General features: G+C 68.8%; 108 protein-coding genes, 1 tRNA gene and 1 pseudogene (2 of these 110 running past the window's edge). 69 read left to right on the top strand and 41 right to left on the bottom strand.

All coding sequences use genetic code 11. The annotated features are described in order from the left end of the window. The 4 genes from BDK89_RS08835 to BDK89_RS08820 form a co-directional block, all read right to left on the bottom strand. A protein-coding gene (locus BDK89_RS08835) for a C40 family peptidase (RefSeq protein WP_166657471.1) crosses the window boundary here: on the bottom strand, positions 1–825 show its 5' portion. 516 nt of this gene lie to the left of the window's left edge; the window shows 825 of its 1341 coding nt (coding positions 1–825); its start codon is at positions 823–825; its stop codon lies beyond the left edge, outside the window. Between the two features lie 125 nt (positions 826–950). Beyond that, positions 951–1193: a hypothetical protein gene (locus BDK89_RS08830; RefSeq protein ID WP_133868601.1), complete on the bottom strand. Its 243-nt coding sequence runs from the start codon at positions 1191–1193 to the stop codon at positions 951–953. After that, complete coding sequence (locus tag BDK89_RS08825) at positions 1190–2410, bottom strand: acyl-CoA dehydrogenase family protein (protein WP_133868600.1); 1221 nt, start codon at positions 2408–2410, stop codon at positions 1190–1192. Before BDK89_RS08825 ends, BDK89_RS08830 begins: the two co-directional genes overlap by 4 nt. Before the next feature lie 34 nt (positions 2411–2444). Continuing rightward, complete coding sequence (locus BDK89_RS08820; protein ID WP_166657470.1) at positions 2445–3356, bottom strand: ROK family protein; 912 nt, start codon at positions 3354–3356, stop codon at positions 2445–2447. A 67-nt stretch (positions 3357–3423) separates the two neighbouring features. Here BDK89_RS08820 and BDK89_RS08815 point away from each other — a divergent pair, with 67 nt between their 5' ends. The 3 genes from BDK89_RS08815 to BDK89_RS08805 are packed head-to-tail and all read left to right on the top strand — an operon-like array spanning position 3424 to position 7876. Further along, a complete protein-coding gene (locus BDK89_RS08815; RefSeq protein ID WP_133868598.1) occupies positions 3424–4383 on the top strand; it encodes an AAA family ATPase in 960 nt (319 codons plus the stop codon). 11 nt (positions 4384–4394) lie between these two features. Then, on the top strand, positions 4395–5570 hold the full coding sequence (locus tag BDK89_RS08810) for a DUF58 domain-containing protein (RefSeq protein ID WP_133868597.1): 1176 nt from the start codon (positions 4395–4397) through the stop codon (positions 5568–5570). Next, positions 5567–7876, top strand: a complete 2310-nt coding sequence (locus tag BDK89_RS08805) for a transglutaminase TgpA family protein (RefSeq protein WP_133868596.1) — start codon at positions 5567–5569, stop codon at positions 7874–7876. The genes BDK89_RS08810 and BDK89_RS08805 overlap by 4 nt, the downstream gene beginning before the upstream one ends. Before the next feature lie 98 nt (positions 7877–7974). Here BDK89_RS08805 and BDK89_RS08800 read toward each other — a convergent pair whose 3' ends face one another. The 5 genes from BDK89_RS08800 to BDK89_RS08780 are packed head-to-tail and all read right to left on the bottom strand — an operon-like array spanning position 7975 to position 12696. After that, on the bottom strand, positions 7975–8298 hold the full coding sequence (locus tag BDK89_RS08800; protein WP_166657469.1) for a DUF3040 domain-containing protein: 324 nt from the start codon (positions 8296–8298) through the stop codon (positions 7975–7977). Between the two features lie 46 nt (positions 8299–8344). Beyond that, positions 8345–9664, bottom strand: a complete 1320-nt coding sequence (dinB, locus tag BDK89_RS08795) for a DNA polymerase IV (RefSeq protein ID WP_133868594.1) — start codon at positions 9662–9664, stop codon at positions 8345–8347. A gap of 55 nt (positions 9665–9719) precedes the next feature. After that, on the bottom strand, positions 9720–10256 hold the full coding sequence (locus BDK89_RS08790; protein ID WP_133868593.1) for a hypothetical protein: 537 nt from the start codon (positions 10254–10256) through the stop codon (positions 9720–9722). Between the two features lie 32 nt (positions 10257–10288). Further along, entirely contained in the window at positions 10289–11455 is a 1167-nt protein-coding gene (locus BDK89_RS08785; protein ID WP_133868592.1) for an LLM class flavin-dependent oxidoreductase, read from the bottom strand. Between the two features lie 20 nt (positions 11456–11475). After that, positions 11476–12696, bottom strand: coding sequence for an acyl-CoA dehydrogenase family protein (locus tag BDK89_RS08780; protein ID WP_133868591.1), 1221 nt, complete (start codon positions 12694–12696; stop codon positions 11476–11478). A 73-nt stretch (positions 12697–12769) separates the two neighbouring features. Here BDK89_RS08780 and BDK89_RS08775 point away from each other — a divergent pair, with 73 nt between their 5' ends. The 3 genes from BDK89_RS08775 to BDK89_RS08765 all read left to right on the top strand — a co-directional run bounded on the left by BDK89_RS08775 (position 12770) and on the right by BDK89_RS08765 (position 15393). Then, complete coding sequence (locus BDK89_RS08775) at positions 12770–13477, top strand: ubiquinone/menaquinone biosynthesis methyltransferase (protein ID WP_243839129.1); 708 nt, start codon at positions 12770–12772, stop codon at positions 13475–13477. A gap of 1 nt (position 13478) precedes the next feature. Further along, positions 13479–14681: an isochorismate synthase gene (locus tag BDK89_RS08770; protein WP_133868590.1), complete on the top strand. Its 1203-nt coding sequence runs from the start codon at positions 13479–13481 to the stop codon at positions 14679–14681. A gap of 67 nt (positions 14682–14748) precedes the next feature. After that, positions 14749–15393, top strand: a complete 645-nt coding sequence (locus BDK89_RS08765) for a dihydrofolate reductase family protein (protein ID WP_133868589.1) — start codon at positions 14749–14751, stop codon at positions 15391–15393. A 1-nt stretch (position 15394) separates the two neighbouring features. Here BDK89_RS08765 and BDK89_RS08760 read toward each other — a convergent pair whose 3' ends face one another. Further along, entirely contained in the window at positions 15395–15967 is a 573-nt protein-coding gene (locus BDK89_RS08760; RefSeq protein ID WP_133868588.1) for a uridine kinase family protein, read from the bottom strand. A 17-nt stretch (positions 15968–15984) separates the two neighbouring features. After that, complete coding sequence (locus BDK89_RS08755; RefSeq protein ID WP_208294010.1) at positions 15985–16815, bottom strand: enoyl-CoA hydratase/isomerase family protein; 831 nt, start codon at positions 16813–16815, stop codon at positions 15985–15987. Positions 16816–17075: 260 nt separating this feature from the next. Between BDK89_RS08755 and BDK89_RS08750 the strand changes: the two genes are divergently transcribed. Beyond that, a complete protein-coding gene (locus BDK89_RS08750; RefSeq protein ID WP_133868587.1) occupies positions 17076–17582 on the top strand; it encodes a TetR/AcrR family transcriptional regulator in 507 nt (168 codons plus the stop codon). Continuing rightward, positions 17579–18472 (top strand): phytanoyl-CoA dioxygenase family protein, encoded by an 894-nt coding sequence (locus BDK89_RS08745; RefSeq protein WP_133868586.1) that lies wholly within the window; start codon positions 17579–17581, stop codon positions 18470–18472. The genes BDK89_RS08750 and BDK89_RS08745 overlap by 4 nt, the downstream gene beginning before the upstream one ends. Before the next feature lie 350 nt (positions 18473–18822). Here BDK89_RS08745 and BDK89_RS22390 read toward each other — a convergent pair whose 3' ends face one another. Together BDK89_RS22390 and BDK89_RS22660 are read right to left on the bottom strand one after the other, a co-directional pair. After that, positions 18823–19257 carry an HNH endonuclease signature motif containing protein gene (locus BDK89_RS22390; RefSeq protein ID WP_243839128.1) on the bottom strand — a complete coding sequence of 145 codons (435 nt, stop codon included), beginning with the start codon at positions 19255–19257 and terminating at the stop codon, positions 18823–18825. Between the two features lie 177 nt (positions 19258–19434). Further along, a pseudogene (locus BDK89_RS22660) lies at positions 19435–20223 on the bottom strand (DUF222 domain-containing protein); the annotation flags it as partial. Between the two features lie 149 nt (positions 20224–20372). Between BDK89_RS22660 and BDK89_RS08735 the strand changes: the two are divergent. Beyond that, entirely contained in the window at positions 20373–20873 is a 501-nt protein-coding gene (locus BDK89_RS08735; protein ID WP_133868584.1) for a hypothetical protein, read from the top strand. A gap of 6 nt (positions 20874–20879) precedes the next feature. Here BDK89_RS08735 and BDK89_RS08730 read toward each other — a convergent pair whose 3' ends face one another. From BDK89_RS08730 to BDK89_RS08715, 4 genes are all read right to left on the bottom strand, one after another. Further along, complete coding sequence (locus BDK89_RS08730) at positions 20880–21788, bottom strand: threonine/serine dehydratase (protein WP_133871027.1); 909 nt, start codon at positions 21786–21788, stop codon at positions 20880–20882. Positions 21789–21805: 17 nt separating this feature from the next. Beyond that, positions 21806–22294, bottom strand: coding sequence for a protein-tyrosine phosphatase family protein (locus BDK89_RS08725; RefSeq protein WP_133868583.1), 489 nt, complete (start codon positions 22292–22294; stop codon positions 21806–21808). 35 nt (positions 22295–22329) lie between these two features. Beyond that, positions 22330–23952, bottom strand: a complete 1623-nt coding sequence (gene menD, locus BDK89_RS08720; protein WP_166657468.1) for a 2-succinyl-5-enolpyruvyl-6-hydroxy-3-cyclohexene-1-carboxylic-acid synthase — start codon at positions 23950–23952, stop codon at positions 22330–22332. An 88-nt stretch (positions 23953–24040) separates the two neighbouring features. After that, positions 24041–25135, bottom strand: a complete 1095-nt coding sequence (locus BDK89_RS08715; protein ID WP_166657467.1) for a tRNA-queuosine alpha-mannosyltransferase domain-containing protein — start codon at positions 25133–25135, stop codon at positions 24041–24043. Positions 25136–25172: 37 nt separating this feature from the next. Between BDK89_RS08715 and BDK89_RS08710 the strand changes: the two genes are divergently transcribed. Both BDK89_RS08710 and BDK89_RS08705 read left to right on the top strand, forming a co-directional pair. After that, positions 25173–25934 (top strand): DsbA family oxidoreductase, encoded by a 762-nt coding sequence (locus BDK89_RS08710; protein ID WP_133868580.1) that lies wholly within the window; start codon positions 25173–25175, stop codon positions 25932–25934. Further along, positions 25904–26653: an alpha/beta fold hydrolase gene (locus BDK89_RS08705; protein WP_133868579.1), complete on the top strand. Its 750-nt coding sequence runs from the start codon at positions 25904–25906 to the stop codon at positions 26651–26653. Before BDK89_RS08710 ends, BDK89_RS08705 begins: the two co-directional genes overlap by 31 nt. 103 nt (positions 26654–26756) lie before the next feature. On the opposite strand, the gene BDK89_RS08700 is transcribed toward BDK89_RS08705, so the two are convergent. Together BDK89_RS08700 and BDK89_RS08695 are read right to left on the bottom strand one after the other, a co-directional pair. Next, positions 26757–27086 (bottom strand): hypothetical protein, encoded by a 330-nt coding sequence (locus BDK89_RS08700; protein ID WP_133868578.1) that lies wholly within the window; start codon positions 27084–27086, stop codon positions 26757–26759. A gap of 31 nt (positions 27087–27117) precedes the next feature. Beyond that, a complete protein-coding gene (locus tag BDK89_RS08695) occupies positions 27118–28026 on the bottom strand; it encodes a 1,4-dihydroxy-2-naphthoate polyprenyltransferase (protein WP_133868577.1) in 909 nt (302 codons plus the stop codon). 20 nt (positions 28027–28046) lie between these two features. Between BDK89_RS08695 and BDK89_RS08690 the strand changes: the two genes are divergently transcribed. From BDK89_RS08690 to BDK89_RS08680, 3 genes are read left to right on the top strand one after another with little or no spacing between them, the layout of a single operon-like run. Continuing rightward, positions 28047–29447 (top strand): amidase, encoded by a 1401-nt coding sequence (locus BDK89_RS08690; protein ID WP_133868576.1) that lies wholly within the window; start codon positions 28047–28049, stop codon positions 29445–29447. 2 nt (positions 29448–29449) lie between these two features. After that, the gene (locus tag BDK89_RS08685; RefSeq protein ID WP_133868575.1) at positions 29450–30559 is read left to right on the top strand and encodes a class I adenylate-forming enzyme family protein; all 1110 of its coding nucleotides are present in this window, start codon (positions 29450–29452) and stop codon (positions 30557–30559) included. Positions 30560–30613: 54 nt separating this feature from the next. Continuing rightward, positions 30614–31828, top strand: a complete 1215-nt coding sequence (locus BDK89_RS08680) for an MFS transporter (RefSeq protein WP_133868574.1) — start codon at positions 30614–30616, stop codon at positions 31826–31828. Positions 31829–31849: 21 nt separating this feature from the next. On the opposite strand, the gene BDK89_RS08675 is transcribed toward BDK89_RS08680, so the two are convergent. Continuing rightward, on the bottom strand, positions 31850–33466 hold the full coding sequence (locus BDK89_RS08675) for an MFS transporter (RefSeq protein WP_133868573.1): 1617 nt from the start codon (positions 33464–33466) through the stop codon (positions 31850–31852). Between the two features lie 166 nt (positions 33467–33632). On the opposite strand from BDK89_RS08675, the gene BDK89_RS08670 reads away from it, so the two are divergent. Continuing rightward, positions 33633–34226 carry a TetR/AcrR family transcriptional regulator gene (locus tag BDK89_RS08670; protein ID WP_133868572.1) on the top strand — a complete coding sequence of 198 codons (594 nt, stop codon included), beginning with the start codon at positions 33633–33635 and terminating at the stop codon, positions 34224–34226. A gap of 33 nt (positions 34227–34259) precedes the next feature. Here the strand turns inward: BDK89_RS08670 and BDK89_RS08665 are convergent, their stop codons facing one another. From BDK89_RS08665 to BDK89_RS08650, 4 genes are read right to left on the bottom strand one after another with little or no spacing between them, the layout of a single operon-like run. After that, positions 34260–35003, bottom strand: a complete 744-nt coding sequence (locus BDK89_RS08665) for an SDR family oxidoreductase (RefSeq protein ID WP_133868571.1) — start codon at positions 35001–35003, stop codon at positions 34260–34262. Positions 35004–35048: 45 nt separating this feature from the next. Beyond that, positions 35049–36347 (bottom strand): hemolysin family protein, encoded by a 1299-nt coding sequence (locus tag BDK89_RS08660; protein ID WP_133868570.1) that lies wholly within the window; start codon positions 36345–36347, stop codon positions 35049–35051. After that, positions 36344–36865 (bottom strand): rRNA maturation RNase YbeY, encoded by a 522-nt coding sequence (ybeY, locus tag BDK89_RS08655; RefSeq protein WP_133868569.1) that lies wholly within the window; start codon positions 36863–36865, stop codon positions 36344–36346. Before ybeY ends, BDK89_RS08660 begins: the two co-directional genes overlap by 4 nt. Next, positions 36858–37868, bottom strand: coding sequence for a PhoH family protein (locus tag BDK89_RS08650; RefSeq protein WP_133868568.1), 1011 nt, complete (start codon positions 37866–37868; stop codon positions 36858–36860). Before BDK89_RS08650 ends, ybeY begins: the two co-directional genes overlap by 8 nt. A gap of 198 nt (positions 37869–38066) precedes the next feature. Between BDK89_RS08650 and BDK89_RS08645 the strand changes: the two genes are divergently transcribed. The 4 genes from BDK89_RS08645 to BDK89_RS08630 all read left to right on the top strand — a co-directional run bounded on the left by BDK89_RS08645 (position 38067) and on the right by BDK89_RS08630 (position 43122). Continuing rightward, the gene (locus BDK89_RS08645; RefSeq protein WP_133868567.1) at positions 38067–40451 is read left to right on the top strand and encodes a putative bifunctional diguanylate cyclase/phosphodiesterase; all 2385 of its coding nucleotides are present in this window, start codon (positions 38067–38069) and stop codon (positions 40449–40451) included. Between the two features lie 287 nt (positions 40452–40738). Continuing rightward, positions 40739–41695, top strand: a complete 957-nt coding sequence (locus tag BDK89_RS08640; protein WP_133868566.1) for a hypothetical protein — start codon at positions 40739–40741, stop codon at positions 41693–41695. Positions 41696–41908: 213 nt separating this feature from the next. Beyond that, positions 41909–42418: a tyrosine-type recombinase/integrase gene (locus BDK89_RS08635; RefSeq protein ID WP_133868565.1), complete on the top strand. Its 510-nt coding sequence runs from the start codon at positions 41909–41911 to the stop codon at positions 42416–42418. A gap of 260 nt (positions 42419–42678) precedes the next feature. Then, entirely contained in the window at positions 42679–43122 is a 444-nt protein-coding gene (locus BDK89_RS08630) for a hypothetical protein (protein WP_133868564.1), read from the top strand. Between the two features lie 49 nt (positions 43123–43171). Here the strand turns inward: BDK89_RS08630 and BDK89_RS08625 are convergent. Together BDK89_RS08625 and BDK89_RS08620 are read right to left on the bottom strand one after the other, a co-directional pair. After that, positions 43172–43246: transfer RNA gene (locus tag BDK89_RS08625), tRNA-Cys, on the bottom strand. Between the two features lie 273 nt (positions 43247–43519). Then, the gene (locus BDK89_RS08620) at positions 43520–45757 is read right to left on the bottom strand and encodes an acyltransferase family protein (protein WP_133868563.1); all 2238 of its coding nucleotides are present in this window, start codon (positions 45755–45757) and stop codon (positions 43520–43522) included. A 165-nt stretch (positions 45758–45922) separates the two neighbouring features. Between BDK89_RS08620 and BDK89_RS08615 the strand changes: the two genes are divergently transcribed. Beyond that, positions 45923–46561, top strand: coding sequence for a hypothetical protein (locus BDK89_RS08615; RefSeq protein ID WP_133868562.1), 639 nt, complete (start codon positions 45923–45925; stop codon positions 46559–46561). A gap of 11 nt (positions 46562–46572) precedes the next feature. Here BDK89_RS08615 and BDK89_RS08610 read toward each other — a convergent pair whose 3' ends face one another. Beyond that, the gene (locus tag BDK89_RS08610; RefSeq protein ID WP_133868561.1) at positions 46573–46836 is read right to left on the bottom strand and encodes a hypothetical protein; all 264 of its coding nucleotides are present in this window, start codon (positions 46834–46836) and stop codon (positions 46573–46575) included. Between the two features lie 59 nt (positions 46837–46895). Between BDK89_RS08610 and BDK89_RS08605 the strand changes: the two genes are divergently transcribed. The 3 genes from BDK89_RS08605 to BDK89_RS08595 all read left to right on the top strand — a co-directional run bounded on the left by BDK89_RS08605 (position 46896) and on the right by BDK89_RS08595 (position 50813). Then, positions 46896–48413: a class I adenylate-forming enzyme family protein gene (locus tag BDK89_RS08605; protein WP_243839126.1), complete on the top strand. Its 1518-nt coding sequence runs from the start codon at positions 46896–46898 to the stop codon at positions 48411–48413. A gap of 91 nt (positions 48414–48504) precedes the next feature. Next, positions 48505–50205: a glycoside hydrolase family 13 protein gene (locus BDK89_RS08600; RefSeq protein ID WP_133868559.1), complete on the top strand. Its 1701-nt coding sequence runs from the start codon at positions 48505–48507 to the stop codon at positions 50203–50205. 113 nt (positions 50206–50318) lie between these two features. Next, positions 50319–50813, top strand: a complete 495-nt coding sequence (locus BDK89_RS08595) for a hypothetical protein (RefSeq protein ID WP_133868558.1) — start codon at positions 50319–50321, stop codon at positions 50811–50813. 25 nt (positions 50814–50838) lie between these two features. Here the strand turns inward: BDK89_RS08595 and BDK89_RS08590 are convergent, their stop codons facing one another. Beyond that, entirely contained in the window at positions 50839–51951 is a 1113-nt protein-coding gene (locus tag BDK89_RS08590) for an acyl-CoA dehydrogenase family protein (RefSeq protein WP_133868557.1), read from the bottom strand. Between the two features lie 86 nt (positions 51952–52037). On the opposite strand from BDK89_RS08590, the gene BDK89_RS08585 reads away from it, so the two are divergent. The 12 genes from BDK89_RS08585 to BDK89_RS08530 all read left to right on the top strand — a co-directional run bounded on the left by BDK89_RS08585 (position 52038) and on the right by BDK89_RS08530 (position 63755). Next, positions 52038–52826 (top strand): LLM class flavin-dependent oxidoreductase, encoded by a 789-nt coding sequence (locus BDK89_RS08585; RefSeq protein ID WP_133868556.1) that lies wholly within the window; start codon positions 52038–52040, stop codon positions 52824–52826. Between the two features lie 43 nt (positions 52827–52869). Continuing rightward, positions 52870–54483 carry an acyl-CoA synthetase gene (locus BDK89_RS08580; RefSeq protein WP_243839125.1) on the top strand — a complete coding sequence of 538 codons (1614 nt, stop codon included), beginning with the start codon at positions 52870–52872 and terminating at the stop codon, positions 54481–54483. 95 nt (positions 54484–54578) lie between these two features. Beyond that, on the top strand, positions 54579–55292 hold the full coding sequence (locus BDK89_RS08575) for an HAD family hydrolase (protein WP_133868554.1): 714 nt from the start codon (positions 54579–54581) through the stop codon (positions 55290–55292). A gap of 79 nt (positions 55293–55371) precedes the next feature. Further along, positions 55372–57762: a glycoside hydrolase family 65 protein gene (locus BDK89_RS08570; protein ID WP_133868553.1), complete on the top strand. Its 2391-nt coding sequence runs from the start codon at positions 55372–55374 to the stop codon at positions 57760–57762. A gap of 76 nt (positions 57763–57838) precedes the next feature. Further along, a complete protein-coding gene (locus BDK89_RS08565) occupies positions 57839–58735 on the top strand; it encodes an SDR family oxidoreductase (protein WP_133868552.1) in 897 nt (298 codons plus the stop codon). Positions 58736–58853: 118 nt separating this feature from the next. Then, positions 58854–59048: a (2Fe-2S)-binding protein gene (locus tag BDK89_RS08560; protein WP_133868551.1), complete on the top strand. Its 195-nt coding sequence runs from the start codon at positions 58854–58856 to the stop codon at positions 59046–59048. A 39-nt stretch (positions 59049–59087) separates the two neighbouring features. Further along, positions 59088–59558, top strand: a complete 471-nt coding sequence (bfr, locus tag BDK89_RS08555) for a bacterioferritin (RefSeq protein ID WP_133868550.1) — start codon at positions 59088–59090, stop codon at positions 59556–59558. A 45-nt stretch (positions 59559–59603) separates the two neighbouring features. Beyond that, positions 59604–59885, top strand: coding sequence for a lipopolysaccharide assembly protein LapA domain-containing protein (locus BDK89_RS08550; protein WP_133868549.1), 282 nt, complete (start codon positions 59604–59606; stop codon positions 59883–59885). A 1-nt stretch (position 59886) separates the two neighbouring features. Further along, entirely contained in the window at positions 59887–60726 is an 840-nt protein-coding gene (locus BDK89_RS08545; protein WP_133868548.1) for an alpha/beta fold hydrolase, read from the top strand. 70 nt (positions 60727–60796) lie between these two features. After that, entirely contained in the window at positions 60797–61648 is an 852-nt protein-coding gene (locus BDK89_RS08540; RefSeq protein WP_133868547.1) for a RecB family exonuclease, read from the top strand. Further along, a complete protein-coding gene (locus tag BDK89_RS08535; RefSeq protein WP_133868546.1) occupies positions 61645–62331 on the top strand; it encodes a phosphatase PAP2 family protein in 687 nt (228 codons plus the stop codon). Before BDK89_RS08540 ends, BDK89_RS08535 begins: the two co-directional genes overlap by 4 nt. Before the next feature lie 44 nt (positions 62332–62375). Beyond that, positions 62376–63755 (top strand): wax ester/triacylglycerol synthase domain-containing protein, encoded by a 1380-nt coding sequence (locus tag BDK89_RS08530; protein ID WP_133868545.1) that lies wholly within the window; start codon positions 62376–62378, stop codon positions 63753–63755. A 45-nt stretch (positions 63756–63800) separates the two neighbouring features. On the opposite strand, the gene BDK89_RS08525 is transcribed toward BDK89_RS08530, so the two are convergent. Further along, positions 63801–63986, bottom strand: coding sequence for a hypothetical protein (locus BDK89_RS08525; protein ID WP_133868544.1), 186 nt, complete (start codon positions 63984–63986; stop codon positions 63801–63803). A gap of 61 nt (positions 63987–64047) precedes the next feature. Between BDK89_RS08525 and BDK89_RS08520 the strand changes: the two genes are divergently transcribed. Further along, complete coding sequence (locus tag BDK89_RS08520; protein WP_133868543.1) at positions 64048–64311, top strand: hypothetical protein; 264 nt, start codon at positions 64048–64050, stop codon at positions 64309–64311. Between the two features lie 5 nt (positions 64312–64316). On the opposite strand, the gene BDK89_RS08515 is transcribed toward BDK89_RS08520, so the two are convergent. After that, positions 64317–65063: an SDR family oxidoreductase gene (locus BDK89_RS08515; RefSeq protein ID WP_133868542.1), complete on the bottom strand. Its 747-nt coding sequence runs from the start codon at positions 65061–65063 to the stop codon at positions 64317–64319. 86 nt (positions 65064–65149) lie between these two features. Here BDK89_RS08515 and BDK89_RS08510 point away from each other — a divergent pair, with 86 nt between their 5' ends. Then, entirely contained in the window at positions 65150–67132 is a 1983-nt protein-coding gene (locus tag BDK89_RS08510; RefSeq protein ID WP_166657466.1) for a S9 family peptidase, read from the top strand. 50 nt (positions 67133–67182) lie between these two features. Then, a complete protein-coding gene (locus tag BDK89_RS08505; RefSeq protein ID WP_166657465.1) occupies positions 67183–70008 on the top strand; it encodes a S8 family serine peptidase in 2826 nt (941 codons plus the stop codon). On the opposite strand, the gene nudC is transcribed toward BDK89_RS08505, so the two are convergent. Both nudC and BDK89_RS08495 read right to left on the bottom strand, forming a co-directional pair. Beyond that, positions 69996–70784: an NAD(+) diphosphatase gene (nudC, locus tag BDK89_RS08500; RefSeq protein WP_133868539.1), complete on the bottom strand. Its 789-nt coding sequence runs from the start codon at positions 70782–70784 to the stop codon at positions 69996–69998. The genes BDK89_RS08505 and nudC overlap by 13 nt on opposite strands. Before the next feature lie 19 nt (positions 70785–70803). Beyond that, complete coding sequence (locus BDK89_RS08495) at positions 70804–71283, bottom strand: rhodanese-like domain-containing protein (RefSeq protein ID WP_133868538.1); 480 nt, start codon at positions 71281–71283, stop codon at positions 70804–70806. A gap of 156 nt (positions 71284–71439) precedes the next feature. On the opposite strand from BDK89_RS08495, the gene BDK89_RS08490 reads away from it, so the two are divergent. Genes BDK89_RS08490 through cydD form a run of 3 tightly spaced genes read left to right on the top strand, consistent with a single transcriptional unit; the run spans position 71440 to position 77399 of the window. Continuing rightward, positions 71440–72978 (top strand): cytochrome ubiquinol oxidase subunit I, encoded by a 1539-nt coding sequence (locus BDK89_RS08490; RefSeq protein WP_133868537.1) that lies wholly within the window; start codon positions 71440–71442, stop codon positions 72976–72978. 11 nt (positions 72979–72989) lie between these two features. Then, a complete protein-coding gene (gene cydB, locus BDK89_RS08485; RefSeq protein ID WP_133868536.1) occupies positions 72990–73997 on the top strand; it encodes a cytochrome d ubiquinol oxidase subunit II in 1008 nt (335 codons plus the stop codon). Positions 73998–74003: 6 nt separating this feature from the next. Beyond that, complete coding sequence (gene cydD, locus BDK89_RS08480; protein WP_133868535.1) at positions 74004–77399, top strand: thiol reductant ABC exporter subunit CydD; 3396 nt, start codon at positions 74004–74006, stop codon at positions 77397–77399. 184 nt (positions 77400–77583) lie between these two features. Here the strand turns inward: cydD and BDK89_RS08475 are convergent, their stop codons facing one another. Then, positions 77584–78873 (bottom strand): aspartate aminotransferase family protein, encoded by a 1290-nt coding sequence (locus tag BDK89_RS08475; protein ID WP_133868534.1) that lies wholly within the window; start codon positions 78871–78873, stop codon positions 77584–77586. A gap of 197 nt (positions 78874–79070) precedes the next feature. Between BDK89_RS08475 and BDK89_RS08470 the strand changes: the two genes are divergently transcribed. The 11 genes from BDK89_RS08470 (at position 79071) to BDK89_RS08420 (ending at position 92918) form a co-directional block, all read left to right on the top strand. Continuing rightward, on the top strand, positions 79071–80837 hold the full coding sequence (locus BDK89_RS08470) for a SulP family inorganic anion transporter (RefSeq protein WP_133868533.1): 1767 nt from the start codon (positions 79071–79073) through the stop codon (positions 80835–80837). Continuing rightward, positions 80830–81420: a carbonic anhydrase gene (locus BDK89_RS08465; protein WP_133868532.1), complete on the top strand. Its 591-nt coding sequence runs from the start codon at positions 80830–80832 to the stop codon at positions 81418–81420. Before BDK89_RS08470 ends, BDK89_RS08465 begins: the two co-directional genes overlap by 8 nt. Before the next feature lie 50 nt (positions 81421–81470). After that, on the top strand, positions 81471–82049 hold the full coding sequence (locus BDK89_RS08460; protein ID WP_133868531.1) for a rhodanese-like domain-containing protein: 579 nt from the start codon (positions 81471–81473) through the stop codon (positions 82047–82049). 179 nt (positions 82050–82228) lie between these two features. Further along, a complete protein-coding gene (locus tag BDK89_RS08455) occupies positions 82229–83608 on the top strand; it encodes an MBL fold metallo-hydrolase (protein WP_133868530.1) in 1380 nt (459 codons plus the stop codon). Positions 83609–83699: 91 nt separating this feature from the next. Continuing rightward, on the top strand, positions 83700–84908 hold the full coding sequence (locus BDK89_RS08450) for an NAD(P)/FAD-dependent oxidoreductase (protein WP_133868529.1): 1209 nt from the start codon (positions 83700–83702) through the stop codon (positions 84906–84908). Between the two features lie 80 nt (positions 84909–84988). Next, on the top strand, positions 84989–86521 hold the full coding sequence (locus BDK89_RS08445; protein ID WP_133868528.1) for a 4Fe-4S dicluster domain-containing protein: 1533 nt from the start codon (positions 84989–84991) through the stop codon (positions 86519–86521). Positions 86522–86534: 13 nt separating this feature from the next. Continuing rightward, positions 86535–89366 carry a molybdopterin dinucleotide binding domain-containing protein gene (locus tag BDK89_RS08440; RefSeq protein ID WP_133868527.1) on the top strand — a complete coding sequence of 944 codons (2832 nt, stop codon included), beginning with the start codon at positions 86535–86537 and terminating at the stop codon, positions 89364–89366. 73 nt (positions 89367–89439) lie between these two features. Continuing rightward, positions 89440–90216 (top strand): GntR family transcriptional regulator, encoded by a 777-nt coding sequence (locus BDK89_RS08435; protein ID WP_243839124.1) that lies wholly within the window; start codon positions 89440–89442, stop codon positions 90214–90216. Between the two features lie 51 nt (positions 90217–90267). Continuing rightward, positions 90268–91455 (top strand): steroid 3-ketoacyl-CoA thiolase, encoded by a 1188-nt coding sequence (locus tag BDK89_RS08430; protein ID WP_133868526.1) that lies wholly within the window; start codon positions 90268–90270, stop codon positions 91453–91455. Between the two features lie 36 nt (positions 91456–91491). After that, complete coding sequence (locus BDK89_RS08425) at positions 91492–92040, top strand: thermonuclease family protein (protein ID WP_166657464.1); 549 nt, start codon at positions 91492–91494, stop codon at positions 92038–92040. Positions 92041–92084: 44 nt separating this feature from the next. Next, complete coding sequence (locus BDK89_RS08420; RefSeq protein ID WP_166657463.1) at positions 92085–92918, top strand: carbohydrate deacetylase; 834 nt, start codon at positions 92085–92087, stop codon at positions 92916–92918. Here BDK89_RS08420 and BDK89_RS08415 read toward each other — a convergent pair. Together BDK89_RS08415 and BDK89_RS08410 are read right to left on the bottom strand one after the other, a co-directional pair. Then, positions 92893–93129, bottom strand: coding sequence for a hypothetical protein (locus BDK89_RS08415; RefSeq protein WP_133868523.1), 237 nt, complete (start codon positions 93127–93129; stop codon positions 92893–92895). The two genes, BDK89_RS08420 and BDK89_RS08415, sit on opposite strands and share 26 nt — an antisense overlap. Further along, positions 93126–94049, bottom strand: coding sequence for a PIG-L family deacetylase (locus BDK89_RS08410; protein WP_133868522.1), 924 nt, complete (start codon positions 94047–94049; stop codon positions 93126–93128). Before BDK89_RS08410 ends, BDK89_RS08415 begins: the two co-directional genes overlap by 4 nt. A 67-nt stretch (positions 94050–94116) precedes the next feature. Here BDK89_RS08410 and BDK89_RS08405 point away from each other — a divergent pair, with 67 nt between their 5' ends. The 5 genes from BDK89_RS08405 to BDK89_RS08385 all read left to right on the top strand — a co-directional run bounded on the left by BDK89_RS08405 (position 94117) and on the right by BDK89_RS08385 (position 98161). After that, positions 94117–94689, top strand: a complete 573-nt coding sequence (locus BDK89_RS08405; protein ID WP_133868521.1) for a hypothetical protein — start codon at positions 94117–94119, stop codon at positions 94687–94689. Next, the gene (locus BDK89_RS08400; protein ID WP_133868520.1) at positions 94686–96410 is read left to right on the top strand and encodes a putative bifunctional diguanylate cyclase/phosphodiesterase; all 1725 of its coding nucleotides are present in this window, start codon (positions 94686–94688) and stop codon (positions 96408–96410) included. The genes BDK89_RS08405 and BDK89_RS08400 overlap by 4 nt, the downstream gene beginning before the upstream one ends. 100 nt (positions 96411–96510) lie before the next feature. After that, a complete protein-coding gene (locus BDK89_RS08395; RefSeq protein ID WP_133868519.1) occupies positions 96511–97368 on the top strand; it encodes a rhomboid family intramembrane serine protease in 858 nt (285 codons plus the stop codon). A gap of 122 nt (positions 97369–97490) precedes the next feature. Continuing rightward, the gene (locus BDK89_RS08390) at positions 97491–97901 is read left to right on the top strand and encodes a hypothetical protein (RefSeq protein ID WP_133868518.1); all 411 of its coding nucleotides are present in this window, start codon (positions 97491–97493) and stop codon (positions 97899–97901) included. Between the two features lie 47 nt (positions 97902–97948). Next, positions 97949–98161, top strand: a complete 213-nt coding sequence (locus BDK89_RS08385; protein ID WP_133868517.1) for a hypothetical protein — start codon at positions 97949–97951, stop codon at positions 98159–98161. Here BDK89_RS08385 and BDK89_RS08380 read toward each other — a convergent pair whose 3' ends face one another. Then, entirely contained in the window at positions 98162–99145 is a 984-nt protein-coding gene (locus tag BDK89_RS08380) for an LLM class F420-dependent oxidoreductase (RefSeq protein ID WP_133868516.1), read from the bottom strand. 38 nt (positions 99146–99183) lie between these two features. On the opposite strand from BDK89_RS08380, the gene BDK89_RS08375 reads away from it, so the two are divergent. From BDK89_RS08375 to BDK89_RS08325, 11 genes are all read left to right on the top strand, one after another. Continuing rightward, the gene (locus tag BDK89_RS08375; RefSeq protein ID WP_133868515.1) at positions 99184–100620 is read left to right on the top strand and encodes an amidase; all 1437 of its coding nucleotides are present in this window, start codon (positions 99184–99186) and stop codon (positions 100618–100620) included. Further along, positions 100617–101006: a VOC family protein gene (locus tag BDK89_RS08370; protein WP_133868514.1), complete on the top strand. Its 390-nt coding sequence runs from the start codon at positions 100617–100619 to the stop codon at positions 101004–101006. Before BDK89_RS08375 ends, BDK89_RS08370 begins: the two co-directional genes overlap by 4 nt. An 80-nt stretch (positions 101007–101086) precedes the next feature. Beyond that, complete coding sequence (locus BDK89_RS08365; protein WP_133868513.1) at positions 101087–102622, top strand: AMP-binding protein; 1536 nt, start codon at positions 101087–101089, stop codon at positions 102620–102622. Positions 102623–102627: 5 nt separating this feature from the next. Then, positions 102628–103026 (top strand): MmcQ/YjbR family DNA-binding protein, encoded by a 399-nt coding sequence (locus tag BDK89_RS08360; protein ID WP_133868512.1) that lies wholly within the window; start codon positions 102628–102630, stop codon positions 103024–103026. Beyond that, the gene (locus BDK89_RS08355; RefSeq protein WP_208294008.1) at positions 103007–104308 is read left to right on the top strand and encodes an NAD(P)/FAD-dependent oxidoreductase; all 1302 of its coding nucleotides are present in this window, start codon (positions 103007–103009) and stop codon (positions 104306–104308) included. Before BDK89_RS08360 ends, BDK89_RS08355 begins: the two co-directional genes overlap by 20 nt. Positions 104309–104385: 77 nt before the next feature. Further along, positions 104386–105009 carry an MSMEG_1061 family FMN-dependent PPOX-type flavoprotein gene (locus BDK89_RS08350; protein WP_133868510.1) on the top strand — a complete coding sequence of 208 codons (624 nt, stop codon included), beginning with the start codon at positions 104386–104388 and terminating at the stop codon, positions 105007–105009. A gap of 46 nt (positions 105010–105055) precedes the next feature. Next, on the top strand, positions 105056–106147 hold the full coding sequence (locus tag BDK89_RS08345; RefSeq protein WP_133868509.1) for a phosphotransferase family protein: 1092 nt from the start codon (positions 105056–105058) through the stop codon (positions 106145–106147). Positions 106148–106171: 24 nt separating this feature from the next. Further along, positions 106172–107272 (top strand): Rv3169 family protein, encoded by a 1101-nt coding sequence (locus BDK89_RS08340; RefSeq protein ID WP_133868508.1) that lies wholly within the window; start codon positions 106172–106174, stop codon positions 107270–107272. A 35-nt stretch (positions 107273–107307) separates the two neighbouring features. Next, positions 107308–108534, top strand: a complete 1227-nt coding sequence (locus BDK89_RS08335; RefSeq protein WP_133868507.1) for a metal-dependent hydrolase family protein — start codon at positions 107308–107310, stop codon at positions 108532–108534. A 44-nt stretch (positions 108535–108578) separates the two neighbouring features. Beyond that, positions 108579–109571, top strand: a complete 993-nt coding sequence (locus tag BDK89_RS08330) for a hypothetical protein (protein ID WP_133868506.1) — start codon at positions 108579–108581, stop codon at positions 109569–109571. A gap of 34 nt (positions 109572–109605) precedes the next feature. Next, positions 109606–110250 carry a pyridoxamine 5'-phosphate oxidase family protein gene (locus tag BDK89_RS08325; protein ID WP_133868505.1) on the top strand — a complete coding sequence of 215 codons (645 nt, stop codon included), beginning with the start codon at positions 109606–109608 and terminating at the stop codon, positions 110248–110250. Here BDK89_RS08325 and BDK89_RS08320 read toward each other — a convergent pair. Continuing rightward, positions 110232–111485, bottom strand: coding sequence for a pyridoxal phosphate-dependent decarboxylase family protein (locus tag BDK89_RS08320; RefSeq protein ID WP_133868504.1), 1254 nt, complete (start codon positions 111483–111485; stop codon positions 110232–110234). The two genes, BDK89_RS08325 and BDK89_RS08320, sit on opposite strands and share 19 nt — an antisense overlap. An 85-nt stretch (positions 111486–111570) precedes the next feature. Between BDK89_RS08320 and BDK89_RS08315 the strand changes: the two genes are divergently transcribed. Continuing rightward, the gene (locus BDK89_RS08315; protein WP_133868503.1) at positions 111571–111870 is read left to right on the top strand and encodes a hypothetical protein; all 300 of its coding nucleotides are present in this window, start codon (positions 111571–111573) and stop codon (positions 111868–111870) included. 19 nt (positions 111871–111889) lie between these two features. Here BDK89_RS08315 and BDK89_RS08310 read toward each other — a convergent pair whose 3' ends face one another. The 4 genes from BDK89_RS08310 to BDK89_RS08295 form a co-directional block, all read right to left on the bottom strand. Beyond that, the gene (locus BDK89_RS08310) at positions 111890–113182 is read right to left on the bottom strand and encodes a serine hydrolase domain-containing protein (protein ID WP_133868502.1); all 1293 of its coding nucleotides are present in this window, start codon (positions 113180–113182) and stop codon (positions 111890–111892) included. Between the two features lie 193 nt (positions 113183–113375). Beyond that, positions 113376–114275, bottom strand: coding sequence for a non-homologous end-joining DNA ligase (ligD, locus tag BDK89_RS08305; protein WP_133868501.1), 900 nt, complete (start codon positions 114273–114275; stop codon positions 113376–113378). A gap of 20 nt (positions 114276–114295) precedes the next feature. Continuing rightward, a complete protein-coding gene (ku, locus tag BDK89_RS08300; protein ID WP_133868500.1) occupies positions 114296–115117 on the bottom strand; it encodes a non-homologous end joining protein Ku in 822 nt (273 codons plus the stop codon). Positions 115118–115178: 61 nt separating this feature from the next. Then, on the bottom strand, positions 115179–115343 hold the 3' end of the coding sequence (locus tag BDK89_RS08295) for a hypothetical protein (protein WP_133868499.1). It continues 717 nt past the right edge of the window; 165 of the gene's 882 nt are visible here — the last part of the coding sequence; its start codon lies off the right edge, out of view; its stop codon occupies positions 115179–115181.

The raw sequence follows: 115343 nt of genomic DNA, 5'->3' as shown, positions 1-115343 counted from the left end.
ACTCGCCAGCGTCACGCCGTACGAGGCGGCGATGCCCGACAGCGAGTTGCCGGCGACGACCGTGTGAGTGGCCGACGACGTCGGGTTCGACCCTGACGTCGTCGTGGCGCTCGGGGCGACCGCAGCCGGCGTGGCGGCGGGTTCGGCGACCGTCGCTCCGGCCGGCAGCTTGAGGAGGCGGCCGGGGTGGATCACGCTCGTGATCTGGAGACCGTTGACCGTCAACAGGTCGGCGAGGCGCACGTCGTGACGCGACGCGATCTGCGAGAGCGAATCGCCCGACTGGACCTTGTACGTCGCCGTGCCCGCCGAGGCCGAACCCGACGAGCCGCTCGAGGCGTTGTTCGACGAGTTGCCGGTCGAGCCGCTCGACGAGCCACCGCCCGGGATCGTGAGGCGCTGGCCCGGCAGGATGAGGCTCGAGATCTGAAGGTCGTTCGCGGTGAGCAGGGCGGCCAGCGTGACGCCGTGCTTCGAGGCGATCCGCGACAGCGAGTCGCCGGCGACGATCGTGTACGTGCCGTTCGACGACGTGGTCGTGCCGCCGCCCGACGAGCCGCCCGAGTTCGTCGCTGACGGGGCCGGGGTCACGCCGCCCGGGATCGTGAGGCGCTGGCCGGGCAGGATCACGCTGGTGATCTCGAGCCCGTTGGCCGACATGAGCTGGTTGACCGAGACGCCCTGGTCGTAGGCGATGCCGTAGATCGAGTCGCCCGACCGGACGACGTAGGTGTCGCCGGCCGCAGCGGCCGAGTCGGTGAAGGCGAAGGTGGATGCGGTCAGAAAGGCGACGCTGGCGGCAAGAAACCGTCGTGATGCGAACATGCCGGATCTTTCGTCCCATTGCATGAGCGCCTTGAGCAAAAATTGTTCGAAAACCTCACGCCGTCGTGATCTGCGGCGACTTCGCGCGATGAGCGCGATTCAGCGGCTTCCGATGCGGTCGTTCGTCAAGCGGCCCGGTCCCACTCACGACACCACTCCAGATAGGCGATGGTGTCGGACGGATCGGGACGGGCGTCGGGATCGCCGTACTGCGTCGTCAGCCGGAAACGGAGGTAGTCGCCCGACGGGACGGGCAGGAACGGCCGGTGCTTCCACCAACCGGGCGGCGCGGTGCGACGTGCCTGACGGGCAGCGGTCGTCCAGAGATCGGGTCGCCGGACGACCGCCAGCACCGTCGAGAAGGTCACTTCGGACGAGGCTCCTTGGGCAGGCCGAGCACCATCTCGCCGATGATGTTGCGCTGGATCTCGGACGACCCGGCGTAGATCGTGCCGGCGCGGGCGTTGAGGAACGTGTTCACCCACGATCCGGTCGAGTTCGCTGCGCCCGCGTCGTCGGCACCGAACGCCGACGAGGGCTCCCGCCCGTCGACGACCATCGCCTCGGCGCCGTAGATGTCGACGGCGAGCTCGGTGACGATGCGGTGGTACTCGCTCCAGAACAGCTTGCCGATCGCGGCGTCGGGGCCGGGGTGATGGCCCTGGAGGAACTGGGTGAGGACGCGCATGCCGTTGTAGCGCATGATCTGGACCTGCGAGTAGGCCCACGCGAGCTTCTGGCGGATCACGGGGTCGTCGGCGACGCCGCGTTCCTTGGCGAGGATGAACAGTCGATCAACTTCGGCCTGGAACCGGATCGGCTGGGTGGCCGCGGCCTCGCCGCGCTCGTACCCGAGCAGCGCCATGGCGACGCGCCATCCGTCGTTGACCCCGCCGACGACGTGGTCCTTCGGCGTGACGGCGTCGGTGTAGAAGACCTCGTTGAACTCGGACTCGCCCGAGATCATCCTGATCGGGCGCACCTCGATGCCCGGCTGACGCATGTCGACCAGGAGGAACGAGATGCCCTTGTGCTTCGGCGCGTCGGGGTCGGTGCGGGCGACGGTGAAGATGTGATCGGCGAGGTGGCCGGCCGACGTCCAGATCTTCTGGCCGTTGAGCACCCACTGGTCGCCGTCGAGGACGGCACGCAGACCGACGTTGCCGAGGTCGGAACCGGCGTTGGGCTCGGAGTAGCCCTGGCACCAGGTGTCCTCACCGGAGAGGATGCGCGGCAAGTAGTACTGCTTCTGCTCCTCGCTGCCCATCATGAGCAGCGTGTTGCCGAGCATCTGGATGCCGAACCCATCGTTCGGTCCGCCGGTCGGCACGCCGGCTTTGGCGAACTCCTCGGCGAGGATCACCTGCTCGAGCGCCGTGAGCCCGGCGCCGCCGTACTCGGCCGGCCAGCCCGGGGCGAGGTAGTTGGCCTCGTAGAGGGTGCCGCGCCACTCGGTGACGAACTCGGTGAGCGCATCGCCCTCGAGGGTGCCCATGCCGCCCCAGTTGGACGGCAGCTTCTCGGCGAGGAAGGCCTGCACTTTCTGGCGGTAGGCCTCGGCGTCTGCGGAATAGGTCGGCTGCATGCCGATCACGCTACTCCTCGGTCGGCGCGCGGTTTCAGTCCGGAGCGACCGCGTCGACGCTGTGCTGCGCCAGTGCGACCGCGGCCGCGGCGATGAGCGGACCGACCTGCCGCGAGCTCACCCCGCGCACCCGCACCGATTCGAGGTGCGGCAAGCAGCTGCGCACCTCGAACTCCTTGGCGAGGGCGTCGAACATCGGCGGACCGAGCACCTCGGGGACGACGCCGCCGATGACGATCTCCGACACGTCGAGCATGGCGGCGAGCGACGCGCAGGCGCGGGCGAGCATCGTGCCGACGTTGTCGATCCGGGCCGGCGGCGTGCGCCGTAACTCGCGTCCGGTGGACGCCTCGATCGCACGGACGCTCGCGTAGGCGGCGAGGCAGCCGGCCGCACCGCAGACGCATTCGGCGCCGTCGGGTTCGACGACCAGATGGCCGAACTGTCCGAGGTTGTCGGTGAGGCCCTCGAGGACGCGACCGCCGCTCACGAGTGCGCCGTCGACCTCGTCGCCGACCGACAGGGTCGCGAAGTTCTGGTCGGCGAACGGGACCCCGGCGAACTCACCTCGCCAGAGCTCGGCCCGGGCGAGACCGCGTCCGGCGGTGTCGATGTACACGGGCAGGTCGGTGATGGCCGACAGTTCGCGGCGCAGCGGGAAGTCGTGCCACGTCGGCATGCCGACGGGCTTCATCGACCCGGTGCCGTGATCGATCGGCCCCGGGCACGTCAGTCCGACGGCGATCGGGGTGACGTCGGACGGCTTCGCCGCCAGGACACGCTTGACGAGTTGGGTGAGCGCCGGCCACACGTTGCGCGACGGTGTCGCGATGCGATCTCGGAGGACGACGTCGCCGCGCTCGTCGACGACGCCGCACGTGAGACGCGACGGACCGAGGTCGATCGCCAGGAATCCGGCGTCGGTCGCATCGGCGGGTTCGGTCACGGCGGGCAACGGTAGCGCCGACGGGCCGAACGACACGGACTCCGGCCAGGGTCTAGCCTGACGCCCCGTGAGCGACTCCACCGTCCCTGCGCCCACGTTCGCCGATCTGTTCGAGGCGATCGTCGACAACATCTCGACCGTGGTCCACGGCAAGCGGGAGGCGATCGAGTTCGCTCTGATCGCGTTGCTCGGCGAGGGCCACCTGTTGATCGAGGACGTGCCCGGCGTCGGCAAGACGAGTCTGGCCAAGGCGCTCGCCAGCTCGATCGACTGCACGTGGAAGCGAGTGCAGTTCACCCCCGACCTGTTGCCGGCCGACCTCGTCGGCGTCAGCGTGTACGAGCGCTCGACCGAGCAGTTCCGATTCACGCCCGGTCCGATCTTCGCCAACATCGTCCTCGCCGACGAGATCAACCGTGCCTCGCCCAAGACCCAGTCGGCGCTGCTCGAGGCGATGGAAGAACGTCAGGTGTCGGCCGACGGCACGACCCACCGGCTCGACCCACCGTTCATGGTGATCGCGACGCAGAACCCGGTCGAGCAGGAAGGCACCTACCGGCTGCCCGAGAGCCAGCTCGACCGCTTCCTCCTCCGCATCTCGCTCGGCTACCCCGGTCGCACGGCCGAGATGGCGATCCTCGACGGACAGGGCTCGATCGACGCGCTCCACAAGATGGAACCGGTCGTGTCGTCCGACGAGGTGATGCAGATGATCGACGCCGTCAAGCAGGTGTACCTCGCGCCGGCGCTCAAGTCGTATCTGATCGATCTCGCCGAGGCGAGCCGGCGCCACTCGTCGATCGAGTTGGGGTTGTCGCCCCGTGCGACGCTGCAGCTGGCGGCCGCCGTTCGCGGCCACGCTGCGGCGCGAGGGCGCGACTACGGCACCCCCGACGACGTCAAGGCTGTCGCCCGTTCCGTGCTCGCCCACCGCATCCTCCTGCGCTCGGGGAGCAATGCACGCACCTCGGCCGAAGAGGCGATCGACGAGCTCCTGGCCGACGTCGCCGTCCCGGCGGCGGGCTGACGGCGGGGCAGATGCCCACTCGTCAGGGCTGGACCATCGCCGTTTCGGCGGTCGTGGCCATCGTCGTCGGACGCGTCTTCGGCATCCTCGAGTTGTTCGTGATCGGCGCCGCGCTCGCGGTCGCCGTCGTCCTGGCGGTGCTCGTCGTGCAGCTGTTCCGCCCCCGAGTCCACGTCCACCGCTGGGTGCACCCCTCGATGCTGACCGTCGGTGACGCCGGGCGGGTCGACCTGACGATCGAGAACCGTGGCTCGGTCCGGTCGCCGCGCGTGTCGCTCGTCGAGCCGGTCGGCACCGCCAGTTCGGCACGGCTCACGATCGCCACCCTCGGCGCCGGGCAGCACGTCGACGCCGGCTATCGCGTGCCGGCGCAGCGACGCGGCGTGCTCACGATCGGCCCCACCACCCTCGAGCGGTACGACCTGCTCGGGCTGGCCGGCGGCACGACGATCGCAGCCCCGGCCACCGAGGTGACCGTGGCGCCGCAGACGATCGAGGTCGCCATGCCGTCGCTCGGCCACGGTGTGCTCGGGCGCCACCTCCTCGCGCTCGCACAGCGAACCGGCGTCGGTGAGTTCCACAGCTTGCGCGACTACGTGCCCGGCGACGAGCCGAGGTCGATCCACTGGCGGGCGTCGGCGCGGTCCGAGGATCTGAAGGTGCGACAGCACGAGGCGCAGGGTGTTCGGCGCTGCATCGTGATCCTCGACCGGGAGGCCGCCTCCTACCCGGCTCCTGTCGACGACGCCGCGGCCGACGTGTTCGAGCGGGCGGTCACGATCTCGGCGAGCATCGCACTCAGTGCCGAACGGGCCGGGCTGACCACCCGCTTCGTCACCGGCGGCGACATCGACCTCCGGGGTCCCGATGTAGCGACCCACGCGCTCGAACGGCTCGCACGCCTCGAGCCGGGTCCTGCGATCGACGACGTCGAGCGCGACCCCGGCGAGGGGCTCGGGCTCGTGGTGATCGTCACCTCCTCGCCCGATCGTCCCGCGTGGCGCCAGACCGACCGGAGCACCGACCCGACACTCACTCGGATCGGCATCTTCACCGGGTCGGGCGGCGACGGCGGCAGTCGGCTCACGGTCGACGCGTCGACGCTCGAGTCGTTCCGCGAACAGTGGAACCGCCTGGCCGGGACGCGCGGCCTCACCCACGAACTCCACACGGCGGCATCGGCATGAGTCGCCCCTCGACCTCGTTGACGAAGGACGCCCTCGCCACGGTCGCCCTGTGCGGGTACACGATCGCCGTCGCGGTCGGCTTCGCCCGGGTCTTTTCCGGGTGGGCGTTCCTGTCCGACTTCGTCCTGCTCGCCGTCGTCGGCCACGGCTTCTCGTTCGGGCTCCGGCGAGCCGGCGTGAGCGGCTGGCTGGCGATCCCGGCACAGGCACTCGTGCTGGTGTGGCTGCTCGGCGTCGTCTACTACCGCGACACGCTGAACCTGCTGATCCCGGGTGGCACGACCTGGGATGCCGTTCAGAACCAGCTGTCGCTCGTCCGAGACCAGTTCCCCACGGCGGTGGCGCCGGTGCTGTACGACGTCGTCGGCTGGGCGTCGCTGTCGGCGCTGTCGCTCGTGCTCGTCATCTCGATGTCGGATGCCTTCGCGTTCCGCGCCCAGGCGAGGGGCGAAGCACTCGTGCCCGGCGGCGTGCTGTTCGTCTTCATCGCCGCTCTCGGCGACGACCGGTTGCGTATCGCGTCGACGGCGCTCCTGGTGGGCACCGGCGTGCTCGCCGTGATCGCGCTCCGACAGCTCCACGACCGTGATCGGGCGACCGTGCTGTCGGCGCGCCGGAGTGCCACGTCGCTCGCCGCGCCGGTGGCACTCGCCTCGGCGCTCGTCATCGCACTGCTCGCCGGCGCGATCGGCCCACGACTCCCCGGTGCCGGTGAGGAGCCGCTCTACGAGACGAAGGGACGGTCGGGCACCAACCTGATCGACAACCCGCTCGTCGACATCCGGAGTCGGCTGACCAACCTCGGCAACGTCGAACTGTTCCGGGTGAACGCCGACGAGGAGGCGTACTGGCGCCTGATCACCCTGGCCGCGTTCGACGGTCAGCGGTTCACGCTGCCGCCGAGCGATCTCGACCCGGTCGACGCTCCGACGAGCGGGGACGGCACCCGCATCCGCCAGCAGATCCAGATCCTCGCCCTCGAGGGCGACGTGGTGCCCGCAGCCGCCGACCCGGTGCAGGCCTCCGGCGTGTCCGACGGCAAACAGCTGCGGCTGCGCCAGCAGGACGATTCGAGCACCTTGCTGTCGCCACAGGATTTCGAGCCCGGCGACCTGTTCGACATCGTCTCCGTCGCCCCCGACGCCGATCCCGAGACGTTGGCGAGTGCCGGTGTCGCAGCGGTGCCCGACGAGATCTATCTCGAACTGCCCGACAACCTCCCCGACGTGTTGTTCGAGGAGACCGAACGGCTGACCGCCGGGATCACGTCGCCGTACGAGCAGGCGCTCGCCCTGCAGTCGTGGTTCCGTGATCCGACCCAGTTCACGTACAGCCTCGAGGTGCAGTCGGGTCACGATGCCAATGCGATCGAGAGCTTCTTCGAGGTCCGCGCCGGCTACTGCGAGCAGTTCGCCGCCACCTTCGCGGCGATGGCACGCGTCGCCGGGATCCCGTCGCGGGTCGCCGTCGGATACACCCCCGGCACGCAGGAGGAGCCGGGATGGTTCACCGTGATCGGCAAGAACGCCCACGCCTGGCCCGAGCTGTGGTTCGACGGCATCGGCTGGGTCGCCTTCGAACCGACACCGGGTCGTGGCGCACCCGGCGCCGAGTCGTACACGGGCGTGCCGGCGCAGCAGGACGAGTCGGGAACCGGCGGCGGTGACGGCTCCGGTGCCGATCCGCTGCCGGGCCCCACGCCGACTGCTCCGCCGACCGTCGTGCAGAACGACTCCCCCGCCGTGACCACCACCACGATCCCCGGCGACGCCGTGCCCGACACGCCGGCCGACGCCGGCATCCCGTCCGACCCCGACCCCAACATCGAACCGGTCCCGGTCGGTAGCGGTGACGACGACGGGAGCGGCGGATTCCCGTGGACTCCGATCGTCGTGATCTCGCTGGTGGTTCTGGTGATCGCAGCACCGGCGATCATCCGACGGCTGCTGCGCTTGCGGTCACGGGTGCACGGACCCCGCGACCAGATCGCGGCGGCCTGGCAACGGGCGTGCGCTGCCGCCTCCGATGTCGGCGTCGTCGGGTCGCCGGCGATGACGGCGACCGAATGGGCGACGGCGACGGCTGCGGTGATGCCGGTTGCCGCCAGGCCGATGGCCTCGCTCGCCGAAGTGGTCGATCTCGTGTCGTTCGCCCGACCGGACGAACTCGACGTCGAGCGGCGCGGCACGTTCGGCGACTCGATCGCCGACGACTGCGAGCTCTGGGCCACCCAGATCGACAAGATCACGACCGACACGATGACGGCGACGCAGCGCGTCGAGCGCTACTTCACGGCGTACCGCTGACGCTCGGTCGCAGCGCGGCCGAGCGGTGTCGAGGGCGACCGCGGACCATCGAGATCGACGGCGGGGGACACGATGCCGCAGAGCGGCGACGGGGAGGTTCAGTCCTGGCGGCGTTGCTCTCGGGCCGAACCCGTGAGCCAGGCGTTGATCGGTAGCTGGCCGATCTTGTCGCGTCCGACGACTCGAACCTCTTGTTCGAGCATGATCGCGATCACCAGAACGGCGATGAAGCCACCGAAGGCGAGCCAGAAGTGGAGTGCCAGGCCGAGGATGGTGAGCACCAGTCCGACGACCAGTGCCACCGAGAGTCCGATCAGGCGACGACGCGAGACGCGGTGGACGCGCTGCTGGAACGTCGGGTCGGATTGCAGATCGAGCTCGATCTGACGGAGGATCCGTTGCTCGTCTTCGGACAGTGGCACGGCATCATCATCGCAGGTTTCTGCCGCAGTCTCAACGCGACCGGGCTCAATTCGGGTCGTTCGTCCCGTCGGTGTCGCCCGAACGGGTGGGTCCGGGCTCCGAACCGGGTTGTTGGTCGGGTCCCCACTGCTGCGCGCCACGCCGGACGACCCTGAGTTTGTCGCCGCTGATCGAGCTCGCCGGGCCGATCGCGGCCGCCCCGAACTTCTCCCGGATCTCGTCGATCGCCGCCGACGACCGCTGCACGTCGGGGGCCGGTTCGGGCGCCATCGCGCTGAACAGGTCGAGCTGTTCCGACCGACCACCGAAGTTGCTGCCCGACACCCCCAACAGGCGGACGCCCGCTGAGACGTCGAGTGCGTGGAGCAGGGGTTTCACGGCGGCGACGATCTCCGGAGCGGTGTCGATGCCGGCGGGCAGGGTGACCGAGCGGGTGACGGTGCGGAATCCGGCGAACCGGACCTTGAGGGTGAGGGTCTTGGCGCCGTTGCCGAACTTGCGGAGCCGACCGGCGACCGCGTCGGAGAGCCGGACCAGTTCACGGTCGAGGTCGTCGAGCTCGTACAGGTCGTGTGGGTAGGTCTCTTCGTGCCCGATCGACTTCGGGTCGCGTTCGACCTCGACGGGTCGGCTGTCGAGGCCTTGCGACAGGGCGAGGAGGTGGTGACCGCTCGCCGGGCCGAGGGCCGACACGAGGGTCGATTCCGGCAGGGCAGCCAGATCGCCGATCGTTCGGACGCCGATCCGGTCGAGTTTCTCGTACGTCTTCGGCCCGACGCCCCACAGTCGGCGGACCGACAGGGGGTGCAGGAACGAGGTCTCCTCCCCGGGCCGCACCTCGACGACGCCGGCGCCGGGTTCGATCCCTTCCGGCTTGGCGCGGGGTTTGGCCTCGACGGACGCCATCTTGGCGAGGAACTTGTTCGGGGCGACGCCGACGGAGCAGGTCAGGTCGAGTTCGCGGTGGACGTCGTCGCGGATCCGCTGCGCGATCGCCACGCCTTCGCCGAACAGCCGGATCGCGCCGCTCACGTCGAGGAACGCCTCGTCGAGCGACAGCGGTTCGATCAACGGCGTGTACCGGCCGAAGATCTCGTGCACCTGGCCCGACACCTCGGCGTACAACTCGTGGTCGCCCGGCAGGAACACGGCATGGGGGCAGCGTCGACGAGCGATCGCCGACGGCAGCGCCGAGTGGACCCCGTACCGACGGGCCTCATACGACGCCGCAGCAACGACCCCCCGGTTCCCCGTCCCGCCCACCACGACCGGCTGCCCCCGCAGTTCGGGCCGCCGCCGCAACTCCACCGACACGAAGAACGCGTCCATGTCGACGTGGAGGATGGTTCGGTGCGGCGGGGCCACATGGCCACGCTACGCCGTCGGACCGGCGGGCGCCCGCTGGTTCGGAACGGTCGGTTCAGGTCGAGGCAGCGGCGAACAGGTCGCTCAGGGGTGGGGTGTCGGGGAGCTGGAACAGGAACCAGCGCTTGCCGCCGATCTTGGCCTCGGCGTGGGGGCCTTCGAGTACTCGCAATGCGGGCGGCGCGCCGCCGGGCAACTTGTCGACGAAGGTCGCAGCGGCGAGTTCGGACGCCGGCACCGACATGTTCGACTTGTGCCGGACCGCATCACGGCCCTGTTCGTCGAAGAGCGCGACGTTGGTCTCGATCTCCTTGCGGTACTTGGCCAGGATCTTTTCGCCGGCAACCTCGCCGAGCTTCGAGCCCATCCCGATCTGCAGATCGAGTCGGGCGTACGAGCGCTCGAGTGGGTTGTTCGGGTTCACCCCGTTCGCCGCCATGCCGAGCGAGAGGTAGTCGGGGCTCCAGTGCGCACCACCTGGCCCGACCCGGGTGAAGTGGGCGGTGTCACCCTCGATCTCCACCACATACGTCTGGGCCATGCTCGTCATGCCCTTCTTCCAGCCCACGAGGACCGTCCGCATATCCGCCATGTCACATTCCTTTCCGCCGCAGCCGATGCCGCTCACCGACTGCGATAACAGTGTGACACAGCGGTCGGCCGCGACCGAAGACGCCGGCGTGGCAGGCTCGCGTCGTGCAGGTCGACACGCGTTCCCGGTTGTTCGTGGTGTGGGTCGCCGTGACCGGTGCGGTCGTGGTCGGCATGATCGCCCGCGCCCGGGGCGACGCGATGAACGCCTGGTACGCCGGCTTCATGGTCCTCGCCGCCATCGGCGGCGCCGTGCTCGGCCAGACCATCCGCTCCCGCCGCTGAACGCGTCGAGTCAGGCAAGGAGCCGCGCGACCGCGGCCAGGTTCCGGACCGTCTCGAGGTCGGGTCGCTCGCTCCCATGGTGCGGGTGACGATCTGGTCGACACCGCGTTCGGCCCACACCGCCAGCGACTCGGCGACCTGGTCGGGGGTACCGCAGTCGATCTGGTTGCGCTGCTGACCCCGGTAGCCGAGTTCGATCAGGCCGCTCCCCAACCGTTCGGCCTCGTCGCCATCGGCGAGCACCATGACGTCGCGACGCATGTGGATGCGGGGTTCGGTGCCGTACTCGGCACACGCCTCCCGGTAGACGGCCGCGTGTTCGTCGAACACCGCCGAGTCGGCCGACGGGAACGCGTACCACGCGGCCCCGAACCTGGCGGCACGACGCAGCCCGGCGGGGTTGGCGGTTCCCATCCACCACTCGATCGGTCGTTCGGGGACGAGGCCGATCGACACGTCGGTGAAGCCGAACCGCTCGCTCGACACCGTCTCCCCCGCCAGCAACGCCTGCACGACGCGGACGCCCTCCTCGAACACCGACACCCGGTGCTCCGTCGACGCACCCAGTGCTGCAAACTGGTGCGGCGACCCGCCGATGCCGGTCTGCACCACGAACGGTCCGTCGTGGAGCGCCGCCAGCGTGCCCACCTGCTCGGCAACGAGCACGGGCGACCACATCGGCAGGAGGAACAGGCAGCCGGCCGGTCGACCGGTCGACGACCACTCGGCCAGCAGTCGTCCGAGCGCGGGTGTGTTCTGGAAGTAGCCGGCACCCGCCCCGACGAGGTGCTGGTCGCCGAGTGACAGCGTGGCGAGCCCACCGTCGGCGGCGGCCCGCGCCATGGCGACCAGATGGCGCGCCGCGCCGGCGCCGGGACGGGCGGTGAACGAGGCGAGCGAAATGCCGAGTTCCATCACGCCATCATCGCGTCATGTCAGAGCGGCAGGTTGCCGGTCGCCTTCTTGGTGGTGCCGTCGTCGTTGAAGGCGGCGATCGTGCGCTGGGCGATGCGCATCTGGTGGATCTCGTCGGCGCCGTCGGCGAAGCGGGCCCAGCGGGCCTGCTGCAGCATGCCGGCGAGCGGGGTGTCGGTCGAGTAGCCGAGTGCGCCGTGCACCTGGATCGCCCGGTCGATGATCCGCCACAGGCTGTTGGCGACGAAGTGCTTCGCCATCGACACGACGGCGGTGAAGTCCATGCCGTGCTCGATCTGGTACGCGGCGTGCAGCACCATCAGCTTGCACTGGTACAGCTCGACGGCCGAGTCGCTGATCAGCCACTGGATGCCTTGCTTCTCGGCGAGGATCGAGCCGTGGCTGTAGCGCTCCATGGCCCGCTCGACCATCATGTCGAGAGCGATCTCGGCCTGGCCGATCCAGCGCATGCAGTGGGCGAGTCGGGCGGGTCCGAGCCGGTACTGGCCGAGCAGGTGTCCCTGACCGCGTCCGCCGAGCATGTTCTCGGCCGGCACCCGGAGGTCTTCGATGAGGATCTCGCAGTGGTTGTGTCCGCCCGACATGGTGTGGACGTCGCGGACGACGTTCCAGCCCTCCGACGGCAGATCGACGATGAAGCACGAGTTCGCGGCTTGCGGGATGTCGGGGTCTTCCTCGGTGCGGGCGACGAGCATCGCGAACTTGGCGCCGCGGGCACCGGAGATGAACCACTTGTGTCCGTTGATGACCCACTCGTCGCCGTCCTGGTAGGCGAAGGTCTTGATCAGGGTCGGATCGGAACCGGCGACCTCGGGTTCGGTCATGGCGAAGCACGAGCGGGCGGTTCCGTTGCACAGCGGCTTGAGGTACTTCTCCTTCTGCTCGTCGGTGCCCCAGTGCAGGAGGGTGTGCTGGTTGCCTTCGTCGGGGGCCTGGGCGTTGATGACGAACGGGCCGATCCCGACCTTCGACGCTTCGGCGCTGACGGCGGCCATGGCGGTGGGCCCGAGCCCCATCCCGCCCCATTCGGGCGGCATGTGGGGCAGCCACAGGCCCCAGTCGTCGTGGGCCTCCTTGCGGAGTTCGACGATCGTCTTGACGACCTCGTCGCGGTTGTCCTGATCGATCGCCTCCCACGCCGGCCGGACCCGGGTGTCCATGAACTCGCGGACCTTCAGCCGGACCTCTTCGACCTCGGGTGGGAACGTGAAATCGATCATCCGTCGAGTCTGACGACCGAGTGAGACAGCGGACGAACCGTGCTCGGTCGGGCGCTCGGTAGCCTCGGGAGACGTGACCGAACCTGCTTCGTGGGACACCGAGACCCTGCCCGAGGGCGACGAGAAGAAGGCGGCGGTGCGCGACATGTTCGATGCCATCGCCCCGCGCTACGACCTCGTCAACCGGATCATGACGTTCCGGCTCGACGTGCGTTGGCGCCGCAAGACCGTCCGCGACCTCGCCCTGCCCGCCGGTGCGACCGTGCTCGACCTGGCGTCGGGCACCGGCGATCTGTGCATCGACCTGCGCGATGCAGGGCTCGTGCCGATCTCGGTCGACCTGTCGTACGGCATGCTCGCTGCCGACCGGTCGGGTGCCCCGCGCATGCAGGCCGACATCTTGAACCTGCCGGTTCCCGACGCCTCGGTCGACGGGGTGATCTGTGGTTTCGCATTGCGCAACCTGGTCGACCTCGGCGCCTTCTTCGACGAGCTGGCTCGCGTCGTCCGACCTGGTGGCCGCATCGCCCTGCTCGACGTCGGCGTGCCGCGCAACAAGGTGCTGAAGTTCGGCAACGACATCTACTTCGGCAAGGTCGTGCCGAAGATCGGCGCCGCACTGTCGAACGGACCGGCGTACCGCTACCTCCCCAAGAGCGTGGCGTACCTGCCCGAACCCGACGAGATGGTGGCGATGCTGCAACGCTCGGGTTTCGCCGACGCGAAGCACGCACTGTTGTCGGGTGGCCTCACCCAGCAGCTGACCGGCACCCGGAACTGACGTGCGCGCCGTTTCGCGCCCGCTCGCCGAGGTGGTCGACCGGCCGGTCGACCTCAACGACGTGGCCCGAGGTGACGGCTACCTGTTCGTGCGGGACGGCGTCGGCTTCGCCGGTCGTGGCGTCGCAGCTCGCGTGCCCGCCGACGAGGCGGTCGAGTTCCTCGCCGCCGTCGAGCACGACGACCGGGCCGGTGGCGTCAACGGGCCGATCGCGCTGGGTGCACTCCCCTTCCGACCGGGCGCCGACGCCGAACTGATCGTCCCGGCCGTCGTCGTCGGCAAGGATGCCGACGGTCGCCAATGGATCACCGAGATCGACGACGACGACGTTCGGGATGCCGGACCGCTCCTGCCCGAGGTCGAGCCCGAGCCGACGTCAGCGAGTTGGACGATCGAGCCGCTCGTCGACACCGACCGCTATCTCGCTGCCGTCGCCGCCGCTCGCGACGCCGTACGCGCCGGCACGCTGCAGAAGGCCGTCATCGCTCGCCCCATCGAGGTTCGTGCCGATCGGCCGATCGACGTGCACACCGTCCTCCGCCGGTTGAAGGCGACGTTCGGTTCGAGCCACCGGTTCTCGATCGACGGGTTCATCGGGGCGTCGCCCGAGTTGCTCGTCGCGGTCGACGGAGGCGTCGTCAGCTCGTTCCCGCTCGCCGGCACCACTCGCACGACCGGCGACGACGAACTCGACGCGAAGCTGGCCGCCGAGTTGCACGCCAGCGAGAAGAACCGGATCGAGCACGCCGCTGCGATCGAGATGGTGCGCGACACCCTGCTCCCGTTCTGCAGCTACCTCGACTGGGCGCCCGAGCCCGAGATCGTCAAGGTCGCCAACGTGCAGCACCTCGGCTCACGCGCCGAGGGCATGCTGTCGAAGCCGCACGCCACCGTGATCGAGTTGGTGCGTGCGCTCCAGCCCACACCGGCCGTGGGGGGTCACCCGAGGGAGGCCGCGATCGAGCTCATCGAACAGGTGGAAGGGTTCGAGCGTGGCGTGTACGGCGGAACCGTCGGCTGGTGCGACGCCAACGGCGACGGCCGCTGGGCGGTATCGCTGCGCTGCGCCGAGCTGTCCGACGATCGCCGGTCGGCGCGCCTCGTCGCCGGCGGCGGCATCGTCGCCGACAGCGATCCGCTGAGCGAACTCGCCGAGACCCAAGCCAAGTTCCAGGCGATGCTCAGCGCCCTCATCCGCCCCTGACGGGCGAGAACTCGCCGGCGGCGAAGCGGCGGAGGCGGACCAGTCACGGTTGAGCAAGAATCACGGAATGGGACAACTGCTGCGGGTGCAGAACTTCATGCTGTCGGCCGACGGGTTCGGCTCGGGCGAGGGACAGAGCATCGATCGACCGTTCGGTCACGCCGACCCGACCGCACTCGCTGCCTGGGCGATTCCCACCGCCAGCTGGCCAGGACGCACCGAACCGGGCGGCACCCGCGGCATCGACGACTATTTCGTCCGCGACTTCCACCACGGCATCGGAGCCGAGATCATGGGCCGGAACAAGTTCGGCCCGCAGCGCGGACCGTGGGCGAACCACGACTGGACCGGCTGGTGGGGTGACTCACCGCCCTTCCACACGCCCGTGCTCGTGCTCACGCACCATCCTCGTCCGAGCTTCACGCTCGACGACACGACGTTCCACTTCATCGACGCCACCCCTGCCGAGGCGCTGCAGCAGGCCCGCTCAGCTGCGAATGGCAAGGACGTCCGCCTCGGTGGTGGGGTCGCGACCGTTCGACAATTCCTGGACGCCGATCTCGTCGACACCCTGCACGTCGCCGTCGTTCCGGTCGAGCTCGGGCGGGGTGAGCGACTCTGGCACTCGCCCGACGAGCTCGACGACCGGTTCCATCACGAGTCCACGGCAAGCCCCAGCGGCGTCGTCCACCACGTGTTCTGGCGACGCTAGATCAGCGCGGCAACTCGATCACCGAGAACTCGCCGGCGACGACCGGCACGGTGCCGTCGACGACGACGTCGGCGATCGGTCGCGTCGGGTCGGCTGCATAGTGGGCGTCTTCGGCGGCGCCCCATCGCTCCCAGTCGTCGAGCGCGTCGGCACCGTCGCGTTCGAGACCGCGTCGCAGACGCTCGTCGTGGGGCGTCTCGATCCACACGACGAACGACAGGTGGTGACGCCACTCGGACCGGCCTGAGCTCACGCCCTCGATGATCACCACGGGGTGGGGTTCGACCTCGAGCCACTCGGCGAGGGACCGAGACGCCCAGTCGTATCGCTGGTAACGGGCGGCGCGTCCGGCGGCCAACGGCTCGATCACCTGCTCGAGCAGCCGTGGCCACCAGTCGATCGGCTCCTCCCAACTGGCGAAGTCATCGGTGTGGACGACGGGCGCATCGTCGAGCGCGGCAGCGAGGTGAGCGGCGAACGTCGACTTCCCGGCACCGCCCGGCCCGTCGATCGCCACCAACCGGACCGGGCCCGGACGGTCGGTGATCTGCTCGCCGAGCTGTGTGAATCGCACGATCCGCAAACCCGACGTCAGATCGACGGACCGGACGCGTCGGCGATGTTCAGCTCGGTCTCACGTGTCTGACCGCCGCGTTCGAGGAAGCTGCGCATCCGCTCGGCCGTTCCCGGAATCCGCAACGTGCGCTCGAAGAGGTGGGCCTCCTCCGCGAGACCGTCGGCCATGGTCATGGTGTCGACGTTGCCGACCGACTCCTTGGCGAGCGCCACGGCCTCGGGCGGGAACGAGGCGATCCGACGGGCGAGACCGTCGACGTAGGGCGTCAGCTCGTCGGGGGCGAGTGCGCGGTTGAGCAATCCCCACCGCTCTGCGGTCACCGCATCGACGTCGATGCCGCCGAGGATGATCTCCAAGGCTCGGCCGCGCCCGACGAGGCGTGGCAGGCGTTGAGTTCCGCCACCGCCGGGCAGGATGCCGAGCGGCACTTCCATCTGGTTGATGATCGTTCGCCCGACGGCCCCGAACCGCATGTCGCAGGCCATCGCGAACTCGTTCCCACCGCCGCCGACCCGTCCGGCGATCTCGACGATCGTCGGCTTGGGCATCGTGCGGTAGATCTCGCACATCCGATGGAACCCGTTCGGCGTACCCGACCGCTCCGCCGGCTCGTCCGTCGGCATGGCGAGGATCGACTCGACGTCGAAGTGAGCGATGAAGAAGTCGGGATCGGCGCTGCGGAACACGACGACGCCGACCTCGTCGTCGTCGGCGACGGCTGTTCCGAACCGCATCAGGTCGACGAGCATCGGCACCGTCATCACATTGATCGGCGGCGCATCGATCGTCGCCACCGCCACCCGGTCGGCGACGTCGACTCGCAGCGTCGTCAGCTCCTCGTACACGGCTCCCCTCCCGTCGTCGACGAACAAACTAGTGCCGCGCCGGGCAACGCCTCCCTTCGTCTCGCCACCCGTCGTCCGACTCCTCGCCGATGCTCGAGACTTGCCCCTCCTCGGCGATACCGAGCACCAGTAGCGCCGTAGTCGTGCCGTACTGGAGCGGTCGGGCGTATTCGCCCGGTTGGGCGATACCGAGCGACGACGTCTCTGGGTGACTCAAGCACACCTTGACTGACCGATCGTTCGGTCAGTAGGATGTCGCCATGCGCTCCCGCATCGTCGACGTCGCCTTCGGACTCTTCGCACGCCGCGGGATCGACGGCGTTTCGATCTCGGAGGTTGCGCTCGCGGCCGGCGTGTCGAAAGCGAACGTGATGCATCACTTCGGATCGAAGAACGGCCTGTACGCAGCGTGTCTCGACACCATCGACGCCCATTTGCACGAGGTCGTCGATCGAGTCGTCGGCTCGGGCGATCCGGTCGACGATCTTCGGGCATCGCTGGAGTCGTGGGCGGACGAACACCCCGGCGATTGCCGGGTGATGGCCTACGGCTTGCTCCGCCTCCCCGAACAACCGGGCCGCTGGGCCCTGTCAGCCCCGGTCGAGCGGATGATCGAACTGGTCGCCCATGACAGGGCATCACTCGACGATGCGACGGCCACGGTCGTCGACCTTCTCGGCACGGTCACCTACCGCGAGATGTCCCGCCCGCTGGTCGAGGCTCGAGCCACACGCATCTCTGAACCCTCACGACAGGAGGAACGATGACCCACACCACCCGCGCCGCGACCGTCAGCACATCCACCGACGCTGCGTCCGCGAGCAACGCGTACCTGTCCGGCGACCACGCCAAGAAGTACCGCTCGACCGCCGGCTCACAACCGAGCACCGACCAGAGGCAGCTCCGTCGGTGTCTCGACGATCTCGACCGCGACGGGTACACCATCGTCGAGAACGTCCTCGACCTTGCGACGGTCGCCGAGATCCGCTCGTCGGTCGAGCCGCTGTTCGTCCACGAAGGCGGGCGCAACGCGTTCGAGGGATACCGCACGCGTCGCCTCTACTCACCGATCGATGACACCGACGTGCTTGACGACATCGTCGAGCACCCGCTGGCGCTCGGCCTGCTCGACGAACTGTTCGAGCCCAACTATCTGCTGTCGCAACTCCAGGTGATCGACATCGCCCCCGGTGAATCCGCTCAGGGTCTCCACCCAGACGACAACTTCTACCCCTGGCCGCGCCCCCGACCGCCGCTCGGCGCCGCCACGATCTTCGCGATCGACGACTTCACCGCCGACAACGGCGCCACAGTCGTCATCCCCGGCTCCCATCGCTGGGACGACCACTTCCCCACCGAAGAAGAACAAGCCACGGCCATCCCGGCTGTGATGCCCGCCGGCTCGATGCTGTTCTTCCTCGGCACCACCTGGCACGGCGGCGGCGCCAACCACACCGACCGGTCACGGATGTGCGTCACCGCCCAGTACTGCCGTCCCTGGTGCCGTCCCCAGGAGAACTTCTCACTGTCGGTGTCGAAGCAGCGAGTCGCTCGCTCGTCCGAGCACATCCAGCGGCTCCTCGGTTACAGCATCCATCCGCCCTTCATGGGATTCGTCCGGGGCATGCATCCCAAGCGGCTCCTCGAGGACGTCTGAGAACGGGTCACACCGCAGTCACCGACATCAAACCGGTCCAACCCAGACGACCCGCGGTCAACCACAGCTCGAGAACGCTTCGGACCCCTGTGACCGCCCTGTCTTGCGCAGCGCGCAAGGCGTCCAGACCAGTCCGGGATCCGGCAGACTGCGCGCTGGCTGAGCGCCCATAACGCCGGCCATCGCCCCGGAGTTCAGGGGCACTCTCCGGTTCACGTTCATGTCGCGCTCAGTTCCCTCTTCGGAGCTGAGCGCAACATGGACGAGCAGCATCGGGCGGCCCCGATGCGTCGGATCGGATACCCCGAACATCGCCGATTGCGGCACTCTGCCGTCGGCTCGACCGCTGGTCAGCTGGCTCGGTCGAGTTGGTTGTAGAGGCGGAGGCGGATGATGTGGGCGAGTTCGTCTTGGGTGAGGTCGGGTGGGCGTGCGCCGACGGGGAGCATGATGCTGCCGTCGGGTCGGATGGTGAATTGTCGGCCGTGTTCGTCGCGTCGGCTCGACCATCGTTCACGGTGTTTGTCCCGGTTGTGGGTGTTACATCGGATGTCGGCGTTGTTCTGGTTGGTGCGACCTCCGGCCCACCATTCGATGACGTGGTCGACGTCACAGGCCTGCACCTTGACCGAACATCCGGGGTGTGAACACTCCCGATACAACAACCTGGCGGCGGCTCGGGCTTCGCCTTCGAACAAGCGGGCCGCCCGACCCCGATCGATGACGACACCGGCCGAGTCGACCACGACCCGACGCACCAGCCCCGTCAACGATGCTTGCAGCACCGTGATCGGGTGCAGTGGGGTGCCGTCGGCGGTGTGGCATTGCCGATCGATCCACGCTTCGGGATCGGCAGCAACCGTGTCGATGATGTCGTCGATGGTGTCGTCGTCGAGTTCGACGACCTGTCCGTCACCGGTCGCGATCATCCCGGCCTGTTCGAGCGTTTCACCCCACGTCGAGAGATCAGCGACGATGTTCGTCACGACCTCCGCAGCCCCGGCTGGTTTCCCCTCGGCGAGATGAGCGCGAGCGTGGCGGGCCATCGCGATCATCGCGTCATAGCGACGCTGCCGATCGGTGCGCGGCAACGGGAACTCGTCGGCACGATCACCGTGTTCGGCACGACGAGCGTCGACATCGGCACGGAACTCTTCGTCGACGAACAGTTCGAAGATCGCCACGAACTCATCGGCCACCAACGGGTCACCACCACGCACCCTCACGTCGAGGGTGCCACCGACCACATGGACGTGAGCGACGCGTTCGTTGATGTCACAAACCAGGTCGGCGAACGCACCGTCTTGGTCGGCGAGCTGCACGAAATCGTCGATCCGGCCTTTCAGTTCGAGATGCGAGTCATGCTCGGCGAACTCGAGATAGATCGGTGCGACCTTGACGAAGTGGTCACGAGTTCGCGGGTTGGCATGGATCCGGGCGATCTCGACGATCTGGTCGACACCGACCCGACCGGCGAGCAACGCATCACCGAGCGCCGGTACAAGATCACACACCTCGGCCACCCGGCGGCGTTGCGACGCTGCGCCTTTCGACAGGTTCTCCGTCGCTCGCAGATACGAGATCACTGTGCGTTGCCCGTCGAGCCGGTAGGCGCCGCGCGCCGAGGACACCGACAGCAGTGCGGCGTGTTCGGCGGCGAGTCGCCGCTGTTCGAGTTCGTTGGCTCGGATAGCGGCATCGAGCTCGGCATCGGACAACGCGAGGTTGTTCTCGATGAGCTCGGCGAACATGACCCAATGGTACCGAACATGCGTTTTGTGAGCAACCGCTGAGCAGCATATATCGCAGTAATGTTCGTGCTGACGCAACGACAGGACGTGGTAGTCGATCGATGCGGCCACGCGCCCCAGCAGCGTCGGTGCCGTTCTAGGATCCGACGATGGAGATGGAGCGGGTCGAGACGGCCGACGAGGTCGTCGAACGGCGCACGATCGTCACGGCGCTGCCGTTGAAGCGACCGGCCCGAGAGCGACTCGCCGAACTCCTCGACGCCCGGGTGCTCGACGTGCGAGCGCCGTGCGATCACGCCGACCTCGTCCTGACGCCGGCGTGCAGCCCGCAACTCATCGCCGCACTCGGCGAGAAGTACGACGGGGCGCGGGTCGTCGTCGTCGAGCTGGACGACTGGGAGTTCGACATCGAACTCTCGGGGCCCGTCAAGCGCATCCTGCGCAGTGGTGCTGCCGCCTATGTGCTCGCCGACAGCCTCGACGAACTGGCGGCGAAGCTCGCTGCGCCCGGCTCGGCAACCGACGAGACGACCGAGCAGGACGTGCCGTCGGTACACGAACTGTCGGCAACGCAGACGGTCGACGATCTGATCTCGGCGTTCCTCCGCGAGTCGGTCGAGTACTCGACGCGCCACGCCGGCGGCGACTGAGCGCGATCAGTCGACGATGGTCGCCGGGTCGGCGTTGCTCCCACAGACCACGACGACCACCCGCTCCCCCGGGCTCGGTACGTAGGCACCCGACCGGACCGCGGACAGCGCCGCTGCCCCACCCGGCTCGACGATCAGGCGGCACTCGTTCCAGAGCTCTCGCTGCGCGTCACGAATGGATGCGTCGGCCACCACGACCGCCTCGTCGACGAACTGGCGGATCACCAGCCACGGCGCCGCACCGACCTGCTTCGCTCCGAGCGAGTCGGCGGCGACGCCGCTGACCGGCACCGGCACGGGCTTGCCGTTCGCCAGCGCTGCGCGCACGCACTGGCTCGACTCGGGTTCGACGCAGACGACCCGAACCCGATCTCGGAACCAAGCGGCCTGGCCGGCGATGAAGCCCCCACCACCTGCAGCCACGATGATCGTGTCGACGCCGTCGACCTGTTCCTCCAGCTCTCGCGCCATCGTGCCCTGACCGGCGACCGTGTCGTGGTGGTCGTACGGGTGGATCTGGATCGCACCCGTCTCCGCACGCCGCTCGTCGGCGGCGGCCTGGGCGTCGTCGTAGTACCCCTCGATCACGTGCACCGTGGCACCGAACCGCTCGATGTTCTGACGCTTGATGTCGGGCGAGGTCGACGGCATGAAGATCTCCGTCGGCACCCCGAGCGAGCCGCCGACGTACGAGAGGGCCGCGCCGTGGTTGCCACCGCTCGCTGCGATCAGGCCGGCGTCGGGGAGGTCGGCCTCGCCCAACACCCGGTTGAAGGCGCCGCGCGTCTTGAACGACCCGGCGTGCTGCATCAGTTCGAGCTTCAGCGTGAGCTGGCCGTGGGCGATGACCGGTGTGCGACGGGCACGGTCGCCGATCCGCTCGGCGGCTCGTTCGATGTCGTCGGGTGTCACCATCTCGCTCACGTCGGCGATCATCGCAGACCGGCGGCGAACTCCCGAACCAGGTCGAGCTGGACACCCGCCTCGGGTCCGGCCCCGGGTCGACAGCGGGTGACCGTGGCGAGTGCGTCGTCGACCGTCGAGCCGAGCCGCACCAGCACGCACGCGGCTGTCGTCCCGGCTCGCCCCATTCCCGCTGCGCAGTGGACGAGCACCCGCTCCCCCGCCATCAGCCGCGACACGATCGACTCGACCAGCTCACGCATCGCGTCGGTCGTCGGGACATGCAGATCGTGGATCGGCAGCCAGGTCGCGCCCGGCGGCGACGAGTCGAGCCACGCGAGATAGTCGCCGTAGCGGCCGTCGAGTTCGTGTCGCTCGACCAGGCACACCACGGCGTCCCAACGATCCGACGCGTAGCGGGTGACCACCGCGTGCTTGCCGCACAGCTCGAGCGTGCCCGGCACCCGTGCCGGCAACGAGATGGAGTCGACGCCGCCGTCACGCTGGCGATCCGACATCCAATCCAAGCCGTCACCGACTTCGCCCGACGCCATCAGCGCGTCGACAGCGCGGCGGCGACCGCCGCATGGAGCTCGTCGTGCAAGGCGACGTTCTCCACACGGTCGGAGACCACCCGCGTCACCGTCGGACCGGACACGGCGAGACGCTCGCGGAGCTGCTCGAGCGAGTCGACCGTCGTCGCGTCGAGGCCGTGGGCCGACGCGAGCGCGACGAGGTCGGTGTCGTGCGGGGTGCCGAACAGCTGCTCGAACCGCTCGGTCGACAGGGCCGTCGCCTGCGGGAGGAAGTTGAAGATGCCGCCGCCGGCGTTGTCGATCACGACGACCCTGACATCGGCACGACGGTGGCGGAGTGCCAGCAGCGCGTTGCTGTCGTGAGCGAAGGCGATGTCGCCGATCAGGACGAACACCGGCCCACCGAGCAGCGCCCGACCGACCGCCGTCGACATCACCCCGTCGATCCCGTTCGCGCCACGGTTGGCGTGCACCCGTGCGGTCACTCCACCGAACCACTCGACGTCGCGGATCGGCATCGACGACGACACGACCAGCTCGCCGTCGACCGACGAACTCGCCACCACCGTGGCGCGGGCGACGGACGGTTCGGAGAGCTCGGTCTCGAGGGCTGCGGCGATCGCGGCCTCGGCTCGATCGGCGGCGTGCCGCCACCGCGCCATCCACGGGGTGTTGCCGGCCCCGGCGAGCGCCTGCAGGTCGTCGAGCGAACAGAAGGCGGCCACGTTGCGGTCGGGATCGACCACACCCGGGCCACCGACCTGCAGCACCGGTGCATCGCTGCGGGCGATCCACTGCGACAGCGTCTTCGACGCGGGTGCCCGTCCGACACGGACGACCACCTCGGGTGCGTGCGCGTCGGCGAACTCGCGGTACCGCAGCATCGACTCGAATGCGTCGACCGCATTGGCGGCGCCGCGCAGCCCCGAACACGGATCGGCGAGGATCGGCCAGCCCAACCGTTCGGCCAGGGCGACGACGTCGTCGGGGTCGACCCCGCTGCGTCCACCGGCGACGATCACGCCGCGCTGCCGGTCGTACTCGGTCGCCGGACCGCTCGCGGCCATGCCACGCGGCACGGGCAGTGGCGGCCCGATCGGCTCGGGCAGTTCGCCGACCGTGCCGAGCAACGGTTCACGGAACGGCAGGTTGAGATGCACCGGCCCTGCGTCGGCGGTCGAGAAGACGCGCTGGGCGAGGGGTCGCCAGCCGGCCGGGTCGGCCTCGTCGGGTACCGGAGCGTCGTGGAACCAGCGCACCGATCGGCCGTACAGCTCGAGCTGATCGATCGTCTGCGGTGCGCCGACACCCCGCAGCTCGGGCGGGCGGTCGGCGGTTGCGACGATCATCGGCACGTTCGACAGTCCGGCCTCGACGACCGCCGGGTGGAAGTTCACGGTGGCCGTCCCACTGGTGCACGTCAGGACGGCCGGGATCCCGTCGAGCCCGAGCCCGAGTGCCACGAAGGCGGCGACCCGCTCGTCGTGCACGACATGCACCTGCAGCTCGTCGCGTTCGGCCAGGGCGATCGCGAGCGGCGTCGACCTCGACCCCGGGGCGACGACGGCGTGCCGCACCCCGCACCGGATCCACTCGTCGACCAACGTCGCACAACAGGTGGCGTTCGCATCCCCGATCACGCCGAGCACGATACGGCGCAGATGGGGTCGGATACGTTTCGTCGGTACCGACGAAACGTATCCGACCCCATACCTCGTCATCCGACGGTCACAGGAGCAGGGTGTCGAGGGACGGGGTGACGGCGGACCAGTCGTGGTCGGCGAGGGAGGGGCGCAGCGCCGTGGCGACGGCGGCGGACTCGTCGCGGTTCGTCACGGCCCAGCGGATGCGCTCGACCAACCCGGACGCGTCGTCGTACAGGCAGCGGTCGTGCCACTCGGGTGGGACGCGTTCCGGGTACACCAGCCGGTTCGGCACGACCGGGCACGCACCGGCGGCGATGGCCTCCACCACGGCGATGCCGTAGAACTCATGGTGCGCCGTGCTCACGACCACGTCGGCGCTGCGCAACAGGCGCCGATACTCGTCGAGTTCGGCCCAGCCGGCGTACACCACACGATCGCCCAGCCGCGCCCGCAGCGCCTCGAACGACGGCGGCTCGTCGACGAACCGCTCCCCCGCCAACGCCACGTCGAACTCGACGCCCTCGTCGGCCAGGGTCGTGATCGCGGAGGCGAACTCCTCGGGTCCCTTGTCGTACTCCCACCGCTGGTTCCACAGCACCAGCGGTCGCTCACGTCGCGCCCGGGGCACGGCGTCGAGCGCTGCGAGGTCGGCCCCGACCGGCAGCACGGTCGACCTGGCTCGCACCGACTCGACGAAGCGCCCGTGCTTCTCGTCGGGGAACCGCGCCAGCAACCCCGGCAGTGCCTCGAACCACTCGTCGCGGTGATACGCCGAGTTGAAGACGACCCGGTCGGCTGCGACCATCGACGTCCAGTTGATCATCGGGTACGTCAGGTCGACCCGGTCGTGTTCCGACAGCGGGAACGTCAGCTGGTTCTCGTGCATGTACAGCGTGACGGGTACGCCTCCGAGCGACCGGCGACACAACCCGAGCAGTGCCGGCACGTTGCACATGCTCGTCGTGAGGACGGCGTCGAACGGCTGCACCGCTGCGGCCTCTGCGAGGCGTGGCGCCAGCGTGACGTGCCCGCCCTGCATCCGCCACTTCCAGTGGATGGCCGGCAGCCCGAACACCTCGACGTCGTGCGCCGACCGTTCGGCGTATCCCTCGGCCCAGGCACGGTGCGACCCACCGAGGTACGGCTCGACGAGTGCCACACGTCGCTTCGGCTCCACGACGGCGACGGTAGCCGCCGCCCCGTAGGCTCGACCCATGACCGTTCACGACGAGGCGACGACCGTTCCGAAACTGCGAGTCGACATCTGGTCGGACGTGGTGTGTCCGTGGTGCTACATCGGCAAGCGCCGGTTCGAGAAGGCGGCCGCCGAGCTCGAGGGCGAACTCGATCTCGAGGTCCACTTCCGCCCGTACCAGCTCGACCCGACGGCGTCGCCCGGCAAGTCGGGTCCGGTGTTCGACGCGTATGCCCGCAAGTTCGGCGGCCCCGAGCAGGCCCAGATGTTGATCGACCGCGTCACCGACACCGCCGCCGGCGAAGGCCTCGAGTTCCACATGGACCGGGCGCTGCGCGCCAACACGCTGCTCGCCCACCGCCTGCTCTGGTGGGCCGACCAGCCGGCCACACCCGTCACCCAAGAGGCGATGAAGGAGCGGCTGCTGCAGGCCTACTTCGTCGACGGGCTCGACATCGGCCTGCCCGAAACCCTCGCCGATTGCGCCGCCGAACTCGGCGCCGAACGCGACGAGATCCTGGGGTTCCTGTCGAGCGATGCCGGTGTCGGTGCGGTCGGCGACGACCTGTCGCAGGCGGCCGACCACGGCATCTCCGCGGTGCCCACCTTCGTGATCGAGGGCCAGTGGGCGATCCCCGGTGCTCAGGACACCGACACCTTCGTCAACGTGTTCCGTCGCCTCGCCGACAAGATGCGTGTCGCCGAGCAGGCCGAAGCCGCAGCCGAGGCCTCGGTCGACGCAGGCGACTCGTGCGAGGGCGACGCCTGCGCCACCGAGTGATGCGGCGCATCGCCTTCCTGCACGGTTTCACCCAGACCCATCACCACTGGCACCACGTCGCCCACGCCGTCGCCGAACGGGTCGGTGACAGCACCCTGGTCCTCCCGGACCTGCCCGGTCACGGCCTGAGCGCGGCCGACGAGCGCGACATCGATCGGACGGCAGCGGCGCTCGCGACGTCGATCGGACCCGCCACTTACGTCGGCTATTCGATGGGTGGCCGCATCGCGCTCCACACTGCGCTGCTCGACGGTTCGCCGGTCGAGCGCCTCGTGCTGATCGGGGCGACGCCGGGGATCGCCGACGAGGCGGAGCGGGAAGAGCGCCGACGTCTCGACGACGAACGCGCCGACCACATCGAGCGGGTCGGCGTCGATGCGTTCCTCGACGAGTGGCTCGCCGCTCCCCTGTTCGCGACCCTGCCGCCCGACCCGGACGGGTTGCTCCACCGTCGACGCAACACCGCGGCGGGACTCGCCCACAGCCTGCGAACCGCAGGCACCGGTGTCCAGCGCTCGCGGTGGGGCGAGCTCGAACGCATCACCGTGCCGGTCCTCGTGATCGCCGGCGCGCTCGACACCAAGTTCACCGTCATCGGCCTCCGGATGACCGAGGCGCTCCCGAACGCCACGTTCGTCTCCATCGACGGCGCCGGCCACGCCGCCCACTCCGAACACCCCGGGGCGGTCGCCGACACCATCGCCACCTGGCTCCCGTAACGCCGAACGGGCCCGTCCCGGCGCCGACTGGTGAAGCGACGGATGGGGTCGGATACGTCTCGTCGGTCCCGACGAGACGTATCCGACCCCATGCGTCCTAACGTCACCAGTGGACGAGGTGGCCGGCTTCGACGACGGAGCCGGACGGGATCAGTGTGGTGATCACGAGGATCGAGTCGGCGGCGGCGCCGGTCGCATCCGCCAAGGCCTGTGAGAGACCCGTCGCCAGGCGTTCGACGTCGTCGCCGCTCCAGAGCGACGGCAGCGTCAGCGACGCCGTCGCCGCGTAACGCTTGCCGCCCTGTTCACCGCGCACGACGTTGACCGTCATCTCCTCGTCGGCGACGCCGGACACCACCGACCACACCTCGACCACTCGGTCGACGTCGATCGGGCCGATGTCGCTCCGCACGAAACAGTTGGCGATCGGCATCCGCCGATCATCGCACGTCGGGAGCGTGTGGTCAGCCGAGGGCGAGGCCGAAGGCGAAGGTGAGGCCGAAGACCAGCTGGGTCTGGCCGGTCCCGCCGAGCACCGGGATCAGCTGCGGGCCGGTCGCTCCGCCGAGCACCTGCTTGACGGGGCCGATCGACGCCGGGATGCCGAGCAGGCCGAGCAGCGCCCACGGACGGTCGATGGCGCTGACGACGACGCACGCGAACGTGAGCGCGATCAACAACACGTAGAACCAGCGGGTCCGCTGGTCGCCCAGCCGAACGGCCAGCGTCCGCTTGCCGGCGTCGGTGTCGGTCGGGATGTCGCGCAGGTTGTTGACGACCAGCAGGGCGCAGGCGATCAAGCCGACGCCGGTCGACGCAGGCCACGTCACCCACGGCACCTCCTCGATCGCCACGTAGGTGGTGCCCGCCGTGGCGACCAACCCGAAGAACACGAACACGAAGACCTCGCCCAGCCCGAGATAGCCGTAGGGCTTCGGGCCGCCCGTGTATCCCCACGCGGCGAGGATCGCCGCGACGCCGACGAGCACGAGCCACCACGACGTGGCGATGGCGAGCGCCAGTCCGGCGACCGCTGCCAGTCCGAACGACAGCAGGGCCGCCTTCTTCACCGCCGACGGCGACGCCGTCCCGGTTGCGACCAGCCGCATCGGGCCGACCCGCACGTCGTCGGTGCCGCGCACCCCGTCGCTGTAGTCGTTGGCGTAGTTCACGCCGATCTGGAGCAGGAGCGACACGACGAGCGCCGCGACCACGCGCCACCACACGACGCCGTCACCGAACGACTCGCCGAGACCGGCGGCGACGCCGGCGCCGACGGCGACGGGAACGACGGCGGCGGGCAGGGTGCGCGGGCGGGCACCGGCGACCCAGTCGGACAGGGTCGGGGCGGGCGTGTTCTCGGCGGTCGACATGCGTCGGTCATGATGGATGCATGAGCGAACTCTGGCAACTCGGCGCCCTCGAACTGGCCGAGAAGATCCGGTCGGGCGAGACCACGAGCCGGGCCGTCGTCGAGGCCCACCTGGCCCGCGTCGACGCCGTCAACGGCGACCTGAACGCGATCGTCCGCCGCCTCGACGACGAGGCGCTGGCCGCCGCCGATGCGGCCGACGCCGCCGTCGGCCGTGGTGACGAGCTCGGCCCCTTCCACGGCGTGCCGATCACGGTGAAGGAGAACATCGACTGTGCCGGCACGCCGACGACCCAGGGGCTCCCCGCCCTGGCCGAGGCGGTCGCGCCGATCGACGCCCCGACCGTCGCCCGCATGCGGGCCGCCGGTGCGATCCCGTTCGCACGAACCAACCTGCCCGATCTCGGGCTCCGCGTCCACACCCACTCCACGTTGCACGGCCTCACCCGCAACCCGCACCACCCCGGCCGCACCGCGGGCGGCTCGAGCGGTGGCGAGGCGTCGGCGATCGCCTCCGGCATGAGCCCGCTCGGACTCGGCAACGACATCGGCGGCTCGCTCCGCAACCCGGCGCACTGCTGCGGCATCGCATCGATCAAGCCCACGGTCGGCGCCGTGCCGATGGCGACGGTCATCCCGCCGCAGGACCAGCTCTTGAGCTCGCAGCAGATGCTGGTCGAGGGCCCGATGGCCCGACGCGTCGCCGATGTGCGGGCCGCGTTCGAGGCGATCGCCGGGCCGAGCCCGCGCGACCCGCGATCGGTCCCGGCGACGTTCACCGAACTCGCCGACGGTGAGCGCCTCACCATCGCCGTCCTGGCCGACCCGCCCGGCGGCGACACCCACCCGGAGATCGCGGCGGCGGTCCGTGCTGCGGCCGACATCCTGGCCGATGCCGGCCACGACGTGGTCGAGGCGACACCGCCCGACTACGAGGTGGCGATCGAGATGTGGGCGGCGCTCCTGCTCTCCGACCTGTCGGTCACACGGCCGCTCCTCGACGAGATCCTCGGCGAGGACGCACGCAAGATCCTCGACGGGTTCGCCGAGGTGGCACCCGAGACCTCGGTCGAGCTCTCCGCCCACGTGCAGGGCACCCGCTTCCGCCTGATGCGGGAGTGGTCGGAGTTCTTCGCGCAGCACCCGATCCTGCTGTCGCCCACGTGGGGCATGCCGCCGTTCGAGCACGACGCCGACATCGGCGACAACGAACAACTCATCCGCGACACCTTGCGTCCCGTGCTGCCGGCCAACTTCCTCGCCCTCCCGGGTGCGATCGTGCCGTGCGGCACGGCCGACGGGTTGCCGGTCGGCGTGCAGGTCATGGGTGACCGGTTCACCGACCTCCGCTGTCTCGACGTCGCCGCTCAGATCCAGGCCGCCGCAGGCGCCCCGGCACCGATCGATCCGGTGACGGCCTGACGGTGCGGCGCCTCGTCGCGCTCGACCTGCCGGGCGGTCCGGCGTTCGTGCACGCACTCCAGCGCGCCTGGGATTCGGGGGACGCCGTCTTGCCGGTCGACCAGCGGTTCCCGCCGGTTGCCAAGGCGGCGCTGATGGCCGCCATGGGAGCCAGCACCGTGGTCGAGCCCGGCGGCACCTCGGAGCTGGCCGAAGGCCGGCCGGTCGACGACGGCGACGCGCTCGTCGTGGCGACCAGCGGATCGACCGGCACGCCCAAGGGGGTCGTCCTCACCCACGAGGCCGTGGCCGCCTCCGCCGAGGCGACGTCGACGCGACTCGGCGTCGATCCGGAACACGACCACTGGCTGGCCTGTCTGCCTTTGGCCCACGTCGGCGGACTCTCGGTCGTGACCCGGGCCCTCCACACCGGCACCCGGCTGACCGTGATCCCCGCCTTCGACGTCGAGACCGTCGACTCGAGCGACGCCACGCTCGTCTCCCTGGTGGCGACCGCCATGCGACGGGTCGACACCGACCGCTGGCGCGTGATCGTCCTCGGCGGCGCCCACGCCCCCGCCGACCGGCCGGCCAACTCGGTCACCACGTACGGCATGACCGAGACCGGCAGCGGCGTCGTCTACGACGGTGTGCCGCTCGACCGGGTCGAGGTGCGCATCATCGACGGCGAGATCCAGCTGCGCGCCCCGATGCTCTTGCGGTGCTACCGCGACGGCACCGATCCGTTCGTCGCCGGCGGCTGGTTCCCGACGGGCGACCTCGGCGAGCTCACGGTCGACGGACAGCTGATCGTGCACGGTCGCCGTGGCGATCTGATCATCACCGGCGGCGAGAACGTCTGGCCCGACCCGGTCGAGCGCGTCCTCGCCCGCCACCCGAAGGTCGCCGACGTCGGCGTCGCAGGCGTCCCCGACCCCGAGTGGGGCCACGTCGTCACCGCCTTCGTCGTCCCGGCCGACGGCGACGCACCGTCGCTCGACGAGCTGCGCGAGGCGGTCCGTGCCGAGCTGCCGGCCTACTGCGCGCCACGCAACGTGGTGATCGCCTCACAGCTGCCACGCACCACGTTGGGCAAGCTGAAACGAGCCGATCTGGTCGAACGCGACGGCTAGGTTCGCCCCGATGGCTCGGGCAGGGAACGACGAGCGCCCCGTGGTGACGGCTGCGTGAGTACCGCGCGCGAGCCGTTGCCCACGGCGTACTGGCGCCAGTGGTGGGCGAGCCTGATCAGCAACCTCGGCGACGGCATCAACTTCGTCGCCATGCCGTTGCTCGCGCTCTCGCTGACCGACGACGAACGACTGCTCGCGCTCACGACGGTGGCGACGTTCGTGCCGTGGCTGGTGATCTCGCTGCCCGTCGGTGTCGTGGTCGACCGGGTCGACCGGCGACTGCTCATGGTGTCGGCGAACCTGGCTCGCGTCGGCCTCTACTCGATCATCGCCGCCTGGGCGATCCAGGGTGGCATCTCGATCTGGTGGCTGGTCGCGCTGCTCGTCGTGATCGGTTCGTGCGAGGTGCTGTTCGACAGCACGGCCCAGGCGTTCGTGCCGATGCTCGTCGAGCAGGACCAGTTGGCCCGGGCGAACGGGTTGCTGTTCGCCGCCGAGATCGTCGCCGGTTCGATCGCCGGCCTGGCCGTGGGTGCCTTCTTCTTCGACATCGACGTCGGCCTGCCCTTCGCTGCCAATGCGGCGAGCTTCGCCGTGGCGGCGGCGCTGCTGCTGACCATCCGCATCCGCAAGGCGCCACCGGTCACCATGGTGCCGATCGAGGATCGCAGTTTGCGTTCGGCCATCCGATGGCTCGGCCGTCACCAGCTGCTCCGCACGCTGGCCATCATGTTCACGGTTACGAACCTCGGCTTGATGCTCGGTCAGGGCATCTTCGCCAAGTTCGCCGTCGACGAACTCGGCCTCGACAGCTTCGGGTTCGGGCTCCTGCTCGCGATCACGGCCATGGGAGCGGCGACGGGCGGCCTGCTCGGGCCACGCATCGTCGGTGCGATCGGGCTCAAGAATTCGGTGGTGGCGCCCTACCTGGCGTTCGGTGTCGCCCAGATCGTCATCGGCCTGACACCACCGGTCGCCGTGGTCGCCACGGCGGGCTTCGTGATGGGGTTCGGCATCACGGTCTGGAACGTGGCGACCATCACGGTGCGGCAGCGCCTGATCCCGACCGATCAGTTCGGCCGGGTGAACGGCGCCTACCGCTGGTTCGGCGCTGCGGCCAGCGCGCTCGGCATCGTGGCCGGTGGCTTCGTCGCCTACGCCATCGACCTGCAGGCGCCGTTCCTGCTCGGTGGCGGCATCACGCTCGGTGCCGCCATCGTGTTCGCCAAGCCGGTTCTGTCCGGCCTGGCGAACACCGATGACCTGTGACCGTCAGCCCACGGGTGACGATCAGCCCTCGAGGGCGAGTTCGAGTTCGGCCTGTGCGGTGGGCACGTCGCCGGTCTCGTTGCGCTTCTTCGGTCCAAAGAACAGCAGGTAGGCAAAGGTGACGCCGGCGAGGGCGACGCCGATCCACATCGACTGCACCCAACCGTCGACGAAGGCGTGCTGGGCGGCCGAGACGAGCTGCGGACCCTGCTCGCCGGCCTGGCCGGCGACGGCGAGCGCTCCGCCGATGCCCTCACGAGCCGGTTCGGCGAGTTCTTCGGGCAGTCCGGCGAGGTCGGGCTCGATGGCCGACTCGTAGCCGGCGCTCAGCACCGAACCGAGCAGGGCGACACCGAGGGCACCGCCGACCTCGCGAGAGGTGTCGTTGAGTGCCGAGGCGACACCCTGCTTGTCGGCAGGGAGCGTCTCCGTGATCGCCGCAGTGGCGGGGGTCATGGTGAGACCCATGCCGAGGCCGATGATGACGAGGCCGGGCAGGACCGACATGTAGCCGCCCTCGACCGACGCCCTCAGCGCCAGCGTCGCCAGGCCGGTGGCGAAGATCGCCACGCCCGACAGCATCGTCGTGCGGCTGCCGATCCGCTCGGCGACGAACGGGGCGACGGCCGACATCGGCATCATCACGAACGCCATCGGGAGCAGTGCCACGGCCGAGCGCAGCGCCGACCAGCCGATCACGGCCTGGAAGTACGGGAACAGCACCAGGAAGATGCCGAACATGACGGCGAACACGATGAGGAGGGTGAGCGAACCGGACGCCAGGCCACGGTTCTTGAACGTGGTCACGTCGAGGAGCGGGTCGTGGCGGCGCAGCTCCCAGAGCACGAAGGCGACGGCGGCGATCACGCCGACGACGATGCCCGTCAGGGTGATCCAGTGCGTCCACCCCTGCTCGGGTCCTTCGTGGATACCGAGGACGAGGCCGCCGATGGCGAGCGCCGACAGGACCGAACCGACCGTGTCGAACGGGTGCTCGCTGTGCTCCCGCGAGTTGGGCACCGAACGCCACGCCATCGCACCGGCGAGCACGACGAGTGCGACCGGCAGGGCGAACAGCCAACGCCAGCTCACCATGTCGACCATGAATGCCGACACGAACAGGCCGATGATGCCGCCGGCACCGGCGAAGCCGGCCCAGATGCCGATCGCCCGGGTACGGGCCTCGGGCGGGAAGCTGGAGGTGATCACCGAGAGGGTGACCGGCATGATCATGGCCGCACCGACACCGGCGACGACGCGGGCGACGATCATGAAGGCGGTCGTGGTCGCGACGGCGGCACCGAGGCTCGCCAGGCCGAACACGACGAGGCCGATCATCAGGATCGGCTTGCGACCCCAGCGGTCGCCGATCGCACCGATCGGCATGAGGAGGGCGGCGAGCGCCACCGTGTAGGCGTTGATGATCCAGAGGATCTCGCTCTGGGACGCGCCGAGGTCGACCGCCAGGTCCTGCTGGGCGACGTTGAGGCCCGAGACCGAGGCGATGACGGCGATCAGCGCCGTGCACATCGCGATCAGGATGTTGCGGAGCTGCTTCTCGTCGGTGGTGATCTCCTCGCCGCTCGGCTGTTGGGCGAGGTCATCCCCGAGCACGGGTGGGGTGTCGGATGTGGACATGGGGGGATCCTTCGAGGGGTCGGGGGTGGTGGGTGGTCGTTCCGTCAGGTGGAAACGCTACGAAACAGTATCGTAGCGAAACGGTAGAGTCAACGGTGTCGACGCACGAACGGCCACACTGTGACCGACGACACGAGCACGACACGACCACGACTTGCCACGACCGATGACCGACTGCACCGAACGCCCGACCGACCCGAGAGTCCTGCGCAGCCGCGCCAAGATGCTCGATGCGGCCACCGAACTGCTGGCCGAAGCCGGCCCGCGTGCGGTCACCGTCGATGCCGTCTCCGAGCGGTCGGGCGTCGCCAAGTCGACGCTCTACCGGCACTGGGATTCCCGAGAAGGTCTGCTCGTCGACGTGATGCGGGCCAACATCCCCGACATCACGCCGCCCAGCCCCGACCTGTCGTTCGACGAGGCCCTCCGCGCTGTCGTGACCGAGGTCGCCGCCGTCATGACGACGCCGCGCTGGCGAGCGATCCTGCCGGCGATGATGATGCTCCAGCAGCACATGCCCGAACTCGCCGAGATCGCCCACGACGACCACGAGGAGAAGAAGGCCATCTTCCGTGACGTGGTCGATCGCGGCATCGCCGCCGGCCGCCTGCCGGCCGGCACCGACGAGGAACTCGTCGCCCGCCAGCTGATCGGTCCCGTGTTCTTCACCCTGCTGGCAGCCCACCCCGACGACGACAGTGCCATCGACCTCACCGTCGAGTACGCCATCGAGCGCTTCCTCGCCTCCTACCCCGGCTGACCGGCGAGCCCGGGCCACGCCGCTCCGTGGGCGCTAGGTCGAGCGGACGCCCGCTCCCCCGTCGATCACGTAGGTCTCCCCGGTAATCCACGACGCCTTGTCGGACGCCAGGAACACCGCCAGGTTGGCGATGTCCTCCGGGTCGCCCAGGCGCTGCAGCGGCATCGCCGCGGCGAGCTGTTCACCGAAGTTGTCGACCAGATACGACGCGAAGTCGGTCTCGACCAGGCCGGGTGCGATGCCGACGACCCGGTTCGGGCCCAGCTCGTTCGCCAACTGCCGCGTCAGGTGGATCAGGGCGGCCTTGGTGAGGTTGTACACACCGAGACCGGCCTCGGCGCGCAGACCGCCGACCGAGGCGATGTTGACGATCACGCCGGGTTCGTCACGGAACGCCGCCTCGTAGGCGGCCTGCGACCAGAACAGCGGCGCTGCCAGGTTGACCTGGAAGGTCTTGTCGTACCGCGGCCGGTCGACCTCGAGGGTCGGCCCGTAGTAGGGATTCGTCGCGGCGTTGTTGACCAGGATGTCGAGGCGGCCGAACCGCTCGATGGTCGCCGCCACGCACGCCTCGGCCGAGCCGGGTTCGCCCGCGTTGGCAGCGAAGGTGGCGATGTCGCCACCGATCTCGGCGGCCGTCGCGTCGAGCGCGTCCTGTTTCCGCGACGAGATCATCACCGAGGCGCCCGCCTCGATCATGCCGGCGGCGATCGCCTTGCCGATGCCGCGTGATCCGCCGGTGACGAGCGCGACCTTGCCCTCCAGAGAGATGTGCATGCGGCGAACCTAGCGGCCGCCCCGACGGGCCCCGGAGTCGGCGCGTCAGTCGGCGGCGGGAACGGCTTCGGCGCTGTCGTCGACCGGCAGCGGCGCCATCTCGTGGACGCGGACGACCCGGATCCGGCGTCCCTCGACCTCCTCGGCACTGAGACGCAACCGGTCGACCTCGATCGATTCGCCGACCTCGGGGACGTGCTCGAGCATGTTGAACACGAGACCACCGACGGTGTCCCAGTCGTCGTTCGGGAGCTCGCAACCGAGCAGCTCGTTGACGTCGTGGATCGACGTGCCGCCCTCGACGAGGTAGTCGCCGTTCGGCAGCCGCTGGATGTTGTGTTCCTCGATGTCGTACTCGTCGACGATCTCACCGACCAGTTCTTCGAGGCAGTCCTCGAGCGCCACCAGCCCGGCGATGTCGCCGTACTCGTCGGCCACGATCGCCAGGTGGAACTTGCCCGCCTGCATCTCACGCATCAGGCGGCTCACCGGCTTGTTCTCGGGGATGAACCGGACCGGGCGGGCCAGGTCGAGCACGGCCAGATCGCCGCGCCCCTCGCGCTCGGCTCGGATGAGGTCTTTGGTGTAGGCGAGGCCGACGATGTCGGCGTCGTCGGGGCCGAACACCGGCAGGCGGCTGTAGCCGTTGGCGATCGCCAGGTCGAGCCCCTCGGAGATCGTCGCCTCGTGCGGGATGATCACCATGTCGGGGCGCGGCACCATGATCTCGCGGGCGACGGTGTCGCCGAACTCGATGATGCTCTCGATGAGCTCGCGCTCTTCGTGCTCGATCACCTCGTCCTCGGCAGCTGCCTCGACGATGCCGAGCAGTTCCTGCTCGCTCACGAACGGCCCCTTTTGTAGGCCCTTGCCCGGCAGGAGGACGTTCGTGAGCCCGATCAGGCCTCGCGACACGATCCGTAGTGGCCAGAACGAGGTGAGCCAGGCGGTCGGGCGAGCGGTGGCCAGTCCGGCCCGCTCGGTGTGGAGCACCGCCCACGTCTTGGGCATCGACTCGGCGAGCACGAAGAAGACCACCACGTTGAGCACGTAGGCACCGGCCACGCCCCACACCCCGAAGAGCCGGGCTGCGAGGATCGTGGTCAGGAACGCCTGCGCGGTCTGCAGCGCCGTCACGGAGACGAGCACCGGGTTGATGAACCGCTCGGGCTTGTCGGTGAGTTCGAGGAGAGCGGTGGTCGACTTCGACGGGTTGTCCTCGGCCATCGCCTGCGCCTTGACGTGGGAGATCCGGTTGAGGCCCGTCTCGGCGATTGCGAGGCCGATCAGGACGAGCAGGATGACCACGATCGCCACGATCAGGGCGATATCGGTGCCGTTCACTGGCCTTGCTCCTGACGGAAGCCTGCGGGAGCAGGACCGTGCCAGTAGTGCTCGGTCAGCACCTCGAGCTCGCGGGCACGCATGATCTCCGTCTCGTCGGGGTCGGCGTGGTCGTGCCCCATGACGTGGAGGCAGCCGTGCACGACGAGCAGGGCGAGTTCGTCGTCGAGCGAACCGGCGTGGCTCGGCGCCGCCTCGGCGGCGACCGCTGGGCAGACCACCACGTCGCCGAGCAGGATCGGCTCGCCGGTCGTGGGCGGATCGAGTGCGTCGAGCGGGAACGAGAGCACGTCGGTCGGGCCGGACTTGCCCATGTGCTCCTCGTTCAGCGCCGCGATCTCGTCGGCGTCGACGAACGTCAGCGTCAACTCACCCCGTGCACCTTCGGCACGGAGCGTGTGGGCCGCAAGGGCGGCCCACCGGGGGGCGTCGATCTCCACGTCGGTCTGCTGGTCTTCGACGACCACTTCGACCTCGGATGGCGCATCGACGCCGGTGGGACTCACAGGGTCAGCCATCGGCCGACGACCTCCTCGAGGGTGTTCGTTGTTGTTTGCCGCGTTGCGCGGACTGTTCGTCGCCGCGTTCGTACGCGGCGACGATGTCGGCGACGATCTGGTGCCGCACCACGTCGGCGGCGGTCAGGTGCACGAAGGCGAGATCGTCGATGCCGGTCAGGATCCGTTCGAGGCCCTTCACGCCAGAACGCCCGTCGGGAACGTCGACCTGGGTGGCGTCGCCGGTGACGACGACCTTCGACCCGAACCCGATCCGGGTCAGGAACATCTTCATCTGCTCGGGCGTGGTGTTCTGGGCCTCGTCGAGGATGATGAAGCTGTTGTTGAGCGTGCGACCGCGCATGAACGCCAGCGGTGCGACCTCGACGGTGCCGCGCTCGACCAGGCGGGCGGCGCCCTCGGGGTCGACCATGTCGTACAGGGCGTCGTAGAGCGGCCGCAGGTACGGGTCGATCTTGGCCATCAGGTCGCCGGGCAGGAAGCCCAGCCGTTCGCCCGCTTCGACGGCGGGGCGGGTCAGGATGATGCGCTGTACCTGCTTGGCCTGGAGGGCCTGCACCGCCATCGCGACGGCCAGCCAACTCTTGCCGGTACCGGCCGGGCCGATGCCGAACGTGATGATGTTGTTGCGGATCGCGTCGACGTATCGCTTCTGACCGGCCGTCTTCGGACGGACCTGGCGGCCCTTGGCGCCCTTGAGCACCTGGTGGGTCAGGACCTCGGACGGCTTCTCGTCCTCGTGGACCATGCCGATCACTCGGGCGAGCGTGCGTTCGTCGAGTTCGTGACCACGTTCGAGCAGGCCGACGAGTTCTTCGAACAGTCGACCGACCTCTTCCGCGTCGGTGCCCCGCAGGGAGACCTCGTTGCCGCGCACCGACATCTGCGTCGTCGGGAACGCCGCCTCGATCTGACGGAGGTGTTGGTCGCGTGGGCCGAGGAGCGCCGCCATCAAGTGCGGGCCGGGGACGACGACGGTGGTGAACGTATCGGTAGTGCTCATGTGAGTCGGCGCACTGGCGCTCGTCCCTCCACGGTAGCGGCTCGCGAGCCCGACTCCGTCCCGGTTTCGTCACGGATCGCGACCGGCCAACCGCGACATGGAAGAAATTTCTACGGAATCTTGACGATCGGACCGATACAAGCGTGGGCCGGTCCGAAGCGGACTCCGGTCGGCCCGAACGTACACATGTCGAACGCGATGGCTGACTCCGTGTCCCGCTGGAGGACGATCGTGCCGTGGATGGCACTCGTCGTCATCGCGCTCGTGCTCACGGCCAGCCTGATCACCGGCCAGGTGATCACCCCCTTCTGGAACGTCACCATGGTGCTGGTCGCCGTCGGTGTCGCCGTCTACAGCCGGGCGGTCAACGGCATCCACGCCATCTACGGCGTGGTGATGACCGTCGCCGTGCTCCATCTCGTGCTCTCCGACGCCCAGCGCGACATCGCCGTCGATCGCCCGCTCACCTGGCCGGAGATGCTCGGTGATCTCGCCGTGGCGATCGGTGTGGTGGCCGCACTCGGCTTCTCGACCGCCCGCCGCCTCGGCGCACCCGCCGGCCGGTACCTCGTCGAAGTGGCCGTCGTCTTCATCGGATCGTCGATCGCCACCTGGGTCCTGCTGACCCAGCCCCTGCTCGATCAGGGCGAGAGCGCGTCGCGAGCATTCGTCTCGTCGCTGTTCCTCCCCGTCACCGTGCTCGTCGCCGCCTTCGTGGTCGACCTGTGGAACCACGGCCTCCGCCGCAACCGGGCGATGCAGCTGTGCGCCCTGTCGGCCATCGTCTTCGCCGCCGGCTCGTTCGCCGAACGGCTGCAGCTGGTCGGCACCGTCGACGTCGAGGGCTCGCTGATGGGTGCGACCGTCTACTCGCTCGCTGCCGCGCTGGTGCTGGCCGCGATCGCCCATCCAAGCTTCCGCTACCACCTCGACGACCGCACACCCGCCCCCACCGACGTGGGCCGTGCGCGGCTCCTGATCATGGGCGTCAGCGTGCTCGGCGCCGTCACCCTCACCGCCGTGCGCCCACCCGACGGTCCGCTCGACATCGCGGTACGGGTCGGCGCAACCGTGCTCCTCATCGTGCTGGTCGTCGTGCGGCTGGCCATCGCGCTGCACGAGCACGAGGTCGCTCGCCGCTCGCTCCACGAGCGTGTCCACTCCGACGAACTGACCGGTCTCCCCACTCGCACCCGCTTCGTCGAGGTCGTCGGCGACGTGCTCGAGTCGAACTGGCGCTCGGAGCACCAGCCGACCGTCATCCACCTCAACCTCGATCGCTTCAAGAACATCAACGACACGTTCGGTCACCACGGTGCCAACGAGGTGCTGAGCGAGGTCGCCCGCCGCGTCGCCGAGGCCGCCTCGTCGTTCGGCGCCACCGTCGCCCGCATCGGCGGCGACGAGTTCGCCGTGATCGACGCGTCGACCACCTCGGTCGACGACGCCGTGATCCACGCCGAGGTGCTGCGGGCAGCCGTCTCCCGACCGATCGCCGTCGGTGAGGCGCCGATCTTCATCACGACGAGCGTCGGCGTGGCCATGGTGCCCGCCAAGCGCTCGATCACCGCCGAGGAACTCCTCCGGCGAGCCGACATCGCCAACCACCGCGCCAAGTCGGACGGCGCCAACCGCGTCGCCGTCTTCGACGAGTCGATGCAGGACAATGTCGCCAAGCGGATGGACATCGAGCACGCGCTGCACGGTGCGATCGGACGTCAGGAGATGCGGCTGTACCACCAGCCGATCGTCGACATCTCGACCGGTCGGGTCACCGGCTTCGAAGCCCTCATCCGGTGGCAGCGCTCCGACGGCACGATCATGTCGCCCGCCACGTTCATCCCCGTCGCCGAGGACACCGGCATGATCTGCGAGATCGGCGCCTGGGCGCTGCGCGACGCCCTCTCGGAACTGCGTGGCTGGATCGACGACGGCGTCGTGCCCCCGTCGACGACGATGTCGGTCAACGTCTCCCCCCGCCAGATCGCCGACCCCAACTTCGCCTCGATCGTCCGCCACGCCCTGTCGGTCACGGCTGTGCCGGCACACCTGCTGTGGCTCGAGATGACCGAGTCGATGATGCTCGATGAGCCCGAACTCGCCGAGAACACCCTGCGCGAGATCCGGGCGATGGGCGTCCAGCTGGCACTCGACGACTTCGGCACCGGCTTCTCGTCGCTGTCGCTGCTCCAGAACTTCCCGATCCAGCGGATCAAGATCGACCGGGCCTTCGTGCAGGGCATCGCCGAGAACACCAACGACCGCTCACTGGTGCGCACGATCATCGCCCTCGGACAGTCGATGGGTCTCGACCTCGTCGCCGAAGGCGTGGAGACGGTGCACCAGCTCCAGAGCTTGCGCGACCTCGGTTGCAACAAGGCGCAGGGCTTCCTGATCAGCCACCCGGTCCCGGCACCGGCCATGGGGTCGACGATGACCGCCCTCGCCGAGCTGTCCGAGCTGTCGCTGTTCCGTGCCACCACCGCCGGCACCGACCGGGTCGACATCCCCGTCCCGGTCCCCGCCGGCGCCGGCATGGTCGGCATGTCGCCCCGCGGCCCCATCGGCCAACCCGTCATCTGACGCCGACACGCGGCCCGGACGATCGCCCGAACCGTCGCCGGGAACGACGAAGGCCCCCGCTCCGGAGAACGGGGGCCCTGCGCTGGAGGCGACGCCGGGAATCGAACCCGATTGGGGTGACGACGGCCGGTGTCGGTCCGTTCGCGTCAGTCCAGCTAGATGGCCGTTTCTGGCGTCGACCGCTCCCCCGTTGTGCTGTCTAGTTCGGCCCTGTGGTCACGCGTTGTGACCACGGTGTGACCAACGGGACTACTCTCTCCCTCACTGTCATCCAGCGGGGGAACGACATGGACACCTTGAACTATGACCAGGCGATTGCGCGCCTGACGGTAGACAACATTGAGGCACTGGCGAGAACTGCCAACCTCGGCGATCTCAACTTCGAAGAGGTGGTGCCGAAGTTCATGTTCATTCGGCGGATGCTGCTGCTGCTTGCAGAGCAGGACCGAGTTGAGCTCCCTAGCCGAACCGCCACCGAGATCTCGAACAATCTCTCAGCGCTCTTCAGCTCGATGGACCAGATCGAGGAGTTCACGCCTGCTCAGTCTGATCCGGTGAACGCTCGCAACCAGATCGCCAACCGAGTCGAGAACGTGCGTGACTACTTCGCTGAGCACGTACGCCCCTACGTCGGTGCCCGCGAGGTGGAAGCGACCGAACAACAGATTGAGCTGGAGCAGTCGGCTGAGGCTGCTCGTGCTGCCAGCGATGAGATTGATGCGCTACTCCGAAGCGTCCGAAAGTCAGTCGGCGACGCCGGGGCCGACGAACTGAGCGGACACTACGGGCGGCAAGCCGATCAGCACCAAGAGTCGGCGAGGAACTATCTGGTCGCTGTGGTGGTTCTCGTTGTGCTGACGTTCGCGGCAGCGCTGTATCTCTTCGACAGCGTTGAAGTCGCTACGAACGAAGATGGGTCCGAGCAATGGGGAGACCTCGTCCGTCAGCTCACGGCGAGGCTGTTCTTTCTCGGACTACTCGCATGGGCACTCGCCTTTGTCGTGCGCAACTATCGCGCCAATCAGCACCTCGCGGTTCTAAATGACCAGAGACGTAACGCGCTGCTTACGTATCCGCTCTTCACCGGCTCAGCGAACAGCGAGACCGAGCGTGATCTGATCACGGCTGAACTCGTGCGGGCCGTGTTTGCCATGGGCGACACGGGTTACGCTGACACCAACGATCGAACGGTGATCGAGGATCAGGCCTCGCTCCTCGGCGTTCTGATGTCTCGTCGTCCATAAGCGCGCACCCCCTCGCCATCATTGCGCACATGACCGACGACAATCGCCCCCACCCGCCGAACTCGAGCAACTTGCCCGCTCCCTTGCGATCGACGGGAGTCTTGGTCGTCATGACGCAGCGGTCGTGGCCCAGGAGCTGCGACGGTTAGCGGCGATCGAGCGAGACAGCGGGCAGTCGGACGGCGATCCTCATCAAGTGCGAGGCTTCATCGTATGACGTTCCCGAAAGCCTCATATACCGCCGACGAGGTCGCGCAGATGCACGGCGTCAGCGCCTCCCTGATCCGAAAGATGGTCGCCAGGGGGGAGCTGGCGCGAGCACCGGGGTTTCGTCACGCCGTAAGAATCCCCCACACCGAACTCGTCGCCAAGTTTGGGCCACTGCCGAGCCTCGCCCACAAGGTGGCCGGCACGACGATCGCGGGCGACGACACTCCCCTGATCGTCACCGAGCCTGACGGTTCGCCGATCCACCCGCAGGTGCTGACCCGTCGCTTCCATGCGGCCACCAAAGCTGCCGAGGTGCCGGCGATCCGCCTGCACGACGTTCGACACTCCTACACAACGGCCCCGCTCAAGTCAGGCGTGCCCGTGAAGGTGTTGTCGCAGCGACTCGGTCACGCAGACATCGCCATCACGCTCCGGGTCTACAGCGACGTGCTCGACGGAGACGACGAGGCGACGGCGGATCTGGCGGCATCGTTCATCGGAGGAACGCGGTGAGGCGTTTGTGGCTGATCCCGGGAGGAGTATTCCTTGTTGTCGGAGGTGCTCTAATCCTCCTATCCCTAGTCGATGGCCCCCTGCACGAGAAGCGTGTCGGATCGGTTGGCGAGTGGATGGCGGCGGCAGGCACCGTCTCGGCAGTGATGGTTGCGCTATTCGCCCTATCAACTGAGCAAGAGCGAGCCGACAGGCGGGAGTGGCTAAGGGCTGCAAATCTACGAGTGCAGGATGCTCGATCGGTTATCGCCCGGGTAAACATGGAACTCGAGGGCGCGACCGACGACTTTGCGCTCTGGAACCTGAAGTCGGTTGTCTACAACTTCAGCGGTAGGCCGATTCGTCACGTCCGACTGAGGCTGGAGTGGAAGACCAACATCGACGTGACTCGGAGCGCAGGGTCAACTGACATCGATACTCTGCGCGACGTACTCGGGCCGGAACCGGATGACCATGTTTCTCAGACCCTGTTCGGTTTCCACACGCCACCCGATCAAACGCTCGACGGCAGCGCCTTGACACGATTCGGGATCCAATACCTTGACGTGACTGGCGACGAGTGGATCGTGTGGTTCGGGGACAGGGAAGGCACCGGGGCAACACATCAGCTGGCAAACGGGCAGCAGAGCGATTTCTGGCGCATGTACCCCGATGATGCTTCGAGACTTGCAAACGCAGAAGGCCTGACCGCACCCCAACGGTGACCACAGTGTGACCACGGGCCCGTCTCCGGGCCCGTGACCAGCATCTTTGTGGAGGCGACGCCGGGAATCGAACCCGGGTAGACGGCTTTGCAGGCCGTTGCCTAAGCCACTCGGCCACGTCGCCAGCGGGCGAGAGCCTATCTGCCGGCACCCGGCACCGGACGGTTCTTTCGACCGGACCGAACCGCTCCCACGCGTCCGCGGACGCGTGAGCCGTGGCACGTCGTGCAGCGACTCGCTTCGGACCGCCCACCCCCGCTGTGCACCACCGCACCCTGCGTCGGCTGGGGCGTCGGTGCGGGGGGGGTGGTGGATGCGCCCCAGCCGGCGCAGGGGCTGTCACAGGGTTTCCCGGTCGACGCGTCCGCGGACGCGTCGCGCCGACTTCCGGCTCCTGTCAGGCGGCTGCGGCGCCGATCAGGTCGGCGTAGTAGCGGCGACCGTCGGGGCGGAGGTGGATGGCGTCGTCCTCGAAGCAGTCACCCGGGCACTGTGGCGCCAGCGCCGCCCAGTCGACGACCACGACGTTGCCGCCGGCACGCGAGCGGATCAGGTCGTTGTTGGACGCCGCCCAGTTACGGTCGGCGAACACGGTCACCAACACCACCCGCGCCACGTCGGCGACCGGTGCGAGCACCCCGTCGAGGCTGGTGGCGCTGATCGGCCCGTTGGTCCCGAGGTGGATGACGACGATGTCGCCGAACACCCCGCCGTCGTCGAGCTGCTGCATGAGCGGCACCGTGTCGATCATCTGTCGGCTCACCTCGGCGTTCACCGCCCAGCCGCGTCCCGCCAGCACACCGGCGGCCCCGAGCATGACCGAGTCACCGATCGCCAACTGCGACACGCGGGTCGGTGACGGTTCGGGCGGCGGCGCCTCCTCCACCGGCGCGGCGGCCGTCGTGGGAGGTGCGGTCGTGGGCGTCGTCGCCGGCGTCGTGACAGGTGTCGTGGCAGGTGTCGTGGCAGGTGTCGTGGCCGGTGTCGTGGCGGGAACGGTTGTCGCAGGCGTCGTCGGCGCCACGGCCGCGGGCGCGGTCGCGGGCGTCGCGGCGGGAGCCGCGACGTCGGGCGCTTCGGTCACCACCGGCGCCACGACCGGTTCGCGCTCGGCGGCCGGTGGCGGCACCGTCGTGGTGGTCGGCGTGGACGGCGAGGTCGTCGGGGTCGCGGCGACCGTCGTCGGCCCCCGCTGCTGCCGCACTGCGACGTCGGCGCCGGCCGAGCCGGCGAGCAGCTCGTCGATCGAGACCGTGTCATGCTCGCCGTCGGCGAGACCTGCCTCGATCGCCGTGGGGCCGGCCTCGGCCGCCTGGAGGCGGTACACCGACAAACCGCCCACGATCAGACACACCACCGTGGCACTGCCCAACACGAGTCGAGCGGTCGGCTCGTCCTGGTGCCAGATGCGGCGCATCCAGGAGCGCCACTCCCCCGTCCGGATCGGCTGCTCGACGAACCGGTACGACAGCTCGGTGACGAACACCGTGAGCACCATGGCGATCGCGAACTGTTCGAGGCTGAGCTTGTTGCCGGCGACGCGACGGATGAGCTGATAGATCGGCCAGTGGAACAGGTACAGCCCGTACGAGCGGGTGCCGATCCAGCGGAGCGGTTGCAGACCGAGCACCCGTCCCAGGCGCGCCGTCGGGTGGGCGATCGCCGCGATCACCACGAGCGTCGCGATGTCGGTGAACCAGAACCCGCCCCGGAAGAGCACGTCGTCGGCACCGTCGGGTGTCACGAAGTGGAGGCGCCACGCCAACACGCCGAGTGTGACGAGCCCCATCAGGCCGATCACGTCGAGCATCAGCCCGTGCCGACGGATCGGCCCACGAGCCAGGGCATCGGGCCGCCACAGGAACGCGAGCGCGGCACCGAGCAGCAGGCCGCCGGCGCGGGTGATCGTCGACAGGTACAGCGCGTCGGCGATCGGGAGGCAGCGTTCGCCGAGCGACCAGTAGGCGTCCGGCGTGACGGCGCACTCCCCGATCCGGCCGGCGTGGTGGAGCAGGCCGACCCCGATCGTGATCAGCAGGGCGATCGTCGTGAGCCAGGCGGCGACCAGCGCCGGCGACCAACTGCTGCGGTTGCGGAGCAGCACGATCATCACGAGCGGCCACACGAGATAGAACTGCTCCTCGACCGCGAGGCTCCACAGGTGCCGCAGCGGGGCGAACTCGCCGGCCGCGGCGTACCCCTGTGCGGTCCAGATCTGATACCAGTTCGACACGTAGGTGAGACCGGCGATCAGGTCGCCGCGCAGACGCCCGAGCGCCTCCGCTCGGAATGCGGCGGTGACGACGAGCACCAGGAAGAGCAGGACGAACAGTGCCGGTAACAGCCGTTTCGCCCGGCGGAGCCAGAACCGGCCCAGATCGATGCGGCCGTTGTCGTCGTATTCGACGAGCAGCAGCAACGTGATGAGGTAGCCGCTCAGCACGAAGAACACTTCGACGCCGAGGAACCCGCCGGGCAGCCAGTCGGGGTCGGCGTGGTACACCATCACCGCCATCACGGCGAGCGCTCGCAACCCGTCGAGACCCGGCAGATACCGCAGATGAGGCCGCGCCGACGCGGCGTCGGCCACCGACTGCGGCGCAGGGGCCGCGGGCGTGGTGCCGAGCGTCGTCATCGAGTCGTCCGGTGTCGCATACGTGGCACCCCCAACGTGCCGGGTTGTTGCCGGTCGGTTCAGCCTACGGCGACGGTGCGCGCGGTGGGCATCGGGCCACCGCACGTGGCCGGGGGTGCTGGCAACGCGCCCGCCGACGCGTCAACATGAGGCCAGGTGACCGCAATGACCTCCCGCCCCCTGGCGCTCGTCGCCCTGCTGCTCCTCGCGCCGCTCGCTGCGTGCACCCCCGACGACGAGACCGACGCCTCGACCGGCTGTGCCGAACGGGTGCGGGTGGCGTCACGCGCCATCGAACCCGACGACCAGGTCCGCCTCCTCGACGACGCGCTCCTGGCCTGCAACTCCTACGAGGGGTTCCGAGCTCAGGTCGGCCAGTACCCGGGCATCATCGGATACGACCTCGACACCTTCCTCGAGCTGCGGTGTGTCAACGCGACCGACGAGCGGGTCGGCGCCACCGCTGCCTGCCGCGCCGTGGTCGCCCCACCCACGACGCCGCCGGAAGACACCGAGGTCGAGCTCGTCTTCGTCGGCGACACGATCGACGGGCGCCGTGTCGAGATCAGACCCAGCAGCGACGTGCCGTTCGAAGGCGACATCCCGGAGGTCGTGCAGCAGACGGTCGACATCGCCGTCGAGTCCGGCTGCCTCGGCGTGCTGCGGCAGCGCAACATCTGGCTCGACCGGGTGGAGGACAGCGACCTCGGCGACATCGCCTCGGTGTTCGCGCAGCACGCGCAGAACGTCGCCGTGTACATCGGCTGCGAACCCGACCCGATCGCGCCCGAACCCGACGCCTGACGGAACGACGGCTACGCGACGTCGGCGACGAGCGTCGCCGGTGCACCGACGGGGTTGCCCTCGTCGTCGAACGGGTTGAAGTCGCCACCGTCGGTCACGATGATCAGGATCGTCACCGCGATCAGCACCACGATCGCGAACGTGATCCACTGGGCGACGGGCCCGAAGACCCGCTTGTCGCTCTCGATCCCGTCGCGGGTGCGAGTCGGGCGGCCCTTCGGGGCGGTGTAGCCCTTCTTGCCGGTTGCGTCCGTGTCCGTCGTGTCGTCGGCCATCGGTCTGGATGGTAGCCCGACGGGTGGTGCCGGCGCCGGAGCCGCGCGACAATCGGCGCGTGCAGACCTTCGTTCACACGATCCGACGCGCCCTCGCGCTCACGCCCGACCACGAGGCCCTCGTGTGCGGCGACGTGCGCCTCGACTACACCGAGTTCGCGGGCCGGCTCCGTCGACTCCACGGGTTGCTCGCCGATCTCGGCACGGCACCGGGCGATCGGGTCGCCATCGTGGCGTTCAACTCGATCGCCTTCACCGAGCTGTACTGCGCGGTGCCGATGTCCGGACGCGTGCAGGTACCGCTCAACTTCCGCTGGGCGGCACCGGAACTCGCCTACGCACTGGAGGACTCGGGGGCGAAGGTGCTGTTCTGCGATCGCGACCCCGGCCCGCTCGCCGACCTCGTCGACACGGTCGTGCGGATCGACACCGGCGAGTACGAGGACCGGCTCGCATCGGCCGACGAGGTCGAGTTCGACGCAGCCGCGGTCGCCGAGGACGACCTGGCCGGGCTGTTCTACACGGGCGGCACGACCGGGGTGAGCAAGGGCGTGATGCTCACCCACCGCAACCTGATCGCGAACGCCTGGAACACCCAGTTCGTCCAGCCGATGACGTCGGCCGACCGCTACCTGGTCATGGCGCCGATGTTCCACGCAGCCGGCTCGATCAGTCTCCTGCAGTCGATCCTCGTCGGTGCCTGCCAGGTGCTGCTCCCCGCCTTCTCCCCCGGCGAGATGCTCGACCTCGTCGAGCGTGAACGCATCACCCAGACGCTCGGCGTCCCGACGATGGTCGCCGCCACCGTCGAGGAGCAGATGCAGCGCCCGCGCGACGTCTCGTCGCTCGTCGGCTACGCCCACGGCGGCTCCCCGATCGCGCTCGAGGTCGTGCGGCGCGGCATGCAGGCGTTCCCCGACGCCGACTTCATCCACCTCTACGGCGCCACCGAGACCTCGCCGCTGCTGACGGGCCTCGCCGACGAGGCGGCGCTGATCGACCACGACCGGGCCCGTTCGGCCGGTCAGCCGGTGCTCGGCTGCGAGATCGTGATCCGCGACGGCGCCGGCAACCCCCTGCCGGCCGGCGAGATCGGCGAGGTGACCGCTGCCGGCGCCAACATCATGGTGGGCTACTGGAACAAGCCCGAACAGACCGAGGCGGCGCTCCGAGACGGCTTCTACTGGACCGGCGACGTCGGTCGCCTCGACGAGCACGGTTACCTGTTCCTGCTCGACCGCTCGAAGGACATGATCATCTCGGGCGGCGAGAACATCTACTGCACCGAGGTCGAGGACGCGATCTACACCCATCCGGCCGTGCTCGAGGCCACGGTGTTCGGCATTCCCGACGAACAGTGGGGCGAGGCGGTGCACGCGGTCGTGGTGCTCCGCGAGAACGAGTCGGCCGGCGAGGCCGACATCATCGCCCACTGCCGCGAGGCCATCGCTGCCTACAAGGTGCCGCGCTCGGTGTCGTTCCAGTCGGAGCCGCTCCCGAAGTCGGGGCCCGGCAAGGTTCTCAAGCGCGAGTTGCGCGCCCCGTTCTGGGCAGGGCGCGACACCCAGATCGTCTGAACCGGCGGCCGACGACCGCCATGGCCCGTGTGACACAACCCACGCCGATCTCCACTGGCGCGCGATGTAAGCGGTTGCATACTGTCTCGCTGTGAGCCCACAGCAGACCGCCGTGCCCGACGTCCATGTGCCCTGGTGGCGACGGGGAACGATCTATCAGGTGTACCCACGGTCGTTCGCCGACGCGAACGGCGACGGCACCGGCGACGTCGACGGAATCCGTTCGAAGCTGCCGTATCTGAGCGACCTCGGCGTCGACGGCATCTGGATCAGCCCGTGGTACCCGTCGCCGCTCGCCGACGGCGGCTACGACGTCGCCGACTACCGCGACATCAACCCGATGTTCGGCACCCTCGCCGACGCCGAGCGTCTGCTCGACGAGGCGCACGAACTCGGCATCAAGGTGATCGTCGACCTCGTGCCCAACCACACGTCGCGCGAGCACCGCTGGTTCCAGGCGGCGCTCGCTGCAGGATCCGGCTCGGCCGAGCGCGCCATGTACATGTTCCGTCCCGGCCGCGGTGACGACGGCGAACTGCCGCCGAACAACTGGCGATCGGTGTTCGGCGGACCGGCGTGGACGCGGGTCGACGACGGCGAGTGGTACCTCCATCTGTTCGACTCGAGCCAGCCCGACCTCGACTGGACCAACGAGCGGGTGCGTGAGGAGTTCGACGCGATCTTCCGCTTCTGGCTCGATCGTGGCGTCGACGGCTTCCGGATCGACGTCGCGCACGGCATGGTCAAAGACCCCGCACTGCCCGATCTCGACGGCGAACAGGAACTGCTCGGCACCAACTTCGCGGTGAACCACCCGCACTGGGACCGCGACGGCGTGCACGAGATCAACCGTCGCTGGCGGGCGGTACTCGACGAGGTCGATCGAGACGTGATGATGGTCGCCGAGGCGTGGGTCGTGCCCGAGCACCTCGGTCTGTACCTGCGCCCCGACGAGTATCACCAGTCGTTCAACTTCGACTTCCTCACCGCCGACTGGGGCCACGACGAAGCTCGCGACGCCATCGTGCGAGCCCTCGACGCGGCGCAGACCGTCGGATCCACCCCGACCTGGACGCTCTCGAACCACGACGTGATGCGCCATGCCACCCGATACGGGCTGCCGAAGGGCACCGATTGGCGGGCGTGGCCGCTCGCCGGGCCGGCCGACGCCCTCGACCCGGTCGCCGGTCTCCGCCGTGCGAAGGCCATGACGATGCTGCTCATGGCGCTCCCCGGGTCGCTGTACGTCTACCAGGGTGAGGAGCTCGGCCTGCCCGACGTGTGGGATCTGCCGACCGACGTGCTCGACGACCCGGTCTGGGAAGACTCCGGCCACACCCAGAAGGGCCGAGACGGCTGCCGCGTCCCGATGCCATGGACCCCCGACGGCACCTCGTACGGATTCGGCTCGGACGGCGCCTGGCTCCCCCAGCCTCCGGTGTACGGCGAACTCGCCGCGGCGGCGCAGTCGGGCGTCGACGGCTCGACGCTCGAGCTGTATCGAGCCGGCCTCGACCTGCGCAAGCGCTACTTCGAGGCCGACGAGCAGCTCACCTGGCTCGACCTCGGACCCGACGTGCTCGCGTTCCGTCGCGGCACCGGTGCAGTCTGCGCCCTCAACTACGGCTCCGACCCGGTCGCCCTGCCGGCGGGTGGGCTCCTGCTCGGCTCCGAGCCCGGCATGACGGCGATCGAACCCGAGACGTGCGTCTGGGTCGACCCCGACCTGCGCCCCTCGCTCGCCGATCGCCGCCGCCAACGGGAGATGCGCCGCCCCGGCTCCCAGCGCTGACACGTCCGAGCATCCCCTGATTGCGCTCTGAAGCGGCGTCTGGCACGCTGTGCCCCGCCCCGGCGTTCCTCGACGCCGGCGAGTTGGCTGACGCGTCGACGGAGGTGGGACACATGCGGACATGGGCCGAATCTGCTGAACGTGCGGCCCTCCGAGTGTTCGCCGTCGCCGTCATCGTTGCACCGTCAGCAGCGTGCGGCGACAGCACGGCCGCGACGGTGTCGAACTCGACGCCTAACGCGACGACTCCCACCAGCACGTCGCCTGTCACGACGGCCAGCACGACGACCAGCACGCCGACCAGTGCGCCCGCTGACTGCGCTGCCGCCGACCTGGAGGGTGCGGACGCACTGCGGTTCGTCGAACTGCTCCCCATCGTCGACTCGGACGCCGACGAGGCCATGTCGACCGAGGCGTGGGCTGCATTGAACCAAGAGTGGAGAGATGCAGCGAGCAGGGTCTTGGACGGCACCTGCGAAACGTCACTCCTGACGAACTGCGCGGCCCTCGGAGTCGAGTGCCGCGTCGGGCCGGGCACCGACGACGAGCGCTTCGACCGACTCGAGGTTGCCATCACCTCCGGCGTCGTCAGGGTCGTCTGGTACTAGCCCCGTCGACCGGGAGCCACGCCGGTCAGATCATGCGGGCATCGAACTCGGCGCCGAGGAGGTGCTTGCCCAGCGTCTCGTTGAGCTTGGGGGCCACCATGATGTGCTGGGTCACGACGTGGGCGTCACGGACGCACCGACCGAGGGTCGAGGTGTCGTACACGGCCGACCCGCCGGCCAACTCGTAGGCCGCCGTCGCCACGCCGACGCACTCGCTCGCAGCGTGCGCGGCAGCGAGCCGCATGGCGACCCGGGCGTCGACATCGACCGGGCGACCGGCCACCGCAGCGTCCCACGCCGCGCCGACCTCCGTCCTCAGCAGGGCCCTGGCGGCTCGCCAGCGGGCCTCGGCACGGGCGAACTCGGTCTGGGCGAAGCCGCTCTGGGCGAGCGTCTTCGACGAGAACTGCGGGGTCTTCCCGACGGCGAGATCGCGCAACTCGTCGAGCGCCCGACGGGCGTTGCCGATGCCGGTCGCTGCGATGCCGAGCGCGAGCAGCGTGAAGTTCGGGAACCGGGCGACCGGGTCGTCGACCGTCGGCTGGTCGACGCCCACACGAATGGTGTGGTCGAGCGGCACCGTGACGCCATCGACCGAGAAGTCCAGCGAACCGGTGCCGCGCATGCCGCCGACGTGCCAGGTGTCGTGGAAGTCGACGTCGTCGGAGCGGAAGAAACAGATCCGTTGGGTGCCGTCGTCGCACATCGCCCCACCGACGATCCACGCACAGTGCTGCGTACCGCTCCCCCACTGCCAACGCCCGGTGACGCGAACCGAGTCACCCTCGACGACACCACGCCCGTTCGGGGCGAACACGCCGCCGCTCGCCACCGACGGCGTGTCGAACACCGATGCGGCCACGGCCGAGTCGAGGAAGATCGCGAGCGACGACGTGACTGACGCGATGCCCGCGCACCACCCGGCCGACGCATCGCCCGCGGCGATCTCGGCGACCGCGTCGATCATCGCCAGCGGCCCGAGTCCGGTACCGCCGTAGGAAGCCGGAAGACACAGCGTGAGCGCACCGGCGTCGGCCAATGCGTCGACGGTCGCCTCCGGCAGGCGTCGAAGCCGCTCGGCTTCGACGGCGTTGTCGCGTGCGACCTTGGCCGCGTGTTCGATCGTGCTGCTCCCCATGTCGCTCGCGATCGTACGACGCCGGCCGTCGCCGGTCGCAGCGGACACCCCTGGCCGCCCGGTCACGAGCGCGGTACCGTCGTCACATGCAGTACGGGTTCGTCATCCCGTGGGCCGATGCCCGTGAGGTCGGCGAACTGGCCGCGGTCGCCGAAGAGTACGGCTGGGACGGCGTCTTCGTCTGGGAGCCGGTCTGGGGTGTCGACGCCTGGGTCAGCCTGGCGCTGGCCGCCGTGCGCACGGGCCGGATCCGGCTCGGCACGATGCTCACCCCGCCCTCGCGCCGCAAGCCGTGGGAGCTGGCGAGCCAGACGGCCACCGTCGACCGGTTGAGCGGCGGCCGGCTGACACTGTCGGTCGGTCTCGGCGCGCCGGAGAGCGGCTTCACCTCGTTCGGCGAAGAAGCCGACAAGCGCACCCGCGCCGAGTTGATGGACGAGTGCCTCGACATCGTCGCCGGGCTGTGGGGCGGCCAACCGTTCGAGTACCACGGCAAGCACTACGACGTGTCTCCCACCGATTTCCCCACCATCGGCCACGTCGCGCAAGACCCGCGACCTCCCGTCTGGTGCGTCGGGGCGATCGGCTACGAGAAGTCGATGGCGCGAGCGCTGCGGTGGGACGGCCTCATCCCGCAGGTGATCGACGAGAACGGTGCCCGCCAGGCCAACCTCGAAGAGCTCCAGTCGATCGCGGGCGATCTGCCCGACGGCTACGACGTGATCGTGGAGGGCGCCCAGGCCGAACACTCCCCTGCCGCGTGGGCCGACGCCGGCGCCACCTGGTGGATCGAGTCGCAGTGGGACGCCGTCGGTCAGGCCGAACCGGCCCTCGCAACCGTCGACCGGTTGCGCGACGGCCCTCCCTCCGCCTGACGCCGCCTTCCCGATCACTGCGGCAGCCGATTACGTTCGAACCGTGACCGACAGCGGCTGGAACCTCGCGAACGTCTTCGAGACGATCGCCGATCAGATCCCCGACGCCCTCGCCCAACACCAGGGCGACCGGACGTTCACCTGGGCCGAGTTCGACCGCCGCGCCGACGGCTTCGCCCGCGCCCTGCTCGACGCCGGGTTCGGCGAGCAGGACAAGGTTGCTCAGTACCTCTACAACTCGCCCGAGTACATCGAGAGCCTCTTCGGCTGCTTCAAGGCCGGGATGGCCACGGTCAACACCAACTACCGCTACGCCGCCGACGAACTCGTCTACCTCTGGGACAACGCCGACGTCGTCGCCGTCGTGTTCCACGGCGAGTTCGTGGGTCACATCGACGAGATCCGCGATCGCCTCCCCGACATCCGGCTGTGGCTCTGGGTCGACGACGGCAGCGGCGCGTGCCCCGATTGGGCGACCCCGTACGAGCAGGCGGCGACGTCGAACCCCGGCCGCACCGAAGGACCGTGGGGGCGCTCCGGCGACCATCTCTTCCTCCTCTACACCGGCGGCACGACCGGCATGCCGAAGGGCGTGATGTGGCGCCAGGACGACATGTTCGGCGCGCTCGACTCGAACAACCGCAAACGGATGCCGCCCGAACAAGACCTCGAGGCGGTCGCCGGTCGCGTCACGAAGCCCGGCCCGAAGGGCATGCCCGGCGCCCCGCTCATGCACGGCACCGGGCTGTTCAACGCGATCTCCACGCTGATGGTCGGCGGGTCCGTCACCTGCATGGAGGGTCGCCGCTTCGATCCGACCGAGCTGCTCGACACCGTCGAAGAGCACCGCATCAACTCGATCTCGATCGTCGGCGACGCGTTCGCCAAGCCGATCCTGAAGGCGCTCGATGCCGAACCCGACCGCTGGGACATCTCCTCGCTGCGGGTCATCGTCTCGTCCGGGGTGATCTGGTCGAAAGAGACCAAGGACGGACTGCTCCGTCACAACGACCGGCTCATCATGGTCGACTCCCTCGGGTCGAGCGAAGCGATCGGCATGGCCACCAACACCACCCGCTCCGGGGAGGGCGACGGCACCGCCAAGTTCGAGCTCGGCGCTTCGACCCGGGTCGTCACCGAGGACGGACGCGACGTCGTCCCCGGTTCGGGCGAGATCGGTCGGGTCGCGATGCGCGGCAACACGCCGATCGGCTACTACAAGGACCCCGAGAAGTCGGCCGCCACGTTCCAGATCATCGACGGCGTCCGTTACTCGATCCCGGGCGACTGGGCCGAGGTCCTGGCCGACGGCACGGTCAAACTGCTCGGACGCGGCAGCCAGTGCATCAACACCGGCGGCGAGAAGGTCTACCCCGAAGAGGTCGAGGAGTGCCTGAAGCTGCATCCGACGGTGCACGACGCCGCCGTCGTCGGGGTGCCCGACGAACGCTTCGGCGAGGCGATCAACGCGCTGGTCGAACCGAACCCGGGCGAGACGATCGACCCCGACGCACTGATCGAACACGTGAAGTCGCACCTCGCCCGATACAAGGCACCGAAAGCCGTGTACGAGATCGCATCGATCGGCCGGGCGGTCAACGGCAAGCTCGACTACAAGGCGCTGAAGGCGATCGCCGAGTCGAACCTCGACGCCTGACGCCGACCCGACACGGCGCTGTTCACACGCCCGTTCGGCCCGGTTCACCCGTGGGGTGAAAGCGCTTTCGTGACGACCGCTAGCATCGGCCCGCGATGACCCTCTCGATCAACTGGACTCGAGCCGGCGCCGTGTTGTTCGATCTGGACGGCGTCGTGACGCCGACGGCACGGATCCACGAACGCGCCTGGGCCGACCTCTTCGCCGACTACGACTTCACGCCCGACGACTACCTCGCGTCCGTCGACGGACGACCCCGCTACGACGGCGTGCAGACCTTTCTGCGCTCACGGGGCGTCGAACTCCCGTGGGGCGACCCGAGCGACCCGCCGGGCGACACCACCGTGTGCGCCATGGGCAACCGCAAGAACGACAGCTTCAACGCGGTGCTCGAACGCGACGGCATCGCGCCCTACCCCGGCACGATGGTCGTGATCGACGCCTTGGACGCGGCCGGTGTGCCGAGCGCGATCGTGTCGTCGTCGCGGAACGCCCGCGCGGTCCTCGCCGCGGCCGAGATCACCGACCGGTTCGTCACCGTCGTCGACGGCACGACGGCGGCCGAGGAGCACCTCGCCGGCAAGCCCGACCCGGCGATGTTCCTCGCTGCAGCGGCGCACGTCGACGTCGACCCGGCCCGCTGCATCGTGGTCGAGGACGCCACGTCGGGGGTCGCTGCCGGCGCCGCCGGCGGCTTCTCACTCGTCATCGGCATCGATCGCGGCGGCAATCGCGAGTCGCTCCTCGCCGCCGGCGCCGACCTCGTCGTCGACGACCTCGACGAGACGATCGTCTCCAACCGCCCATGACCGCCCGGTCGCTCACGATCATCGGCTCGCGCGCCGATGAATTCACGACCACACCGTCCCACCGCCGATCGGACACGCCATGAAGATCAGACCCGGCAAGGCGAGCATCCCGCGCCATCGCTTCCCCGTCGAGCCGTGGCGGCTCGTCGAGACCGAACCCGACGAGCGAGACCTCGGCCTCACCGAGACGTTGTTCGCCAACGGCAACGGGTACATCGGCATGCGTGCCAACCCGAGCGAGGGTCGCAACGCCCACACCCACGGTACATACCTCAACGGCTTCCACGAGACGTGGGACATCAAGCACGCCGAGAACGCGTTCGCGTTCGCGAAGACGGGTCAGACGATCGTCGACGTGCCCGACGCCAAGCTGATGAAGCTCTACGTCGACGACGAACCGCTGCTGCTCGCGAACGCCGAGTTGCAGCATTACGAGCGGGCGGTCGATTTCCGCACCGGCGTGTCGCACCGCGACCTGGTGTGGCGCACCCCCGCCGGCAAGATCGTCCACGTCCGCACCGAGCGCATGGTCGCGCTCGCCCACCGCCACCTGGCCGTGTTGTCGTTGGAAGTGACGATCGAGAACGGCGACGCGCCGATCGTCGTGTCGTCACAGCTCCTGAACCGCCAGGACGGCGAGGACGAGTACCACGTCCGTTCGGCGGCACTCGGCGAGGGGCGCGACCCGCGCCAGGCGTCGCGGTTCGACCACCGCGTCCTCGAACCCCGCGAGCAACGGCACGCCGACCCCGACGATCCGGCCGGTGGCGAGGTCAGCCTCGGCTACCGCTGCGTGAACAGCGGCATGACGATGGCCGCCTCGTACCGCCACGAGGTCCAGACCGATTGCGAGTGCGAGGTCGAGACCAGCGTCGGGCACGACCTGGCCAAGACGGTGTTCACCTTCGACGCCCACGAGGGCCAGACGATCCGACTCGTGAAGTACGTGGCCTATCACTCGTCGCGCGGCGTGCCGCCCCAGGAACTCGCCGACCGCTGTCACCGCACGATCGAGCGGGCTCGCGACGTCGGCCGTGACGCGCTCTATGCCGAGCAGCGCGAGTGGCTCGACGAGTTCTGGGCCCGCTCCGACGTCGAGGTCGTCGGCGACCCCGCCGCACAGCAGGCGATCCGCCTCAACCTGTACCACCTGGCGCAGGCGACGGCCCGCACCCACGAGCAGGGCGTTGCTGCCAAGGCCGTGACCGCCGGTGGCTACGACGGCCACTACTTCTGGGACACCGAGGTGTACGTCCTGCCGTTCCTCGCGTATACGAACCCCGACGCAGCTCGCAAGCTCCTCCGGTTCCGGTACCGGATGCTCGACAAGGCCCGCGAACGTGCGACCGAGCTCAGCCAGAAGGGCGCCCTGTACCCGTGGCGGACGATCAACGGCGAGGAGGCCTCGGCCTACTACGCCGCCGGGACCGCCCAGTACCACATCAACGCCGGCATCATGTACGCCCTCGAGCGCTACCTGTACGCGACGGGCGACGTGGAGTTCCTCGCCGACGAGGGCGCCGAGATGCTGGTCGAAACCGCCCGGCTCTACGAAGACCTCGGCTTCTTCGGCACCAACGGGTCGACGCACTTCCACATCCACGGTGTCACGGGCCCCGACGAATACACGACGGTCGTCAACGACAACCTGTACACGAACGTCATGGCGCGGTTCACGATGCGGTACGCCGCCCGCTGCGTGGCGTTCCTGCGCGAGTTCGCACCCGACTCCTACGCCCGGCTCGTCAGGCGCACCGGCCTCACCGACGACGAGCCGCTGGGGTGGCATCGGGCGTGCGACGCGATGTACCTGCCCTACGACGAAGACCTCGGCATCCATCCACAGGACGCCAGCTTCCTCGACAAGGAGCGGTGGGACTTCAGCGAGACGCCGTCCGACAAGTACCCGCTGCTCCTCCACTACCACCCGCTGGTCATCTACCGATTCCAGGTACTCAAGCAGGCCGACGTGGTCTTGGCGATGTTCCTCCGACGCGAGGTCTTCACCGACGATCAGAAGCGTCGCAACTTCGACTACTACGACCCGCTCACGACCGGCGACTCGTCGCTGTCCGCATGTGTCCAGTCGATCGCCGCTGCCGACATCGGCTACGACGACCTGGCCTGGAAGTACTTCGAGCAGTCGTTGTACCTCGACCTGTCCGACGCACACCAGAACACCTCCGACGGCATGCACATCGCGAACGCCGGTGGCGTCTGGGCAGCGCTCGTGCACGGCTTCGGCGGGATGGACGACAACGGCGAGGTGCTGACGGTTCGGCCGCGCCTGCCCGAGGCGTGGCAGGCGTTGACGTACCACCTGCACCGCCACGGCAGCGACATCACCGTGCGCGTCGACGCCGACGGCGCCACGATCGAGGTCACCACCGGCAACCCCGTCCCGGTCCGCTCCGGCGACGACATCGTGCTCGTCGAGCCCGGCTCGTCGACCCGCGTCCCACCCGCCTGACGCATCGATCTCGCGGCGATTCCCGCGACGATCCCCGTTTGGAGGCCACGGATTACCGACCGGTAACGTGACCGCCATGACTGAAGCTCTGGGTTTCGACGGCAAGGTGGCGATCATCACGGGCGCAGGCGGTGGCCTGGGCCGTGAGCACGCCCTGATGATGGCGTCGCGCGGCGCACTCGTCGTGGTGAACGATCTCGGCGGTGCCGTCGACGGCACCGGCAGCGACAAGGGCGCCGCCGAACGCGTCGTCGACGAGATCAAGGAAGCCGGCGGCGAGGCCGTTGCCGACACCAACTCGGTCGCCACCCCCGAAGGCGGCGCAGCGATCGTGCAGACCGCCATCGACGCCTTCGGACGCATCGACATCGTCGTGAACAACGCCGGCATCCTGCGCGACAAGTCGTTCCACAACATGACCCCCGACCTGTGGGCCCCCGTCGTCGACGTCCACCTCAACGGCGCCTACCACGTCACCGCTGCCGCCTGGCCGCACATGCGCGAGCAGAGCTATGGCCGCATCGTGTCGACGGCGTCCGGCGCCGGCATCTTCGGCAACTTCGGCCAGGCCAACTACGGCGCCGCCAAGATGGCGCTCGTCGGGTTCACGAACGTGCTCGCGATCGAGGGCGCCTCGAAGAACATCAAGGCCAACGTCATCGCCCCGGTCGCGAAGACCCGCATGACCGAAGATCTGCTCGGACCCCTGGGCGAGAAGGTCGCCCCCCAGTACGTCAGCCCGATCGTCACCTACCTGGCGCATGAGAGCTGCGAGCCGACCGGGCGCATCTTCTCGGTCGCCGGCGGCCGTGTCGCCGAGATCTTCATCGGTGAGGGTCCCGGCTTCACCGACCCCGACCTGTCGCCCGAGTCGATCGCCTCCAACTTCGACCAGGTCACCAACCGCGATACGTACGACGTGCCGAACCAGATGGGCGAGGAGATCGGCCTGTACCTGAAGCACCTGAGCTGAGCGCAGCGCCGCTGCGACCTCCGCTCCGACAGGGCCGCGACACCTCCGGGTGATCGCGGCCTTGTCGCGTCCGGCCGGGGTTGCAACACACCCGGTGTTAGGTCTACCTTATTCATCGATGGCTTACGTGTGTCTGTGCAACAGCGTCAGCGAGCGCAAGGTCCGCCGTGTGATCGATCACGGCGCCTCGTCGATCGACGAGGTCGGCGCGGCGTGCGGCGCCGGCACCACGTGCCACGGATGCCACGACACGATCGACGACCTCCTCGACGAGCAACGTGTGTCGATCCCCCGCCTGCGCCGCGTGTCGTGAACCTCCCGCGGCGTCCACAACGGCGGTAAGGTCGTCGCGATGCAGGGCAACCCCGAGATCATCGAACTGCTCAACGAGGTTCTGACCGCCGAGCTCACGGCGATCAACCAGTACTTCCTCCACGCCAAGATCATGGACGACTGGGGCTACAAGAAGCTCGGCGACTACACCAAGCACGAGTCGATCGACGAGATGAAGCACGCCGAGGCGGTCACCGACCGCATCCTGCTGCTCGACGGCCTGCCCAACTACCAGCGCTACTTCCCGCTCCGGATCGGTGAAACGGTGCCCGAGATGTTCCAGGCCGACCTCGAACTCGAGTACACCGCGGTCGAGCGCCTCAACCGAGCGATCGCGAAGTCGGTCGAGGTCGGCGACAACGGGTCGCGCGAGCTGTTCGAGCAGATCCTCGTCTCCGAAGAAGAACACATCGACTGGCTCGAGACGCAGCTGACCGCGATCTCCCAGATCGGCGTCGAGAACTACCTCAGCCAGCAGCTCGGCGAGTGACCCGTCGGTGGCGTCGCGCCGCCACCGATCTGCCAAGCTGCACCCATGACGTACCACGAAGTACGCGAGAACCACCACCCCGACGAGGGAGGCGGCCGCAACCTCCCGTCGATCAAGCTGGTCGCCCTGCTGGTGGTCGCCGTCGCGATCATCGTGTTCTTCTTCCAGAACACCGATTCGGTCGAGGTCGAGTTCTTGTGGATGGACGTGAACTGGCCGGTTCGCAGCGTCATCCTCATCTCGCTCGTCGCCGGCATGATCATCGCCCGTCTGGGCAGCTTCTTCTGGAACCGGGCTCGCCGCCGCAAGAACGAGCGCGACGACTGACGTGCTGCACCTCGATTCGGTCGACGACGCGTCGATCGCGGTCTACGACCTCGCCGGCGACGCGTCGCTCCCTCCCCTGCTGATCTCCCACGCAACGGGATTCCACGCCCACTGCTACCTGCCCGTCGCACGAGCGCTCGGCGAGCGCTACCACGTGTGGGCGCTCGATCATCGCGGTCACGGCCACAGCACCGTGCCCGCCGAGTGGAGCGTCGACTGGAAGCCGTTCGGCGTCGACACCCGGCTGGTGGCCGAACACATCGCCCCGGACGGCGGTCTCGTCGGCGTCGGCCATTCGATGGGCGGCGCCACCTTGTTGATGGCCGCCCACGCAGACCCCGGACGCTTCGACCACCTCGTCCTGTTCGAACCGATCTCGTTCCCCGGCACCGACTACGACCCCGATCCGGACGAGGAACTCCCGATCGCCCAGGGCGCCCGACGCCGGCGGCGCCGATTCCCGTCGCGGCAGGCGGCGATCGACAACTACGCCTCGAAACCGCCGCTGGCGCTGATGCAACCCGAGGTGCTCGCCGACTACGTCGAGCACGGGTTCCGCGACGCCGTCGACGAGCACGGCGAGCCCGTCGTCGAGCTGCGGTGCGCTCCCGAGTTCGAGGCCGCGGTGTTCATGACCGGCGGGGCAAACGGGGTGTGGGACCTGCTCCCCGAGATCGAGACGCCGTGCACGATCGTCAGCGGCGTCGTGTCCGAGACCGAACCGTCGCGCGTGTCCGAACCGCTGGCCGAACGGTTGCCGAACGCCCGCTACGTGCGGTTCGACGACCAGACCCATTTCGGACCGTTCAGTCATCCCGGCGAGTTCGCGGCGCTCGTCTGACCGGAACGGTCGGGCCGGCAGCAGCACTCCGCGAACCCTGTGACACCCCGCGCGTAGCATGGACGCCACGATGACCGATCTGGCCACTGCATCCTCCGACACCCCCACCTGGACCGTCCCGACGAGCCTGTCGCCGTCTCGCGTCGAGTCGTTCCTCTCGTGCCCGCTGGCGTTCCGCTTCTCGTCGATCGAGAAGCTCCCCGACCCCCCGACGGTCGCGACCACCCGCGGCTCGCTCGTACATCGGGCGCTCGAAATCCTGTTCACGCTGCCGGCGGCCGACCGCACGCCGGCCGCCCTCGATCGCAGCCTCGACGCCGCGATCCTCGAGTACCAGCAGATGCCCGACTACACGGCGCTCCAGCTCGACCGTGAGCAGGCCACGAAGTTCGAGCGCGAGTGCCGCGAGCTGTGCTCGAACTACCTGAAGATCGAAGATCCGCGGACGGTTCGCGAGATCGGTCTCGAGCTCAAGCTCGAGGCGCCGGTCGGCGACCTGACCCTACGCGGCATCATCGACCGCCTCGAACTCGACGCCGACGGTGAGCTGGTCGTCACCGACTACAAGACCGGCCGGGCGCCGAGCCCCAACTGGGAACGCAAGAGCCTGTCGGGCGTGCACTTCTACTCGTTCTTGTGCGAGTCGGTCTTCGGGAAGCGGCCGGCGGCGATCCGTCTGATGTATCTGAAGTCGGGCGAGACAATCACGGCGACACCGTCCGAACAGTCGACCAAGTTCCTCACGACACGCACGAGCGCGGTCTGGAAGGCGGTTGCGACGGCGTGCGAGCGCGACGACTTCCGGCCCCGCCAGAGCAACCTGTGCAGCTGGTGCGCGTATCAGCGCTGGTGTCCCGAGTTCGGCGGCGACCCGTCGCTCGCCGCCACCGAGGCGCCGGTGACGCTGGCGAGCCGCTCGTGACCGACGAACACCCCATCCGCGACGGCGTCGACCACGCGATCGACGCAGCACGTGACGTGCCGGGCGTCGGAGCGATCGTCGACGCCGCCGAGAACGCCGATCAGGCCGCCCACGAGTACCCGGGCGACGACCGCCCCCAGGGTTCGACGTTGGGCGACGCCGTCCGCTGGTTCGACGACACGGTCGACGCCTTCCTCGAGCCGTGGCGCGACCAGCCGGTCGTCAGCGCGATCATGGGCGCCGCCACGAACGCCGGTGAGTTCAGCGGCATCTGGCACGCGTCCAACATCGTGCGCGGCATCGCCCTCGGCCGACCCGATCAGGTCGTGGCGCTCGGGGTCGGGATCGGCCTCGAGAGCCTCGTGGTGAATCAGGGCCTGAAGCGGCTGTTCAAGCGTCGCCGCCCGACCACCGGCGGCGACGACCGCTTCGACATCCGCACTCCCCTCACGTCGTCGTTCCCGAGCGGGCACGCGAGCGCCGCGGCGTTCGCCGCAACGACCCTCATCGCCTGGGACGGCAAGCGATCGATCCCGCTGTGGGGCACGATGGCAGCCACCGTCGCCGTCAGCCGTCCCTTCGTCCGGATCCACCACGGCTCCGACATCGTGGGCGGCGTCGTCGCCGGCGTCGGCATGGCGCTGATCGCCCGCCGGGTGTTCACACGGCTCGGCGTCGCCTAGCCCGGCCATCGCACGGCCGACGCCCACCCTTTAGGATCGGCGCCATGACGGATGAGATGCGGTTCGACAGAGCGATGTCCGACGCCGAAGGGCTGATGTGGCGGCTCGAGAAAGATCCGCATCTGTCGTCGAACTTCGCGAGCGTCGCCATCCTCGATCGCGCACCAGACCCCGACTCGTTCCGACGCAAGATGGAACACGCTGTCGCAGCGATCCCCCGCCTTCGCCAGCGGGTCGTGCCGAGCCCGGCGAACCTGTCGGCGCCCGTGTGGGCGGACGACCCCGAGTTCTCGCTCGACCGCCACCTGCGTCGCATCGCATGCCCGAAGCCGGGCACCGTCCAGCAGGTCGTCGACCTGGCGACCCTCCTGGTCGCCGACCCGTTCGATCGGACCCGTCCGCTCTGGCAGTTCATCGTCGTCGAGGGCTTGCGGGGCGGCAAGGCCGCCCTCATCGCCAAGATGCACCACACCATCACCGACGGTGAGCGCGGCGTCGAACTGTCGATGCAGTACCTCGACTTCGAACGCGACGCCCCCGAACTCCCACCGCTGGCCGTCGACGCCGAACAGTCGGCGCCTCCCGAGCCCGACCCGGCCGACCCCATCCGCGATCTCGTGGCCGGTGGGATGCGGATCCCGATCGGGATCGTCCGCCAGGTCCGCGATCTGTTGGCCGATCCGACGAGTCTTCCCGATGCGTCGAGCGCCGCCTCCAAGACGCTGCACGGCATCGTGTCGCAACTGTCCGACACCGAGGCCGCTCGCTCGCCGCTGTGGACCGCCCGCTCGCTCGACCGACACGTCGAGACCCTGCGGGCGCCGTTCCGGCCGACGAAGGACGCGGCGAAGAAGCTCGGTGGCACGCTCAACACGGCGTTCCTCACCGCGGCTGCCGACGCCGCAGCGAACTACCACATCCGACTCGGCTCGCCGGTGGAGACACTTCGAGCGTCGATGGCGATCTCGACTCGCACGGCCGACTCGGGCGGCAACGCGTTCTCGCTGGCACGCATGCTTGTGCCGACCGAGGAGATGCCGATCGACGAACGGTTCCGGGCGATCCACGAACAGAGCCTCGCTGCCCGCGAAGCATCGAAGTCGGCAGGTCTCGACGCGCTGGCAGCGATCACGACGGTGCTGCCGACATCGCTGATCACCCGACTCGCGCGGCAGCAGGCGCACACGGTCGACTTCGCCACGTCGAACGTCAAGGGGTCACCGATCCCGGTCTACGTGTCGGGGGCGCAGCTGCTCGAGATCTACCCGATCGGCCCGCTGCTGGGCGTGGCGTTCAACCTGACGTTGATGTCGTATCTCGGCAGCCTCGACATGGCGATGCACGTCGACACGGCCGCGATCACGGAGCCCGCCCTGCTCGCCGAGTGCCTCGACGACGCATTCAAGCGACTCGCGAAGGTCTGACTCTCGCCGATCGGCGAGAGGCGTTTGGGGGGTGGTCTTGCCGGCTCAGGCGGTGAGGAGCGTGCGCAGGTCGAGGAGGAGGTCGGCGACCTCCCCGGACGACACCAGGTCACGCTGCATCATCTTGGCCAGCGCACCGTCGATCACCGACACCGCTTCGGCGACGACCTCGTTGTGGTCGGCAGCTTCGTCGGCATCGAGCGTCGGAGTGGAGCTGAACTGATCGGTCATCGACATCCACGGTACCGCTGATCTCCGCGTCGCGCGCGCACCATTGCCGTATCGTCATGCCATGGCCGAGCGGACCCTGAACGCAGTCGGGCTGCGTCTCGCCGAGCCGATCCGTTTCAAGCGACACGACGGCGGCCGCTGGCTGGTCGGCAAGGTCGTCCGCGTCGAACCCGACGGCAGCATCACGCTCCACGACCCCGATGGTGCCGCCCGCTCGCTCCGCCCCGAACTCGTCATGGTCCGGCGCCCCGGTAGCCGTGGCCGGCTCGTCTGGAAGACCGTCAGCGAGGTCGCCGTCACCTGGGAACAGCTCGAACTGTTCTGATCGCGTCAGCGCCCACCGGACACGTCGACGAAGGTGCCGGTGACGTAGCTCGCTGCATCGCTCGCGAGCCAGCAGATCGCCTCGGCGACCTCGTCCGGGTGGCCGCCGCGCTGCATCGGCACGTTCGGAGCGTGCCGGGCGATGCGATCGTCGATCCCCGACGACGCGTGGATGTCGGTCTCGATCAGACCCGGCCGAACACCGTTCACCCGGATCCCCTCCGACGCGACTTCTTTGGCCAGTCCGATCGTCATCGTGTCGAGTGCGCCCTTCGTGGCTGCGTAGTCGATGAACTCGTTCGGGCTCCCGAGGTACGAGGCCGCCGACGACACGTTGACGATCGCCCCACCGGCGCCCCCGAGCCGGGTCGACATCCGCCGAACCGCTTCGCGCGCGGCGACGAACGCACCGATCACGTTGACCCGCACGACGTCCTCGAGCCGGTCGACCTCGAACTTCGCGAGCGGAGCGGCTCGGTGCAGGATGCCGGCGTTGTTGACGAGCACGTCGACGCGCCCGAACTCGTCGATCGTCCGGTCGAAGAGCATCACGACGTCGCGCTCGACCGCGACATCGGAACGGACCGCGATCGCCGCCGCACCCGCCGACCGACAGTCGGCGACGACCCGGTCGGCAGCGTCGGCGTCGCGGACGTACGACACCACGATGTCGTGGCCGCGCTCGGCGGCCATCCGTGCCGTGGCGGCACCGATCCCCCGGCTCCCACCCGTGATGACCATCGTCGGACGCATCGACGCAGCTTCGCACACGACCGACGACGACCGGGAGCCTTCAAACCAGCTGAATGGGTCGGGCCGAGTCGTTAGGGTGTGCAGCGATGACCAACACCGATCAGCCGTCCGAGAACCCGCACACCGACATCGCCCGCCGCTTCCTGCACGAGCGTTCCGACGTCCACGATCCGCAGGTCTCCCCCGACGGCGACCGTGTCGCCCACGTCGTGACGACGTGCAATCTCGACGAGAACACGACATCGGCGCGCATCTGGCTCGACGGCACGCCCGTCAGCGCCGGCCCGCACGACAGCCAGCCACGCTGGTCGCCCGACGGTCGCTGGCTCGCGTTCACGAGCCGTCGCGGCGAGAAGAAGGGCGATGCGACGCTCCACGTGCTGCCCGTCACGGGCCCCGGCGAGGTCCGCACCGTGTGCACCCTCCCGGAAGGCATCGCCGACATCACGTGGTCGCCCGACGGCAGCAAGATCGGCTTCATCAGTCGCACCCGTGACGAGCGCTACGACGCCAAGGACGTGAGCTGGCAGTCGCCTCGCAAGGTCGAGCGGTACTTCTCCCGGCTCAACGGCGACGACTGGGTCTTCGATCGGCCGTCGCACGTCTACGTCGTCAACGCCGACGGCACCGGCACCCCCAAGAACCTCACGCCCGGCGAGTTCCAGCACGACGGCATCGCCTGGACGGCCGATTCGACGGCCATCATCACGTCGGCACAGCGACACGACGACTGGGACACCCAACTCGCCTCCGACCTGTACCGCGTCGACCTCGACGAGACGATCACCCTGCTCACCGACCACTCAGGCAACCATGCGGCACCGGCCGTGTCGCCCGACGGCTCGATGATCGCGTTCCTCGGCAACGACAACCCGACGCTGTACCCGCAGAACACCAAGGTCGGCGTGATGGCGATCGACGGGTCCGAACGACGGTTCGTCAGCGAGGGCCTCGACCGGACGTTCTTCGCCCTCAACTGCCCCCACGCTCCGCTCTGGATCGACGACACGACCTTGCTCGCGGCCGCCGAAGACCGTGGCGCCACGCACGTCTATCGGCTGACGACCTCGGGCGACACGCCCGAACCGCTGACCGATGGTGCACTCAACGTGACCGGCTTCGACCAGCGCTCCGGCACCCTGGCGACCGCCCGATCGACCGTGTCCCGCACCAGCGAGCTGTTCGTCACCCGCGACGGCCGGACCGAGCAGACGACCCATGTCGGCATGAGCGGCCGCGATTGGGAGCACTTCGTGGTCCCCTGCACCGACGGCTCGGACGAGATCGACGCCTGGATCATGCGACCGGCCGACTTCGATGCCGACCGGACCTACCCCGTCCTGCTCAACGTCCACGGCGGGCCGTTCACCCAATACGGCGAGGTGTTCTTCGACGAGGCGCAGATGCAGGCGGCCGCCGGCTTCGTCGTCCTGATGTCGAACCCTCGCGGCGGTAGCGGACGCCACTCGGGCTGGGGCCAGGCGATCAACGGCCCGAAGCACACCGACGTGCCCGGAACGGGATGGGGCAGCGTCGACGTGGACGACGTGCTCGCCGTGCTCGACGCCGCGCTCGACCGCTACTCGTTCTGCGACCGCGACCGGGTCGGGATGATCGGCGGCAGCTACGGCGGCTACATGGCGACGACATTGGCCGCCCGCCACGGCGATCGCTTCGGAGCGATCTGCTCCGAGCGAGCGGTGAACAACCTGCTGACCGAGGAGTGGTCGAGCGACATCGGCATGACGTTCCGTGTCGAACACGGCGTCGACCCGGTCACCGACCCCGGCGAGTACCTGCGGATGTCGCCGATCATGCAGGCGCACGACATCCACGTGCCGATGCTGCTGATCCACAGCGAGGAAGACTGGCGCTGCCCGATCAACCAGGCCGAAGAGCTCTGGATGACACTCAAGTGGCTCGGCCGCGACGTGACCTTCTACCGATTCCCGGGCGAGAACCACGAACTGTCCCGCAGCGGGTCACCGGTGCACCGTCGGATGCGAGCCGAGATCATCCTCGACTTCTTCGCCGACAAGCTGGCCGCCGACGCCGCGAACGCGTCGTGACCCACGTCACGTAGGCTGAGCGGGCCGTCCGACCAACGGCGATCACCCTCGTGCCACGCCTCCACGCCTCCGTCGCCACGTTGACGGCGCTCGCCGTCGTGACGACGTTCGCGTCTGCATCGGCCACGGCGACCGGCGACTCGGCGGGCGAGCCGTCTGCCGACCCGACCGACACGTCGACGGTCACGGTCGAGGTCCTGGTCGACGACGCCGTCGACGAAGCCGAGGTCGTCGAGCAGGTCGCCGACGAGGGCGGCACCGTCATCGCCTCGGCGCCCGGGGTCGTCCTCGTCGAGGTCCCCGACGAGGCAGCCGCCGACGAACTCGACGAGATCGGCGCAGACGCCGACGTGGTCGTCCGCGACCCGGTGCTCGTCGACGTCCGCCCCGAACAGATCCCGGAGGCGCCCGACGACCTGCTCGAGTGGCTCGAGCAGTACGGCCCGACGACCGGCGGCGCCGAGGGGTACATCGGCGCCGACGACTGGCACGACGCCGGCTTCACCGGGACCGGCGTCAAGGTCGGGGTGATCGACTTCTTCGACACGACCTTCTGGGACATCGCCGAACACGGCCCGCTCCCGGTCGCCGGAACAACCGCGCGGTGCGTCGCGCTCGGCGCCGACTGCTCGGCCGACTTCTTCGACGGCATCGACCTCGGAGGTGAGCGCCATGGAGTCGCCGTCGTCGAGATCATCCGCGACGTCGCGCCCGACGCCGAGATCTTCATCGGTCAGGCGGCCACGACCGCCGACTACCAGATCCTCGTCGACTGGTTCGTCGCCAAGGGTGTCCAGGTCATCAGCCGTTCACTCGGCAGCCGCTACGACGGTCCGGGCGACGGCCGCGGCACGCTCGACGACATCGCCGCCTCGGCCACCGCCCGCGGCGTCACCTGGGTGAACTCCGGCGGCAACAACGGCGAGCGTCGCTACTACCGACAACCGGCCCGGCTGAGTGGGTCGTACGTCGCGTTCGGGCCCAGCGGCACCGACACCTATCTCGACTTCCGCGGCTGCGTCCAACTCGGCGGCATCCGCTGGGCCGCCGACTGGGACCTCCCCGCCGCCCAACGCACCGACTACGACGCGTATCTCGTCGAAGCGCCGTCGGGTTCGCCGGGTGCCGGGACGGTCGTCGCGACGAGCACAGCCGATCAGCGCGCCGGGGCCACTCCGATCGAACTGTTCGAGCAGGGCTACTGCCCCGATCCCGGCAACCGGCTCTACCTGCGGCTGCGCTGGCTCGGCGGCGACATCTCGAACGACGTCATCGAGGTGACCGACTACGGCAACGGCATCGCCCAGTTCACCCAGGCGCCGTACTCGGCCTCGGTCCCGATCGTCGACAGCGACGACCCCGGCGTGGTCGCGGTCGGTGCGATCGATCCCCCGTTCGGATCAGAGGTCGCGTCGTACACCTCTCAGGGACCGACCAACGACGGACGCGAAGCGCCCGACCTCGCCGCCGTGTCCGGGTTCTCCAACACCGTCTACGGCTCGACGTTCTCCGGCACCAGCGCCGCCGCACCCGTCGTGGCCGGCGCCGCGGCACTCGTGCTCGACGCCGGACTCGCCGCCGGCGGTCGACCGCTCGGTTCGTACCTGCGAAACCAGACCATCGACCGGGGGGACCCCGGCGTCGACAACCGCTTCGGGCACGGACAGTTCACGCTGTCGTCACCGCCCGAGCAGGTCGGCATCGACGACCGCCCGGCCGTCTTCGAGCCGCTCGACGTCCCGCAGCGCGTCCTCGACACCCGCCCCGACCGCGCCGTCGGCCCGATCGACTTGATCGGTGAGCTCTGGCCGGGAGAGACACTCGACCTCCCGGTGGCGGGGGCAGCCGGCCTGCCGCCGAACGGGGTCACGGCGGTCGCCGTCAACATCGTCAGCGTCACCGCCGACCGGCCGAGTCACGTGCAGGCGTTCCCGACGGAGAGCGCCGAGCTCGGTGCGTTCTCGAACCTGAACATCGACCGCCCCGGGCAGACGAGAGCCAACTTCGCCACCGTGCCACTCGGCGCCGACGGTTCGATCTCGATCAACTCGATCGCTCGCGGCCACATCGTCGTCGACCTGCTGGGCTGGTTCCGCGCCGAGTCCGACGCCGTGTCTGCCGGCCGATTCGTCGAGTTCGAGGCTGCGCAGCGCGTCCTCGACTCGCGCTCGGGTTCGCCGTTGGGCTCGGGCGAGGTCCGAACGGTTCCGCTGCCGTCCGGCGTCGATCGGAGCACGGTCGACGCCTGGGTGGTGACGGTCACCGCCACACGCGCGAGCGCCGACGGCTGGGTCCAGGCGATCCCAGCCGGCCGAACCGATGCGGTCGGCACGACGTCGACGCTGAACGTGACGGCCGGCGACACGGTGGCCAACGCGGCGATCGTCCCGGTCGACGACGACGGACGCATCGCTCTGACCTCGTTCTTCCTCGGCGACGGGCGCGCCGATGTGATCGTCGACGTCACCGGTTACATCACCTCGCCGGTGGCGAGCGCCTCGACCGACGGACGCTTCGTCGCGATCCGGCCCGACCGAGCCTTCGACTCACGAACCTCCACTGGCGCGTTGCGCGACCGACAGGCCGTCACGGTCGACGCCCGGACGGTGGGCGTCCCGGCCTCGGCGAGCGGGGTCGTGTGGAACACGACGATCGCCGGAGCGGCACGAGCGGGTCACGTGAACGGATGGGCCGCCGGGTCGCCCGAACCGTCGACCTCGGTCCTGAACTGGTCGACGGCCGGCTCGACCAGGGCGGCCAGCGCCGTCATCGCCGTCGCGCAGGGGCAGGGACGGTTCCGGGTGGAGGACGGCCCGGTCGATGCGTCGACACCACTCGGACACCTCGTGATCGACGTGTTCGGCTACTTCACCTGATCGACCCAGGCGTCGATCAGGCGCCGGGCGATCGAGATCCCGGGCGGGATCATCGGCAGGTCGTCCCGGCGGTACCAGCCGGCGTCGGCGATCTCCGTCGGGTCGCAGACGATCTCGCCCGACTCGTACGCCGCCGTGAAGCCGATCATCAAGCTGTTCGGGAACGGCCACGGCTGACTCCCGAAGTACTGGGGTCGGGTGACGACGATGCCGACCTCCTCCTCGACTTCGCGGACGACCGCGCCTTCGAGCGATTCGCCGGGTTCGACGAACCCAGCGAGGCAGGAATACATCGGGATCGACCACTGGACGCCACGTGCGAGCAGCACCTCCTGGTCGGGCCCGGGTTCGCCACGGGTCACCAGGGTGATCATCGCCGGCGCGAGTCTCGGGAACGCGACGAGACCGCACACTGCGCACCGCATCGAGCGTTCCTCGGCCGACGGCACCGTCGGCGCCGCGCATCGACCACAGAAGCGATGTGTTCGAGCCCACTCCACGAGTTGGACGCCTCGACCGGCCGCCAGCCAGTGATGCTCGGGCGCCCGCCCGAAGAACGCCCGCAGATCGAGGGCCGCGCCGTAGCTCGGGTCGTCGGCGTCGGGCGGCACGTCGACCGCCCACCAGGCCAGATCGTCGACCACCCCGACGAAGTGGGTGTCCCAGTCGTCGTGGGCGGGCCGGTCGTCGACGAACACCGACGCGCCGATCACGTGCACGTACCGGTGCTCACCCTGGTGGTCGGGCGGCGGCACGTTGAGCGGGCGGAACGTCATCCCGCCACGGTACGCCCCGTCAGTTCTCGAGCGGGAGGCCGGCGGCCTCGTACGCGATCACGCCGCCCTGGGCGTCGTACACCTGGTCGAACCCGAGCTCACTCATGATCGACGCCGCCTGGCCCGAGCGGTTGCCCGACCGGCAGTACAGGAGGTAGGTGCCGTTGCGGTCGAGTTCGGCGAGCTGGTCGGCGAACGTCGGCTCGTAGAAGTCGAACAGGGTGGCGCCCTCGATGTGCCCCTCGGCGTACTCCTCGGGGGTGCGGACGTCGATCACCGTGATCGTGTCGTCCTGCGCGAGCGAGGCCGCCGTCGCCGGGTCGACCAGGCCGAACGGAACCGGGTCGCCACCCGCAACGGCGTCACCGCCCGGTGATCCGTCCGGTGCTTCGGCGGCTGCCTCGGCGACGGGCGTGTCGTCGCCGCCGCCACAGGCTGCGAGCCCGACGACGGCGATGCCTGCGGCGAGGACGGTGGACAGCGTGGTCGTGCGTGACATGGGGACCTCGTGGGGGTTGCGGAGCCGACGGATCATCCGCCGATCAATTGTCCGTACATACTAACCGGGTCCAGGGACTTTGGTCACGAGAGATCGTGACTCATCTCGCCGTCGACCATGTCCGGATCTTTCGACCGGCGTGCAAGACTCGCTCTCATGGATCCGCTCGCCCTTGCACGGTGGCAGTTCGGCATCACGACCGTCTACCACTTCTTCATGGTGCCCCTCACGATCGGCCTGTCGATGATGGTCGCCTGGTTCCACACCCGGTGGTACCGGCACCGTGACGAGGCCGATCTCCGGCTCACGAAGTTCTTCGGCAAGCTGTTCCTCATCAACTTCGCGATGGGTGTCGTCACCGGCATCGTGCAGGAGTTCCAGTTCGGGATGGGCTGGGCCGACTACTCCCGCTTCGTCGGCGACGTGTTCGGTGCACCACTGGCGATGGAGGCACTCGTCGCCTTCTTCCTCGAGTCGACGTTCCTCGGCCTCTGGATCTTCGGCTGGGGACGGATCCCCGAGAAGCTGCACCTCGCCACCATCTGGGCGGCAGCGATCGGCACCTGGTTGTCGGCGTACTTCATCATCGCTGCCAACTCGTGGATGCAGCATCCGGTCGGCGCCACCTACAACCCCGAGACCGGTCGTGCCGAGATGACCGACATCTGGGCCGTGCTCACCAACGTCACGACGCTCGCCGCCTATCCCCACGTGATCGCTGCGTCGGTGATGACCGCCGGACTGTTCGTCGCCGGGATCGCGGCGTGGTACCTGATCCGGCGCGACCCGGGCGACCCCGACCGCCGCGGGATGCGGTACGCGATGCGCTTCGGCCTCTGGTTGACGCTCGCCGCATCCGCCGTCGTCATCATCAGCGGCGACGAACAGGCCCGCATCATGTTCGATCAGCAACCGATGAAGATGGCCGCCGCCGAGGCGCTCTGCGAAACCGAAGAAGGCGCCGGATTCTCCGTCTTCGCCGTCGGCAACGTCGACGCCGAATGCGATGTGCGCTCGCTCGTGATCCCCGGCCTGACCTCGTTCCTCGCCGACCGCGACTTCAACGCCACGATCCCCGGTGTACTCGACCTGCAGGAGGAGTACAGCGAGCTCTACGGCGAGGGCGACTATCGGCCGAACCTGATCGTCACGTACTGGAGCTTCCGAGCGATGATGGGCTTCGGCTTCTTCGGCATGGGCGTCGCCGTCGTCAGCCTGTGGCTGACCAGAAAGGGTCGCGCACTGCCGACGGGCCGGTGGATGACGCCACTCACCGTCTTCACGATGCTCACGCCGTTCCTCGGGAACGCGTTCGGGTGGATCTTCACCGAGATGGGGCGTCAGCCCTGGGTGGTCGCCCCGAACCTCGACGGCGATCTCAAGATCGCTCTCCTCACCGAGAACGCCGTGTCGCCGTCGCTCAGCACGACCGAGGTGGCGATCTCCCTGTTCGGCTTCGCCGCCGTCTACGGCATCCTCGCCGTGGTCGAGATCTTCCTCCTCACCAGATACGTCCAAGCCGGACCCGATTCGACGATGTTCGCCCTGCCGGTCGACCACCCCTGGGGTGACAGCGACCGTGACGACGACAGCGGCCACGACGACCATGACCGAGACGACCACGACGGCGACACACCACCCGACCGTGGCAGCCCGACCGACGCCGACGACGAGCAGTTCGCCTTCGCGTACTGAGGAGCAGCACGATGGAACTCACCGACTTCTGGTTCATCATCATCGCCGTCCTCTGGACCGGCTACTTCTTCCTCGAAGGCTTCGACTTCGGCGTCGGCATGCTGCTGCACCCACTGTCGAACGACGAGATCGACCGGCGCGTCATGATCAACACCATCGGGCCGGTCTGGGACGGCAACGAGGTGTGGCTGCTCACCGCCGGCGGCGCCACGTTCGCCGCGTTCCCGAACTGGTATGCGTCGCTCTTCTCCGGCTTCTACCTGGCCCTGTTCCTGATCCTGATCGCGCTGATCGTGCGCGGCGTCGCGTTCGAATACCGCGGCAAGGTCAGCACGAAGCGGTGGAAGTCGACGTGGGACCTGATGATCGCGATCGGCTCGTGGGTCCCGGCGATCCTCTGGGGCGTCGCGTTCGCCAACATCGTCCACGGCGTACCGATCGACGCAGACGGCAACTTCACCGGCAACCTCTTCACCCTCATCACGCCGTACTCGCTGCTCGGCGGCGTCACGATCGCCGCGCTGTGCGCCTTCCACGGCGCCAACTTCCTGGCGCTCAAGACGACCGGCGACATCCAGGGTCGGTCGCAGTCGGCCGCCACGATGCTCGGCGCCGTCGCCGTCGTGCTCGGGGGTTCGTTCCTGCTGTGGACCCAGCTCGACACCGGTGAGGGCTGGACCTGGATCCCGTTGCTGCTCGCCGCAGTCGGACTCGTCGCCTCGATCGTCGCCGGCCGGGCCGGTCGAGACGGCTGGGCGTTCGTCGGGACCGGCGCAGCGATCGCGTTCGCGATCGTCATGCTCTTCGGCAGCCTCTACCCAGACGTGCTCCCGTCGACCATCGACCCGGCGTACAGCCTCACGGTCGACAACGCCTCCTCCGCCGACTACACGCTCAAGGTCATGACGGTCGTCGCCCTCGTGATGACGCCCGTCGTCCTGCTGTACCAGGCGTGGACCTACTGGATCTTCCGCAAGCGGGTCGGGCGTCACCACATCCCGACCTCCGCGGCCCACTGACCCTCGATGACGTCCAGCTCGAACGGGCCGATCGACGTCGGGCTCGTTCGACGGTCGCCGGCGCTCGTCGGCCACCTGATCGTCGCCGGTGTGGCGGCAGCGGTGCTCGCGATCGTCACGGTCGCGCAAGCCGAAGTCCTGGCCCGCGCAGTCAGCCGACTGGCGATCGAACGCCGCCACGACGACCTCCGGACGGCGTTCGTCGTCCTTGCCATCATTGCGCTGGTGCGTGCAGCGACGGCCTGGACGGTCGAGCGCTCGGCCGGCCGGACCATGGTCGCGATGCGTCGTGGCCTTCGCACCGACGTCGTCGACCACGCTGCCGTCGACGCCGATCGGGCAGCACCAGGTCTCGCCTCCCGCGAAGCGACCGTCGCGACGAGTGGCATCGACCAACTCGAGCCGTACGTGCGCGATTACTTGCCGGCGCTGTTCGTCGCCGTTGCGGTCCCGCTCGCCGCGGGGCTCCGGATCCTGTCGGTCGACTGGATCTCGGCAGCCATCGTCGTCGTCACGGTGCCGCTCATTCCGATCTTCATGATCCTGATCGGGTTGATGACCGAGCAGCGGACACAGCGCCAATGGGCGATGCTGCAGCGGCTGAGCGGCCACTTCCTCGACGTGATGGAGGGGCTGCCGACCCTTCGCCTGTTCGGCCGGGCGAGCGCCCAGGCCGACCAGGTGCGGCGGGTCTCCGAGCAGTACCGGGACACGACGGTGAAGACGCTCCGGATCGCGTTCCTGTCGGCGTTCGTACTCGAACTCCTCGCGACCCTGTCGGTCGCGATCATCGCCGTCGAGATCGGCCTCCGAATGGCCAACGGCGGCTTCGACCTCCGTGACGGTCTGGTCGTGCTGCTGCTCGCCCCCGAGTGCTACCTCCCGCTCCGTCGCGTCGGCGCCGGCTTCCACGCCGCCCAGGCCGGACGAGATGCGGCAGCGGATCTCGACGAGGTACTCGAGCGGCCGGTGCTGCTCGGCGGCGACCGCCCGGTCGGCCGGATCGCGGCGATCAGGGTCCGCGGGCTCGACGTCGACCGGCCCGGGCGACCGAACCTGCTCGGCGGGCTCGATCTCGATCTCCGACCGGGCGAGGTGACGGCCGTCGTCGGGCCGAGCGGCACCGGCAAGTCGACGACGCTCACGGCACTCCGTGGCCGACTCGCCGAACGCCGCGGATCGATCGAGGTCGTCGACGCCGACGGCACCGCGGACGTAGCGCTGCTCGACGTCGAGCAGTGGGCAGACGCTGTTGCGGTGGTCGATCAGCGCCACGACACGGTCGCCGACCTCGTCGTCGACGAGGTTCGGGCTGCGTCGACCGCCGACGCAGCGACCCTGACGACGGCGCTCGACGAACTCGGCCTGATCGACTACGAGCAGGCACGGACCACACAGTTGTCGGGCGGTCAACGGCGGCGGGTCCAGGTCGCCCGAGCGGTCGTCGCCGTGCGCTCCGGACGCGCCCGGGTGGTGCTGGCCGACGAACCCACCGCCCATCTCGACGCCGGCCACGCTGCCGCGGTGATCGCTGCGCTCGTCGACCTCGCGCGACGTCACGACGCCATCGTCGTCGTCGCCACGCACGACCCGGCTCTCGCCGACGTGGCGGATCATGTCGTCGACGTCGCCCGGTCGGACGTTCCCCGGCGCTCGGCGTCCGAACCGCGTTCGAGTGACCCGCAGGCGCCGTCGACGAACGCACCGCTCGTCGTGCCGTCGTCGACCCGCGTCGAGTCGACCCCCGTGTCGACCTGGACGGCGATCCGTCGGGTGCTCGCTGTTGCCCGGCCGGCCCGCCGTCGCCTCGTCATGGCGACGTTCTTCGCCGTGATGGCCGAGGTCTCGACACTCGGCCTCGCCGCCACCGCCGCGTGGCTGATCGTCCGCGCCAGCGAGATGCCGCCGCTGGCGGCGCTGTCGGTCGCCGTGACCGGAGTCCGAGGCTTCGGCATCGGCAAGGGCGTCTTCCGGTACGTCGAGCGGCTGACGAGCCACGACGCCGGACTCGCCTCGCTCAGCGAACTGCGTTCGACCCTCGTCGACCATCTCGCCACCGTCGCCCCCGAGGGCGTACCCGGCTGGACCAGGGGCGATGTCGCCCAGCGGGTCGTGCACGACGTCGACCGGCTGCTCGACCTCTTCGTCAGGCTGATCGTGCCCGTGGTCGCGCTCGCCTCGACCGTGACGGCGTCGGTGATCGTGATGGCCGTCATCGACCCGGTCGCCGGTGCCGCCGTCGCAGTCGTCGCGCTGACGGTCGGTGTGGCCGCACCGTTGCTCGAGCTCACGAGGGAACGCCGCATCGGGCCGGCGATCACCGGCGCCCGTTCCCGTCTGGCGTCGATCACCCTGTCGACGACCGAGCACCTGGACGCCCTCGTCGCCCACCGACTGCTCGACGAGCGACGTGCCGACATCGACGCCGCCGGCGACGAGGTCGACCGATGGGAGCAGCGTCGCACCCGCGCTCGATCCGTGAGCGCCGCCGTCGTCGCCGCCGGGCCGGTCACGATGGCGGCCCTCGTCCTCGTCCTCGTCGGTCGCGGCTACGGCCCGGACAGCGCGATGTCCGCGCCGGTGCTCGGACTCCTGGTCCTCTGGCCGCTCACCATCGGCGAGGTGGCGGCCGGTCTCGTCGATGCGCTGCGTTCCGGTCCGGAGGTCGCAGCGTCGGCGCGTCGGGTGACCGACGTGCTCACCCTCCGTTCGCCCCACGTCGCGATCGCCGACGACGCATCCGGCGCCGCGACGTCGGTCGAGGCCGTCGACGGTCCACCTCGACTCGTGACGTCGGCAGCGATCGCTCGGTGGCCGGGCTCGGCCGAACAGCACGGACCGTACGACCTCGACCTCGCGCCCGGGTCGGTCACGAGCGTCGTCGGACCGAGCGGCGTCGGGAAGTCGACGTTGGCGGCGATGTTGGTGCGCTTCGCGCTGCTCGACGGCGGCGACTACGACCTCGCCGGCCACAGCGTCCGAGCGCTCGATCCGACGATCGTGCAGCGTCACGTCGTGTGGCTCGAACAACAGCCGTGGATCGGCGACACCAGCGTTCGGGAGAACCTACGTTTCGCCCGCCCCGGCGCGACCGACGAAGAACTCGTCGACGCACTCCGCATCGTGGCACTCGACACCTGGGTCGCCGCACTCCCCCGGGGTCTCGACACGACGCTCGGACGCGGTGGCGCCGCGATCAGCGGCGGCGAGGCACAGCGGCTCGCGCTCGCACGCGGGCTGCTGTCGTCGCACGGGATCGTCGTGCTCGACGAACCGACCGCCCACCTCGACCCGTCGATGGCGACCGAGGTACACGAGTCGGTGATCACTGCGCTGAGCGGCCGGACCGTTCTCACCCTCGGCCACGCCGCGACCGGCGCGCACGTGATCCCGCTCGGCTGACTCGGATCGACAGCCCGGAGAGGACGTCCGGCCCTAGGCGACCCCGGGCTCGCGACCGATACTGGAGAGCACGGCGAGCACGACGTCGACCGCGCCTCGCCACCGATCAGGAGGAGCGATGGCGACCGGACCCGAGGGCCCGAGACGGCAGTCGGGGCGGCCGAGCGGCGGCGTCGTGTCGCGCTCAGCTCACGTCGGCGATGGCGGCCCGCAGCGCCTCGATACCCTCGTCGAGTTCGTCGGCGGTGACGTTCAGCATCGGGGCGAGGCGCACGACGTTGCCGTAGAGACCACCCTTGCCGACCAGCAGACCGTGCCGCTTGCACGCCTCGTGGAACTCGCCGGTGCGCTGCTTGTCGGGTTCGATACCACCCGGCTCGCAGCACTCGAACGCCCACATCAACCCACGGCCACGCATCTCGGCGATCCACGGGGTGGCGTCGGCGACCGGCGTCATCGCAGCGGCGAACCGCTCCCCCATCGCCTTGGCGTTGTCCTGCAGACCCTCGTTCTGGACGGTGCGCAGCGTCGCCAGACCCGCCGCCGCCGACAGCGGGTTGCCACCGAAGGTGGAGAATTGGAGCACGTTGATCGAGTCCATGATGTCGGCGCGAGCCACGACGCCGGCGAGCGTGATGCCGTTGCCCACACCCTTCGCGAACGTGAGCATGTCGGGCACGATGTCGTGCGCCTGATATCCCCAGAAGTGGTCGCCGGTGCGACCCCATCCGGTCTGCACCTCGTCGGCGATGAAGAGGATCCCGCGGTTCGAGAGCTCCTTGCCCATCCGGCCGAAGAGGTTGTCGGGCGGCGTGGCGAACCCGCCGACACCCTGGATCGGTTCGGCGATCATGGCGGCGACGTCGCCGGCCGACGTCATGTCGAGCACCTGGACGAGATCGTCGACGCACGCGTCGGCGAACGCATCGTCGTCGAGGTCTCGGAACGGCGACCGCAGCTTGTAGGGCCCGTGCACGAACGACACCTGGAGCCCGGAGTGCGACGTCGAACGCCACGAGGAGTGCGACGTGATCGCCTGGGCCGAGAAGACGCGGCCGTGGTAGCTGTTCCGAATCGCCAGGAACTGGTTCGACTTCCGATACGAGCTGGCGAGCAGCAGCGCGGCGTCGTTCGCCTCACTGCCCGACGGCGTGAAGTACACGCGTGCATCGGGGATGCCCGACGCCTCGGCGACCGCTTCGGCGAACTCGATCATCGGCTCGCTCAGGTAGAGCGTGGAGGTGTGCATCACCTTGGCCGCCTGCTCCTGCACGGCCGCCGTGACGGCCGGGTGGTCGTGACCGATCATCGTGGTGAGGACGCCGCCGAAGAAGTCGAGGTAGCGGTTGCCGTCGAGATCCCACACGTACGAGCCGCTGCCGTGATCGATCGCGATCGGATCGGCGTAGTACGGCGACAGGAACGAGGGCAGGGTCGCCCGGTAGCGCTGGAGGAGCTCGTCGGTCATCGTCATCGGAGCGACGCTACACCCGCGACTCGCCACGTCCGAGCAACCATCGATCCCGGCACGCCGCCGATACCCCCGGGGGGTTGTCAACCACGTCCGGTTCCACTAGTGTGGCAAATGTCCGTACAATACGATCGGTCCGGAACCCACCCGACCGAGACGCAACCGACGCTCGACACCTGACGCTCGAAGAGAACTCCCACATGTCACTCACACGCTTGCTCCCCATCCTCGGTTGGGCCCGACGGTACGACCGCGACGACCTCCGCCCCGACCTCGCAGCCGGTCTCACCATCGGCGCCATGCTGGTCCCCCAGGGCATGGCCTACGCACTGCTCGCCGGACTGCCGCCCGAAGTCGGCCTCTACGCATCGATCGTCCCGGTCCTCGTGTACGCGCTGTTCGGCACGTCGCGCCAGCTGGCCGTCGGCCCCGTCGCGATCGTCTCACTGCTGACCGCATCGGCACTCTCGCCGCTGTTCGAACAGGGTTCGGCCGGCTACATCAGTGCTGCGGCACTGCTCGCCCTGATGGTCGGAGCCGTCCACCTGGTGCTCGGATTCGGTCGGCTCGGATTCGTCGTCAACTTCCTGTCCCACTCCGTCCTCGTCGGTTTCACGGCCGCCGCGGCGATCATCATCGGTTTCTCCCAGGTCAAGCACCTCTTCGGCATCACCACCGAACGAAAAGACCACTTCTACGAGACGGTCGAGGAAGTCGTCCGACAGATCGATGGGACCAACGGGACCACCCTCGTCCTCGGCGTGGCGAGCATCGCCCTCCTCGTGCTGATGAAGAAGTTCGTGCCCCGGGTCCCGGGTGCGCTGGTGCTCGTGATCGCCTCGATCCTCGCCGTCGAACTGTTCGACCTGACCGACCGAGGGGTCAAGACGGTCGGCGAGATCCCGAGCTCGCTGCCGGCATTCGGGCTCCCCGACTTCGACACCGGCACGATGGGATCGCTGATCGGCACCGCGTTCGTGATCACGCTCGTCGGCTTCATGGAGTCGATCGCCGTCGCGAAGGTCTACGCACGCCGCCACCGCTACGACGTCGACGCCAACCAGGAGCTGATCGGCCTGGGCGCCTCCAACGTCGCATCGGGCTTGTTCGGTGGCTATCCGGTCACGGGCGGATTCAGCCGCACCGCCGTCAACGACACCGCCGGCGCACGCACGCCGCTCGCGTCGATCGTCACGGCGATCCTGATCCTGCTGACCGTGCTGTTCCTCACCCCGCTGTTCAGCTCGCTGCCCAACGCTGCGCTCGGAGCGATCATCATCGTGGCCGTCATCAACCTGATCGACATCGGAGAGATGCGCCACATCGCCCACGTCAAGCGGTCCGACCTGATCGGTCTCTCGGTCGCCTTCGTCGCCACCCTGGTGCTCGGCATCGAACTCGGGATCCTGGTCGCCGTCGTCGCCTCGATGCTCGTGGTGTTCGCCCGCATGTCGAAGCCCCATTCGGCCGTGCTCGGCCAGATCCCCGGCACGACGAGCTATCGCAACGTCGAGCGCTTCCCCGAGGCGTCCGTCACCGACGGCGTCCGCGTCGTGCGCATCGACGCCGCCCTCTCGTTCGTCAACGCCCAACACGTCAAGAAGCTGCTCCTCGGCGAGGCCGATGCCATCTCGGGCGGCGACGTCACGGCGCTGGTGGTCGACTGCTCCGGCATCAACGACATCGATGCAACCGGCGTGGAAGCACTGTCGGAGATCCTGGTCGAGCTCGACGAACGCCAGGTCGACATCCACCTGTGCGACGTGAAGGGTCCGGTCCGTGACGTCCTCCGACGCTCCGGCCTGTGGGACCGCCTCGACGGACGGATCCACGCCACCGCGGCGATGGCGGTCGACGCCGTGACCCACCCCGGTACCCTGCCCGAATCACTGCGCTCACTCGGGATCGACGAGCGCCACGACGAACGCCCGGCCGACACGGTCGACACGGAGGTCAGCCATGCCTGATACCGGAACCACCGGCGATCTGACGTGGCGGTCGATGGTCGCCTCTCACGCCGAGGCGAGCCGGACCAACGACCACGACGGCACCTTTCCGGCACACGAACCCTCGGCCGCCGTCCTGGCGTGCTCCGATGCCCGGGTCCCGCCGTCGCTGCTGTTCGGCCAGCCGTCCGGCAACCTCTTCGTGGTCCGCATCGCCGGCAACAGTGCCACCTCCGACGTCGTGGCGAGCCTCACCTACGCCGTCGAGGTGCTCGGCGTCGAGCTCGTGATCGTGCTCGGCCACTCGGGCTGCGGCGCCGTGACCGCAGCCATGTCGCCGACGATCGCCCCCGAACTGCGCGCCGTGCTCGAACCGATCGACGAGATGCTCGACGGGTGCGATGCATGCACCGACCTCGACGAGGCCGTCGACGCGAACGTTCGACGGAACCTCCGCCGCCTCCGACGCGACCGGGGGCCGCTCGGCACGGCGATCGGCGAGCATCGCGTCGCACTGCGCGGCGCCGTCCACGACCTCCGTTCCGGCGAACTCACCGAGATCGTCGACGACCTCGACCTCGCCCCGACCGCCCCGACCCCCTGAACCCCGACCATCCGACCCCCGACCATCCGACCAACCCCAGGAGCCACATCATGACCATCACCGACACCCCCGCCGCCACCACGATCCACGCGAGCGAGCTGCGCCAGCTCCGCCTCGAGGATCCCCGCACCCGCATCCTCGACGTCCGCACGACGTCGGAGTTCGAGTCGGTCCACATCCCCGGCTCGTACAACGTGCCGCTCGACCAGCTCGCCGAGCACGTCGACGCGGTCGCCGACCTCGACGCACCCGTGGTGCTCGTGTGCCTCTCCGGAAATCGCGCCGCAACCGCCCAGGAGAAGCTCAACTCGGCCGGCAAGACCAACCTCCGCGTGCTCGACGGTGGCATCGGCGCCTGGCAGACCGCCGGCGGCGACGTCGTCAAGGGCGAGGAGAAGTGGACGCTCGAGCGCCAGGTGCGCGGCGTCGCCGGCTCCATCGTGCTCGCCTCGATCCTCACGAGCATCAAGTTCCCCAAGGCCCGCGCGCTCGCCGGCGGCGTCGGTTTCGGACTCCTGTTCTCGGCGCTGTCCAACACCTGCGCCATGGGCATGCTGCTCGCCAAGCTCCCGTACAACCGGGGGCCCGAGTGCGTCATCGACGACGTGCTCGCCGACATGCGCGACTGACAGCCACGTCGGTCTCACCACTGTCCTCGTCGGCGCCTCGGTGCCGGCCACCGCTTCCCAGACACGACTTCCCAGAAACCACTGACCCCGGCAACGGAGGGACCAATCGCCCTCCACTTGCCAAGCAAATGTCCGTACTATTAGAGTCTCACCCGACAACGAAAGGAGTGGGGGCTCACATGTTGTTCAACCAGTACTACTTGGAGTGCCTGTCGCACGCCTCGTACCTCATCGGCGACGAGACGACCGGCCGAGCCGTCGTCGTCGACCCACAGCGCGACGTCGCCGAGTACATCGCCGACGCCGAAGCCGCCGGCATGACGATCGAACTCGTCATCGAAACGCACTTCCACGCCGACTTCCTCTCCGGCCACCTCGAACTTGCCGAAGCCACCGGTGCCAAGATCGTCTTCTCCTCGGTCGCCGAGACCGAGTTCGAGTCGATGGGCGTCGCCGACGGCGAGCGCTACTCCCTGGGTGACGTCACCCTCGAGTTCCTGCACACGCCGGGGCACACACCCGAGTCGCTCAGCATCGTCGTGTACGAACACGCCGACGACGAGACGCCGCACGGCGTCCTGACCGGCGACACGCTCTTCATCGGCGACGTCGGCCGTCCCGATCTGCTCGCCTCGATCGGCTTCACCCGCGAAGAGCTCGCCGAGCACCTGTACACGAGCCTGCACACCAAGCTGATGCCGCTCCCCGACGCGACGAAGGTCTTCCCCGCTCACGGTGCCGGTTCGGCGTGCGGCAAGAACCTGTCGACCGAACTCGTGTCGACGATGGGCGAACAGAAAGAGACCAACTATGCCCTGCGCGCTCCCGACAAGGAGACGTTCATGGCGTTGGTCACCGAAGGCCAGCCACCGGCACCGAGCTACTTCGTGTACGACGCGATCCTCAACCGCAAGGACCGCGACCTCCTCGACGAAGAAGCGATCCCCACCGCGCTCTCGTACGACGAGGTCCAGTCAGCACTCGCCGCCGGCGCCATGCTCGTCGACGGCCGCACGCCCGAGGAGTTCGCACAGGGCCACCTCCGCCAAGCGGTCAACGTCGGCCTCGAGGGTCGGTACGCCGAGTTCGCCGGATCGGTCATCCCGTCCGACGTCGACATCGTGCTGTTCGTCGAGCCCGGCTTCGAGCTCGAGGGCAAGAACCGGCTCGCCCGCATCGGCTTCGACCGGGTCATCGGCTACGTCGCCGAACCGTTCAAGGTGATGCTCGACCACCGAGACGAGGTGCAGGTCGCGTCGCGACTCACCGCCAAGGCCTTCGACGAGCGGACCCGCTCGATCGGCGACCTCCAGATCGTCGACGTCCGCAACCCGGGCGAACTCGAAGCGGGCACGATCGCCGGCTCGGTCAACATCCCCGTCGGCCAGATCCCCGGCCGTGTCGACGAGCTCGACGTCACTCGCCCGACCGTCGTCTACTGCGCCGGCGGCTACCGATCGTCGGTCGCCGCGAGCCTGCTGCGACAGAAGGGCTTCGTCGACGTCAGCGACATCATCGGCGGCTACGGCGCCTGGGCCGAGACGGTCCAGTCCGCCTGACACATCAACGTCCGACCTGCCGGGCCACCGCTCGAGCGGCGGTGGTCCGGCGGGCCGGGAACCTCACACCACGACAACCCGAGGGGGCACCATGGCGACCACCGCCAAGCACCAGATCGTGATCATCGGCGGCGGCACCGCCGGCATCACGGTCGCCGCACGACTCGCGCGGAAGGGATACACCGACCTCGCCGTCATCGAACCGTCCGACAAGCACTACTACCAACCGCTCTGGACGCTGGTCGGCGCCGGCCTCTCCGAGCTGTCCTCGACCGAGCGATCCGAAGCGTCGGTCATGCCGAAGAAGGCGACCTGGATCAAGAAGGCCGCCGAGTCGTTCGATCCGGACAACAACACCGTCTCCTGCAGCGACGGCTCGTCGTACGAGTACGAGGCGTTGATCGTCTGCCCCGGCATCCAACTCGACTTCGACAAGATCGAGGGCGCGCAGGAGACGATGGGCAAGAACGGCGTGTCGTCCAACTACCGCTTCGACCTCGCCCCGAAGATGTGGGACATGATCCGTTCGACCACCTCGGGCACCGCGATCTTCACGATGCCGGCCGGGCCGATCAAGTGCGCCGGAGCGCCCCAGAAGATCGCCTACCTCGCCGCCGATCACTGGCGCAAGGAAGGTGTCCTCGGCGACATCGACATCCACCTCGTCGTCCCGACGCCACGCATCTTCGGCATCCCCGAGATCGCCGACAACCTCGACGCCGTGATCGCCGACTACGGCATCACCCTGCACACCCAGTCCGAGGTCGTCGCGATCGACAGCGCCGGCCGAAAGGCGACGATCGCTGCGGTCGGCGAGAACGGCACGTCCGACACCCTCGGTTACGACGTGATGCACTTCGTGCCGCCCCAGTCGGCGCCCGACTGGATCAAGGCGAGCCCGCTCTCCACCGGTGAAGGTCCGGGCTACGTCAGCGTCGACAAGCACACGATGCAGCACACGACGTACCCGAACGTCTTCGCCCTCGGCGACGCCGGCTCGACGCCGAACTCGAAGACCGGCGCAGCGATCCGCAAGCAGGCGCCGGTCGTCGTCGAGAACGTCGATGCCTATCTCAAGAACCAGGAGCTCGGCGGCGAGTACCACGGCTACGCGTCGTGTCCGCTCGTCGTCTCGAGCAAGGCGATGCTGATGGCGGAGTTCGACTACTCGATGGAGATGACGCCGTCGTTCCCACGGTGGATGTTCGACCCGGCCAAGCCACATCGCTCGTACTGGTACCTGAAGAAGTACGGCCTCCCGGCCATGTACTGGAACGGGATGCTCAAAGGACTCGCCTGACGGCGACCACATCGTTCATGTCGCGCCCGGTCTCGAGGTCATGACCGGGCGCGGCATGGATGCACGATCTGGGGGGATCGATGACACGATTGGGGTTCGCACTGCTGTCCGACAGCTGTATCGGCTGTCATGCCTGCACCGTCGCGTGCAAGAGCGAGCACGACGTGCCGCTCGGCGTCAACCGAACCTGGGTGAAGTACATCGAGACGGGCGAGTTCCCGAACACCGGACGCTCGTTCTCGGTGATGCGCTGCAACCACTGCGACGACGCCCCGTGCATCACGATCTGCCCGACGAGTGCCCTGTTCAGGGCCGACAACGGCGTCGTCGACTTCGACGACGCCCGCTGCATCGGCTGCAAGTCGTGCATGAACGCGTGCCCCTACGACGCGATCTACATCAACCCGGCGACCAACACCGCGCACAAGTGCAACTTCTGCAATCACCGGGTCGAGGTCGGCCTGGAACCGGCGTGCGTCGTGGTCTGCCCGACCCAGGCGATCGTCACCGGCGACCTCGACGACCCCGACTCCCCCGTGTCGAAGATCGTCGCCCGCGACAAGACGGCGGTCCGAGCCCCCGAGCAGGGCACCGACCCGAAGGTGTTCTACCGCGGCGTCGACCAGGCGTCGCTCGACCCGACGCGCACGGCGATCCGCAACGACGGGCTCATCTGGGCCGACACCACCCCCGACCACCCGACGTTGACGCCGACGATGCAGGCGCACGCCGGACCGGGCATCGTCGCACGCACGACGTACACGACCGCACACCACCTCACGTGGCAGTCGAAGGTGTCGGGCTATCTGGTCACCAAGGCGATCGCCGCCGGTCTGATGTTGTTCGCCGCGCTCCTCGTCGCGATGGGGCACGGCTCCGAACAGGCGGCCGTGGGCGTCGTCCCGCCGGTGCTGGCCGGCGTCTTCACGGCGATCACCGGTGCACTCTTGATCGCCGATCTCAAACAGCCGAGCCGGTTCCTGTTCATCCTCACGAAGTCGAACACCCGCTCGTGGCTGGTGCGCGGCGCGTGGATCCTCGGCGCGTTCGCAGCGGTCGTCGCCGTGTGGGGCCTGGCCGGTATCGCCGACGCCGGCGGCGTACTCGCAGTGCTGGCACTCCCGACGGCGGTGCTCGCCGCAGCCGTCGCCGGGTACACGGCGTTCCTGTTCGGTCAGTGCGAGGGGCGTGACCTCTGGCAGACGCCGCTGCTGTTGCCGATCCTGCTGGCGCAAGCGGTCGTCGCCGGCGGTGCGGCGTTCTCCATGCTCGACCTCCTGATGGACGTGCCCGAGATCCGCTCGATCCGGATTGCGTTCCTCGCCGGCATCGGTGCGCTCGCCCTGCTGATCGCCTCCGAACTCTGGTCGAAGGGATCACGACACGTCGAGCTCGCGACGCTCGAGATGACCCGAGGCGCGTATGCCACCGAGTTCTGGTGGGGTGGCGTCGGCGTGGGTCTGGTGGTGCCCGCGGGTCTGCTCACCGCCTCGCTCGCGATCGACGACGCATCACCCTCCACCGCCGCCGCGGCCGGCGTGGCCGGTCTGATCGGCCTGTTCACCTACGAAGACGCCTACGTCCGGGCCGGTCAATCGGTCCCGCTGTCATGAGGAAGGCCGCACGATGACGCTCGCCAACCATCCGCCCCACGATCGCTGGCACGACTGGACCGAACTCGACGCGCAGGCGTGGCCGAAGCGTGAGGAGCGGCGCTACACGATCGTGCCGACCACCTGCTTCAACTGCGAGGCCGCCTGTGGCCTCACCGCGTTCGTCGATCAGGAAACCGGCGAGATCGCGAAGTTCGAGGGCAACCCCGAGCACCCGGCCAGCCGGGGCCGGAACTGCGCCAAGGGCCCGGCGACGCTGAACCAGGTCGACGATCCCGAACGCATCCTCCACCCGCTCAAGCGCAGCGGACCTCGCGGGAGCGGGCGGTGGGAGCGGATCGACTGGGGCCAGGCGCTCGACGAGATCGGCGCCAGGGTGCGCGACGCGATCGTCGACGGCCGAACGAACGAGGTGATGTACCACGTCGGGCGACCGGGTGAAGACGGCTACACCGAGCGCGTGCTCGAGGCATGGGGCGTCGACGGCCACAACAGCCACACCAACATCTGCTCGTCGAACGCTCGCATCGGCTACCAGTCGTGGATGGGGCACGATCGACCGTCGAGCGACTACGCCAACGCGGAGGTCATCTTCCTGATCTCGTCCCATCTCGAGACCGGGCACTACTTCAATCCCCATGCCCAGCGGATCATGGAGGGCAAGGCCAAGGGGGCGACCGTCATCTGCGTCGACACACGCCTGTCGAACACCGGCGCCAAGGCCGACTACTGGCTGTCGACCTGGCCCGGTACCGAGGCATTCCTCCTGCTGGCGATCGTGAAGCTGCTGCTCGAGCACGGCACCTGGGAGCGCGACTTCGTGCGACGCTGGGTCAACTGGGAGACGTACCTGCGCGAGACGCGACCCGACCTCCCCTGCGAGTTCGACTCACTCGAACGAGCCCTGCTCGACGAGTACGCCGAGTACACCCCCGAGCGCGCCGAACACCTCACCGGCGTCGCCGCCGACACGATCCGCGAGATCGCCGGCATCATCGGCGCCCACCCGACCAAGTTCGCGTCGCACAACTGGCGCTCCGCCGGCGCCGGCAACCTCGGCGGCTGGCAGGTCGCCCGCTGCCTGTTCTTCATCAACGTACTCACCGGGTCGGTGGCCACGGTCGGCGGAACCGCCGGCAACGGCTGGAACAAGATGGCGCCGCCGCATCCGTTCGGCGGGCAGCCGATCACCAGCTGGAACGAGCTGTCGTGGCCCAAGGAGTACCCGCTCTCGTACCACGAGATGTCGATCCTGCTCCCCCACTTCCTGAACGAAGGCCGCGGCAAGCTGGCCGCGTACTTCTCGCGCGTCTACAACCCGATCTGGACCAACCCGGACGGCTTCTCGTGGATGGAGGCCCTCCTCGACGAGTCGAAGGTCGAGTGCCACGTCGCCCTCACGCCCACCTGGTCGGAGACCGCCTGGTACGCCGACTACGTCCTGCCCATGGGGGTCGGCTCCGAACGCCACGATCTCGCCAGCTTCGAGACCCACGCCGGCCGCTGGGTGGGCTTTCGTCAACCGGTGATGCGGCGCTACGCCGAACTGCGCGACGGCGCGCCGATCGACCCCGACCGCCGCACCCACGAGTTCAACAAGGGCGAGGTGTGGGAAGAGAACGAGTTCTGGATCGACCTGTCGTGGAGGATCGATCCGGACGGGTCGCTCGGCGTTCGCCAGTTCTTCGAGAGCGCCGAGCGACCCGGTCATCCGGTCGGTGTCGACGAGTACTACGGCAGGCTCTTCGACGGGATCCCCGGCCTGGCCGACTCCGCCGCCGCGGCCGGCCAGACCACGCTCGAGTACATGCGCGACCGCGGCGCGTACCCCGTGCCGGGCGACCAGATCACGCCGTACGAACGGCCGGTCGACCCCGCCGAACTCGAGGGTTGCATCCGCGATGCCGACGGCGTGTACCGAAAGCCGGGCACCCCGGGCGGGTGGGACGGCTCCGACGACACCCTCGACGATCTGCAGTTGGCGAAGCTGGGCGACGGATCACCGGCCGTCGAGATCGACGGAGAGATCAAGGAGGGCTTCCCCACCCCGTCGAAGAAGCTCGAGCTGTTCTCGACGACCATCCGCGACTGGGGGTGGCCCGAGTACGCCACACCGACCTGGATCCCGAGCCACGTCCACTGGGAGGATCTCGATCTCGACGGCGACGAGCGCATCCTGCTGCCGACGTTCCGGATCCCGACCCTGATCCACACCCGTTCGGCCAACTCGAAGTGGCTCAACGAGATCAGCCATCGACACCCGCTGTGGATCCACCCGTCCGACGCCGAACAGTTGGGCATCGACGAGAACGGCCTCGTCCGGGTGTCGACCAGGATCGGCCACTTCGTCATCGCCGCATGGCGCACGGAGGGCATCCGCCCCGGCGTCGTCGCTGCCAGCCACCACATGGGGCGCTGGCGCGTCGAGGAGGACGACGCCCGCTCGTGGAGCGCCGGCAAGGCACGGATCGCCAACGACGGGACGCGCTGGACCCTCACCCGCGAGCACGGCATGCGCACGTGGGACTCGAGCGGGAGCGCCAACGGGGGCGATCCCGACACCCGACGCATCTGGTGGAACGACACCGGTGTGCACCAGAACCTCAGCTTCGCCGTGCAGCCCGACCCGATCTCGGGCATGCAGTGCTGGCATCAGCGCGTCCGGGTCGCACCGGCCGAGCCCGGCGACGAGCACGGCGACGTGGTCGTCGACACCGCCGAGTCACGCCAGGCGTACCGGGACTGGCTGGCCAAGACACGGCCCGCGCCGGGCCCGGGCGGACTGAGGCGCCCGCTGTGGTACGCCCGCCCCCTCAAGCCGACGCCGTCGGCGTATCGGGCCTGACCCCGACGAACGGCGCAGGCCCGACGAGGGTCCGGCGTCGACGGGCCCGGTCACCGTTATTGTTGGGCCTCTTGTGACTGACTTCGCCGATCTCGCCGAACCGCTCGAACGCTCGAGCGACGTGCCCCTGTGGGCGCAGCTCGAACGCGAGCTGCGACGCCGCATGGAACTCGGTCACTTCGCCGACCGGTTCCCGACCGACCGGGAACTGATCGAGGTCTACGAGGTGAGCCGCCATACGGCGCGCCACGCAGTGGCGCAGCTGGGCGCCGACGGCATCGTCCGCCGCGCACGCGGCGTCGGCACCTCGGTCGACCATCGCACCTTCGAACGGTCGCTCGGTGCGCTCTACAGCCTGTTCCAGGTCGTCGAGGAAGCAGGGATCGAGCAGCACAGCGTCGTCCGTGCGCTCGAGCGCGTCACCGACGCCGAGGTCGCCGAACGGCTCGACCTCGACCCCGACACCGAGCTCGTGCTCATCGACCGCATCCGCTACGCCGGCGACGAACCTCTCGCCATCGACCGCATCTGGCTGCCCGCCGACGTGGCCGAACCACTGCTCGACGCCGACTTCACCCACACGTCGCTCTACAACGAGCTCGAGCGCACGCTCGGCAAGCGACCGGGCGAGGGCTGGGAACAGATCCACCCCAAGATCCCGACCGCCGACGAGCGTGACATCCTCGGGCTCGACGAGGGCGAAGCCGTGTTCGCGATCGAGCGGCTCGGCGCCTGCAAGGGCGAACCGATCGAATGGCGCCTGACGCTCATCCGTGGCGACCGGTTCACGTTCGTCGCCGACTGGACCGCAGGTCAGCGCAACGAACTCCGCATCCAGATGACCCGCTGAGTCCGCTCCCGGCTCGTCGGCGGAACACCACGGTGCCGTAGGGTTTCGACCATGTCGAACTCCCGCTCCGTCGTCATCGTCGATGCCCTCCGCACGCCCATCGGGCGGCGCGGTGGCGGCCTCTCCACCCTCCATCCTGCCGAGGTGCTCTCGAACGTGCAGCAGGGTCTCGTCGACCGCACCGGCATCGACCCGTCGGCGATCGAACAGGTCGTCGGCGGCTGCGTGAGCCAGGTCGGCGAGCAGAGCTTCAACGTGACCCGCACCGCATGGCTGGCGGCGGGTCTGCCGCTCGAAACGGCCGCCACCACCGTCGATACCCAGTGCGGTTCGAGCCAGCAGGCGACCAACCTCGCCACCTCGCTGGTCGCATCGGGCACCGTCGACGTCGCCATGGCGTGCGGTGTCGAGGTCATGAGCCGCATCCCGATCGGCTCCAACTCGGCGAAGCAGCTCGGCCTCGGCGTGCCGATCCCGCGCACCTACTTCGACCAGTACGAGATGACCTCCCAGTTCGAGGGCGCCGAGCGCATCGCCGACAAGTGGGGCATCTCCCGTGACGACACCGACCGGTTCGGACTCGCCTCGCAGGAGCGCGCCGCTCGCGCCTGGGCCGAGGGCCGATTCGACGGCCAGTACATCGAGATCGAGGCGCCCGACCGCGGCGACGACGGCGAGCTGCTCGAGACGACGCACACCGTCGCCCGCGACGAAGGGCTGCGTGAGACGTCGCTCGAGAAGCTGTCGACCCTCAAGCCGGTCGCACGCGAAGACGGTGTCCACACCGCCGGCAACTCGTCGCAGATCTCCGACGGCGCGGCCGGGCTGCTCGTGATGACGGAGGCGAAGGCCGACGAGCTCGGGCTCACGCCGCGAGCTCGGGTCGTCGACGCATGCCTCGTCGGTGTCGACCCGGTCCTGATGCTCACCGGCCCGATCGACGCGACACAGAAGCTGCTCGATCGCACCGGCTTGTCGATCGACGACATCGACATCTTCGAGATCAACGAGGCCTTCGCGTCGGTCGTGCTCGCCTGGGCCAAGGAGGTCGGCGCCGACCTCGAGAAGACGAACCCGAACGGCGGCGCGATCGCACTGGGTCACCCGCTCGGCGGCACCGGCGCATTCCTGATGACGAAGGCACTCAACGAGCTCGAGCGCACCGGTGGCCGCTACGGCCTCGTCTCGATGTGCTGCGGTGGCGGCCTCGGCACCGGCACCATCATCGAACGCCTCTGACGTCCGGTCCGCGACGCACCTTGGTTGAATGCCCTGGTGCGTCGCGCCCTCGCACTCTCTGGTGGACTCGCCCTCGTCGCCGCGCTCGGTGCGTGCGACGGCGATGACGCTGCCACCGGCGCAACCACCACGCCGACACCCACGCCCGGAGCGGTCGAGGCGAACGCCGTCGTCGACTGGGTGGTCGACGGCGACACGATCGACGTCATCATCGACGGTGTCGAGGAACGGGTGAGACTCACCGGCATCGACACCCCCGAGATCGCCCACGAGTCGAGCGGCGACCGCCCCGGCAACGACGCCGAGTGCTTCGCCGACGCGGCCCACGAGTACGCACGCGCGCTGATCGACGTGGGCACACCGGTCCGACTCGAACGCGACGTCGTCGCCCGCGACGACTACGGCCGCCTGCTCGCCTACGTCTATCGAGCGAGCGACGGCATCTTCGTGAACTACGAACTCGTCCGCCAGGGATACGCGACGCCGCTGTCGATCGAGCCGAACACCACCTATGCCGAGCTCATGGTCGACGCTGCCCGCGACGCCGAACGCGACGACGTCGGCCTCTGGGCCGCCTGCCGCTGAGCACTCCCGCCGCCTCGACGCCGAGCCGGGTAGCGTCTGTGCCCGTGAGCGAGCTCGCCGAACGCCTGGGGCACCCGTCCGACGCCAAGCTCGTGATCGTCTCGTGCGACGATCTCGGCTCGTGCCACGCCGCCAACGTCGGCGTGTACCGGGCGATTCGCGACGGGGTGGCCACGTGCGCGTCGATCATGGTGCCGGCACCGTGGGCACGGCACGCAGCCGCGGAGTGCCTGCCGACCGACGACATCGGGGTGCACCTCACCCTGAACGCCGAGCACGAGCTCTATCGGTGGGGGCCGGTCACCCACGCCCCGAGTCTGCACTCCGGCGAAACCGGCTTCCCCCGCAACCTCGACGACCTGTGGGAGCACGCCGACGCCGACGAGGTCTACCGCGAGCTCAAGGCCCAGATCGGACGCGCCATCGCGTGGGGCATCGACGTCACCCATCTGGCACCGCACCTCACGGCGATCACACTGCGACCCGAGTTCTTCGGCATCTACGTCGACCTGGCCGTCGAGTTCGCGCTGCCGATCCGACTGCCGTCGACCGTCAGCGCCGATCAGGCCGGGTTCCCGTTCCGGAAGCTCGCGGCCGACGAGGGCATCGTCTTCCCCGACCACTTCGATCACGACTGGCGAGCCGGTTCGCGTGAGCGGGTCGGGCGCACGCTGGCCGACCTCCCGAGCGGCGTCACGGAGATCCACATCCAGCCGGCCATCGACAGCCCCGAGGTGCGGGCGCTCACGAAACACGCCGACGAGTGGATCGACGACCTGGCCTACGCGACCGACGGCACCTTGCAGTCGGCGCTCGACGCCGCCGGGGCGACGTTGATCGGGTATCGCGAACTCAGAGCTGCGATGCGAGCCGGCTGAACGCCGCCGTCACGTCGCCGAGACGCAGCGCCGCCAGCACCTCGCCGGTGTGCCCCGTCGCCTTCACCTTGCCCCGCATGAACTCGACGGTGGCGTCGAAGTCGTCGGCGGTCACCACATCGACCGGAGCCGTGAACACGATGTCGGCATCGTCCGGGCCCTCGACCCGTTCGTCCTTCTTCGCGACGGCGAGGCGGTACTGCACGCTCACGACGTCACCTCGGAAGCGACGCCGTCGAACAGGTCGTGCTCGTACTCGCCACCGTCGGCGTACGGGTCGGGGATGTCGCCGACGAGCGACCGTGCCAGGATCCAGTCTTCCCAGGGGTAGACGTCGCGGAGCTGTTCGTCGGTGAGGCCGAACCAGAAGGCGGCCGTCGGGTCGACCTGGGTGGCGTGCGCCTTGAGCGCGCCGGTGCGCGCCCAGAAGTAGTCGCCGATGTCGACACGGGTCGTGACGCGGTGGTCGGTATCGGGACGCTCGAACCACGCCTCGTCGAACGGCGACTCGCCCTTGTGTCGCAGCAGCCCCTCGTGCATGGCGACCAGCCGGCGCCGGCTCCAGGTGGAGTAGTAGAGCTTGAGCGGCTGGAACGGCGCACCGGCCTCCGGGTACCAGTCGGGGTCACCGGCACGGTCGAACGCGAGCACCGAGATGTCGTGGACGCGAAGGTGATCCGGGTGCGGGTAGCCCTGCTGGTCGTCGGAGTAGGTGATGAGCACCTGCGGCTTCGTGCGGCGGATGTGCGCCACGAGCCGACCCGTCGCCTCGTCGAGGTCGGCCTGGTGGAAGCAGTCGGGGTGCTCGTTCGGTGGCGTGTCGGCCATGCCGGAGTCGCGGTAGCCGAGCATGATCACCTCGTCGAACCCGATCACCTTCGCCGAGGCGTCGAGTTCGCCCGGCCGCATCGAGACGACGAGCTCGCGCTCCTGTTCGGGTGTCAGGTCGTGGAACGGCTGCCCGGGCTCGCGCAAGGTGGGGTTCTGGAGATCGCCTTCCTCACCGCCGGTGCAACAGACGAGCACGGTGTGAACCCCCTGCTCGTGGTACTTGGCGAGCGTTGGGGCGCCCTTCGACGCCTCGTCGTCGGGGTGGGCATGCACGGTCATGATCGTCCAGTCGGCTGCCATCGCCTGAACGCTACCCCGGTCGGGGCGCGCCACGACGCCCGATACCAGCCTCACTACGCTCGCTCCGATGCGTCTCGTCGCCGCCGTCTCCGTCGCCGCCGTCCTGTCGGGCGCGTGCAGCAGCGGCGACGGACGGACTCTCCCGCCGGCCGTCGAACCCCTGCCGGCTACGACGACCACGACCCCCGCCACCGTCCCCGGGCCCTCGTTCCGGGTGATCTCGCCGTGGGGCTCCGACGGCCTGGTGCCGGCGCGCTCCGCGTGCGGAACCGACGCCGCCGCCCCGGCGGTCAGCTGGACCGCCGTGCCGGAGGGCACGGCGGACCTCGCCGTCGTCTTCTCGATCGACGGCTCCCCGCACGAGGTACTCGTCGGGATCGATCCCGCTGCTGCCGGTCTCACCGAAGGGGCTCTGCCGCCGGGATCGTTCTGGTGGCCGCCCTCGGAGACCGGGGCGCGCTGGCCCGGTTGGTGCACCGATGACGGCGACGCCGATCTCCAGATCACGGTCTACGCGCTCAACCAACAGGTCGAAGCTGCCGATGACACTGGTGTCACCGAACTCGTCGGCATGATCGCGTTGATCGCGATCGCGCAGGCCACGGTGATCGGACAACTCGACGTTCCCCCGCCGACATGACTGACGACACGACGACCACCACACCGAACGACGCCGGGACTCCCACCCGCGCACTCGCCACGGTCGTCGACGCCGCCGAGCTCGCCGTCACCGTGTTGGGGATCGACGGCAGCGTCCTGCACGCCAACCCGCTCGGAGCACGACTGTTCCAACTGTCCGCCGGCGTGGCGTCCGACGCACTGACGATCGTCCTCGATCAAGTGCCCAAGCAGCTCCTCGACGGACCCGAGGGTGGCACATGGTCGGGCGAGGTGTCACTCGGATCCACGCTCGAACGCCCGTCGGTCCACGCCGTGACCGTGCACGCACACCACGATGCAGCCCACCCGGCGGGCGGCTACCTGGCGATCCTCGCCGACGACGTCACCCACGAACGCGAACGCGTCGCCCGTCTCGTCCACCAGCTCGAACACGATCCGACGACCGGCCTCTTGAACCGCTCCGCTGCGATCGCGCGGATCGGCGAAGCGCTCGCGTCGCCGGGTGCCACCACGACGGCGGTGCTGCTGATCGATGTCGACCGGCTCGCCGACGTGAACGACGCCTTGGGCCACGACACCGGTGACCGGCTACTGGCCTCGACGGCTCGCCGCCTCAGTACTGCGGTGCGTCCGGACGACCTCGTCGCTCGCATCGGCGGCGACCAGTTCATCGTGCTGTGTCGAGATCTCGACGGTCCACCGGCGGCGCTCGAACTCGCCGATCGCATCCGACGGTCGCTGACCGGCCGCCTCACGATCCAGCAACTCGAACTCGACGTGTCGGTCAGCGTCGGCGTCGCCGTCGTCGACGACTCGTGGAGCAGCTCGTCGGACGAACCGAACCCCGACAGCCGACTCCGAGCACTCGAGCTGATCTCGCGCGCCGACACCGCCGTCCACGCCGCCAAACAGCGCGGGCGGGGCCACACGGCCCAGTTCTCCGAGCAGTTGGGCAGCCAGGCTCGGGTTCGCACCGAACTGTCGTCGGCGCTGTCGCGGGCGCTCCGCGACGGCCAGCTCGAGGTCGAATACCAGCCGATCTTCTCCGCGGTGTCGGAAATGGCCGAAGCGGCCGAGGCGCTCCTGCGGTGGAACCACCCGTCTCGCGGCAGGGTCGAGGCCGGCGAGTTCATCCCGATCGCCGAAGAGACCGGCGTCATCGTGCCGATCGGCGACTGGGTCCTGCAGCAAGCATGTGCGACGGCTCGGCAGTGGATCGACGCCGGACTGGTCGGGTCCCGCTTCTCGGTGCACGTCAACGTGAGCCGCCTCCAACTCGCCGGGCCCACCTTCGTCAACCGAGTCGTCGACCTGCTCCGCGAGTTCCGACTGCGGCCGCGCCAGGTGGTGCTCGAAGTGCGCGAGGCGAGCCTGGTCGACGACGACTCCGACGAGGTCGTGCGCTCCGTGCGAGCACTGCGTCGCGTCGGCGTTCGAGTCGCCATCGACAACTTCGGCACCGGTTCGCACGCACTCTCACTCATGACCGACATCGGCGCCGACGTGCTGAAGCTCGACGGGAGCCTGGCGCTGCCGAACGGCGCCTCCGAGACCGACACCCGTGTCGTGCGCGCCCTCGTCCTGCTCGCCCATGCGCTGAACATGGAGGTCGTCGCGGAGCGGGTCACCGGACTGGAGCAGCTGCGCCGGCTGCGCGCCGCCGGATGCGACCTGGTGCAGGGGCACCTGGTCGGGTCGCCGGCCGCCGCCGACCAGCTCGTCGTCCAGATGGAACTCTGATCCCCGGTTCGGCCTCGATGCCCGAGGGGCCTGAGGGCACGCTGACGGCGCGCCACCGGCACTCGCCCGTTCGAGCCGGGCCCGCCGTTAGGGTCTCGGCATGAGCCTCCCGCCGCCGCCCCCTCCGGCAGCTGCTGAAGCCTGCTTCCGACACCCGAACCGCGACGCTGGCCGCCGGTGCACCCGGTGCGGACGACCGGCGTGTTCCGATTGTCTGGTCCAGGCGACCGTCGGGAGCCATTGCGTCGAGTGCGCCAAGGCCGCCCGCCCCGACGTGCGGACGCGAGCCACGTTCTGGAACGCTCGGCAACCGGCCCTCGTCACGACGATCCTGATCGGCATCAACCTGGCCGTGTTCGCCATGATGGTCGTGCAGGACCCGCAGGCGATCGGCGGTGCACTCACCCGCCTCCACCTCGAGTTCGCGCTCTACGAGCCCGCCCTCGAACAGGGCGAGTGGTACCGACTGGTCACATCGGGGTTCCTCCACTACGGCATCATCCACGTCGGGTTCAACATGTACCTGCTGTACGTCGTCGGACAGATGCTCGAGCCGGCGATCGGCCGGGTGAAGTTCCTCCTGGTCTACTTCGCAGGTCTGCTGGGCGGTTCGGCCGGCGCGGTCCTGCTCTCACCCGACGCGCTCACCGCAGGCGCCTCCGGCGCCGTGTTCGGACTGCTCGCACTGGCGTTCGTCGGCTACTGGCTCAACGGCACCAACCCGATGTCGACATCGATCGGTTCGCTGTTGATCCTCAATCTGGTGCTCACCTTCCTGTGGAGCAACCGGATCTCGGTCGGCGGCCACCTCGGCGGGGCGATCGCAGGCGGGCTGTGTGCACTCGCCGTCATGGCGCCGGCGTACCGGGGGGTGCCGAAGTGGGCCGGCTACGCCGCCCCGATCGGCGTTATTTCACTCTCTGTGGCCATTGCGGTTCTCAGCGTCGGATCTTCCTGATTCGATCCCGAGAATCCTTTCGCAACCTTGATCGGTTGCCTATGGTAGGACCATCGGACCGGGTTATCTTCGGTTTGTGTCAAATACAGTTTCCTCCCCGCGAAACGACACGGAATCCAGCCATGAACTTGCCATCCACCCAGACCACACGGAGGCGCTTGCATCACACCTGGGAGCGTTTCCAGGAGCGCCGCAAACAGCTGTCGGCGGCGGTCGCCGCCAAGCGGCCGCCACGCTCCGTGCAAACTCCAGAGTTGCAGTACCGTCTCGCCCACGTCGCCGACCCCCACGGCACCGGCTCGATCCTGGCCGTTCAGGGACTGCTGAACGCCGCTGCGATCGAAGCGGTCCACGACGCGACCGTCGTGTTGCCGGCCGACTCTCGGCTCGATCTCGACCTCAGCGGAGCGGCCATCTTGTCGGGCCCCTGGCTCCGCATGCTCGAGGCACTCATCGACGCGCTCGAAGAGCGCGGCGTGCAGGTCCGGGTGACCGGCATCAGCCCGCATCACCCCGAACTCCGACGCCACTGATCCCCCGCCGGGAAACCCTGTAACACCCCTTCGTCAGAGTGGGGTGCATGGACGACACCAACACCCCCCGGCAGCTGAGCCTCCTGCCCTCACCGGAGGTTCCCGTTCAGTTCCGCCTCGACGCCGACACGCGGCGCCGCGGCTTGCGCCACGTCGCCGAGATCCGCGAGCAGATGGCAGCCCGACAGGCCGCCCGCCGCGAGGCCGAACATCTCACCGCCCGGTCGGCACGCCGCCCGGTTCGCCCCGAGGCAGCCTGATCAGCCGGCGCTCGGCGCCAACGACGTGATCGCGTCCCAGGCGTCGAGGTCGGGATCGAACGGCAAGACGGCCAGCGACGTCGTCGTGACCCCGTTGTCGAAGTACCGGTCGATCGTGGCCCGGCACTCGGCCGGCGAGCCGTGCACGACGAGAGCATCCACGACCGAGTCGGGGATCTCGGCCAAGGCCTGCTTGCGATCACCGGCCTTCCACGCTGCCCACATCCCGGCCAGCTCGTCGCCACGTCCGAGCCACTCCTGGAAGGCCGCGTACACCGGCACGTTCATGTAGGCGGCGATCGCTCGTCGTGCGCCGGCCCGCACCACCTCGGCGTTCTCGCTCGGGCACACGAAGACGCGGGCGACGAGCTCGCGATCCTCTCCCCCGGCGCCCTCGCGCAGCGCCGCAGCGACCGTCGGCACGTCGTCGGCGCCGAGCCAGTTGGTGATCGCGCCGTCGGCTTCGCGTCCCGCCATCTTCAGCATCCCCTCACGCAGCGCCGCGACCACGATCGGAGGCGTCTGCTCCGGACGGAGACCGAGCCGGAAGCCCTGGATCTCGAAGGTGTCGTACTGCTTGGTGACCTTCTCCCCGCTGAACGCGTCACGCACGAAGCGCACGACATCGCGGACCTTCTTGTAGGGCTCCTCGAACGGCACACCGTTCCAACGCTCGACGATCACGTTCGACGACGACCCGATGCCGAGCACGAACCGGCCCGGCGCGGCGTCGGCCATCGACGCGGCGCTCTGCACCATGCACGCCGGGGTGCGTGTGTACGCCGGGAGGATCGCCGTTCCCAGCCGGAGCCGCGGCTCCCACACCGACGTCAGCGCCAGCGGGGTCAGGCCGTCGCCGGCGTCCGACTCGGCCGACCACACGTCGGTGAACCCCATGTCGGCCAGCTCGACGATGCGATCACGCTGCGCGTGCAGCGGTCCGGCGAGAGGCACGGTCATTCCGGGGCGGCGAGGGAGGCTCATGGCGGCGACTGTACGAGCCGAGCACTACCGTCATCGACATGGGGAACTCCGAACAATCCGTCGACCTGCCGTGGCAGGGTGACGCCTGCTCGCTCGTCGACGCCTTCCGTTCCGGTGAACGCACACCGCTCGACGAGCTCGACGCGGTGGTCCGAGCGATCGAGGCGTCCGACCTGAACGCCTTCAGCCACCTGCATCTCGAACAGGCTCGGGAGGCCGCTCAGCACGCCGACGTCTCGAAGCCGTTCGGTGGGGTCCCGATCGGCGTGAAGGAGCTCGATCAGGTCGAGGGCTGGCCCGACACCCACGCCTGCGCACTGTTCGCCGACGACATCGCTCCGCACACGAACACGAACGTCGCCCGAGCCCGCGATCTCGGCGGTGCGGTACTCGTCGGTCAGACGACCGCATCGGAGTTCGGCGGCGTCAACCTGACCCGAACGGTGATCAACGGCACGACCCACAACCCGTGGCGACACGGCACCACGCCGGGCGGCTCGTCGGGTGGCACCGCCGCTGCGGTCGCCGGCGGCATCGTCACCCTCGGTACCGGCGGCGACGGCGGAGGATCGATCCGAATCCCCGCAGGGTTCTGCGGCCTCGTCGGACTCAAGGCGACGTACGGCCGCATCCCCCTCACGCCCGACGCCCGCCTCGGCGCGATGACCGTCACCCATGGCTGCCTGTCCCGGTCGGTCCGCGACACCGCTCGATGGTTCGACGTCTGCAACGGCCGAGACCCCCGCGAGCCGCTCAGCCTGCCACGCGTCGACGGATGGGAATCCGGGCTCGGCACCCACCTCGGCGAATTGCGGGGCAAGCGCGTCGCCGTTGTCGCCGACTGGGGTTCGGCGGTCGTCTCGCCGGTCATGTGGGAGCTGCTCGAAGAGGCCGCCGACCGGCTCATCGCCGACTGCGGCATGGTGCGGGTCGACGACGTCGACACGGCGCTCCCGCGAATGGGCGCTGCCTGGTCGGTCGCCAACAGCGTCGGCCTGATCGACAAGCTCGGCGAGCGGTGGCCCGAGTGCGCCGACCAGCTGACGCCCGAGATCCGCTTCTCGATGGAGCACGGTGCCCCGAACTACGGCGCCGACGCCCGCATCAAGCTCGAGCGTCGCCGCAGCGAACTGAACGAGGCGATGGCGCGCATCTTCGACACCGCCTCCGGTGGCGTCGACTTCGTGATGACGGCCAGCAATCCCGACATCGCGTTCGCAGCCGACGGTCCGCTGCCCGGCGTGTTCGGCGGTGTCGAGGCCGGTGCGGGCAACAACGGCAAGCTGACCTTCCCGGCGAATTTGCACGGTAATCCGGCGATCTCCGTTCCGGCCGGGCAGGTCGACGGGCTGCCGATCGGCCTCCAGATCGTGGGTCCGCACTTCAGCGAGGAACTGCTCCTCGACCTGGCGCTGACGGTCGAGCGTGAGCGCCCCTGGCCACTCACCACCCTACTCGCCGGGGTCGCGTCGTGAAGCTCGGAGCGTTCTCCGTCAGCCTCGCCGTCGCCGACCTCGCAGCGTCACGCGAGTTCTACGAGCGCCTCGGTTTCGAGGTGACCGGCGGCAACGCCGACGAGGGCTGGCTGATCCTGAAGAACGAGCAAGCGATCATCGGTTTGTTCCACGGCATGTTCGAGGGCAACATCCTCACGTTCAATCCGGGCTGGACCCAGGACGGGGTGCCGGCGGACGGCGACTTCACCGACGTCCGCGAGGTGCAGGCCGTGCTGCGATCGGCCGGCGTCGAACCCGCCGAACCGATCGACGCCGACGGCACGGGCCCGGCGCACATCGTCGTGACCGATCCCGACGGCAACACGATCATGATCGACCAGTTCGTCGACCGTCCCGACGACTGACCCGCATCGCCCCGACCGACCCGACGGCGAGCACCGCGGCGTGTCGTCCGTCACAGGGCGACGCGATTAGGTTCGGCGCCATGAAGGTTGCGCTGACGGTGAACGACTTCCTGCGTCGAGCCGAGCTGCTGTACCCGGACCGGGTCGCAGTCGTCGACGAGCCCGATCAACCTGCCGAGTCGTGGGGCGAGATCACGTACGGCGAGATGGCCCGGCGCGCCCGTGCGATGGCGGCCGGACTCGACGAACTCGGCATCGCACAGGGCGAACGGGTCGCCATGGTGTCGCACAACTCGGCGCGCCTGCTCACCGCACTGTTCGGGGTGTCGGGATCGGGCCGGATCCTGGTTCCGATCAACTTCCGACTCGTCGCCGAAGAGGTGAAGTACATCGTCGAGCACTCGGGTGCCCGTGTTCTCCTCATCGACCCCGAACTCGCCGACGCGATGGCCGACGTCGAGTGCGAGATGAAGTGGACGATCGGCGCCGAGAGCGACGCCGTCCTCATGAAGTTCGACACCGAGCCGCAACCGTGGGACGCCGACGAGGACGCCACGGCGACGATCAACTACACGTCGGGCACCACCGCTCGACCGAAGGGCGTGCAGCTCACCCATCGCAACATCTGGCTCAACGCCACCGTGTTCGGCTGGCACATGACCGTCAGCGACCGCGACGTCTATCTCCACACGCTCCCCCAGTTCCACTGCAACGGGTGGGGCATGCTGTACGCCGTCACCGGCATGGGTGCCGAGCACGTGATCATCCGCAAGATCGACGGCACCGAGATCCTCCGTCGCGTCGAGGAGCACGGCGTCACCCTGATGTGTGGCGCACCCGCTGTCCTCAACATGATCCTCGACGCCGCCGCCGAGTGGGACGGGCCGATCCCCGGCCGCGACCGTGTCCGCATCGTCTGTGCCGGTGCTCCCCCGCCCACCAAGACGATCGAACGCTGCATGACCGAACTCGGCTGGGAGTTCGTCCAGATCTACGGGCTCACCGAGACGACCCCGCTCCTGACGATGAACCGAATGCGCCCGGAGTGGGACGAACTGCCGGTCGGCGAACAGGCGGTGCGCCTGAACAAGGCCGGCGCACCGGTCGTCGGTTGCACGATGGACGTCAGCCAGAGCGGTGAGATCATGGCTCGCGGCAACATGATCATGGAGGGCTACTGGGAGCAGCCCGACCAGACCGCCGCAGCGATCTACGACGGGTTCTTCCACACCGGCGACGGCGGCACGATCGACGAGGCCAACTACGTCACGATCGCCGACCGGAAGAAGGACGTCATCATCTCGGGCGGCGAGAACGTCAGCTCGATCGAGGTCGAGGACGCGATCTTCCAGCATCCCGACATCACCGAGGTCGCCGTGATCGGCATCCCCGACGAGAAATGGGGCGAACTCGTGACGGCGCTCGTCGTCACGGTCGAGGGTTCGGATCTCACCGAAGCCGACGTGATCGCGTGGACCAAGCAAAAGCTCGCCGGCTACAAGTGTCCGAAGAAGGTCGAGTTCCGCAGCGAACTGGCCCGCACCGCCACCGGCAAGCTCCAGAAGTTCAAGCTCCGTGCCCCGTTCTGGGAGGGCCAGGAGAAGCAGGTCAACTGACGGCGATGATCGAGCACGCCGACGCCGTCGACGTCATCACGGCACTGCCCGACGTCGCCGAGGGCACGAGCTACGGCAACCGCTGTTGGAAGGTCCGCGGCTCGATGTTCGTCTGGGACCGGCCCTTCAGCAAGGCCGACCTGAAGCGGTTCGGCGACGATCCGGTGCCGGCCGGACCCATCATGGGCGTCAAGGTCGACGGGCTCGACGAGAAGGATGCGATCCTGTCGGAGGGCACCGACGGTGTGTTCACCATTGCGCACTTCGACGGATTCGCCGCCGTCCTGATCCAACTCGACACCATCGCGCCCGACGATGCACGACGTCTCGTCGTCGACGCCTGGCTCGCCGCCGCCCCGGACGACCTCACCGAGGCGTACCTCCGTGACCACCCGATCAGCTGACGCCGTCGTCATCGGTGCCGGCGTCATCGGCAGTTCGGTCGCGCTCGAACTGGCGCGCAGCGGTCGGGACGTCGTCGTGGTCGACCGCGGCCCCGCCGCCGGTGCCGGTTCGACCAGCGCGTCGGCGGCGATCATCCGATTCAGCTACTCGACGCCCGACGCGATCCTCGCCGCCTGGGAAGCGGCGACGATGTGGCGTCACTGGGCCGACCATCTCGGCGGCATCGACCCCGACGGCATGGCGACGTTCGTCGAGTGCCCGAATCTCACCTTCCGCACCACGGGATATGACCCCGACGAGATGCTCGCACGATGGCGCGAGTACGGCATCGACCACGAAGAACTCGACGCCGACGCACTCGCCCAGCGCTATCCCGCCCTCGACCCGGGCCGCTTCTACCCGCCCAAACCGATCGACGACCCGGCGTTCGCCGGCGACCCGGACGGTCGCCTCACCGCAATCCTGTGCCACGGCTGTGGCTTCGTCGACGATCCGATGCTCGCCGCCAGGAACCTGGCATGGGCGGCGAAGCAGCACGGCGCGACGTTCCGGTTCGGCGCCGAGGTCGTGTCGATCGACCGGGACGACGCCGTGCGCGGTGTCACCCTCGCCGACGGCTCATCGGTCGAGGCCCCCGTCGTCGTCAACGTCGGCGGGCCCCACTCGGCGCACCTGAACCGGCTCGCCGGCGTGACCGCCGACATGACGATCGGGCATCGCCCCCTCCGACAGGAGGTCTTCGTGGTCGCAGCGCCCGACGGCACCGGACTCCACGACGGCGGGGCCTTCGTCGCGGACGTCGACCTCGGCCAGTACTTCCGACCGCAACCCGGCGGATCGATGATGATCGGGAGCACCGAACCCGAGTGCGACGAACTCGTCTGGGTCGACGACCCGGACGAGAACTCGCCGTATCCGACCGTCGACGTCTGGGAGACCGCGATGCTCCGCTTCGCCCGTCGGGTGCCCGGGTTCCGAGTCCCGAATGCACCGACCGGCCTCGCCTCCTTGTACGACGTGGCCGACGACTGGGTGCCGATCTACGACCGGTCCTCGCTCCCTGGCTTCTACATGGCGTGCGCGACGAGCGGCAATCAGTTCAAGAATGCCCCGATCGCCGGTCGGTTCATGCGGACGATCATCGATGCGGTGTCCGACGGGCACGATCACGACCTCGAGCCGGTGCAGTTCGTCGGCCCGCGCACCGGCCGTGCGATCGACCTGGGCGCCTTCTCCCGGAAGCGGGCGCGGGCAGCCACGACGAACTCCGTGCTCGGTTGACGTTCGGTCGGCGAGGCCTTCTCACGCACCGTGGCGACCGGCTACCCTCCGAGACGGGTGGACGAACAGGGGGCGAGATGGAGTTCCGGGACCGGATCGAGACACTCGAGCAGTTCCGCGAGGTGATGCGGCCGGCGAGCAGGCTCGTCACCGACAAGGAGTTCGACACGTTCGACGACGAGTGCCGCGAGTTCATCGCCCGCTCGCCGTTCGTCCTCGTCGCTTCCACCGACGGTTTCGGCAAGATCGACATCTCGCCGAAGGGTGACGAACCCGGCTTCGTCCGGGTGCTCGACGATCAGACGCTCGTCATCCCTGATCGCTTCGGCAACCACCGGACCGACACGTTCCTCAACGTCCTCGAGCACCCGTATGTCGGGCTGATCTTCCTCGTCCCCGGCCACAAGAACACGCTGCGCCTTCGAGGACAGGCCGAGATCGTCCGCGACGTCGAGGTGCGCGAACGCCTCGCCGCGAACGGATCGGTGCCCGATCTCGTCCTCGCCGTGCACCTGACGACCGGCTACTTCCACTGCGGGAAATGCATCATCCGGTCCGACCTGTGGACCCGCGAGCACGAAGAGCGTTCCGCCGACGACCGACTCCTGGCCCGGGCGATGGTCCGCCACGGACGACTCGACCTCACCGTCGAGCAGATGCACGACATCATCGACGACGACGAACGCACCCGTCTCTACTGACGCTCCGACCCCGGCGGCGCCGGGCTGCTGTGGCAGGCTCCTCGACGTGGGGGATCGAGCAGTCATCAACGCGTCCACGGTCGATGCCGCCTGGCTGACCGAGGCACTCGCCGCGGCATCGAACGGAGCCCGGGTCACCGGCTTCACGGCGGCGTCCATCGGCACCGGCCAGGTCGGCGAGAACGTGCGCTTCGAACTCGCCTGGGACCGCGACGACCCAGCACTCCCGGCGAGCGTCGTCGCGAAGTTCCCGTCGGCCAGCGACATCAGCCGGGAGGCTGCGAAGCTCACCGGCACCTACGTCCGTGAGGTCGGCTTCTACCGCGACCTCCGGGACCACGTCACGATGACGGTGCCCGACGTCCATCGTGTCGAATGGGATCCCGACACCCACGAGTTCGCCCTGCTGATGAACGACCTGTGCGACTCCGAGCAGGGCGATCAGATCGCCGGGTGTGCGGTCGAGGTCGCCGAGACCGTGATCGACGAAGCGGTCGGGCTCCACGCTCCCACCTGGGGCCGGACCGACGAATGGCGTTCGTTCGACTGGCTCGGGTACCCCGACGCCGAACGCACCATGCAGATGACCGGCCTCCTGCAGATGTTGCTGCCCGGGTTCCTCGACCGCTTCGCCGAGCGGATGTCGGCCGACGACCTCGACGTGGGACGACTCCTCGTCGAGCGGTACGGCCGGTGGAGCGACCTGGTCACCGAGTGGGCGGAGGGGCCGGGCGATTGGTGCGTGACCCACGGCGACTACCGCCTCGACAACCTGCTCCTCGGCCGCACTGCGCACGCACCGACGGTGACCGTCGTCGACTGGCAGACCGTCGCCGTCGGGATCGGGCCGGCCGACGTCGCCTACTTCACCGGTGCCGGTCTCCTCGCCGACGAGCGCCGAGCGCACGAACGACGACTGGTCGAGCGCTACGCCGCCGGTCTGCGCAACGCCGGTGTCGAGGCCGACGACGACACGATCTGGGACGGCTACGTCCTCGGAACGGCGTCCGGCTATCTGATGGCCGTGATCGCATCGCAGATCGTCGAACAGACCGAACGCGGCGACGCGATGTTCACCGCGATGGCCGAGCGACCCGCCGAGCAGATGCGCGATCTCGGCCTGCTCGACCGTCTCTGACCGGCACCCACACGAGGAGAGCACGTGCTCCACCCCCACGACGACTATCCGCTCCATCAGACACCCGAGCCGTTCCTCCACGTCGGGACCGACTCCCCCAACGCGTACGACCGGTACTTCTTCAACGGTTTCGACCGGTCCGGAGAGCGGTTCTTCGCCGTGGCACTGGGCGTGTACCCGAACCGGCGGGTGATGGACGCCGCGTTCAGTTGCATCGTCGACGGCGTGCAACACAGTGTTCGCGGCTCGCGGGCATGCCCCGCCGACCGCACCGACACCGCGGCCGGCGGTGTCAGGGTGGAGGTGATCGAGCCGATGCGATCGCACCGCATCACGGTCGACGGCCGCCACGAGGTCCGGGCCGAGCTCACGGTCACCGCGATGTCACCAGCGATCGAGGAGCCCCGCTTCCGCCACGTCGTCGACGGCCGAGTCGTGCTCGACTACACCCGACTGACGCAGTTCGGTTCGTGGTCGGGCTGGTTCGAGGTCGATGGTGAACGGGTCGAGGTCGACGGCTTCGTCGGCGTGCGCGACCGTTCGTGGGGCGTGCGGCCGATCGGTGAGCCGATGGCCGGGCCGCCTTCGGTTCCCCAGTTCTTCTGGTTGTGGGCACCGACCGTGTTCGACGACGCATGCACCCATTTCGCACTCAACCACGAGTCGTCCGGCCGTCCGTGGCACCAGAGCGGTGCCGTCACGCCCATCATCGGCGACGACGATGCACCGATCGACCCGGGCCGGGTGCAACGAGCCCACACCGCCGAGTTCGACGTGACGTGGCAGACCGGAACCCGATGGGCCGAGCGGATCACGACGCGCCTCGAGGTCTGGAACGGCGACCCGGTCGAGATCTCCTACGAGCCGGTCCTCCGGTTCCAGATGAACGGCATCGGATACCGCGACGCCGTGTGGGGCCACGGCAAGTGGGTCGGACCCGACGAGTCGACGCGGGATCGAATCGTGCTCGACGAGGTCGACCCACTGCACCCCGACATGATCCACATCCAGGCGATCGCCCGCGCCCGCTGGGGCGAGCGCGAGGGCATCGGCCTCGTCGAACAGTTCGTGATCGGCCCCCACGAACCCACCGGCATCACCGGCATCCTCGACGGCGCCCCCTGACGAGCCCGACGAGAGGTCGCGGTACGGTGGCCGGCATGCGAACGGTGTTGCAAGGTGGCCGCGTCTTCGACGGGAGCGGGGCCGATCCGGCCGACGCCGACGTCGCGCTCGAGAACGGCCGGATCGTCGAGATCGGCTCGTCGCTCGACGGCGACGAAGTCGTCGACTGCGCGGGCAGCACGATCGTGCCCGGCTTCGTCGACAGCCACGTCCACTTCATGGCCGACGGCAACCTCGACCCGGCCGTGTTCCAGGCGACTCCGTTCAGCCTCAACTTCTATCTCGCGGCCGAGCGGATGGGCCGCACGCTGGCGAGCGGCGTGACGACCGTCCGCGAGGCGGGCGGCGCCGACCTCGGCATGAAAGAGGCACAGACCCGCGGCGTCGTCGCCGGACCCGAGATGCTCATCTCGATCACCCTGCTCAGCCAGACCGGCGGCCACGGTGACCACTGGATGGCCTGCGGCGAGGCCGTGCCCAGCTTCTCGATCCCACATCCCGGCCGACCGACCGGCATCGTCGACGGGCCCGACGAGATGCGCGTCAAGGTTCGCGAGCTCATTCGGGCAGGCGCCGACGTGATCAAGGTGTGCACGTCGGGTGGCGTGCTCTCGCCACGCGACGACCCGAGGCACGGCCACTTCCGCGACGACGAGCTCGACGTGCTCGTCACCGAGGCGACCGCCGCCGGCAAATGGGTGATGAGCCACGCCCAGGCGACCGACGGCATCAAGTCGGCCGTCCGGGCCGGAATCCGATCGATCGAGCACGGCATCTACCTCGACGACGAAGCGATCGAGATGATGGTCGATCGCGGCACCTACCTCGTTCCGACGCTGATCGCGCCGATGGGCGTGCTCGAGGCCGCCGACCGCGGGGTGAACGTCCCGCAGTACGCGATCGACAAGACCCACCAGGTGATGGAGGCGCACCGCGACTCGATCAGCCGAGCGATCGATGCCGGCGTCAAGGTGGCGATGGGCACCGACAGCGGCGTCATCCCCCACGGCCAGAACCTGCGTGAAGTGCACGAGATGGTCCGATGCGGCATGACACCGGCGCAGGCCCTGGCGGCCTCGACGAGCGTCGCCGCCGAACTCCTCGATGTGCTCGACGACCGTGGCACCATCGAGGTCGGCAAGCGTGCCGACCTCGTCGTCCTCACCGGCGATCCGTTCGACACGGCGACGCTCGGCGACCAGGTCGGCGCGGTGTTCCAATCCGGCCATCAGGTCGCCGGCGCCGTCACCATCGGCGCCTGATCGCAGCTTCGACACGGGCGCCGCTGTCCGACAGACTGGACCGCATGACGTCGTTCGAAGCGGTCACGTTCCCGGAAGCCCGACCATCGGGGTACGACCTCCTCACGGACGAGCCCGTGTTCGACCCGGAGCGCCATCTCGCCCTGACCGAGCCGGAGTCGGTCACGACGCTTCGCGACCTCGGATACAGCGACGGCGACGTCGTCGGCACGGCGACCGACGTGGCGATCTCGTCGCCGATTCGCATCCTCAGCGACGAGGGCGCCGACGTGATGCTCACCACCGCTCGGCGATTGCGAGCCTTCGGGCGGGCTGCAGGCGACCGGATCGAGCGGTCGGTCCGGGGCGGCGTCTACCGGTCGGCTTGGCTACGCGACCTGTGCCTCAGTCCCGAGGTCGCCGCCCACATGAGCGCCGTGTACGGCACCGAAGTGGCACCGCATCCGATGGGCGTCCATCTCGGTCACCTCAACTACGAACCGTCGGTCATCGACGCCGCCGTCGACAAGTGGCACCACGACACCTTGCCGCTCGACTATGTGATGACGGTGACCGACCCCACCATCACGCCCGGCGGTCGGTTCGAGTACTTCGTCGGCACCAAGGCCGAGGCCGCCGCGCTGCGCGACGCCGGGGAGAAGCCTCCCGTCGATCGTGTCGTCGCTCCGGGCCTGCCCGGGCCCGGCTGGGCGGTTGCGATGCACGGCAACATGGTCGTCCATCGCGGTGGACCACTCACGGCCGAGGCCGAGCGGATCACGATGGTCAACGGCTACGTCGCCCTCGACCCGATGCGGCATCACCAGAGCCGCACGGTCGACCTGCTCGGCGTGGACGATCCCGAGGTGCTGTTCACCGAGTGGACGCGGTTCGCGGCGTGGCGCACGACCGCCCGATTGCAGGCGCTGATCGACGACATCGGCTTCGGGATCCGACCCGACGAGGCTGCGGCGGCGCTCACCGAGGCCGTACACGAAGCCCTCGCCGCCGCCGAGGAGATGCAACGCAGCGATCATCGCACCGAGCACTACGAGTGATCCGACACCTGCAGCCGTCTGCGACACTGGACGGATGGCCGGGGAGCTGTACGGGGACGGAGCGCGGGCACTGCAGGATGAGTTCGACGCTCGTCGCCTGGCCGATGCACTGCAAACGTTCACGGTCCACGAGGCGCTGACCGACGACGACATCGACCTGATCCGCGCCCAGTCGACCGTGTGGGTGTCGACCGTCGATGCCGACGGCTGGCCCGACGTCTCGTACAAGGGAGGCGACGTCGGCTTCGTCGAGGTCGCGAACCCGACCGAAATCCGAATCCCGAGCTACGACGGGAACGGGATGTGGCGCACGCTCGGCAACGTGATCGACACCGGTCGTGTGGCGCTGCTCTTCATCGATACCGACCGACCGTGGCGGATGCGGGTCCAGGGCACGGCCACCGTTTCCACCGAGCCCGCCGACGTCGAGCGACACGTCGGCGCGGAGGCGGTCGTGATCGTCACCGTCACACGAGCGTTCCCGAACTGCGGTCGATACATCCACCGCGACGGCGAGATCTCGAAGTTCGCACCGCGTATCGACCACGATCCACCGATTCCCGACTGGAAGCGGATGGACGCCCTTCGTCCGGTGTTGCCCCAGCGTGACCAGTCGGCCCTCGACCGCCTCGACCCATCGAGCGACGGGTCGGACGGCAGTCAGTCGACCGTCGAATAGCTCGTACTGCGGTCGTCGGTGGTGGAGCCACCGACCTCGGCGACGCACTCGGCGAGGTCGGTCAGGTAGTGGTCGATCTGGCCGGTGTTGGTGTTGCTGACCGTCGAGTGCAACGTGTCGGGTGGCCCCTGGCGATCGTGATGCCATCCCCGCTTCGCCAGTGCATCGCCGAGCGCGAACACGTCGACGGGCACGGCGGCGTCGGGGTCGGACGCCATCGCCACGAGGTGATACTGCCCGTCACCCAACACGCGGACACCGTCGATCTCGGCGATGCCGGCGCGCATTCGGTCGGCGTTGTCGAGCACGGTCCGGGTGAGCTCGACGTACCCGTCGACGCCGAGGTGCTGCATGACCGCCCAGGCGCACGCCATCGGGAGTCCGGAGCGGGTGCCCTGGAGATTGGGCGAGCCGTAGAACCCACCGAGCCACTGGTCGAAGAGGAACGTCTGGTACTTCCGCAGTTCCTTGGTGCGGTGCAGCACGACCGAGACGCCCTTCGGCGCGTAGCCGAGCTTGTGGATGTCGGCCGACATGCTGTGCACCCCGTCGACGCGAAAGTCCCACACCGGAACCTCGCGGCCGAGCATCTCGACGAACGGCAGGACGAAGCCGCCCATGCACGCGTCGACGTGGCAGTTGGCATCGACGGTGGCCGCGAGTGCGGCGATCGCCGGAATGTCGTCGACGACCCCCTGCGGGTACTGCGGGGCCGACCCGACGACCAGGACCGTGTTCTCGTTCACGAGATCGGCCATTGCGTCGACGTCGGCGGTCCAGTCGTCGCTCACGGGCGCGGCGTGGATCGGCATGTCGTACATGTGGGCCGACTTGTGGAAGGCGGCATGTGCCGACTCGGCCACGACGATCTCACCCGACCGGATGCCTCGCTCGGCGCGACCGCGCTCACGAGCGGCGAGCACGGCGCACTGGATCGACTCGGTGCCACCACTCGTCAAGAAGCCGGCGGCGGTGTCGGGGCCGTGCAGCAGTCCCGCCGTCCAGTCGACGACCTCGCTCTGGATCGAGCGCAGCGACGGGAACGCCATCACGTTCAGCGCGTTCTCGTGCAGATACATCACGGCGGCACGTTCGGCGACCTCGTGCACCGACGGTCCGCCGTCGTACACCATCCCGAACGTGCGGCCGTCCTGCCACCGTGCGTCCCCCGTGCGCTTGTCGGCCAGATCGGCGATGACGTCGTCGATCGCCCTTCCCTCCTTGGGCATCTCCATGCGCGACACCGTAGTGAACCTCGGATGTTTCGACGTGTCGGAGTCGGGTACGCGCGCTGTTCATGCCCCCGACCATCCCGAAAGGATGATCTCATTGTTGACCCTCACTCCCACCGCTGCCTCGATGCTCAGCAACGCACGCGAGAGCCAGGACGGGATCCCGAACGACGCCACGTTGCGCGTGGCCGGTTCGGCCGACGCCGAACAGCCCGGCACGATCAGCATCGGGTTCGTCGACCAGCCGCTCGACGGCGATCAGTCCGGTGACGCCCACGGCTTGAGCTACTGCGTGGCCCCCGAGGTCGCCGAACAGCTCGACGGTGCGGCGATCGACGTACAGAGCGCCGACGGCGAGGCACGCCTCGTCGTCGTCCCCGCCGGCTGACCCAGCCGGACCCGGCCGATCAGCCGAAGGCTTCGGCCAAGGCACTGCGGACGATCGACCGCAGGTTGCCCGACTCGCTCGGCGTCCCACCGGCGACGGTCACCGCCCAGGTGATGCCATCCGGCTGACGGAGCAGCATCGCATGGGTGTTCTGGATCGTCCCGGTGTGGCCGAACGTGTCGTTCTCGTAGTTGATGAGGCCGAGGCCGTAGCCACCCGGCTGCTGGCCGGTGTCGATGCGGAACCGCATCGACCGGGCGGTCTCCTCCGAGATCGCCTTCCAGCCCGGCGTGGCGTGATCGATCGAGTTCATGATGCGCACCAGATCGGTCGGCGTCGCGTTCCACGACCCGGCGGCGCCGAGGACTTCCATGAAGTTCCGGTTCGGCGTCGGGTAGTGGGACACCTCGTCGGGGCCGAGCTCGTAGGTGGACGTGAACCGCATCCCCTCGATCCCGAGCGGTTCGAGCAGTCGGTCCTCGACCACCCGCTCGTACGCCTGTCCCGTCACGGCCTCGATCAGAATGCCGAGCACGCAGTAGCTCATGTTGCTGTAGCGATAGCCGCTTCCCGAGTTCACGCCGGAACTCAAGCCCTTGATCGCCGCGTCGGTGCAGGAGGTCGCGCCGTTCGAGAAGAACGTTCCCTCGTGCTGCGGGAAACCCGCCGTGTGGCTCAGGAGCTCGCGGACCGTCGTCGGTGCGACGTCGGCGTCGGGGCTGGCGAGCTTCAAGTGGTCGATCAGCACCTGCCCCACCGGATCGTCGAGCGTGAGCAGGCCGTCCTCGACCAGTTGCATCGTGACGATCGCCGTGATCGTCTTCGAGATGCTGGCGATGCGGAACCGGTCGGTGGTCTCCACGGCGTCGCCCCCGGCGACACGCACACCGTACGCACCCGCATGGACGACCTCGCCGTCGATCATCACCGCGACCGACGACGCCTGGTTGATGCCGAGTCGTCGCTGCATCGCCGCGTCGAACGCCGACCAGCCCGACAGGTTCGGCGACGCGTTGCCGGCGTCGTCGAGCACGACCATGTCGGCCACGTCGAACTCGTCGCCGGCGTCGTCGGTGCCCGTGTCGCCCGACTCGACGTCGTCGGGCAGGACGATGTCGCCCTCGCTCGGCAGCGGTGTCTCGACCACGGTCGGCTCCGCTCGTTCGCCACTGGTGAACTCGGGGTCGGGTGGCGCAGCGGCCCGCGCCTGGCCGCAGGCAGCCGTCAGCATCGCGACGACCGCGAGGGTGGCACCGAGGCGCCCCACGTCCCAACTCCGTGAGCTCGACCTGAACATGACGGTGACCATCATGCCCTCATCGTCAGGAATCCCACAACGCGTGAGGGATTGTTCACCCTCAGCGCCCACCCACGGCGCGTGAATTGCCACCCGGACGACAGACCGTGACCCTCCACCTCACCCTCACCTCGACGAATGGGGTCGACGAATGGGGTCGGATACGTTTCGTCGGGACCGACGAAACGTATCCGACCCCATTCGTCGGTCAGCCGGGCGTGGGGAGCTCCTGCTCGACGGTGAGGACCGGCTCGAACAGATCGCCGTGGGCGTCGACGCGTTCGAGCACCTGATCGCTGGTGAACCGCAGTTCGATGTCGCCGTCGGCACACGACTCGACCTCGTCCCACGTCACGGGCGTCGACACGGTCGGCTCCGGCCGGGCCCGAAGCGAATACGGCGCGATCGTCGTCTTGTGGAACGCGTTCTGCGACCAGTCGACGAAGATCTTCCCGGGTCGCTCGGCCTTCGCCATGATCGTGGTCACCTGCTTCGGCAGGCGGCGTTCCATGACCTGACCGACGGCGAGGGCGAAGTCGGCCGCAGCCTCGTGCGTCGCCGACGGTGTGTTGAGCGGCACGTACATCTGGAGGCCCTTCGACCCCGATGTCTTGCACCAGCCCTGCAGTCCGACCGAATCGAGCACCTCCCGCACGCCGAGCGAGACCGTGCAGCACTCGGCGATCGCCGCCGGAGCGCCAGGGTCGAAGTCGAACACGAGGGCACGGGGCACGTCGAGATCGTCGGCACACGCCATCGGAGCGTGGAGCTCGAGCGCCGCCATGTTGCCGGCCCAGACCATGGCCGCCGTCTCGTCGATCCGGCAGTACTCGATCCCGCCTTTCCGATCGCCCGGCCCGAGCGCCACGTCGACCCACGGCGGCCGGTGCCCCGGACACCGCTTCTCGAAGAAGCCGTTGGTCTCGGTCCCGTCGGGGAATCGTTTGAAGGTCAGTGCCCGGCCGGTGAGGTGCGGGATCGCAACGGGGGCGATGCGCGCCATGTAATCGATCACCTGCGACTTGGTGAACCCGCTCGGGTACAGCACCTTGTCGAGGTTGCTCAGCGAGATCGTACGACCCTCGATCTCGACATCGACCCCCGCCATCGTCGCTCGGCCTCGTCGGCTCAGGCCGACTTCTTCTTGCGGGTCTTGGTCGTGTCGCCGCGAGCCTCCTTGGCCTTGGCGACGCTCGCTTCGAGTGCCGCCATCAGGTCGACGACCTTGGGCTTCTCGAGCGACTCTTCGGGCACGGTGAACTCTTCGCCGGCCGCCTTCTTGTCGATCAGCTCCCTGACCTGCTCGCGGTACTCGTCGTGGTACTTCTCCGGCTCGAAGGCTGCGGTGAGCGAGTCGACCAGCGATTCGGCCATCGCCAGCTCCTTCTTCGTCACGTCGATCTCGTCGAGCCCCTGCAGTTCTTCGATCGTGTCCGGGTCGACCACCTCGTCCGCGTAGGCGAGGGTCGACATCACCAGGCGCCCCTCCTCGGCGCGGATGGCCGCCGTGTACTGCTTGTTGCGCATCACGAAGCGGCCGATCGCGACCTTGCCGGCCTGCTCCATCGCCTGCGCCAGGAGCGCGTACGGCTTCGGGTCGGAGCCGGGAGCGACGTAGTACGCCGAGTCGAAGTAGACCGGGTCGATCTCCTCCAGGTCGACGAACTCCTCGAGGTCGATCGTCTTGGTGGCCGACGGCAGGAACGGTTCGAGTTCGTCGGGGTCGACGACGACGTAACGGTCCTTCGAGACCTCGTAGCCCTTGACGATGTGTTCGTCGGGGACGACCTCGCCGTCGCTCGCCGACACCTTCTGGTAGCGGATGCGCGACATCGATCGGTCGTCGAGCTGGTTGAACGAAATGTTCTTCCGCCGCACTGCGTGGAAGAGCTTGATGGGAATCGCCACCAGACCGAAGCTGATCGTGCCGTTCCAGACCGGACGTGCCATACCCACATCATGCCCGCTCCGGCCGCCCCTCAACCAGGGGTCGCCCGGGTGGTGCTCGATCTCAGCCGGCGTCGAGGACGGCTCGGGCGACCAGATCGGTGCCGAAGGCGGTGAGGATGGCGAGATACAGCAGCCCGGTCGCAGCCATCACTGCCGAGTACTGCCGCTCCTTGAGGGCCGCCTTCGTGACGAACACCAAGACGATCGTCGTGACGGCGCTGGCCGC

The sequence above is a fragment of the Ilumatobacter fluminis genome (assembly GCF_004364865.1).
In the GTDB taxonomy this organism is placed as follows: Bacteria; Actinomycetota; Acidimicrobiia; order Acidimicrobiales; family Ilumatobacteraceae; genus Ilumatobacter; species Ilumatobacter fluminis.
Note: the sequence above shows the minus strand (reverse complement) of the source record. Positions and strands in the feature narration are given on the sequence as shown.

What these genes read in the sequence shown, in the direction of transcription:
- BDK89_RS08825 (WP_133868600.1), bottom strand. Translation starts at nt 2,410, where the DNA reads ATGCAGCCGACCTATTCCGCAGACGCCGAGGCCTACCGCCAGAAAGTG.
- BDK89_RS08810 (WP_133868597.1), top strand. Translation starts at nt 4,395, where the DNA reads ATGCCCACTCGTCAGGGCTGGACCATCGCCGTTTCGGCGGTCGTGGCC.
- BDK89_RS08805 (WP_133868596.1), top strand. Translation starts at nt 5,567, where the DNA reads ATGAGTCGCCCCTCGACCTCGTTGACGAAGGACGCCCTCGCCACGGTC.
- BDK89_RS08790 (WP_133868593.1), bottom strand. Translation starts at nt 10,256, where the DNA reads ATGGCGGATATGCGGACGGTCCTCGTGGGCTGGAAGAAGGGCATGACG.
- BDK89_RS08785 (WP_133868592.1), bottom strand. Translation starts at nt 11,455, where the DNA reads ATGGAACTCGGCATTTCGCTCGCCTCGTTCACCGCCCGTCCCGGCGCC.
- BDK89_RS08780 (WP_133868591.1), bottom strand. Translation starts at nt 12,696, where the DNA reads ATGATCGATTTCACGTTCCCACCCGAGGTCGAAGAGGTCCGGCTGAAG.
- BDK89_RS08765 (WP_133868589.1), top strand. Translation starts at nt 14,749, where the DNA reads ATGGGACAACTGCTGCGGGTGCAGAACTTCATGCTGTCGGCCGACGGG.
- BDK89_RS08750 (WP_133868587.1), top strand. Translation starts at nt 17,076, where the DNA reads ATGCGCTCCCGCATCGTCGACGTCGCCTTCGGACTCTTCGCACGCCGC.
- BDK89_RS08745 (WP_133868586.1), top strand. Translation starts at nt 17,579, where the DNA reads ATGACCCACACCACCCGCGCCGCGACCGTCAGCACATCCACCGACGCT.
- BDK89_RS08735 (WP_133868584.1), top strand. Translation starts at nt 20,373, where the DNA reads ATGGAGATGGAGCGGGTCGAGACGGCCGACGAGGTCGTCGAACGGCGC.
- BDK89_RS08730 (WP_133871027.1), bottom strand. Translation starts at nt 21,788, where the DNA reads ATGGTGACACCCGACGACATCGAACGAGCCGCCGAGCGGATCGGCGAC.
- BDK89_RS08725 (WP_133868583.1), bottom strand. Translation starts at nt 22,294, where the DNA reads ATGTCGGATCGCCAGCGTGACGGCGGCGTCGACTCCATCTCGTTGCCG.
- BDK89_RS08710 (WP_133868580.1), top strand. Translation starts at nt 25,173, where the DNA reads ATGACCGTTCACGACGAGGCGACGACCGTTCCGAAACTGCGAGTCGAC.
- BDK89_RS08700 (WP_133868578.1), bottom strand. Translation starts at nt 27,086, where the DNA reads ATGCCGATCGCCAACTGTTTCGTGCGGAGCGACATCGGCCCGATCGAC.
- BDK89_RS08695 (WP_133868577.1), bottom strand. Translation starts at nt 28,026, where the DNA reads ATGTCGACCGCCGAGAACACGCCCGCCCCGACCCTGTCCGACTGGGTC.
- BDK89_RS08690 (WP_133868576.1), top strand. Translation starts at nt 28,047, where the DNA reads ATGAGCGAACTCTGGCAACTCGGCGCCCTCGAACTGGCCGAGAAGATC.
- BDK89_RS08675 (WP_133868573.1), bottom strand. Translation starts at nt 33,466, where the DNA reads ATGTCCACATCCGACACCCCACCCGTGCTCGGGGATGACCTCGCCCAA.
- BDK89_RS08670 (WP_133868572.1), top strand. Translation starts at nt 33,633, where the DNA reads ATGACCGACTGCACCGAACGCCCGACCGACCCGAGAGTCCTGCGCAGC.
- BDK89_RS08665 (WP_133868571.1), bottom strand. Translation starts at nt 35,003, where the DNA reads ATGCACATCTCTCTGGAGGGCAAGGTCGCGCTCGTCACCGGCGGATCA.
- ybeY (WP_133868569.1), bottom strand. Translation starts at nt 36,865, where the DNA reads ATGGCTGACCCTGTGAGTCCCACCGGCGTCGATGCGCCATCCGAGGTC.
- BDK89_RS08650 (WP_133868568.1), bottom strand. Translation starts at nt 37,868, where the DNA reads ATGAGCACTACCGATACGTTCACCACCGTCGTCGTCCCCGGCCCGCAC.
- BDK89_RS08645 (WP_133868567.1), top strand. Translation starts at nt 38,067, where the DNA reads ATGGCTGACTCCGTGTCCCGCTGGAGGACGATCGTGCCGTGGATGGCA.
- BDK89_RS08640 (WP_133868566.1), top strand. Translation starts at nt 40,739, where the DNA reads ATGGACACCTTGAACTATGACCAGGCGATTGCGCGCCTGACGGTAGAC.
- BDK89_RS08635 (WP_133868565.1), top strand. Translation starts at nt 41,909, where the DNA reads ATGACGTTCCCGAAAGCCTCATATACCGCCGACGAGGTCGCGCAGATG.
- BDK89_RS08630 (WP_133868564.1), top strand. Translation starts at nt 42,679, where the DNA reads ATGGAACTCGAGGGCGCGACCGACGACTTTGCGCTCTGGAACCTGAAG.
- BDK89_RS08620 (WP_133868563.1), bottom strand. Translation starts at nt 45,757, where the DNA reads ATGACGACGCTCGGCACCACGCCCGCGGCCCCTGCGCCGCAGTCGGTG.
- BDK89_RS08615 (WP_133868562.1), top strand. Translation starts at nt 45,923, where the DNA reads ATGACCTCCCGCCCCCTGGCGCTCGTCGCCCTGCTGCTCCTCGCGCCG.
- BDK89_RS08610 (WP_133868561.1), bottom strand. Translation starts at nt 46,836, where the DNA reads ATGGCCGACGACACGACGGACACGGACGCAACCGGCAAGAAGGGCTAC.
- BDK89_RS08595 (WP_133868558.1), top strand. Translation starts at nt 50,319, where the DNA reads ATGCGGACATGGGCCGAATCTGCTGAACGTGCGGCCCTCCGAGTGTTC.
- BDK89_RS08590 (WP_133868557.1), bottom strand. Translation starts at nt 51,951, where the DNA reads ATGGGGAGCAGCACGATCGAACACGCGGCCAAGGTCGCACGCGACAAC.
- BDK89_RS08585 (WP_133868556.1), top strand. Translation starts at nt 52,038, where the DNA reads ATGCAGTACGGGTTCGTCATCCCGTGGGCCGATGCCCGTGAGGTCGGC.
- BDK89_RS08575 (WP_133868554.1), top strand. Translation starts at nt 54,579, where the DNA reads ATGACCCTCTCGATCAACTGGACTCGAGCCGGCGCCGTGTTGTTCGAT.
- BDK89_RS08570 (WP_133868553.1), top strand. Translation starts at nt 55,372, where the DNA reads ATGAAGATCAGACCCGGCAAGGCGAGCATCCCGCGCCATCGCTTCCCC.
- BDK89_RS08565 (WP_133868552.1), top strand. Translation starts at nt 57,839, where the DNA reads ATGACTGAAGCTCTGGGTTTCGACGGCAAGGTGGCGATCATCACGGGC.
- BDK89_RS08560 (WP_133868551.1), top strand. Translation starts at nt 58,854, where the DNA reads ATGGCTTACGTGTGTCTGTGCAACAGCGTCAGCGAGCGCAAGGTCCGC.
- bfr (WP_133868550.1), top strand. Translation starts at nt 59,088, where the DNA reads ATGCAGGGCAACCCCGAGATCATCGAACTGCTCAACGAGGTTCTGACC.
- BDK89_RS08550 (WP_133868549.1), top strand. Translation starts at nt 59,604, where the DNA reads ATGACGTACCACGAAGTACGCGAGAACCACCACCCCGACGAGGGAGGC.
- BDK89_RS08540 (WP_133868547.1), top strand. Translation starts at nt 60,797, where the DNA reads ATGACCGATCTGGCCACTGCATCCTCCGACACCCCCACCTGGACCGTC.
- BDK89_RS08530 (WP_133868545.1), top strand. Translation starts at nt 62,376, where the DNA reads ATGACGGATGAGATGCGGTTCGACAGAGCGATGTCCGACGCCGAAGGG.
- BDK89_RS08525 (WP_133868544.1), bottom strand. Translation starts at nt 63,986, where the DNA reads ATGACCGATCAGTTCAGCTCCACTCCGACGCTCGATGCCGACGAAGCT.
- BDK89_RS08520 (WP_133868543.1), top strand. Translation starts at nt 64,048, where the DNA reads ATGGCCGAGCGGACCCTGAACGCAGTCGGGCTGCGTCTCGCCGAGCCG.
- BDK89_RS08515 (WP_133868542.1), bottom strand. Translation starts at nt 65,063, where the DNA reads ATGCGTCCGACGATGGTCATCACGGGTGGGAGCCGGGGGATCGGTGCC.
- BDK89_RS08510 (WP_166657466.1), top strand. Translation starts at nt 65,150, where the DNA reads ATGACCAACACCGATCAGCCGTCCGAGAACCCGCACACCGACATCGCC.
- nudC (WP_133868539.1), bottom strand. Translation starts at nt 70,784, where the DNA reads ATGACGTTCCGCCCGCTCAACGTGCCGCCGCCCGACCACCAGGGTGAG.
- BDK89_RS08495 (WP_133868538.1), bottom strand. Translation starts at nt 71,283, where the DNA reads ATGTCACGCACGACCACGCTGTCCACCGTCCTCGCCGCAGGCATCGCC.
- BDK89_RS08490 (WP_133868537.1), top strand. Translation starts at nt 71,440, where the DNA reads ATGGATCCGCTCGCCCTTGCACGGTGGCAGTTCGGCATCACGACCGTC.
- cydB (WP_133868536.1), top strand. Translation starts at nt 72,990, where the DNA reads ATGGAACTCACCGACTTCTGGTTCATCATCATCGCCGTCCTCTGGACC.
- cydD (WP_133868535.1), top strand. Translation starts at nt 74,004, where the DNA reads ATGACGTCCAGCTCGAACGGGCCGATCGACGTCGGGCTCGTTCGACGG.
- BDK89_RS08475 (WP_133868534.1), bottom strand. Translation starts at nt 78,873, where the DNA reads ATGACGATGACCGACGAGCTCCTCCAGCGCTACCGGGCGACCCTGCCC.
- BDK89_RS08470 (WP_133868533.1), top strand. Translation starts at nt 79,071, where the DNA reads ATGTCACTCACACGCTTGCTCCCCATCCTCGGTTGGGCCCGACGGTAC.
- BDK89_RS08465 (WP_133868532.1), top strand. Translation starts at nt 80,830, where the DNA reads ATGCCTGATACCGGAACCACCGGCGATCTGACGTGGCGGTCGATGGTC.
- BDK89_RS08460 (WP_133868531.1), top strand. Translation starts at nt 81,471, where the DNA reads ATGACCATCACCGACACCCCCGCCGCCACCACGATCCACGCGAGCGAG.
- BDK89_RS08455 (WP_133868530.1), top strand. Translation starts at nt 82,229, where the DNA reads ATGTTGTTCAACCAGTACTACTTGGAGTGCCTGTCGCACGCCTCGTAC.
- BDK89_RS08450 (WP_133868529.1), top strand. Translation starts at nt 83,700, where the DNA reads ATGGCGACCACCGCCAAGCACCAGATCGTGATCATCGGCGGCGGCACC.
- BDK89_RS08445 (WP_133868528.1), top strand. Translation starts at nt 84,989, where the DNA reads ATGACACGATTGGGGTTCGCACTGCTGTCCGACAGCTGTATCGGCTGT.
- BDK89_RS08440 (WP_133868527.1), top strand. Translation starts at nt 86,535, where the DNA reads ATGACGCTCGCCAACCATCCGCCCCACGATCGCTGGCACGACTGGACC.
- BDK89_RS08430 (WP_133868526.1), top strand. Translation starts at nt 90,268, where the DNA reads ATGTCGAACTCCCGCTCCGTCGTCATCGTCGATGCCCTCCGCACGCCC.
- BDK89_RS08410 (WP_133868522.1), bottom strand. Translation starts at nt 94,049, where the DNA reads ATGGCAGCCGACTGGACGATCATGACCGTGCATGCCCACCCCGACGAC.
- BDK89_RS08405 (WP_133868521.1), top strand. Translation starts at nt 94,117, where the DNA reads ATGCGTCTCGTCGCCGCCGTCTCCGTCGCCGCCGTCCTGTCGGGCGCG.
- BDK89_RS08400 (WP_133868520.1), top strand. Translation starts at nt 94,686, where the DNA reads ATGACTGACGACACGACGACCACCACACCGAACGACGCCGGGACTCCC.
- BDK89_RS08395 (WP_133868519.1), top strand. Translation starts at nt 96,511, where the DNA reads ATGAGCCTCCCGCCGCCGCCCCCTCCGGCAGCTGCTGAAGCCTGCTTC.
- BDK89_RS08390 (WP_133868518.1), top strand. Translation starts at nt 97,491, where the DNA reads ATGAACTTGCCATCCACCCAGACCACACGGAGGCGCTTGCATCACACC.
- BDK89_RS08385 (WP_133868517.1), top strand. Translation starts at nt 97,949, where the DNA reads ATGGACGACACCAACACCCCCCGGCAGCTGAGCCTCCTGCCCTCACCG.
- BDK89_RS08380 (WP_133868516.1), bottom strand. Translation starts at nt 99,145, where the DNA reads ATGAGCCTCCCTCGCCGCCCCGGAATGACCGTGCCTCTCGCCGGACCG.
- BDK89_RS08375 (WP_133868515.1), top strand. Translation starts at nt 99,184, where the DNA reads ATGGGGAACTCCGAACAATCCGTCGACCTGCCGTGGCAGGGTGACGCC.
- BDK89_RS08365 (WP_133868513.1), top strand. Translation starts at nt 101,087, where the DNA reads ATGAAGGTTGCGCTGACGGTGAACGACTTCCTGCGTCGAGCCGAGCTG.
- BDK89_RS08360 (WP_133868512.1), top strand. Translation starts at nt 102,628, where the DNA reads ATGATCGAGCACGCCGACGCCGTCGACGTCATCACGGCACTGCCCGAC.
- BDK89_RS08350 (WP_133868510.1), top strand. Translation starts at nt 104,386, where the DNA reads ATGGAGTTCCGGGACCGGATCGAGACACTCGAGCAGTTCCGCGAGGTG.
- BDK89_RS08335 (WP_133868507.1), top strand. Translation starts at nt 107,308, where the DNA reads ATGCGAACGGTGTTGCAAGGTGGCCGCGTCTTCGACGGGAGCGGGGCC.
- BDK89_RS08330 (WP_133868506.1), top strand. Translation starts at nt 108,579, where the DNA reads ATGACGTCGTTCGAAGCGGTCACGTTCCCGGAAGCCCGACCATCGGGG.
- BDK89_RS08325 (WP_133868505.1), top strand. Translation starts at nt 109,606, where the DNA reads ATGGCCGGGGAGCTGTACGGGGACGGAGCGCGGGCACTGCAGGATGAG.
- BDK89_RS08320 (WP_133868504.1), bottom strand. Translation starts at nt 111,485, where the DNA reads ATGGAGATGCCCAAGGAGGGAAGGGCGATCGACGACGTCATCGCCGAT.
- BDK89_RS08315 (WP_133868503.1), top strand. Translation starts at nt 111,571, where the DNA reads ATGATCTCATTGTTGACCCTCACTCCCACCGCTGCCTCGATGCTCAGC.
- BDK89_RS08310 (WP_133868502.1), bottom strand. Translation starts at nt 113,182, where the DNA reads ATGATGGTCACCGTCATGTTCAGGTCGAGCTCACGGAGTTGGGACGTG.
- ligD (WP_133868501.1), bottom strand. Translation starts at nt 114,275, where the DNA reads ATGGCGGGGGTCGATGTCGAGATCGAGGGTCGTACGATCTCGCTGAGC.
- ku (WP_133868500.1), bottom strand. Translation starts at nt 115,117, where the DNA reads ATGGCACGTCCGGTCTGGAACGGCACGATCAGCTTCGGTCTGGTGGCG.